We start from the raw sequence: 88445 nt of genomic DNA on the forward strand, positions 1-88445 counted from the left end.
CGCCGCCCGTTCCGGCTCCGTCACGTGCGTGTGCCCGGCGAAGGCGTCGGGGTCGAACACGTCGGCGTCGGCGGGGGCGATGTTGATGTCACCGCAGACCAGCGCGTCCGCCGGCCCGGCTGCGAGCACGTCCCTGAGTGCGGCGAGCCACTCCAGCTTGTACTTGTAGTGGTCCGACTCCGGCTCACGCCCGTTCGGCACGTACAGCGAATGCACCCGCACACCACCACACGTGGCGGCCACGGCCCGTGCCTCCTGGTGCGGGAACCCCGGCGCACCGGCGACACCGACCTCCACGTCCTCCAGCCCGACGCGCGACAGGATCGCAACCCCGTTCCACTGCGTCTCGCCGAACACCGCGACCTGGTACCCGCGCTGCTCCAGCTCCGCGCCGAGCAGGGCGGTGAAGGCGTCGTCGGCCAGCTTGGTCTCCTGCAGGCACACCACGTCCGGCTGCCGCTGGTCCAGCCACGGCAAGAGCCTCGGCACGCGTTGCTTGACGGAGTTCACGTTCCAGGTCGCCACTCGCACCCCGACCACGGTAGTCACAAGCCCTGGAGCCCGCATGGAGCCGGGTGACGGGCCTGGTCAGGCGGACGGTCCGTCCTCAGTGGACTCCCATCGCGCTGCGGCCGGGAGGTCAGCTCGCCACGGCCGGCCACTCGGTCGGCACCACTCCTGCGGAGCGCAGCCGGCGGGCCTGCTCCGCACCCGGTGCACCGGCGTGCTCCAGCGCGGCCCACGCCAGCAGCCGCACCTCGGCGGACGGCCCGTCCACGCAGAACGCCGCGAGCTCGGCCGCCGCCTCCCCGGCGTCCCTGGCCGCGACCCAGGCAGCCAGGACCGGTTCGGCGACCTCCGGTGCGCAGGGCTCCACCGCCTCGCACACCTCCTCCAGCGGGAACTGCGCGAACTCCTCCACGGACGGCGCGTCGAACCCCTCCGCGCGCAACGCCCGCTGCACAGCCCACCGGCCGAGGGGTGTCAGCCGGGCGAGGGTGAGGTCGGGATCATCGTTGCCGGACAGCTCGATGATCTCGGCGTGCTCCTCCGCGTCCGCGGACACCGCCAGCTCGACCACCCCCAGCACCGCCAGGGCCCCGAGCACAGCGGCGAAATCCCGCCGCCACATCACCTCCCGGGCACCGGCCGGCAACCCGCCGACCTCGAACCACGCGGACACCGCGTGGTGAGCGCTCTCCGCCAGCAGCTCCACCGGTACCGGTGCCCCGCCTGCCGGGTAGAGGCCCAGCCACAGGTCCAGCAGCACCTCCCGCAGCGCCAGCCCGAGCGGAGAGGGTGCCTCGTGCCGGCTCGCGGGCGCGCACGCCTCGGGCCCCAGCCCGCCGTACGCCTCGAACGCCCGCCACCACAGCTCCACCGGCCGGTCCAGGAGGCCGGCCGCACTCTTGACCGCCACGAGCCTGCCCTTGACCACCCGGACCAGGCGAACGGCCCTGGCCCAGGCCACCAGCAGCGACACCTCCGGCAGGTCCTCGCTGCCGCGCGCCCGTTCCGCACCCGGCTCGTCCAGTCCCAGCAGCACTGCCAGCTCACGGGCGTCCGCAACGAGCAGGTGCTTCGTGGTCGTCACCGCACGACCGGCACCCACCCACGTCACCAACGTCCGCAACCGGGTCACCACCCCGGTGGCCTCCGCCAGTGCCGCGAGCTCGCCATCGGGCGGAACGGGCACCGGCGGCAACGGCCCCGGCGCACCCCCGCCGAACTCGGGGAGGAGCAGGTCGGCTCCACCGCCGTCCGCGTGCCTGCGCATGATCTCGGCCAGCACGTCCTCGTCGTACTCGACCGCACCGCCCTGAACCGCCAGCAGGAAGTCGCGGACGTCGTCCTCGTCCTCGGGGTCGACGCCGTGCTCGATCATCCGGGTCGCCCAGAACTTCGCCGGCCCGTAGTTGCGCTCGTCCGCCATCCTGGCCAGGAACTCCGGAGCGCTCCGGTCGATCGCCGCGTGCAGCTCGCCCCCGTTCCACTCCTCGTCACCGCGGGTCGCGGTCAGGAAGTCGGCCCAGTGGTGCAGCGTGGTCAGCACACCCGACCAGTGCGGCCGCTCCAGCGTGGCCTTCCGCGGGAACCATTCGAGCAGGAGCACCTCGACGTGCGGAACCCGTGCGTCCAACGCCGCCTCGACGACGAAGAGGTCGACCTCGAGCCCCCGCCCTGCAGCCCAGTCATCGAACTCGGCCACCAGCTCGTCGACCTGCTCTTCCCGCGGTTCCAGGACATCCACGGAGTCATCCACCTTCCACGCCATCCGGCGCTGACCAGCACCCGACCGCGCCAGCGGACCCGCGCCAGACGAACCGGTGGGGAAGGTGGGGCTCGAACCCACGACCTGACGGATTATGAGTCCGCTGCTCTGACCAACTGAGCTACTTCCCCCGCGCAGCGGCCGTCCGCACGGCTGCGCACTGCGTGAAGGAGGATACCGATCACGCCGATCAGACCTTGCGCGCCCCCGTGGCGAGCGCCACATAGGCTGCACGCGTGCGTTTGACCCTCCGCGACTTCACGCCGGCGGACGAGGCCGAGGTGCTGCGGCTGTTCGCCGCCTGCGACGACTGGTTCCAGGCCGCCACGGGGCACCCGTCCGGGCCCGGCGACGTGCAGGGGTTGTTCTACGCGTTGCCGGAGGGGGCCGCGTTCGAGCAGAAGCACCTGCTGGTCGCCGAGGCCGAGGGCATGATCGGGTTCGTGGACCTGGTGGTCGACCACCCGGAGCCGGGGCACGCGAGCATCGGGTTCTTCCTGGTGCCGGGCGACCTGCGGCGGTGGGGCATCGGCAGCGAGATGGTCAGGGCGCTGCGCGAGCGGTTCCCGGCGGTCACGCGGGTGCAGGCCGGGCTCAGCGACTTCGAGCCCGGCGTCGAGTTCCTGAGGGCGATGGGGTTCGTGCTGAACGGTCAGCGGGCGGTGCTGGAGCTCGCGCCGAGGTCCGAGGGCCGGTAACCCCTCGGGTAGCCGGGGTAGGTGCGGTTGCGGGCGTTCGTGAGCTTCAACGTGCGGCGCACGGGCATGTGGCGCACCACGGCGGCACGGGTGCGCAAGGCGAAACGGCCGAGGGCGCTGAGCCACGCCGGGGCCGCGGTGAAGCCGAACGCGCGGATCATCGGCTGGTCGAGCAGCGCGACCACGGCCCGTGCGACCGCCGGGCGGACCGCTGCCGGGTACCACGAGCAGAACAGGTCCAGGGTGTACTGGCCGATGCGGCGGTTCGAGGGCGCGTAGACGAAGTGCCGGTCCTCGTAGGCCTTCTTGAACGCGCGGTACTCGTCGAAGTCCGCGGGGATGTCGCGGATGCCCATGCGCGCGCCGACCGCGCGGTAGAAGTGGAACGCGGCCAGTTGCTCGTTGCGTGAGAGAGGACGCCAGCCGTACTGGGTGAGCCAGTCGATCGGGTCGTAGATGAACGTGGCGAGCACGTACCGCATGTCGTCGTTGGAGATGTCGTAACGGCCGTGCTGCCGGTTGACGACCCGCAGGGCCTCGCGGCCGCGCGGGGAGTCGTAGCCGTGTTCGACGAGCTCGGCCATCAGCACGGCGGTGTCGTCGTAGCGCTTCTGCGGGCGGCGTTCGAACTCGCCGGTGCGTTCCAGCAGACCGGAGATCGTGGGGACGCAGTAGGTGCGGAACAGCGCGAACTCCAGCGCCTTCTGGTAGTCCCACGGGAACTCCAGGCCGGCGGAGATGCGCAGGACCTCCTGGTGGTCGGCCACCGGGTCCAGCGAGGTGATGCGGCGGAGGTTCGCGAAGCGCATGGCCCCAAGGTCACGCATGGGCCTCGAAACCAAAAGACCCCAGTCGGATGACCAGGGTCTTGAGAAGCTCCCCCAACTGGACTCGAACCAGTAACCCTGCGATTAACAGTCGCATGCTCTGCCAATTGAGCTATGGGGGAATGTTCTGTTGTCTCCGTCAGGCTTGGTTCCTCCTGACAGTGGGTAACTCTACATGAGGCTGGAAACGGGTTCTGCAGGCACCCCCCGTTTAGCCCAGGAACACCACTTGACCAGGCCTGTTACGAGAGGGAACCGGATGATGAAGGCCATGCTGATCGGAGCGGCCGTCGGCTACGTGCTCGGAGCGAAGGCCGGGCGGGAGCGCTACGACCAGATCGTGCGCGCCTGGCACCGGCTCACCGAAAGCCCGACCGTGCGCAAAGCCGCTGGTACGGCCAAGGACAAGGCGTTCGAGGCGGCTCACATCGCCAAGGAGAAGTCGGTCGAGGCCGCGCACGTCGCCAAGGAGAAGGCGCCCTGGACCAAGGAGAAGACCACCACCTGGTCCAACGGGCAGCCGGTGACCTGAGACGGTCGTCACACCTGAGCGACCACGAAGATCCGCCTGAACGGGAACCACGTCGTGCCGTCGGCTCGCCGCGGGTAGGCCTCGCGCAGCCGCGGTGCCAGCTCCGCGACGTACGCGTCGTAGTCCGAAGAGGACAGCGCGGCCCGCACCGGCCGCAACGCCGTGCCGGAGACCCACTCCAGCACGGGGTCCGCGCCGGAGAGCCGCTGCACGTACGTGGTTTCCCAGGCGTCTACGGAGGAGCAGCCGGCCAGCAGCTCGGCGTACTCGACCGGCTGCAGCACCGGCTGCTCGGCCCGGAAGACGTGCGCCAGCCGCTCACCCGCGACCTCCCGGATCAACCGGTGCGAGGCGTCGGCGTAGTTGCCGGGCACCTGGAACGCGAGCCACGCCCCCTCGGGCAGCACGGCCGCCCACCTCTGCGCGATCACGGGGTGTGACGCAATCCACTGGAGCACCGCGTTGGACACCACGACATCGGTGTCGGGCGGCGGCTCCCAGGTCGTGACGTCGTCCACCCGCGCGTCCACACCGGCCCGCCGCGCGGCCTCGACCATCTCCGGCGACGAGTCGAACGCCTCGACCACTGCGCCCGGCCACCGCTCGCGCAGCGACACCGTCAGGTTGCCGGGGCCGCAGCCCACGTCGACCACGCGCCGCGGCGACTCCGCCCGCACGCGTGCCAGGAGCTCGTAGAACGGCCGCGCCCGGTGATCGGCGAAGGCCAGGTACTGCGCCGGATCCCACATGCCGCTTACAGTACACGCGTACTGCTAGCGCGCCAGCTCTTGCGTGAACAGCGCTAACGCGGCTGCTTCTCGACGAACGCCGTCACCGCCGCCCGCACCGCCGCCTCGTCCACCCCGGCGTCACCGCGGGCCTGCCACACCGACCCGTCCCGTCCCGGGACCTTCCGCTGCAGGACCCACACCCCGGGCGGGTCCACGCGTTCCCGGTGCCGGATCGACCCCTCGACCCGCTGCGAGATCGCGCGCATCACCCGGCCGGGTTCCTCCAGCGCGAACCGTTGCGGCGCAAGGTCTTCCAGCAGCACCACGGACTCGACGACGTCGGCTTCGCGGGCCTCCACGACCCGCAGCGAGCTTCTCCCACTTCACCTTGCTGACCAGGTGCCAGCCGATCCGCCGCGGTCCCGGCACCCACAGCCCCAGCGACGTCACGACGAGGTGCCCGCCACCGGTGACGGCGGCCCACGCCACCACGGTCTCCTCGGGCTCCAACGTCCCGTCGAACCCGTCCGGCGCTCCGGAGCCGAACAACCGCTTCCACAAGCCCATCTACAGGACCCCGGCGCTCTGCTGCAGCAGTGCCTTGCGGTACTCCTCCAGCGCCACGAGGTCGCCCCACAGCGCCCGGTACTCGTCGGCGTCCTTGATCGGGGACAGGCGCCGCAGCCGCGACTTCACGTCCTCGATCTGCTTGCTCACCTGCACCTCCTGCAGGCGCGCGATGACCATCGACACGTAGCGGAACTCGTCGTCCTGCTTGACCGCCAGCGGTTCCACGGCCAGCTCCGTCAGCACCGACCGCACCGACGCGTGCGAGCAGTTCTGCGAGATCGCGTCCAGGTACGCCGTGCCCGCCAGACCGGACGAGGCGCCGCCGGCCGCGCGGATCGCGCGGTGCAGAGCCACGTAGGCCGGGTCGGTGAACGCCTCGTCGGGCAGCGAGTCGTACAGCGGGCCCGCGTACTCGGGCAGCCGCAGCGCCACCTTCAGCACCTCGCGTTCGGGCACCAGGCGGGGATCGCGCGGGTTCGGGCGCGCGGGGCCGTCGACGTCGACGGACAGCGCCATCTGGTTCGGGTCCGCGCGCGGCGCCACGGCCGGGGCCTTGCCGCCCGCGACCTGGCGCACCCGGCGCACGACCATGGCCTCGTCGTCCCAGCCCACCCACCAGGCCAGGCGCGTGGCGTAGCCGTCGCGCTTGGCGCGGTCCTTGATCTGCGCGACGAACGGCACCATCTTCTTCAGCGCCTCCACGCGGCCGTCGACCGAGTCGAGGTCGTAGGAGCGCAGCTGGGCTTTGATGGCGAACTCGATCAACGGCGTGCGGCGGGCCACCAGGTCGCGCACGGCCACGTCGCCCTTGGCCTGCCGCAGCTCGCACGGGTCCATGCCGTCGGGCGCCACCGCGATGTAGGTCTGCGCGGAGAACTGCTGTTCGCCCTCGAACGCCTTCAGCGCCGCCTTCTGGCCGGCCTCGTCGCCGTCGAAGGTGAAGATGACCTCGCCGTTCACGTCGTCGTCGATCAGCAGTCTGCGCAGCACGTTCATGTGGTCGGTGCCGAACGCCGTGCCGCACGAGGCGACCGCGGTCGGGACGCCGGCCAGGTGCATGGCCATCACGTCGGTGTAGCCCTCGACGATCACGGCCTGCTTGCGCTTGGCGATCTCCCGCTTGGCCTGGTCGAGGCCGAACAGCACCTGCGACTTCTTGTAGATCATCGACTCGCTGGTGTTGAGGTACTTCGCCTGGATCGGGTCGTCGTCGAAGATCCGCCGCGCGCCGAAGCCGACGACCTCGCCGCCGATGTCCCTGATCGGCCACAGCAGCCGCCGGTGGAACCGGTCGATCGGGCCCTGGCGGCCCTCCTTGACCAGCTGCGACTTGATCAGCTCCGCCAGCTCGAAGCCGCGGCCCAGCAGGTGCTTGGTGAGCTTGTCCCAGCCGCCGGGGGCGTAGCCGCAGCCGAACTGGCGTGCCGCGGCCTCGTCGAACCCGCGCTCGGCGAGGAACTCGCGGGCCGGCTGGGCCTCGGGCGTCGCGAGCTGCTCCGCGTACCATTCGGCGGCCGCCTTGTGCGCCTCGATGAGCCGGCTGCGCGTGCCCCGGTCGCGCTGGATCGTGTTGCCGCCGCCCTCGTAGGTGAGCTGGATGCCCGCCCGGTCGGCGAGCCGCTCGACGGCCTCCACGAACGACAGGTGCTCGACCTTCATCACGAAGGCGATCACGTCGCCGCCCTCGCCGCAGCCGAAGCAGTGGAACGTGCCGTGCGACGGGCGCACGTTGAACGACGGCGTCTTCTCGTCGTGGAAGGGGCACAGGCCCTTCAACGCTCCCCCGCCGGCCCGCTTGAGCGACACCTGGTCGCCCACGACCTCGTCGATGCGGCTGCGTTCACGCACCAACGCGATGTCGCTTTCCCTGATGCGTCCTGCCACACCCCGAGTCTACGGCCTGCCGAAATCCGGCAGTGGCAGACTGCACCCCGTGACCGCGGCCGACGTCTTCGCACTGCACCGCACGCACCTGATCGGCGTGGCCTACCGGCTGACCGGCAGCGTCGCCGACGCCGAGGACGCGGTGCAGGAGGCGTGGCCGAAGTTCGCCAAGGCCGTGGGTCTGGACGACGCCCGCGCGTGGCTCACCACCGTCGTGAGCCGCATCTGCCTGGACCGGCTGCGGTCGGCGGCCGTGCGCCGGGAGACGTACGTGGGCTCGTGGCTGCCCGAGCCGCTGCTCACGACCGGTGAGGCGGACGACCCGCTGGCGTCGGTCGTGCAGGCGGACGGCGTGCGCATGGCCGCGCTCGTGGTGCTCGACCGGCTCACGCCCGACCAGCGCGTGGCGTTCGTGCTGCACGACGCGTTCTCCCTGCCGTTCAGCGAGATCGCCGACGTGCTCGGCGTCTCGGAGGCCTCCGCTCGCCAGCACGCCTCCCGTGCGCGCAAGGCCGTGGCCGGTGCCGAACCGCCGCCCCGCTCGGCGCTCGCCGAGCAGCAGGAGGTGCTGGAGAAGTTCCTGCACGCCATGTCGAGCGGTGACATCGACGCCGTCTTGGGCCTGCTGCACCCGCAGGCGGTCATGGTCGGCGACGGCGGCGGCAAGGCGCGCACCGCGGTCCACACGGTCACCGGCGCGGAGAAGATCGCCCGCTTCTTCTTCGGCCTCATGCGCAAGTACGGCTTCGACCGGGACGGCATGCCGGAGCTGCGGCCCACGCTCGTCAACGGCGAGCTGGGGGTGGTCATGGCCGCGACGGGCGAGGCGTCCCGGCGCGTGATCACCATGGCCGTGCACGACGGCAAGGTGCACGCGGTCTACGACATGGCGAACCCGGACAAGCTCGCCCACGTGGTGTTCTGACCGCGTTTTTTGGTCTGGACCACAACTGGTCCCTGGATCGTTTCGCCGCTTACGTTCGGACGAGTTGGCCAGCCCAAGCCCCCCTGCCGCGGGTTGCAACCACCGGAGTCCGAACATGCCCGAACACGACGAGATCCCCACCCGCCGGGCGTTCCTGGCGACCGCCACCAGCGCGGCCGCCGTGGTCGCACTGACCGCCGCCGGCACCACGACGGCGCGCAGCGCCCCTCTTCCCCTGACCCCGACCTGCGTCGATGACGACGACACCCCGTCGAACATCGAAGGCCCCTACTTCAAGCGCAACTCCCCGCAGCGCACGAACCTGCGCACGCCCGGTGTCACCGGGATCGTGCTGAGCCTCACCGGGTTCGTGTACACGATGAAGTGCGCGCCGATCCAGAACGCCCTGCTGGACTTCTGGCAGGCCGACGACCGCGGCGTGTACGACAACACGACCTTCAAGATGCGCGGCCACCAGTTCACGAACGCCTCCGGCGCCTACGTGCTGGAGACGATCATCCCGAAGGACTACCCCGGCCGGACCCCGCACATCCACGTGAAGGTGCAGGCCCGCGGCGGCCCGATCCTCACCACGCAGCTGTTCTTCCCGGACAACCTGCGGGCGTACGGGATGAACGTGGCCTGGCTGAACCGGCGCGACGCCTACCTCGACCGCGAGTGCGAGGTCGCGCTCGGGCCGCTGGTGGGCAACCGGTACACCGCTAAGTTCGACTTCGTCGTCGAAGGCTGACGATGTGGCCGCACGGGTGATCACCACCGCATCCGCAGCACCTTCCCGACGTCGCGGAGCTTCGGGATCGCGCTGACGAGCTTCAGCTGGACCCTGCCGGACCTGGGCAACGCGCCCAGGTGCGGCAGGTCCACGCTGCGCAGCGCGTCCACCGTGGTCAGTCCGGGGTGCAGCGCCTCGACCTCGCGCGGGTCGTCGACGCCCCAGTGCAACGTCGCCCCGGCGTTGCGCACGGCCGGGACGAGCCGCTGGAGCTTGATCCCCCACGTGCCGTAGACGTCGAACAGCAGCTCGCCGGTCTCGAACCGCTCGGTGACGCGCCGGACCAGCGCGTGCCCCTCGGCACGGGTGAGGTACATCGACAGGCCCTCGAACACGACGACGACCGGGCGGGCCGGCGACACGGCGTCGAGCCACCCGTCGTCGGCGACCGACCCGGCGACGAGCCGGTACTCGCCGGTCGGCACCGGCAGCAGCTTGTGCCGCAACGCCACCACGTCCGGCAGGTCGACGTCCACCCACCGCACGGTGTCGGGCCGGTCCAGCCGGTGCACGCGCGTGTCGAGGCCGCACGCGAGGTGCAGGACGGTGCACGACGGGGTGCGCCGGAGGAAGTCGGCGGTCCAGTCGTCGAGCACCTTCGCCCTGATGGCGACGCCGACGGCGCTGGTGGTGGTCATGCCGGTCCTGGTGAAGTCGTAGTCGATCCGGTCGACCGCGCGGCGGGCCTCCACGTCGTGCAGCACGGAGGCCGCCCGCTCGCTGTCCAGGGCCCTGCCGTACAGCGTGGCGAGCATCGTCTCCTGCGCACCGGTGAGCGTGATCTTCTCCACGTCTCCCAGTGTGCCGGGGTCCGGCAGGCGTCCCCACCGGCGAACCCCCTTGGCCCTCGTCCTGGCCGGTGGACGGGGCAGCTCCGCGGAATGTGACACCTTTGGGTGACTGGGTCGTGGACCTGGCAGCTCATAGGGTCCAGTTCATGAGCAACGACTTCGTGCTGGACATCGACCACGAGTCGGCCGGCCTGCTGGCGGGAACGCTGCTGGCGGGCGACTCGTGCGCGGTCCCGGTGCGGCACCAGAACGTCCGCCTGCTGCTGTGCGCGCTGCCCGGCGAGGACGGGATGCGGCTCTTCCTGCGGCGCAACACCCCGAACTAGCGGTCGTAGACGGCCACGTACTCCATGAGGAGGTCGCGAGAGCGTTCGTTGTCGAGCGCCACGTCGTGCAACCGGCGGAAGGCGCACACGCACCGTTCGACGGTCGCGGTGTCGCTGGCCGTGACCCAGTTCGCCAGGTAGACGAGCGGAGGTTCGTGGGCGTACTGGATGAGCGCCACGTCGGTCCCGATGGCCGCTGCCCCGCCCGCACTGGCCGGCACGACCCTGATCGACGGGGCGTGGAACAGCAGGTGCAGGACCTGGTCCTCCATCAGCCGGTTGCCGCCGACGACGGTGCGCAGCGCGTACTCGTGGATGAAGAAGACGCAGTGCGGCAGCACGCCGTCGCGCAGCAGCTCCGGCGTGGGTGCGAGCCCGAGCGCGGCCGTCAGCGCCTTCGAGTAGCACTCGGTGCGCAGCAGGACCGGGATGGTGACGCCGCTGAAGCAGGTGATCCGCGTGGCGCCCGCGGCCGCGAGCACGACGTACTGCTCACCGGCACCGTGCTGGGTCATGCCAGAACGGTAAGGGCAAGATCATGATCTCGCCGCGCGAAACGCTCGCTCTACAGGGCGAATGGTGCCCACGGGTGGCTGGTCAGGGACGGGCGACCTGCGCGAGGAAGTAGACGGCGCCGGACCGCGCGTTGCGGACGGCGAGCAGGAACGGCCGGTCGACGGTCACCACGACCGGGTCGGACGGGATCTCGAAGGACACCGTGCGGAACGTGACCGCGGTCGCCGCGGCGCCTTCGAGGCCTTCCTCGTCCAGGCGCAGCACCGCCTCGTGCACCACGTCGTCGACGAACATCCGCTCGTCCGGGGAGAGCCCGGAGAAGTCGGCCTCGCGCGTGAACATGCGCTCGACGCCGAGCCGCCGCAGCGTTCCCTTGAGGTTGAACCGCGCCCGGACGTCCACTTTGGGCAGTGAGAGCTCGAGGCGCACGTGGCTGCCCGCGGTGAGCACGGACGGGTCGAGCGGCTGGTCGAGCGAGGTGTCCGGCAGCAGGACCACGGTCTCGATCCCGGAGTCGGCGGGCAGCGCGATCGACTGCCAGCCGCCCTGGTGGGCGTAGCGGAACTTCTCGGTGACCCGCATGGTCGGCACGTCGACGTCGCCGCCGGGTGCGTGGAACGGCCGCTGCTCGGTGTCGGCCTCGGGGAACGCGTTCAGCCAGCCGGTCTTGAGGTACAGGGCGTTGACGATGATCGCGGCGGCGTCCGCGGGCGGTGGTGCGGCGAGCAGCTCGGGGATCAGGCCGCGGGTGGTCTCGGCGACGTCGGTGTTGACGAGCTTGCGCACGGTCTGCGGGTCGGAGAACGCGGTGCGGCGCACCGAGTCCGCCAGCGGGAAGCTCGGGTCGACCGTCAGGTCGTCGTCGGCCCACAGGGTGTTCGCGACGGACAGCTCCGGCACGTCGAGCGAGTCGGTGTCGGAGAAGTCCCCGAGCAGCGCGTCGAGCTCGGTGCGGGTCGGCCCGGCGGCGGCCGCGCGGGCCAGTGCGAGCGCGCTGGCCACGGAGAACGGCGACCAGCAGGCGGTCTCGGCGGGATCAGGGACGGCGACGCGGTGCAGGTTCAGTGCGAAGTCGGCCTGATCGGTCACGAAGACCCTCCTCCAAGATGCGCGGACCCGGTGGGTACCCGTCTCCTGTTCCCCCGAAGCTACGCCGATGCGCGGTGCCAGGCCACGGCCTGCGCGTCGGTCAGCAGGGCGACCTGGTCGACCACGACGCGCAGCCGGGCCGCGTCGGTGGTGGCGGCGGCGAACACCGGGCGGAACGCGGGGTCGAGCAGTTCCGGGCGCCGCAGCAGGCGGGTGACGAGCTCGGTGATCAGCTCGCGTTGCGCGGCCTGCATGGCCAGGCGGGCCGGGTCGCTCATGACGTAGCGGACGGCCATCGCCTTGAGCAGCGCCACCTCGGCCGCGACCTGGCCGGGGACCTCCAGCGCGGCCCCGTACCTGGTCAGCGGGCCGTCGCCGTGCACGGCGCGGGTCGCGGTGACGGCGGCGCTCGCGAACCGGCCGACCAGCTCGCTGGTGAGGTTCTTCAACGCGACCTGCGCGCCGAGCGAGCCGTCGTACTCGTGTTCGGTGAAGTACGCGATCACGGGCAGCTCGACGAGCTGCTGCGCGGTGGCCTCCAGCGTGGCGACCGACTCGTCGGAGAACGTCTTCGCGGCCAGCGAGGCGATCGCGGCCCGTTCGTCGGGGCGGGCGAGCGCGGCGAGGCTGATGCGGTGGGCCAGCACGCCGTCCTCGACGTCGTGCACCGAGTACGCGACGTCGTCGGACCAGTCCATCACCTGCGCCTCGATGCACCTCGCCCGGTCCGGTGCGCCCGCGCGCATCCACTCGAACACGTCGAGGTCGTCGTCGTACGCGCCGAACTTCACCACGCCCGGCATGCGCGGCCACGGGTACTTCGTCGCCGCGTCGAGCACCGCGCGCGTGAGGTTGAGGCCGTGCCGCGACTTGGGTTCGAGGCGGGCGAGGATGCGGAACGTCTGCGCGTTCCCCTCAAAACCACCGCACGGGCCCGCGAGCTCGTTCAGCGCCCTCTCGCCGTTGTGCCCGAACGGCGGGTGGCCGATGTCGTGCGCGAGACCGGCCGTGTCGACGATGTCCGGGTCGCAGCCGAGCTCCTCGCCGATGCCGCGGCCGATCTGGGCGACCTCCAGCGAGTGCGTCAGGCGGGTCCGCGGCACACCGGTGACCTCGGAGCCCTCACCAGGGCCGACGACCTGGGTCTTGCCGGCGAGCCTGCGCAGCGCCGCGGAGTGCAGGACGCGGGCGCGGTCGCGGGAGAACGGGGTGCGCTTTTCTGTGCGGGCCCCCGGCAGCGCGGCGCTCTTGGGTCCTTCCGCGAGCAGGCGCTCCGCGTCGTGGCCGGTGTATCCCATCACCCGATCTTAGGGAGCTTGAGCTCGTCGAACACGCCTGCGTGCGCCTTCATCAGCCGGTAGTACAGCAACGCCCCGGTCTCGCGCTTGATGTAGAACAGCTGCGCTTGGCGGGTCTGCACGTTCGGGCCGACCCTGGTCGGCGACGTCCACGCGCGCAGGCCGGCGTCCTCGGCCATCGTGCGGGCGCGCAGCGAGTGCCACGGGTCGCTGACGATCACGGCGGTCTTGAGGTCGCGCTCCTTGGCGACCGACGCGACGGCGCGCAGCGAGCCGAGCGTGTCCGCGCCCTCGCCGACCTGCAGCACCCGGTCCTCGGGAACCCCGCGCTCGACCAGCCACAGCTTGCCGACCTGGCCCTCGGTGAAGTTGTCGCCGGGCTGGCGGCCGCCGGTGGTGGCGATGTACCGGACGACGCCCTCCTGGTAGAGCCCGAGTGCGTGTCCCAGGCGGGCTTCGAGCACGTCGGAGGGCACGCCGTTGTACTGCGCGGCGCCCAGGACGATCGCCATGTCGGCCTTCGTCCAGTCGTCCACCCGCGCGACCTGCCACACGCGGACCGCCGTGCCGCCCACGACCAGCAGCCCGACGACCAGCGCACCGAAGACGAGGCGCAACACGATCCGGCGAATCCTGGCGAGTGGTCTCAGGGTGGTCGTCCGCACACCCAGCATGCTCCCAGACGGCGGGGGTCCCGCGTTGACGCCCCTGCGAGGATCTTCGTCATGCCTGCTGAGCAGCCGACCATCCTCGCGACGTCCGGGGGCTACCGCTCCGGCCGCCGGACCAACCTCGAGTTCAACAAGCTGATCCACTTCGCCCTGGAGCTGTCCGGGGTGCAGGGGCGCAAGCCGCGGTTCTGCCACGTCGGGACAGCGGGCGGCGACCAGCGGGCGATGAACGCCAACGTGGTCGAGGCCGGTGCCGTCGCCGGCGTCGAGGTGTCGGTGCTCAACCTGTTCACGATGCCGCCGACCGACGACCTGGAGTCGTTCGTGCTGGCGCAGGACGTCGTGTGGGTGGGCGGCGGTTCGGTGGCGAACCTGCTCGCGGTGTGGGAGGTGCACGGCCTCGGACCGGTGTTCCGCAAGGCGTGGGAGGCCGGTGTCGTGCTCAGCGGTGTCTCCGCGGGCTCGATCTGCTGGCACACCGGCGGCGCGACCGACTCGTTCGGACCGGACCTGCGCATCGTCACCAACGGCCTCGGCCTGCTGCCCTACGGCAACGGCGTGCACTACGACTCCGAGGAGCAGCGCCGGCCCAAGGTCCACGAGGCGGTGGCCGCGGGCGTGCTGCCGACGACCTACTGCACCGACGACGGCGCCGGGCTGCTCTACCGCGGCACCGAGCTCGTCGAGGCCGTGGCGGAACGTCCCGGCAGCGGCGCGTACGTCGTGACCAGGGACGTTTCTTCAGCAACCGCACAGGAGGAAAAGCTCGACACCCGCCTGCTGTGAGGCACACCTTGGAGGTGTGCGCCGGCTGCTGATCGTCCTCATCGCGGCGGCCGTCTACGTGGTCCCGGACGCCGCGCCCTGCTTCGCCCAAGGCCAACCGATATCCGATATATCAGTTTTCCGTGGACCTGATGTACTGGATATCAGCCCGGACTCCGGAGCTACCGGCGATATATCGGATACGGGTTCGTCGGCGATATCCGATATATCAGCAGCTGACATATCGGCGGCGGTAGCTGCGGGCGGTGCGTCCGACGTCGGCGTCGCGGTGCTCGACCTGAAGACGGGTCAGCTCGTCGAGCAGCAGGGCGAGCAGCAGTTCTACTCGGCGTCGTTGTCGAAGCTGCTGCTGGCGGTGGACGCGCTCCAGCAGCCCGTGACCGACGCGGACCGCGAACTGATACATCGCGCGTTGAGCGCGAGCGACGACAGCGCGATGGACGTGCTCTGGACCAGGTTCGACGGCGTGGGCGCCATCGGTCGCGTCGCCGCGGCCGCCGGACTCACCGGCACGCACGCGCCGGACGACCCGTCGCAGTGGGGCGAGGTCGTCATCACGGCCGACGACATGGTGCGGCTCTACCGGTACGTCCTCAGCTCGCCGGTGCGCGACGCGGTCGTCACGGCTCTGTCCGCGGCGCCCGCCACCGCGGCCGACGGCTTCGACCAGGCGTTCGGCCTGCTCGGCGGCACCGGCGCGTACGCCAAGCAGGGCTGGATGTACTACCTGCCCAGCGACGTCTACCTGCACAGCGCCGGCGTGCTCGACGACCGCTACGCCGTCGCCGTCCTCACCACGAGCCCGACCGGGTCCTGGACCACCGCGCGCCAGGCCATCGACGCCGTGACCACCGCGCTGCTCGCGAAGCTCGGCGTCAACGGCTGAGCCGTTCCGGTTCCGGCCAGGGCCGCTCCCCGGTGCACCCGCACACCACCAGGTGGGCGAGCACGATCCCACCGTGCACGGCGTGCACGTCAACCACCCGCGTCAGCGGCGCCCACCGCCGCCCGACCCACCCGGCCCACCGTTCCCGGTCGCCCGCCCGAGCGCACAACACCCCCGGACAACGCGAAAGCGGGCCGGGCTCGACGCCCGACCCGCTCCGCGGAACCCGTGTGCGACTCAGCAGCCGACCAGGCGCGCGGCCAGGTACGACTCCAGCTGGTCCATCGCCACCCGCTCCTGCGACATCGTGTCCCGCTCCCTCACCGTCACGGCGAGGTCGGTGAGCGTGTCGAAGTCGACCGTCACGCAGAACGGCGTGCCGATCTCGTCCTGGCGGCGGTAGCGGCGACCGATGGCACCCGCGTCGTCGAAGTCGACGTTCCAGTTGCGGCGCAGGTCCGTCGCGAGGTCACGGGCCTTCGGCGAGAGGTCGGCGTTGCGCGACAGCGGCAGCACGGCGACCTTCACCGGTGCGAGCCTGCGGTCGAGCTTCAGCACGACGCGCTTGTCGACACCGCCCTTGGCGTTCGGGGCCTCGTCCTCGGTGTAGGCCTCCAGCAGGAACGCCATCATCGGCCGGCCGACACCCGCCGCGGGCTCGATGACGAACGGCTTGTAGCGCGAGTTCGTGGCCTGGTCGAAGTACGACAGGTCGACACCCGAGGCGTTGGAGTGCGTGGTGAGGTCGAAGTCGGTGCGGTTGGCGATGCCTTCGAGCTCGCCCCACTCCTGGCCGCCGAACTGGAAGCGGTACTCGATGTCGACGGTCCGCTTCGAGTAGTGCGACAGCTTCTCCTTCGGGTGCTCGTAGTGGCGCAGGTTCTCCTTCGACACACCCAGTTCCGTGTACCAGCGGGTGCGCTCGTCGATCCAGTACTGGTGCCATTCCTCGTCTGTGCCGGGCTCGACGAAGAACTCCATCTCCATCTGCTCGAACTCGCGGGTGCGGAAGATGAAGTTGCCCGGCGTGATCTCGTTGCGGAACGACTTGCCGATCTGGCCGATGCCGAACGGCGGCTTCTTGCGCGAGGTCGTCTGCACGTTCAGGAAGTTCGTGAAGATGCCCTGCGCGGTCTCCGGGCGCAGGTAGTGCAGGCCCTCCTCGGTCTCGACCGGACCGAGGTGCGTCTTGAGCAGGCCGTTGAACATCTTCGGCTCGGTGTACTTGCCGCGCACGCCGCAGTTGGGGCACGGCGCGTCGGAGACGTCGCCCTCGGCGACCTCCTTGCCGGTGCGCTCGGCGTACTCCTCGGACAGGGTGTCCGCGCGGAACCGCTTGTGGCACGACTCGCACTCGATCAGCGGGTCGACGAACGCCTCGACGTGACCGGAGGCGACCCACACGTCACGCGGCAGGATGACCGATGAGTCCAGGCCGACGACGTCCTCGCGGCCGCGGACCATGAAGTTCCACCACTGGCGCTTGATGTTGTCCTTGAGCTCCACGCCCAGGGGGCCGTAGTCCCACGCCGAGCGGGTACCGCCGTAGATCTCCCCGCACGGGTAGACGAACCCCCTGCGCTTGCAGAGGCTGACAACGGTCTCGATGCGATCGGCGGCCAACTTCGAACTCCAACGGGGGAATGAGAATCGGGGGCCACAGCCTAGCCCGTCACGTCGCGCCCCGAACGGGCGACCGGAAGCCTTACCCTGCACGAATGGAAGACCGGCTGCGGGAGCTGTGGGACTTCGCCGACCTCGACGGCACCGAGGCGCGGTTCCGCGCGTTCCTGGAGAACGTGCGCACCGACGACGAGCGGGCGGAGGTGCTGACCCAGCTCGCCCGCGCCGAGGGTTTGCGGGAGAACTTCGCCGCAGGTCACGCGCTCGTGGACGAAGCGGAGGCGCTGATCGCACCCGACTCCACCGGCCGTGTGCGGGTGCTGCTCGAACGCGGCCGGCTGCACCGCTCCGCCGGTGACCCGCAGGCGGCGCAACCGCTGTTCGTGGCGGCGTTCATCCTCGCCAAGACCCGCGGTGACCTGTCGCTGGCCGTGGACGCCGCGCACATGGCGTCGCTGGTCGACGACCCGGAGAAGTGGACGAAGCAGGGCCTGGAGCTGGTCGGGGGCAACCCGGAGCTGGGCCGCTGGCTGGGTCCGCTGCACAACAACCTGGGCTGGTACTACTTCGAGAACGGCCGCTTCGACGAGGCGCTGGAGGCGTTCGAGAAGACGCCGGAGGCGTACGCGGAGAGCGGCAAGGCCAAGACGCTGCACGCGCTGGGCCGCACCGAGGAGGCCGCGGCGGCGGCGCGCAGGGCGCTGGAGCTGCTCCCCCACGACTCGCACGACGAGTGGGTCGAGGAGATGCGGGCTATCGCCGAGGCGTAGCCGGGCCCGCCGCCTCACCCAGCCGCACCGTGAACGCGTCCTCGGCGAGCAGGCTCGTGTGCTCCTCGACCGCGCCGCCGGTGCTGGTCAGCGTCGGCTCGTACATCGCGGGCTCGTCGGTCAACGCCTCGGAGAGCAACGGCACCACGTGCTCGCGCACCGGGAACGGCGACATCGCCCGCCGGTAGGCGACCACGGACTCGAACTCCACCGTGAGCACCCAGCGGTCGTCCTCGTCGGTGGACCGCGCCAGCGTGCCCCTGAGACATCCCGGCTGGGCGGTCAGGAGCTCGAGGGCGCGTCTCACCCGCGCGGTGAACGTCTCTGGGTCGGACACGCGGAACCGGCACACGAGCAGCACGGTGCAAGGATGGCACGGTGAACTCCAAGCGCCCTCTCCTGCCCGGCGACGGCCCGCTCGCCCGCGTGCGCCCGGCGGTGGCGTTCCTCGCCGTGCTCGCCCTGTTCGTCACGGGCGTCCTGGTCGGCGGCACGGTCGGCGCGGTGCTGCTGGGCGTCCTGATCGTCGGTGCCGTCGCCCTCCTGGCCGCCACCTGGAAGGTTCTTTCCCCAGCTCATCGCACGTTGCGCGTGGTGGTCCTGCTGGTACTCGTCCTCATCGCACTAGAATTGGTTCTGAAAATCCCTACCAGGTGAGGTGTGCCGCCATGACCGTCCAGCTGCACGGCGAGCACTCCCCCGAACGCGCGGCCCCCGCACCGCTGCCACCGCGCTCCGCGCAGACCCTGGCCGCGGCCGGCGACCTGCTCCGCGCACTCGCCGCTCCCGTGCGCATCGCCATCGTGCTCCAACTGCAGGAACACGACCGTTGCGTGCACGAGCTGGTCGAGGCGCTGGGCGTCGCGCAGCCGCTCATCAGCCAGCACCTGCGCGTGCTCAAGTCAGCGGGCGTGGTGCACGGCGAACGGCACGGCCGCGAGGTCGTCTATCGGCTCGTGGACGAACACCTGGCGCACATAGTGGTAGACGCTGTGACGCACGTCGAGGAGAAGTTGTGACCGGACTCAGGTCCACCAAGCAGCGCACGGCCGTCTCGAACCTGCTCGACCAGCTCGACGACTTCCGCAGCGCCCAGGAACTGCACGAGGAGCTCCGCCGTCGCGGCGAGGGCATCGGCTTGACCACGGTCTACCGCACCCTGCAGTCGCTGGCCGACGCGGGCCAGGTCGACGTGCTGCGCACGGACACCGGCGAGGCCATCTACCGCCGCTGCTCCGCCCACCACCACCATCACCTGGTGTGCCGCCACTGCGGCCGCACCGTCGAGGTCGAGGGCCCCGCGGTCGAGAAGTGGGCGGACCGGGTGGCGGCGGAGAACGGCTTCTCGGAGGTCTCGCACACCGTCGAGATCTTCGGAACGTGCGCGGAGTGCACCGCCAAGGGCCTCAAGTAGCCCACCGGCCCAGTGCACGCGGGGACCTTTCGTACCGTTGTGGGGTACGAAAGGTCCCCGCGTGCACTCGGGAACGGCCGCTCAGCTCTCGTAGGGCTCGGCCGACTCGGCCACCGGCTTAGTGCACGCGGGGAGCTTTCGTACCGTTGTGGGGTACGAAAGGTCCCCGCGTGCGCGCGGGAACGGACGGTCAGGACTCGTAGGGCTCGGCTGGCTCGGCCACCGGGTCGGACGACTCCACGGTGAAGCTCGGCACCCACGACGTCTGCTCCGACGCCGACTTCGGCACCACCTGGCCGGTCACCTCGACCCACTGCTCGTCGGGCAGCGCCGGCACGTCGCCGAGCAGCTTCACCTTGAGCGGGCGGGCGTCGGCGGCGCAGCACGAGATCGCGATGCGGGCCACGTACGTCGAGCCCTCCGCGCGGGTCAGGAAGCCGGTGAGCTTGACCTTGCGGCCGTCGAGCGTGCCGGACTCGTCCCACGCCGTGCGGGTGATGAACTCGGTCATCGACAGCGGGATGACGTCACCGGAGGGCAGCTCGCCGAGCAGGTTGCGGGCGCGCTGCGTCTGGTTGGTGTCGGCGGCAGAGCCCACGACGTCACCGCCCAGCGCGGGGGGCGAGATCAGGAACACGGCGAGCACCGGCAGCAGCAACAGCCACGTCGAACGCGACGAGTGCTCGTGACCGTGTTCGGCGTGGTCGTGGTCCGCGGCCTCGACCGGCCTGGCCGCGCGGATGTCGCGGACGATCGCGAACAGCGCCAGGCCGATCATGATCACGCCGCCCGCGATCAGCAGGGGCAGCAGGCCCGGCTTCACGTAGCGCAGGTACAGGCCCGAGAAGCTGATCTTCAGCAGCGCACCGCCGAGCAGGACCAGCAGGATGTTCTGGGTTTCCCGCCTCACAGCAGCACCACCCCGGTCAGGACCGCGCACAAGATCGCCACCACGAAGGTAGCGGGTGCGAAGCGGAAGGCGAAGGACCTGCCGAACGCACCCGCCTGCAGGGCGATCAGCTTCACGTCGACGGCGGGGCCGACGACCAGGAACACCAGGCGCGGCAGCAGCGGCAGCGCGGAGAACGCGACGGCCACGAACGCGTCGGCCTCCGAGCACAGCGCCAGCACGACCGCCAGGACCGCCATGACCAGCACGCCCAGCACGATCTGGCCGCCGATGGTCTCCATCCAGGCCACTGGCACGAACGTCTTGAACGCCGCCGCGAACAGGCCGCCGAGCACGAGGAACCCGCCGGCGTCGACCAGGTCGTGCCGCGCGCTCTCGGCGAAAACGGTCCACCTGTTGGCGCCGGTGTTGTCCTTCATGCGGGCCAGCGCCCGCTCCGCGATCCACTCGGCCTTGCCGAAGCGGACCCACAGCCAGCCCATGACCATCGCCGTGAGCAGCGAGCCGGCGAACCGCGCGACGACCATCATCGGGGTGTCGTTGAACGCCACCGCCGTCGAGACCAGCACGATCGGGTTCACGGCGGGGGCCGCGAGCAGGAACGTCAGCGCCACCGCGGGTGCCACGCCCTGCTGCATGAGCCGCCGCGCCACCGGCACCGACGCGCACTCGCAGCCCGGCAGCGCCACGCCCGCGACACCCGCGACCGGGACCGCCAGCGCCGTCTTCGACGGCAGCGCCCTGCGCAGCACCGAGGCCGGGACGAACGCCGCGATCGCGCCCGAGATCAGCACGCCCAGCACCAGGAACGGCATGGCCTGCACGCAGATGGCGACGAACACCGTCGAGGCGGTGCGCAGCTTCGGCACGTCGAGCAGGTCGACGAGCCGGGACTGGAAGAGCAGTGCGAGGACGAGCACCCCGCACAGCACCTCCAACGACGTGATCTTCAGCCGAGGCGGGCCGGAGCGGCGCTTCGGCGAGCGGATCTCGCCGGTGATCGTCATTCCGCGTCCAGCAGCCTGCGGTAGGTGCGCTCCATGCCCGCGCGGACCTCCTCGGGCGAGGGCGGCTCCGCGAACTCGGCCTCCTCCTCGACGAGCTCCTCGTCGTCGAAGTCGACCGCGGTGCCGTTGACGGTGTCGTCCTCGGCCTCGTCCTCCTCGGCCGCGGCTTCACGCAGGTCCTCGATCGTCGCGATGACGTCGGCCGCGCTCAGCGCCGGCAGCATCGGTGCGACGACGGCCAGCACGCCGCCCTCGGTGTCGTCGAGCGCCACGGCCTCGGCCAGCGCCACCGCGTGGTCGCGCTCGTAGGGCCCGCAGATGAAGGAGTCCCACTCCTCCCCGCCGGACGGCTCGAACGTCACCGTCCACGGGAACTCGTTGACCTCGGAGTCCTCTTCCGGCTCGTAAATGATCACGCCACCCATGGAAGGGGTTCCTTTCTGAAAAGCTAGGAGAAGCGGGACAGCAGCTCGCCGCGCACCTGCGACGCGGTCGAGACGACGAGCATGAGCAGCGTGCTCAGCGGCTCGGGCTTGAGCCCGTCCGCCGGGAACGCGTACCGCAGCATCACGTCGACACCGCGCTGGGACGCGATCACGCCGAGCGTGCCGAAGAGGCCCTGACCAGCGCGTTCCGCCACCCAGACGGCGGCGTCGGCCGGCAGGTCCCACGCGACGACGCACGTCAGCGAGAGAACGGTCAGGCCGTCGGCCAGCTCCATGCCCTGCACCGCGCACGGCACGTCGCCGTGGCGGAAGCTGAGCGCGCCGTCGTCGTCGACCGCGACGTCGTGGAACAGCTCCAGCGCCTTGCGGGCGGACTCCAGGGCGTCACCTGTGGCGTTCACGAGACCTCCGAGTCGGGCTTGTCGACCGCACCACCGAAGCGCCGGTCGCGCTCGGCGAACTTCTCGCAGGCGCGCCACAGGTCGCGGCGGTCGAAGTCGGGCCAGAGGATGTCCTGGAACACCAGCTCGGCGTACGCGGACTGCCAGAGCATGAAGTTCGAGGTGCGCTGCTCGCCGGACGGCCGGATGAACAGGTCCACGTCCGGCATCTCGGGCTGGTACAGGTAGCGGGCGAGGGTCTTCTCGTCGACCTTCTCCGGGTTGAGCTGCCCGGCGGCGACCAGCCGCGCGATCTCGCGGGCGGCGTCACCGATCTCGGCGCGGCCGCCGTAGTTGATGCACATCGCGAGGTTCAGCCGGTCGTTGTCGCGGGTGCGCTCCTCCGCGACCTCCAGCTCCTTGATGACGCTGCGCCACAACCGCGGCCGGCGTCCCGCCCAGCGCACCCGCACGCCCAGCTCGTCGAGCTCGTCGGTGCGGTGGTGGATCACGTCGCGGGAGAAGCCCATCAGGAAGCGGACCTCTTCCGGGCTGCGGCGCCAGTTCTCCGTGGAGAAGGCGTACAACGACAGCCACTTCACACCCATCTCGATCGCGCCCTTGGCGACCTCGACGACGACCTGCTCACCGCGCTTGTGGCCCTCGACCCTGGACAGGCCGCGCTGGTTGGCCCAGCGGCCGTTGCCGTCCATGACGATCGCGATGTGCTTGGGCACGAACTCGGCCGGGATCGCCGGGGGCACAGCGCCGGACGGGTGCGGCTCCGGCGGGCGCGGCACGCGCTTCTCAGCCTCGGCACGACGTCGACGCAGCATTGGACCAGGCATCCTCTCGGGCGAAAACCGTTGTCGGTAGGCGCCACATTAGCCTTCGTCGGCACGGGCCTTGCGCTCGACCAACGGCAACGACCGCAGCTGCCGCTCCAGGTGCCACTGCAGGTGCGCCGCGACCAGCCCACTCGCGTCACGGCGGGCCAGGTGCGGAATCCCGTCGACCACGTCCCACTGCCCGTGCAGCAACGCGGACAGCAACGACAGCGTGTCGCTCGACGGCGACGCGGACCCCGGCGGACGGCAGTTCGGGCACACCGACCCACCGGCCTGGACGCTGAACGCGCGGTGCGGACCGGGGTCACCGCACTTCGCGCACTCGTTGACCGCGGGCGCCCACCCGGCGAACGACATCGCCCGCATCAGGAACGCGTCCAGGACCAGCGACGGATCGCGCTCAGCCGCCGCCAACGCCCGCAGCGCGCCCGCGACCAGCAGGTACAGCCGCACGGCCGGTTCGCCCTCTTCGGCGGTGAGCCGGTCGGCGGTCTCCAGCACCGCGCACGCGGCCGTGTAGCGCTGGTAGTCGTCCACGATGCCCACGCCGAACGCGTCGAGCGTCTGCACCTGCGTGACGATGTCGAGCGAACGGCCGGGGTGGAACTGCGCGTCGACGTGGCAGAACGGCTCCAGCCGCGCGCCGAACTTCGACGTCGTGCGGCGCACGCCCTTGGCCACGGCGCGCAGCTTGCCGTGCCGCTGGGTCAGGAAGGTGATGATCCGGTCCGCTTCACCGAGCTTCTGCACGCGCAGCACGATCCCGGTGTCGCGGTACAGGTTCGCCATCAGAAGCCCAGGCGGCGCAACTGCTTCGGGTCGCGCTGCCAGTCCTTGGCGATCTTGATGTGCAGGTCCAGGTACACGCGGGTGCCCAGCAGCGCCTCGATCTGCTTGCGCGCGGCCGTGCCGACCTGCTTGAGCCGCTCACCCCGGTGTCCCAGGATGATCGCCTTCTGCGACGGCCGCTCCACGAACACGAACGCGTGGATGTCGATCAGGTCGTCGCGGCCCTCGCGCGGCAGCATCTCCTCGACCACCACGGCGATGGAGTGCGGCAGCTCGTCGCGCACGCCCTCCAGCGCGGCCTCGCGGATCAGCTCGCCGACCAGCGTCTGCTCCGGCTCGTCGGTCAGGTCGCCGTCCGGGTACAGCGGCGGGCCCTCCGGCAGCTTGCCCAGCAGCAGGTCACCGAGCTTGTCGACCTGGAAGCCGTCGACCGCCGACACCGGGATGATCTCGGCGAACTCCATGACCTTCTGCAACGCGAGCAGCTGCTCCACCACCTGCTGCTGCGACACCAGGTCGGTCTTGGTGACGATGCCGACCACCGGCGTGCGCTTCGCGACCTTCTCCAGCTCGGCGGCGATGAACTTGTCGCCCGGCCCGACCTTCTGGTCGGCCGGCACGCAGAAGCCGACCACGTCGACCTCCGACCACGTCTCGCGCACCAGGTCGTTCAGGCGCTGACCCAGCAACGTGCGCGGCCGGTGCAGCCCCGGCGTGTCCACCAGCACCAGCTGGCCGTCCTCGCGGTGCACGATGCCGCGGATCGTGTGCCGGGTCGTCTGCGGCTTGCTCGACGTGATGGCGACCTTCGTGCCCACCAGCGCGTTCGTCAGCGTCGACTTCCCTGCGTTCGGGCGGCCGACGAAGCACGCGAACCCGGAGCGGTAACCATCCATCCCGCCATTGTCCCTGGGACCGGCAACGGGGTTGTCGCCGGTCCCGGGATCTGCTATTCCACGCCGCACACGACCGTCAGGACCAGGCCTTCTGGTGCACCGCGCTGTCGTTGCCGGTCACGAAGGCGTCGATGCGGTTCGGGCCCCACGACACCGCGGCGGCACCGGACGACAGCACCCCGCCGTGCCACTCCCACGCGTGCCAGACCGTGTCGAACGCCTTGTGGTAGAGCGAGTTGTCCGTGCCGCGGGCGAACACGTCGAGCCGGCCGGGCGCCCACGACGCGACACCCGGTGCCTGGTCGATGCCCCCGCCCAGCGACTCCCACGACCCCCACACGCCGTTGTCGGCCCACGTGTGGTGCAGCGAGCTGTCGGCGCCCTTGGCGAACACGTCGACCCGGTTCGCGTCCCACGACACCGCCGCGGGCGTCGAGGCCAGGTCGCCGCCCAGCGCGGTCCAGCCCGACCAGGTGCCGTCGGCGAAGCTCTTCACGTGCAGACCGGTGTCCCCGGCGCCGCCGCGGCCAACGGTGAACAGGTCGAGCCGGCCGGGACCGCGCGACGAGATCGCCGCGCCGTAGCGGTACGTGCCGGTGTCGAGCGTCTCCCACGGGCGCCACACGCCGTCGTAGACCAGCCGCTGCACCCCGCCCGCGGCGTCACCGGCCACCACGTCGATGCGGCCGGGACCCCACGCCACCGCGGACGGCGAGGTCGTGAGGTAGCCGCCGAGCGACTCCCAGTCGTGCCAGCGGCCGTTCTCGTACACCCGGTGCCGCAACGCGTAGTCGGTGCCCACGGCGAACACGTCGAGCCGGCCGGGACCCCACGTCGTGACGGCGGGCGTGCCGTACACCTGCCCGCCGTGCCCGGTCCAGTCGCTCCAGGCCGCGTGCGCCACCGGCCCGGACAGGAACAGCGTGCCCGCGGCGATCGCGAGCACGCTGAACAAAGCGGTCAAACGTCTCATCCGCACTTCCCCCTCGTACCAGGCGGGCTCCCCCGCCCACGGGGTCAGCGCACCACGTCCGCGACCTCTCCGGCCGAAGTTGCACGAAAAACCGGCGCAGTTGCCGCGAGATCCCGCACCGCCGCCACGGACGCCTCGTCCAGACCGCCCGCGTCGGTCACCACGACCGCCGCCTCCAAGCCCTCCGCACCGCTCGACACCGCAGCCGCGACGGCCGCCTGCAGCGCGGTGAGCCGCAACGACGGCAACGACACCGTGGACGCGTTGTAGGTGCGCCCGTCCAGGTCGCGGACCGCGGCACCCTCCGCCGCACCGTTGCGCGCACGCACCGACCGCGCGAGCGTGACGAGCTTCGCGTCCTCGGCACCCAGGCCGTCGACACCGACGTCAGTCATCCTTCTCCTCCTGGTTGGGCAGCGGGCGCACCAGCACCGTGGTGACCCGGATGCGGCCGCGTTCGTCCTTGCCGCCCTCCGCCCGCATGCGCAGACCGGCGATCTCCGCCTCCGTGCCGGGCAGCGGCACCCGGCCCAGGCGCTGCGCGAGCAGGCCGCCGACGGTCTCCACCTCGTGGTCGTCGAGCTCGGTGCCGAACAACGCGTCCAGGTCGTCGACCGGCAGCCGCGCGCTCACCCGCACCGTCCCGTCGGGCAGGTGCTCCACCGGCGGGCGGTCGTCGGTGTCGGACTCGTCGGTGATCTCGCCGACGATCTCCTCGAGGATGTCCTCGATCGTCAGCAGCCCCGCCGTGCCGCCGTACTCGTCGACCACGATCGCCATGTGCCGCCGCGACAGCTGCATCTCCCGCAGCAGGTCCGCGATCGGCTTCGTGTCCGGGATGAAGCTCACCGGCCGCATCAGCTCGGCGACGTGCTCGGGGTTCTCGTCCTCCGCGAGCGTCGCCCGCATCAGGTCCTTGAGGTTCACCACGCCCAGGATGTCGTCGACGCTCTCCCCGATCACCGGCACGCGGGTGTAGCCGGTGCGCAACGACAGCGCGAGCGCCTGCCGCAGCGACTTGGCCTGCTCGATCCACACGATCTCGGTGCGCGGCACCATGATCTCGCGGGCGATCGTGTCACCCAGCTCGAACACCGAGTGGATCATCTCCCGCTCGCCCTCGTCGACCACACCGCGCTCCTGCGCCATGTCGACGAGCTCGCGCAGCTCCACCTCGGAGGAGAACGGGCCCTCGCGGAACCCCTTGCCCGGCGTGATCGCGTTGCCGATCAGGATCAGCAGCTTCGACAACGGCCCCAGCACCCGGCCGAGCTGGCGGACCGTGCCCGCCGCGGCCAAGCTCACGCCGTACGGGTGCTGACGGCCGATCGTGCGCGGCCCGACACCCACCAGCACGTACGACACGACCAGCATGCTCAGGCACGAGTACAGCGCCGCGAGCCAGTCCTCCTCGACGTACTGCAGGAACACGCCCGTGACCAGCACTGTCGCGGACAGCTCGCAGAACAGCCGCAGCAGCAGCAACAGGTTGACGTGCCGCGGCCGGTCGTTGAGCACCTGCAACAGCTGGCCGGTCCCCCACCGGCCCTGCCGTTGCAGTGCTTCCACCCGCGCACTCGACACGGTGCCCAGCGCGGCGTCAGCACACGCGAACAGGCCCGCGGCGAGCACGAGGACGACGGCCAGCAGCAGGAGACCGGCAGGGCTCTCGCTCATTCTCAGTCTCTCTTGGCGCGATCAGTCTTCTTCGGGGTGCTGCAGCGGCTTCTGCTCGTCGAGACCGACGGCGCCGAGCACCTTGTCATCCGCACTGCGCTGGTGCGCGGCCCGCTCGGCCTCGTCCCGCGCCGCGTGGAAGTCCGCGAGGATGCGGTTCTGCAACGTGAACATCTCACGTTCCTCGGCCGGCTCGGCGTGGTCGTAGCCGAGCAGGTGCAGCACGCCGTGCACGGTCAGCAGGTGCAGCTCGTCCAGCAGGCCGTGGCCCGCCTTCTTGGCCTGGTCCTTGGCGAACGCCGGGCACAGCACGATGTCCCCGAGCAGCGCGGGACCGAGCCCCGCCGCGTCGGGCCTGCGGGCTGAGTCCAGCTCGTCCATGGGGAAGGCCATGACGTCCGTGGGACCGGGCAGGTCCATCCAGCGCTCGTGCAGGTCGGCCATGACGTCCAGCTCGACGAGCAGGACGGACAGCTCGGCCAGCGGGCTCACGCCCATGCGGTCCAGCGCGAAGCGGGCGGCGGAGACGATGGAACCCTCGTCGACCCCGACGCCCGACTCGTTGGCGATCTCGATGCTCACGGCGCCTATCGTCCCCGCCGCTGGTTCCCCCGCCGTGCACCGGGTCCCTGGTGCCGCCCGTTCTGGTCCAGCGCGTCCTGGTCGACCTGCCACTTCTCGTACGCGTCGACGATGTCGCCGACCAGGCGGTGGCGCACCACGTCCTGGCTGGTCAGCACCGAGAAGTGCACGTCGTCGACGCCGTCGAGGATCTCCTGGACGACTCTCAGACCACTGCGCTGGCCGCCGGGGAGGTCGACCTGGGTGATGTCACCGGTCACGACGACCTTGGAGCCGAAGCCCAGGCGGGTGAGGAACATCTTCATCTGCTCGGGCGTCGTGTTCTGCGCCTCGTCGAGGATGATGAACGCGTCGTTGAGCGTGTTGTGGGTGAGCAGGTGGTCCTCGGTCACGTACAGGGAGTCCTGCGCCGCGACCTGGATGCAGACCGTCTCGGTGCGACCGGCGGGCTCGATGCTGTCGATGAAGCGCATCGGACGCCCACCGCCACCGGCGGCGTGGTACTTCTCCCGCTTGCGCTCGAGCCGGAACGGCTCGACGCCCGCGGGCAGCCGGATGTCCAGGACGTGGGCGTCGTGGCGGTGTGCGAGACCGCCGAGCGAGCGGACCAGCTCGACGACGTCGTCCCGTAGCCGCTCCGAGGTCGCCGTGTACCGGATGCGGCACGTGCGACCGATCCGGGTGACCGGTCCGCCGTCGGCGTCGAGCAGGCCCTGCAGCAACGCCAGGCGCACGTCGGCGCTGTTGTGGAGGTAGACCTCGGGGACGAACGCGGTCGTGCCGTCAAGGCCCAGCTCGCGCAGCACCGCGGTCTTGGGATCGGCGATCGTCATCACGTCGCCGGACGCGATGACGCGGGCCGGCGCGGACGCGAGAGCCGGGTCGGCCGTCGAGAACGCCGGCGTCGTCGCGCCCGTGAGGCACCCGTCGCCGATGAGCAGGCCGAGCGCGTACGCGTCCATCGGCACTTCGCGTTCCGGCAGGCACACCGGCGCACTGAGCATCGGCAGCTCATACCGGCGTGCGTGCGCAGCACGGAGATTGCCGATCATCTCCTTCGTCTGGAGCACCCGCCACGGCTTGTCGCGGCGGCGGTCGGACGCCGTGCGGACCGTCCACAGGTGCTCACCGCACGCGAGGGTGGACGAACCGTCCTGGGCCGTGACCCGGTAGACGTCCTTCTCCCCCTGCGGGTAGACGCCCAGCACCGGCGTCGGCTCGCCGTTCGAGCCGATGACCAGGTCACCGACCTGGAGCGACCCGATCGGCCGGAAGCCCTCCGGGGTCAGCACCGGGGTGAAGATCGGCTGGGCGCGGCCGCGCATGTAGGCGAGGGGGGCGACCTCGATCGTGCCCGCCTGCGTGAGGCGCGGGATCGACTCCGGGTCGACCATGTCGTGCAGCGCGTCGTAGAGCGGGCGCAGGTACGGGTCGATCTTCTCGTACAGGGTGCCGGGCAGGTAGCCGAGGCGTTCGCCGGCCTCGACGGCCGGGCGGGTCAGGATGATGCGGTTGACCTGCTTGGCCTGCAGGGCCTGGACGGCCTTGGCCATGGCGAGGTAGGTCTTGCCGGTGCCCGCGGGGCCGATGCCGAACACGATCGTGTTCTTGTCGATGGCGTCGACGTAGTGCTTCTGGTTCAGCGTCTTCGGCCGGATGGTGCGGCCGCGGCGGCTGATGATGTCGAGGCTCAGGACCTCGGCGGGCGACTCGTCCGTGTTCGCGCTCAGCATGGCGACGGTGCGGCGGACAGTGTTGGTGTCGACGGCCTGGCCGCGGCTCGCGAGGGTGACGAGCTCGGTGAACACGCGTTCCGCGAAGGCGACGTCGGCGGGGGCGCCGGAGAGGGTGATCTCGTTCCCGCGCACGTGGACGTCGGCGTCGAGCAGTTCCTCGGCGAGGCGGAGGTTCTCGTCGCGCGACCCCAGCAGGCTGAGCACCGCACCGTCGGGCACGGCGAACCGGGACTGACCTTCCTTGTTGCTCTGCTGTGTTTCTTCGGCCACGAGGCCCCGGCCTGCTTCCTGTCGCTCGGATCTGATGGCCACGATGCTAGTCCGGCCGAAAATGAGTGGCTACCGGATTGCTCACCGTGTGTGCTCACCGGTTGTGGAGATCCGCAGGCTGACCGTCGCCGACGTACCCGACTGCATGAAGCTCATCACGGACCGGGGTTGGGCCTGGACGCCCGAGCAGTGGGAGCTGATGCTCGCGCTGGGGCCGGCGTGGGGCGCGTTCGACGAGACCGGGTTGCTCGGCACCGCGGTGACGACGCCGTACCCGCAGATGCAGGCCATCAGCGGTGTGCTGGTGGGTTCGTGGGCGGGACGCAGGGGCATCGGCACTCAGCTCATGACCAATGTATTGGACATCAGTCCTTCGGTGTTGTTCGCGACGGCCATGGGTGAGCCGCTGTACGCGCGGCTCGGCTTTCACCCCGTCGGGGCAACGGTCGAAGCTCCAGGGCGAGCTCACCGGTCCCGCGAGCGGGAGGACGCGGTCGGCGACGCCCGCAGACTTGCCCGTGCTCGCCGCGCTGGACGAGGAGGTGAGCGGGTTCACGCGGCCGTTGCTGTGGGAGCGGCTGCTCGACCCGGCGTCGCCGTACCGGGTGCTGATGTCGGCGGAGGGTGTCGTCGCGACGCGGCCGAACCCGGCCGGGGAGACCGTGGGGCCGCTGATCGCGCCGTCGGCTGAGGTCGCGTGCGCGATGCTCGTGGACGTGGCCGCCGGTGCGGGCCGGGTCCGCGTGGACACCGGTGACGCCGAGGTGGCGGCCTTCCTGCGGGGACGCGGGTTCGAGCAGGGTGGCGGCGGGTGCACGTTGATGGTGTGCGGTGCCGACGACGTGCCGGGTGACCGGTCGCGCTACTTCGCCCCCGCCTCGCACGCACTCGGGTGACGCAGGGACTCGATCGGAACTGCCGCGCTTGCACACGGCGAGCTGACCACGCCGATATCCGATATATCGCGAGCTCGACGACCTCGGCACGAAGGTCGTCGAGCTCGAGCAAGCACACGGTCTGAGGTCGTGGGGCGAGGCCATCCGGGTGGAAGGCCCCTCGTCAGAGGCGTTTGCCGCCGAGCAGGTGCAGGTGGGCGTGGAAGACCTCCTGCCCGCCGTCGGTCCCGGTGTTGAACTGCAGTCGGTAGCCGCTCTCCGCGACGCCCTCGGCCTCGGCGACCTCCTTCGCGGCGGCGAAGAGGTCGCCGAGCTGGTCGCGGTCGAGTGCCACGGCGTGCGGGACGTGCTCGCGCGGGATCAGCAGCACGTGCACGGGTGCCTTGGGGTGGATGTCGCGGAACGCCAGCGTCGTCGCGGTCTCGTGCACGACGGTCGCCGGGATCTCGCCTTGGACGATGCTGCAGAACAAACAGGCCATGCGATCACACGCTAGCGGGGTTCAGCGGAACAGGGCGGCCAGCTGGTCGTCGACCGCCTCGGTCATCTCCTCGGCGGTGAGCTCGTCGGGCCCGAGCTGGTGGTGGACGTTGAGCCCGTCGACCAGCGCGATGAACCTCCGTGCCGCCTTCAACGGCACCACGCCGGCGCGCAGCTCGCCTGCTTCCGCCGCGGCGGCGAACACGCGCGCGACCTCGTTGTACAGCTCGCGCGTGCCGTAGCGCTCCAGCTCGCGCAGCGACGGTTCCACCAGTGCCCGCGGCAGGAACGACAGCAGCACCGCCGCCTCGACCCGCCGGTCCTCGTCCAGCGCGAGCATCTCGTGGGCGATCGCCGCCACCCGCTCGCGGTTGCCGAGTGCGGGGTCGATCTGCTCGAACCGGGCGAGGAACCGCCGGTAGGCGAGCTCCATCGCGAAGCCCAGCAGCGAGTCCTGCGTCGGGAAGTAGTGGCGCAGCGACCCGCTGGACCACCCGGACTCGGCCGCTACGGCCCGCACGGAGGCGTGGTCGATCCCGTCGCGCCGCACGATGCGCCAGACGGCCTCGGCCAGCTCGCGGCGGCGTTCCTCGTGGTCGACAACCTTCGGCACCGGCCCTTTCTAGCAGCCGCGCGCCAGCCGGACGACCGCCTCCTCGCACCGCTGCCAGGACGCCGTGCCGGGGGTGATCACGTCCATGTGCCCGGCGCCCTCGACGACGACGAGCTCCGCCTGCGGCTCCACGGCGCAGAACTCGGTGCTCTGCTCCACGGGCACGTCCTCGTCGCGGTCGCCGTGCACGCACACCACCGGTTTGCCGATCGGCACCAGCGCGGCCGGTGACGCCTCGGCGAACTGCTCCTCGGTGCACAGCTCCAGCGCCCGTGCGGTGATGTGCCGGGTGAAGTCGAGGACCGCGGCCTGTGCGACCGCGCCGACGACCCGGTCGCTGTGCTTGGCGGCCCACACGGCGAGGTGTCCCCCGGCGCTGTGCCCCAATGTCACGACGGGCCCGATGTCGACGGCATCAATGGCGGCCAGCACGTCCTGTCCGGTTACCGGCCACCCACCGCCACCGCCGACGCGCCGATATTCGACGTTCCACACGGTGAATCCGCGCCGCACGAGCACATCGGCAAGTGGCCGCCCCAACTCGAGCCCGTACCGCTGATGCCAAAAACCACCGTGGATGACGACAACAGCACCCTCCGCAGTCCCTTCGGGAACACAAAGCTCACCGAACTGACTGGGGTGGTCACCGTAAGCAATCCGCTGCACACACCCGAACCTACGCCAATCGCCAGGACGGTAAGGCTGCCGCCAGCGAAGAGGGAAACGAGCCGGAAAGGGCAGGTGGGAAGGCCCAAAAAGAGCAGGTGAGGGTGAGGAGGGACGGCAGAGGAGGGGCAGCAGGCACCTGGTCCGGGGGTCCGGGGGCGAAGCCGCCCGGCTGGGGTTTGGGGGCTCGGCCCCCAAAAAACACCCTTCTTTCGCCGAGCGGCGAAGGCGCGCAGCGCCGAGCGCGCGAGGCGGGAGAAATAAGGAGGCGCCCCGCGGTCCGAAGCCTGGGGGTCGCTTCGCCGCGAGGCGCCGACGCCGGACCGAGGGGGGAGGTGTCCGGCGAGTCTTTTGGGCAGAAGGGCCTAATCGTCTACTCCGTTTCCGGATAGACCAATCATCCCCTCTGTGGACAAGGGTAACCCCGAGGGCCTGGGATTCGCTACAACTCTCGTCAAGCCAATCCATCGGGTGTTCCTCTTCGGAGTGATCGGGGTCACCAGCGGGGAGTGAGCACCCCGATGGCACCAAGAGCAACGGCTGCGGCGGTAGATGCACGCAGAACGGTTGGGCCCAATCGGACCACTCGTGCACCCGAAGATCGCAACGCGTCGAGCTCGTCGGGGGTGACCCCGCCTTCGGGACCCACGACGAGCAGGACGTCCCCGGCGGTGGGCAGTGCGACGTCGGCGAGCCGGTCGGTGGCGCTCTCGTGCAACACGAGCGTCAGCGCCGAGGACGACACGCGCTGTGCCAGTTGCGCGGTGCTGACCGGTTCGTCGACGAACGGCACGCGGGCGCGGCGGGCCTGCTTGGCCGCTTCGCGGACCGTGGACCGCCAGCGGCCCAGGGCTTTGGCGCCTCGCGGGCCGTCCTCCCACTTGGCGACGCACCGGGCGGCGCGCCAGGGCAGCACGCCGTCGACGCCGGCCTCGGTGGCCAGTTCGACGGCGAGCTCGCCGCGGTCGCCCTTCACGAGCGCTTGGGCGAGGACGACGCGGGGGGCCGGTTCGGGTTCGGTCCAGCGTTCGACGACGCGCAGCGACAGGGCGTCCTTGTCCAGGACCGCCACGACGACGCAGCGGACCTGGGTGCCGGAGCCGTCGGAGAGCACGAGCTCCTCGTCGGCGCGCAGCCGTTTGACCGTCGCCGCGTGCCGGCCCTCGGGGCCGTCCAGCACGAACGACTCGCCCGAGGGCAGCGCGGGGACGAGGAAGACCGGCAGGGTCACCGGTTGCCGCGGGAGGAGCGCAGGCGGGAGAACAGACCGCCGCCGCCCTTGCCGTTGTGCGACAGGGACGGTTCGCTCTCGCCGCGCAGCTCGGCCAGTTCGCGCAGCAGCGTGGACTGGGCCGCGTCGAGCTTGGTCGGCACGACCACGTCGAGGTGCACGTGCAGGTCGCCGCGGCCGTCGACGCGGCCGGTGGAGCGCAGCTTCGGCATGCCGCGGCCGGTGAGCACCAGCTGCGTGTTGGGCTGCGTGCCGGGGTCGATCTGCAGCTCCTCCTCGCCGTCGAGCGTCTTCAGCGGCAGCGTGGCGCCGAGCGCGGCGGTCGTCATCGGGATCTGCACGACGCAGTGCAGGTCGGCGCCGTCGCGTTCGAAGATCTCGTGCGGGTGCTCCTCGACCTCGACGTACAGGTCGCCCGCGGGGCCACCGCCGGGGCCGACCTCGCCCTGGCCCGCGAGGCGCACGCGCATGCCCTCGGCGACACCCGCGGGGATGTTGACCGAGATGGTGCGGCGCGAGCGGGTGCGGCCGTCGCCGGCGCACTGCTGGCACGGGTCGGGGATGACCTCGCCGTAGCCGCGGCAGACCGGGCACGGGCGGGACGTGACGACCTGGCCGAGGAACGAGCGCTGCACGGACTGGACCTCGCCGCGGCCGTTGCAGGTGTCGCAGCGGATCGGCTTGGAGTCGCCGGCGGTGCCGGCGCCGTGGCAGCGGTCGCAGAGGATCGCGGTGTCGACGGTCAGCTCGCGGCTGGCGCCGGAGGCGCACTCCTCCAGCGTCATGTCGAGGCGGATCAGCGCGTCCGAGCCCGGCTGCACGCGGCTGCGCGGACCGCGGCCACCACCACCGCCGCCCGAGGCGCCGAAGAACGCGTCCATGATGTCGCCGAGGCCGAAGCCCGCGAACGGGTCACCGCCGCCGCGTCCGCCACCGGAGTCGAGCGGGTCGCCGCCGAGGTCGACGACGCGGCGCTTCTCGGGGTTCGACAACACCTCGTAGGCGGCCGTCACCTCCTTGAAGCGGGCCTCCTCGTTGGGATTGACGTCCGGGTGCAGCTGCCTTGCGAGCTTGCGGTAGGCGCGCTTGATCTCATCCTGTGTCGCGTTCTGCGCCACACCGAGGATGCCGTAGTAATCCCTGGCCACCTTGTTCGCTTTCGTGTTCATCTTTCAGCACAAGTCCTGGTTCAACGACCGGTCAGGATCTCACCGACGTAGTTGGCGACCGCGCGGACGGCCGCCATGGTTCCCGGGTAGTCCATGCGCGTCGGTCCCACGACGCCCAAGCCGCCCAGCGGGTTGTCGCGGCTGCCGTACCCGATGGACACCACTGAGGTGCTGCGCATCTCGGCGGCCTCGTTCTCCTCCCCGATGTACACCATGACACGGCCGGGGTCGCGCGAGGCGGCCAGGAGCTTCAGCACCACGACCTGCTCCTCCAGCGCCTCCAGCACCTGGCGCAACGAGCCGGGGAAGTCCGCGACGTTGCGGGTGAGGTTCGCGGTGCCGCCGAGCACGAGCCGTTCCTCCGGGTGCTCGACGAGCGTCTCGATCAGCACCGTCGCGAGGCGCAGCATCGGGTCGCGCAGGTCCTGGCGGATCTCGTCGGGCAGCTCGGCGACCTTGGCGCTCGCGTCGGACAGCTTCTTGCCCGCCATCGCCTGGTTCAGCGACGCGCGCAGGTCGGCCACGTCCTGTTCGGAGACGACGTCGCCCAGCTCGACGATCCGCTGGTCGACGCGGCCGGTGTCGGTGATCAGCACCAGCATGAGCCGCGCCGGTGTGATGGGCAGCACCTCCAGGTGCCGCACGGCCGCACGCGACAGGGTCGGCACCTGGATCACCGCGACCTGCCTGGTCAGCTGGGCGAGCAACCGCACGCTGCGGCGCATCACGTCGTCGAGGTCGAGCGCCCCGTCGAGGAAGCTGCGGATGGCCCGCCGCTCGGCCTGCGAGAGCGGCTTGATCTCGCTCAGCCGGTCGACGAAGAGGCGGTAGCCCTTGTCCGTCGGCACGCGGCCCGCGCTGGTGTGCGGCTGGGCGATCAGGCCCTCGTCCTCCAGCGCGGCCATGTCGTTGCGCACGGTCGCGCTCGACACACCCAGGTTGTGCCGCTCGACCAGGGCCTTCGACCCGACGGGCTCCTGGTTGGACACGTAGTCGGCGACGATGGCGCGCAGCACCTCGAACCGACGCTCATCGGAGTTCACCGCTGTTCACCTCCCGTGTCCCACTGCTCCCGAGTTTACCCAGCCGGTTTCCTGCGGGGTGCCACGTCCGTGAAGCTGCTGTGACCGGGCTCAACCAGGCCTCAGGCCGGCTCGGGCGCCGATATCCAATGTATTGGACATCGGGTCGAAGTAGGACGGCAGCGGGAGCGGCAGTTGGGCGGCAGGTCCGCCGTGAACCGCCGGAGAGGGGCCTGCCCGTTCGTAGCTTCGAAGTCACCTGCCGACGACACGGGGGCTTCGATCCACATGACTGTCCTGCTGGACTCCGCTGATCTGAACGACGTGTCCGCCGCGGCAGCGCTCGGCTTCGTCACCGGCGTCACGACGAACCCGACGCTGCTGCGCCAGGTCACCTCCGACCCGCTCACGCACGCGGCCGAGCTGCTGGCCGCGACCGACTTCCCCGAGGTGTACTACCAGCCGACGGGCGCGCACGGCGACCTTCTCGACGAGGCGCTGCAGGCGTGGAAGCTCGCACCGGAGCGCATCGTGCTCAAGGTGCCGGCGACCCCCGGCGGTGCCGTCCTCGCCCAGCGGCTCGTGCGCGAGGGCGTGCCGGTCTCGCTGACCGCGGCCCAGTCGCCCAACGCCATGATCATCGCCGAGGCGATCGGCGCGGCGAGCGTGATCCCCTACGTCGACCGCGCGTGGCGCGACCCGCGCATCGGCAACGACCTCGTCCGCCAGCTCGCCGCCCTGCGGCGCGGGAGCACCCGCATCGTCGCGGCATCGGTGAAGAACGCCGGGCAGTTCACCCAGGCGTTCGCCGACGGCGCGGACGCGGTCACCGCGCCGCTGGGCGTGCTCACCCAGGTCCTCGCCCACCCCGCCGCGCTGGAGGCCGAGCAGGCCTTCGCCGGCGAGTACGGGGGCTGAGCCGTGTTCGAGGCGGTGCTCTTCGACATGGACGGGGTGCTGGTCGACACCGAGGCGTCGGTCGCCGACTTCTGGCAGGACCTGGCGCGCTCGCACGGCTTCTCGATCAGCGCGGCGGACCTGGACCGGCACGTGTACGGGCGCAGCGCGCTGCACACGTTGCGCGAGCTCTTCCCGATGATCCCGGCGGAGCGACACCCCGAGGTCTACGAGCTGATGCGGGTCGACAACGAGACCCTGCACTACTCCACGATCCCCGGTGTCCTGCCGCTGCTCGGGTCGCTGCGCGCGACCAGGACGCCGGTCGCGCTGGTCACCGGTGCCGAGCCGTACAAGGCGGCGGCGGTGCTGAGGCAGCTCGGGCTGGAGTTCGACGTCACGGTCACCTCCGCCGACGTGGAGCACGGCAAGCCGGACCCGGCCTGCTACGCGCTCGCCGCGCACCGGCTCGGCGTGCCGGTCGAGCGGTGCGTCGTGTTCGAGGACGCCGACAGCGGCATCACCTCGGCGGTCGCCGCGGGCGCCACGTGCGTCGCGCTGGCACCGCCGCACCGCGAGGCCGCCGTGTGCGCGGCCGGTGCCGCCGCGGTGGTGCGCGACTTCCGTGAGGTCTCGTTCGGCGGTGGTGCCCTGCGCACGCCGGAGCGCGAGCTGCCGTTCGTGCCGGCCGACCTGTTCACGGAGCCGCGGGACCGCTGGGACGCCGCCGTCGCGGACGCGCTCGTCGGGCCGGACGAGGTGGTCTACCGCTCGCACCTGGTCGGCGCCGATCCGGCGCTCACCAGGGAGGGCGGCGGCAACTTCTCGGTCAAGGGCGTCGCGCCCGACCAGTTCGGCGAGCCCACCGCGGTGCTGTGGATGAGCTCGTGGGGCTGCGACGGCGCGGTGACCACGCACGAGGACTTCCCGGTGCTGCGGCTGGACGACCTGCTGCCGGTGCTCGACGGCGGTCCGATGGACGAGCGCGAGATGGTCGACCTCCTGGTCGCGAGCGGGCTGCGGCCCGGCCAGAAGCGGCCCGGCATCGAGACGCTCACGCACGCGTTCATCCCGGCCGAGCACGTCGACCACTGCCACCCGGATGCGGTCATCGCGCTCACGTCGTTCCCGGACGGTCGCAAGTACGCCGAGGAGGAGTTCGGCGAGGAGGCCATCTGGTTCGACTACCGGCAGTTCGACGTGGACGTGGCCCGCGAGCTGGGCCGCAAGATCCGTTCGAGCCCGCGGGCGCGGTTCGTCCTGCTCGCCAACCACGGCATCTTCACCTGGGCCGGCACGAGCGAGCAGTGCTACCGCAACTCGCTGGAGGCCGTCGCCCGGTCCACCGCCGCGCTGCGCCGCGCGATCAGCCGGCCGGCCGACCTCGGCGGCCAGGTCGTGCCGCGCCACGAGCACCCCGAGGACGTGCTCGTCGAGGTGCTCCCCGTGCTGCGCAAGGCGTTGGGCGGCGAGATCCTGCACGTGGACCGCAGCGAGCAGGCGGTCGCGTTCGCCTCGTCGGCCCGCGGGCCCGAGCTGAGCCAGGTGGGTCCCGGCTGCCCCGACCACGTCGTCACCGCCGGCCACCGGCCGCTCGTGCCGGCACCCGGTGAGTCCATCGAGGACGGCATCAAACGCCACCAGGAGTGGTACAACGCGGCCTTCGAGCGGTACATCTCCTTCCCCACCACCAAACGCACCGACGCACCGCACGTCGTCGTGCTGCCCGGCATCGGTGTCGTCTGCTCCGGCCCGGACGCGGCGAAGGCACGGCTGTGCGCCGACCACTTCGGACAGACGATGACCGTCATCCGCGCCGCCGACGCGGCCGGTGGCTACGTCACGCTCACCGAGGAGCAGAGCACCGCCGACGAGTACTGGCCGCTGATCCGGATGAAACCGCAGCTGGTCCCCCGCGACGGGCGGCTGGCCGGTCAGGTCGTGCTCGTCACGGGTCTGCCGGACGACGTCGCGATCGGCGTCGCGGAACGGCTCACCGCCTCCGCCGCGCACGTGGCGGTCGCGGGCCGCGACCACGACCGCATCGCCGCGGCCGTCGAGGAGATCCAGAAGCACCAGGGCGAACGCCGCGCGGTCGCGCTGCCGGGCACCGACCCCGAGCGCGAGGCAGTGCTGGCCTACGGCGGCTTCGACGTCGTCGTCGACACCGGGGACGACCCGGAGGCGATCGCCGACACCGTTCTTTCCACCACGCGAGACAGGCAGGAGTCCTGATGAGTCTCACGACCGACAGGAAGAGCACCGCGGAGCTGATCGGGCTCGACGGGCTGTTGCCCGACGGGCACCGGCTGCTGGCGTCCTGCTTCGACGCGCACCACACGATCGGCGGTGGCCTGTTCGCGATCGGCGAGGCCGTGGAGGAGATCGACCGGATCTCCAGCTCGGGCCTGTGCGCCGGCGAGGGCCTGCTGTACCGCTGCCTGTGGAGCGCCGACGGGAGCCCCGCCGAGCTCGTGGTCTACGACGAGACGGGGGTGCGCCGCTACCACCGGCTCGACAACGTCTCCACGCCGCACGACATCCTCGTCGTCGACGGCAACGTGCTGGTCGCCGCGACCATGCAGAACGAGGTGCAGTGCGTCGGCCCCGACGGTGAGGTGGCGTGGCGCTGGCAGGCCCCCGGCGAGGCGGACAGCTGGCACCTCAACAGCCTCGCCCGCTACGGCGACCGCACCGTCGTGTGCGGGTTCGGCGAGTTCCTGCGCCGCCACGGCTGGGACGAGAACGGCAAGCCCGCGAGCGGCCGCGTGGTCGACCTGGAGACCGGCGAACCGGTCCTGGAGGGGCTGAAGGCACCGCACAACCCGTACTACGCCGACGGCACGTGGCTGGTCTGCGACTCCGCGACCGGCGACCTGGTCGAGATCGACGACACCGACCGCACCCAGCAGCGCAGGCTCGCCCTGCCCGGCTGGCCGCGCGGCCTGGTCGCCGCGGGCCACCACCTGTTCGTCGGCCTGAGCCCGCACCGGCACGCCGCGACCTCGGTCGAGACGGCGGCGGTCGCGGTGGTCGACCGGGCGAACTGGTCGGTCCTCGGCGTGGTGAACCTGCCCGCCCGCGAGGTCTACGCGCTGGCGCTCGCACCGGCCGCGCTCGTCGAGGGCGCGCGGCAGGGCTTCGGCGCCAACCAGACCCGCGTGCACGAGCAGGGCCAGTGGCAGATGTTCGACCGGCTCGGCGTGCGGCCGCGGCGGCTGTGGGCGGTCGGCGACCCGCTGGCCGAGGACGAGTGCCACGCCTCGATCACGCTGGACGGCCCGGTCGTCGACGACGCGGAGGCGGGTGGCCTGCTGACGCTGGACTGCCTGGTGCGCAACACCGGCGCGGGCGTGCTGACGCCGGCACCGCCGTTCCCGGTGCGCGTGGTGCACCGCTGGACCGCCGCCGACGGCAGCGAGGTGCCCACCCAGCCCATCCGGTCGGCGCTCCCCCAGTCGCTGCCGCCGGAGGCCGTCACCCGCGTGCCCGTCCGCACCCGCGTGCCGGACCTGCCGGGGCTCTACAAACTGCACGTCACGCTCGCCCAGGACAACGGCGTCCCGTTCGACCAGCTCGACCAGGACAGCGCGCTGGTGCTCGACGTCAGCGTCGTCTCCGGTCACCCCGACTACGAGGCGCTGAGCGGGTTCGGCCTGTACCCCAACGAGGTCCGCACCGCCTGCAACTCCGGCGGCACGGTGTCCGACGTCGTGCGGACGCTGCTGAGCCGCCCGACCGGCACGTACAACGGCCTCACCCTCGGCCTGGTCCAGGAGCACGGCACCGACGCGTTCATCGAGGCCGTCGCCGCCGTGCTGCGCGGGTCCGCGTCCGCCATCGAGCACATGGTGCTGGCGGCGATCCCGGACTACGACGACGTCAAGCTCACCGGCGCCGAGGCCGTCGCGCTCGCGTTGCACCGCTGCGGCACCAGGGTCGCGTTCGCCTACGCCGGCACGTCCGAGCTGGCGCTGTGCGACGCGCTGGCGCGGGTCGGGCTGCTCGTCAACGGCCGCGGCGACCGCGAGTCGCTGTTCCAGGCCGGTGGCGCGAGCCGGCTGCAGGCGGGCACCGGTGCGGCGATCCTGCACGGCGCGCGTGGCCTCACCAACGCGCTGGGTGCGCTGGCGGACCTGCGCCGCAACGAGATGGGCACGCTGGCCGTGGTCGGCATGCCGTCGACCGGTTCGCAGCCGTTCCTGCCGCCGCACGGCGAACCGGACCTGATCGCGGCCTCCGGCGACTTCGCCAAGTCGTGGTTCGAGCTCGGTGCCGTGCCCAAGGACGACCCGCGCGGCTACGTCGAGGAGTTCGGCACGAAGCTGTTGCAGGCCATCGACGACGTCCGCCAGGCCCCGCACGGGCCGGTGCTGTTCGCGCTGCCGCAGGACGTGGCCGAGGCGGAGTGGCTGCCGCTGACGGCGCTGCCGCTCATCCCGGTGGCCGAGCAGCCTGCGTTCGACGAGGGCGCGCTGAACCGGGCGGCCGAGCTGCTCGCGGTTGCCCGCAGGCCCGCGGTGCTGATCGACGACTACGCGCTGACCCACCGGGGCGTGCAGGCCGCGCTGGCCGCGTTCTGCGCCCGCACCGGAGCACCGGTGCTGCAGGTGAAGTACCGCCGCGGCCCGATGCTGTTCGAACGGCTGCACACCGCGGACGTGCCGGAGTTCATCGGCTGGTACGACCCGAAGTCGCCGATGCACCGCGCGGTGCTCGACACGACCGACCTGCTGATCACGCTGGAGGACCGCAACATGTACCCGCGGGTGGTCGGCCCGCTGCCGGACTGCCCGAAGATCGCGGTGAACACGAAGCCCGCGGCCGTGGAGAAGAACGGCTACCTCGAAGCCGGTGACGTGCTGGTGGCCGGTGACGTCGTGGCCGCGCTGCGCGAGCTGACCGACGAGGCACCCGACCTCGACGGCAGCTGGTACACCGGGCTCTCCGACGAGCCCGCTCCCGCGGGGGAGACGCCGCCGGCGGAGGCCGCCGTGATCCGCACCGGGGTGGCACGGGCGATCGGCGCTGCCGCTGCGCGGTCGCGGCGCCGGGCCGTGCTGGTCGACGACAGCCAGATGTTCGGCGGCATGCTCGCCGAGGACTACGACCAGTTCCCGCACGGGCTGCGGGTGTTCGGCGGGCACGGCGGGTTCGTCGGCTGCGGCATCACGATCGCGACCGGCCTCGCGCTGGGCGAGCCGGCGGCGAAGGTGTTCTGCACCCTGGGCGACCAGGGCTTCACGAACTCGGTGCAGGGCCTCGCGGCCGCCGTGCAGGAGTCCGCGCCGGTCACGTTCATCGTGTGCAACAACGGTGGCGCGGTGTCGTTGCGCAAGCAGTCGCGGCCGTCGGGCTGGCTCGACGCGGGCCACGGGCAGTACCTCGACAACGCCGCGGGCATGCGGTACGTCGACATCGCCGAGGCGTGGGGCGTGCGCAGCTGGCGGGTGGACCTGGGCGAGTGGCTCGACCGCGACCGCAGCGCCACCCGGCTGGAGACGTTCGCGCAGGCGTTGCAGGTGGCCGCCGAGGAGACAGGGCCGACGCTGATCGAGCTGGTCCTGCCCTCCGACCCGGAGTTCTGGGCCGGCGTGTGGATCACCGAGGGCTTCGAGCAGCAGAAGAAGGCCGCACCCGAGGAGGTGGCCCGTGCATGAGGTCGCGATAGGAGCCGCACCGCTGACCCCGTACCGGGAGGTGTTCGGCGACGAACGGATGGAAGCGCTGCGGGACACCGCGGAGGAGGCGTCGAGGGCACTGCACGGCCGGACCGTGTGGAACGTCAACTCGACGGCCGCGGGCGGCGGCGTGGCCGAGCTGCTGCACGCGCTGATGCCGCTGGCCCGCGCACTCGGGATCGACACGCGCTGGCTGGTCATCGACGGTGACGCCGAGTTCTTCGCCATCGCGAAGCGGTTGTGCACCAGGCTGTACGGCGCGCCCGGCGACTCCGAGCCGCTGGGACCGGAGCAGCTGCAGCACTACCGCGCGACGACCGAGCGGGAAGGCGGCGCGCTCGCGGCCCGGATCCGGCCCGGCGACCTGGTGGTCGTGCACGAGGCGCAGCCGGCCGGTCTGGTCGACGTCGCCCGCAGGCTCGGTGCGACGGCGGTGTGGCGCAGGCACATCGGCACGGACGAGCCGAACGAGCACACCGAGGAGGGCTGGGCGTTCCTGCGCAGGTTCGTGGAGAACGCCGACGCCACGGTGTTCCTCACCCGGAACGCCTGCCCGGACTGGGCGCCGCGGCCGCACATCATCCCGCCGTCGATCGACCCGTGCGCCCCCAAGAACCTGGAGCTCACGGACGAGCAAACGCTTGCGATCCTGCGGCGCACCGAGATCGTCGCGGGCACCGCGGACCCGGTGACCATCCGTCCGCCCGTGGGCGAGCAGGTCACCGTGCGGCACAAGGCGACCATCGTCCGCGAGGTCGCGCCAACGGCCGACGTGCCGATGGTGGTGCAGGTGTCGCGGTGGGACGAGCTGAAGGACATGGCCGGGGTGCTGCGGGCGTTCCTCGACGCCGATGTCGAGAACTCCTGCCTCACGCTGGCGGGCGCGGACGTCGTCGGTGTCGCCGACGACCCGGACGCCCACCGGTTCTGGGACGAGTGCGTGGAGCAGTGGAAGGCCCTGCCGGTCGAGCACCGCCGGCGCGTCCAGCTGCTCTGCCTGCCGATGACCGACCTGCGGGAGAACGCGCTGGTGGTCAACGCGTTGCAGCGGCACGCGACCGCGGTGGTGCAGAAGAGCATCGCCGAGGGCTTCGGCCTCACCGCGACCGAGGCGATGTGGAAGGGCAAGCCGCTGGTCGCGAGCGCGGTCGGCGGGCTGCGCGAGCAGATCGTGCACGGCGAGTCCGGCCTGCTCGTCGACGACCCGCACGACCTGGCCACGACGGCGGCGCTGATCCGGCGGCTGCTCACCGACCCGGTGCTGGCGCGCCGGCTCGGTGAGGGCGCCCGGCGGCGGGTGAGCGAGTGCTACCTGCCCGACCGGCACCTGACCGACTGGGCCGGGCTCATCAGGTCCGCCGTGACCGTGGAGGTGGTGTGATGCGCGGGCTCGGAGCGAACGGGCCGGTCGTGTCCGACCTCGGCCTGGGCTGCATGGGCATGTCGCAGTTCTACGACACCTGGGACGACACCGAGTCGCTGCGCACGTTGCTGGAGGCGCTCGACCTCGGCGTCACGTTCCTGGACACCGCGGACATGTACGGCCCGTACACCAACGAGGAGCTGGTCGGCCGGGCGGTGTGCGGCCGCCGCGACGACGTCGTCATCGCGACCAAGTTCGGCAACCTCAAGAACGGCGCGGGCGACAACGTCGGCGTGAACGGCCACCCGGAGTACGTGCGCACCTCCTGCGAGGGGTCGTTGCGGCGCCTCGGGGTCGACCACATCGACCTCTACTACCAGCACCGCATCGACAAGGGCGTCCCGCTGGAGGACACCTGGGGCGCCATGGCGGAGCTGGTGCGGGAGGGCAAGGTCCGGCACCTGGGCATCTGCGAGGCAGCGCCGGCGACGGTCCGGCGGGTGCACGCCGTGCACCCGGTGACCGCGGTGCAGACCGAGTACTCGCTCGTGAGCCGCGACCCCGAGGCCGAGCTGTTCGGCGTGCTGCGGGAGCTGGGCATCGGGTTCGTCGCCTACTCGCCGCTGGGACGGGGCATGCTCACCGGCCGGTTCAGCCGGTTCGAGGACCTGCGGCCGGACGACTTCCGCCGGCAGCTCCCCCGGTTCCAGCCGGAGAACCTGGCGCACAACAACGAGGTCGTCGCGCGGGTGGCCGAGCTGGCCTGGGCCAAGGGCGTCTCCATCGCGCAGCTCGCGATCGCGTGGGTGCTGCGCCAGGGCGTCGTCCCCATCCCCGGCACGAAGAACTCCGTGCGGCTCAAGGAGAACACCGGCGCGCTCGACGTGGAGCTGTCGGCGGACGAGCTGGCCCTGCTCGACGAGGTCGCACCGCCCGGTGCCGTGCGGGGTGACCGGTACTTCGCGGCAGGAATGACGAAGGTGGACCTATGAGCGGCCAGTGGTGGCGCGACGCCGTCCTCTACCAGATCTACCCGCGCAGCTTCGCCGACTCGAACGGTGACGGCATCGGCGACCTGCCTGGCATCACCGCCCGGCTGGACCACGTGGCGCGGCTCGGTGCCGACGCGATCTGGCTCTCGCCGTTCTACCCGTCACCGCAGGCCGATTTCGGCTACGACATCAGCGATTACGAGTCGGTCGACCCCGTCTACGGGACGCTGGACGACTTCGACGCGATGGTGGCGGCGGCGCACGAGCGCGGCATCCGGGTCGTCGTCGACATCGTCATGAACCACACGTCCGACCGGCACCCGTGGTTCCTGGAGTCGCGGTCGGACCGCACGAACCCCCGGCGGGACTGGTACATCTGGGCCGACCCCGCACCGGACGGCGGCCCGCCGAACAACTGGCTCAGCGCGTTCGAGCGCTGCGGCACGGCGTGGCGGCTCGACGAGCCGACCGGGCAGTACTACCTGCACAGCTTCACGCCCGGTCAGCCCGACCTGAACTGGCGCAACCCGGACGTGCACGCGGCGATCCGCAAGGTGTGGCAGTTCTGGCTCGACCGCGGGGTGGACGGGTTCCGCATCGACGTCGCGCACCGGCTGATGAAGGACCCGCAGCTGCGCGACAACCCGCCGGAGGTCGCGCACGCGCGCCGGCACTTCACGCACCCCTCGGTGCGGCAGCGCAACCTCGACCTGCCCGAGGTGCACGACGTGCTGCGCGACATGCGGGTCGTGCTCGACGGGTACGGCGACCGGTTCGCGCTGGGCGAGGTGCCGATCAGCGACGACGCCCGGCTCGCCACCTACTTCGGCGGCGACGGGATGCAGACGGCGTTCCACATCGCGTTCTGGGAGCAGCCGTGGGACGCCAGGGCGTTCCGCGCGTGCGTCGACGGGCTGATCGCCCACACCCGGACCGACGCGGTGCCCACCTACGCGTTGTCCACCCACGACATCTCGCGGACCGTGAGCCGGTACGGGGCCGAGCACGCCCCGGTCGCCGCGATGATGATGCTGACCCTGCGCGGTGTCGCCTGCGTCTACTACGGCGAGGAGATCGGCATGGCCGACGCCCCGCCCGCCCTGGAGCAGGACGTGGACGGGCGCGACGGGCAGCGCACGCCGATGCAGTGGGACGCCACCGGCGGGTTCACCACCGGTACGCCGTGGCTGCCGCTGGCCGCCGACCAGCACGTGGTCAACGTCGAGGCACAGGAGGACGACCCCGGGTCGCTGCTCAACCTGTACCGGCGGCTGATCGCCTACCGGCGCGGCAGCGAGGACCTGCTGCGCGGCGGCTACGTGTCGCTGGACAGCCCGGCGGACGTGTTCGCCTACCGGCGGGGCGACCTGCTGGTGGCGTTGAACTTCGCCGGCCACCCGGTGGCGTTCGACGTGCCCGGTGCCGCCGCCGGGCGGGTCGAGCTGTCCACCCGGACCGGCCGCGAGGGCGTCGTCACGCTGCGACCGCTGGAGCTGAGCGACCACGAGGGCGTCGTGCTGAAGCTCACCGCGGGCGACCCGGCAGACGCGGAGGCGGGGCCGTGACCAGCAACTGGGCCGGTAATGTCCACTACACCGCGACCGAGTTCGTGCGGCCGGCCACCGTCGAGCAGGTGCGCAAGACCGTCGCGCACGCCGGGCACGTGCGGGCGCTGGGCACCCGCCACTCGTTCAACGACCTGGCCGACTGCCCCGGTGTGCTGGTGTCGGTGGCCGACCTGCCGCCCGTCGTCGACGTCGACGCCACCCGTGCCACGGCGCGGGTGGCGGCCGGGCTGAGCTACGCCGAGCTGGCACCCCGGCTGGACGCGGCGGGCTTCGCGTTGCCGGCGATGGCGTCGTTGCCGCACATCAGCGTCGGCGGGGCGGTCGCGACGGCCACGCACGGCTCAGGCGTGCGCAACCAGGTGCTGTCCGCGGCGGTCCGCGAGCTCGAGCTGGTGACCGCCGACGGCGACGTCGTCGGCATCGGCCGCGACGACCCCGACTTCGCCGGCGTCGTCGTCGGGCTGGGGTCGCTGGGCGTGGTCACGCACCTGACGCTGGACCTCGTGCCGACCTACCAGGTGCGGCAACGCGTGTACGAGGGCCTGCCGCTGGAGGTGCTCGACGACCACTTCGCCGAGCTCATGTCGTGCGCGTACAGCGTGTGCCTGTTCACCGACTGGCGAGAACCGGTGCTCACGCAGGTGTGGGTGCAGGAACGCGTGGACGAGCCGGCGACGCTGCCGTCGTGGTTCACCGCCGTGCCCGCCGACGGGCCGCGGCACCCGGTCGACGGCGTGGACCCGGTCAGCTGCACCACCCAGGGCGGCGTGCCGGGGCCGTGGTTCGAACGGCTGCCGCACTTCCGCTCCGACCAGCCGCCGAGCAGCTCCGGTGACGAGCTGCAGTCCGAGTACATGATCCCGGCGACCGACGCCGTCGCCGCCCTGCGCGCGCTCGGCGAGGTGCGCGAGCGGATCCGGCCGGCGCTGCAGATCTGCGAGGTCCGCACGGCGGCGCGCGACGACTTCTGGCTGAGCACCTGCTACGGCCGCGAGACGGTGAGCATCCACTTCACGTGGACCTCCGACATGTCGGTCGTGCTGCCGGTCGTGGAGCTGCGTGGAACGGCAGCTCGCGCCGTTCTCGCCACGGCCGCACTGGGCGAAGACGTCCGTGGCGACCGCCGAGTACGAGCGCATGCCGGACTTCCGGGCCTTGCTGCACCGCTACGACCCGGCCGGGAAGTTCACCAACGCCTTCACGGACCGCCACTTCACCGGTCCCGACACCTCCGGGAGGAACAGGTGACGCACGTTGCCGGCTACACGTCGCCGCTCGCCGTCAACGGCGGCGGCACCGTCTGGTTCACCGGCCTGCCCAGCGCGGGCAAGAGCACGCTCAGCAGGGCGGTGGCCGACCGGCTGCCGACCGGCCGGGTCGAGCTGCTCGACGGGGACGAGGTGCGGCAGACGCTGTCCGCGGGCCTCGGCTTCTCCCGCGCCGACCGCGAGGCCAACATCGACCGCATCGGGTTCGTCGCGGACCTGCTGGCGCGCAACGGCGTGCTCGTGTTCGCCGCGGTGATCTCCCCGTTCCGCGCGGCCCGCGACCAGGTCCGCAGGCGCCATCAGGCGAGCGGCACGCCGTTCGTCGAGGTGCACGTCGCGACGCCCGTGGAGGAGTGCTCCGAACGGGACGTGAAGGGCCTGTACGCCCAGCAGCGCGCCGGCGCGATCCGCGGCCTGACCGGGGTCGACGACGTCTACGAGCCACCGCCCGCACCGGAGCTGCGGCTGGACACCCGCGGCAACACCGTGGACGACAGCGCCGACGCGGTGGTGGCCCTGCTGTGCGAGAAGGGAATGCTGCGATGACGCTGACCGCGGTGGACCACCGGCTGGGCGACCGGGAGGCCGCGCTCGCCGACCTGGAGGACGAGTCGATCCACATCCTGCGGGAGGTGGTGGCGACGTTCGACCGGCCGGTGCTGCTGTTCAGCGGCGGCAAGGACTCCATCGTCATGCTCCGGCTGGCCGAGAAGGCCTGCTGGCCGGGGAAGATCCCGTTCCCCGTCATGCACGTCGACACCGGCCACAACTTCCCCGAGGTGGTCGAGTTCCGCGACCGCAGGGTGGCCGAGCTCGGCGTCGAGCTGGTCGTGGCCTCCGTGCAGGACTCGATCGACCGCGGCCGGGTCACCGAGCAGCCCGGCCAGCTGCGCAACCCGCTGCAGACCGTCACGCTGCTCGACGCCATCGCCGGGCACCGGTTCACCGCGGTGCTCGGCGGGGCGCGGCGCGACGAGGAGAAGGCCCGTGCGAAGGAACGGGTGTTCTCGGTGCGCGACGAGTTCGGCCGGTGGGACCCGCGCAACCAGCGGCCCGAGCTGTGGGACCTCTACAACGGCCGGCACCGCGCCGGTGAGCACGTCCGGGTGTTCCCGCTGTCGAACTGGACCGAGCTCGACGTGTGGGGCTACATCCGCCGTGAGGGCATCGAGGTGCCGTCCATCTACTACGCGCACCGGCGGGAGGTCGTGCGGCGCGACGGCATGCTCATCGCCGTCACCCCGTTCACACCTCCCTTCGAGAACGAGGAGGTGTGCGTCGAGACCGTGCGCTACCGGACCGTCGGCGACACCACGTGCACCGGTGCCGTGCGCTCCGACGCGTCCACTGTGGACGAGGTGGTCGACGAGGTCGCGGCGAGCACGCTGACCGAACGCGGCGCCACCCGCGCGGACGACCGCGCCTCCGAGGCCGCCATGGAAGACCGCAAACGGGAGGGGTACTTCTGATGCCGGGACTGCTGCGGGTAGCGACGGCGGGCAGCGTCGACGACGGCAAGAGCACGCTGATCGGCCGGCTGCTGCACGACTCCAAGGCCGTGCTCGCCGACCAGCTCCAGGCCGTGACGTCGGCGAGCCGGCGCCGCGGGTACGCGGAGACCGACCTCGCGCTGCTGGTGGACGGCCTGCGCGCGGAACGGGAACAGGGCATCACGATCGACGTGGCGTACCGGTACTTCGCGACACCGAAGCGGTCGTTCGTCCTCGCCGACACACCGGGGCACGTCCAGTACACCCGCAACATGGTGACCGGGGCGTCGACCGCCGACGTCGCCGTCGTGCTGGTGGACGCGCGGACCGGCCTGACCGAGCAGTCCCGGCGGCACACCGCCATCGCGGGCCTGCTCGGCATCCGGCACGTGGTGCTGGCGGTGAACAAGATGGACCTGGCCGGCTACCGCGAGGACGTGTTCGACGAGGTGGTCGCCGAGTTCGCGCGGGTCTGCGACAGCTCGTGGACCGCGATCCCGATCTCGGCGCTGCGCGGCGACAACGTGGTGACCCCGTCGGACGAGACCCCCTGGTACGGCGGCGTTCCGCTGCTCGCGCACCTGGAGGACCTGGTGCTGCCGCCGGCGCCCTCACCCGGTGGCCGGTTCGCGGTGCAGCTGGTGATCCGGCCGCGCACGCCGGAGCACCGCGACTTCCGCGGCTACGGCGGGCGGGTCGCCTCCGGCACGCTGCACGTCGGCGACCCGGTGGTGGTGCAGCCCGGCGGCTGGCAGACCACGATCACCGCGATCGACACCTACGACGGACCGCTGTCCTGCGCCACGACCGGCCAGTCCGTCGTGGTCAGCATCGCCGACGACCTCGACGCCGGCCGCGGCGCGATGATCAGCACCGGTAGGCCCGGCACCGTCACCTCCGCGGTGACGGCGACCGTGTGCTGGATGACCGGCACCCCGCTGGAACCGGGCGCGCGGTACGTCGTGCGGCACACCACCAGCGAGTCGCGGGCCGTCGTCGAGGCGGTGGAGAGCCGGCTGAACGTGAGCACGTTCGGCTCCGAGCCCGCGGAGTCGCTGGCGCTCAACGACATCGGCGCGATCCGGCTGCGGTTCGCCGACCCGCTGGTGGCGGACCGGTACCGCGACAGCCGTGCCACCGGCGGGTTCGTGCTGGTCGAGGAGGGCAGCGGCGGCACGGCGGCGGTCGGGCTGATCGAGGCGGTGTGACCTGCGGCGGGGCCGGTCAGCTGACGGCGGCCAGCCCCTGCCGCACCACCGCCGCCTCCGGCACCCCCATCTCCTCGAAGTGCCGCAACGCGATCCGCCAGCGCTCCGCCGCACCACCGGTGTCGGACCGGTCGGCCAGCACCCGCGCGGCACCGTCGAGGGCACGGGCGATCTCCACCCGGAACCCGGTGTCCTCGGCGAGCCTGCGGGCCCGGTCGTGCCGTTCCAGCGCCACGTCCAGCTCGCCGCGGTCGTAGTGCACGCGCCCGAGCAGGTTCGCCGCCCACGCCGCCTGGGCCTGGTTCCCCTGGGACCGCAACAACGCCGAGGCGTACGACCCGAGCTCCCCCGCCTCGTCGAGGCTGCCCTCGCGCCGGCACACGTCGGCGTAGCGGGCGAGCACGATGCCCTCGTCGCCGGGCGAGGCGCTGTCCTTCGCCAGGCGCAGCGCGGAGTCCAGGGTGAGCCGGGCGGCGGTGAAGTCGTGCACGGCGGCCTGCGCGGAGGCGTAGTCCACCAGCACGGCCACCTCGCAGGACACGTCGAGCCGGTGCCCGTCCTCCGCGGCGGCCCGGTGGTACGGCAACGCCTCGGTGAAGCGGCCGAACTCGTTGAGCAGCTTGCCGATCACGGCCTCGGCTGCCCGGCGCAGCACCACGTCGCCGTCCTCCACGGCGATGGCGAGCGCCTGGTCCGCGCACTCGTGGGCCTGACCGAGCCGGCCGAAGTGCCAGTGCGGGGTGGCGAGCCGGTGCAGGACCCGGCCCTCCAGCGTCCGGTCACCGGCGGCGCGGGCGGACTCCAGCGCCTGTTCGTGCACCCACAGCATGTCCGTCATGCGCCCGCGCAGCCGCAGGTACGGGTGCAGCGCCTCGGAAAGGTGGCACACGTGCTCGTGCAGCTCGTCGGCCGCGGCACCGCGCACGGCGGCCAGCAACCCGCCGCACTCGGCGTCGAACCACGTCACCGCGTCGTTCCTGGTGCGCAACCGGGGCAGCTGCGCGGGCGGGTACAGGTAGCGCGGCCGGGGCCGGGCCCGGCGGTGCACCAGCAGGTCGGCCGCGGCGTTGGCGGCGCAGAGCTGGTAGTCGAGCAGCCGGTGCACCGCCATCGTGCGCAGCCCCGGCGGTTCCACCCGGCCCACCAGCGAGCGGGCCAGGCTGTGCACCAGGTCGTGCAGGCCGTACCGGCCCTGCGCGAGCTGCACGACCAGCCGCACGTCCAGCAGGTCCTCCAGGACGCTCTCGGCCCTGCCCAGCGCCATGTCGGCGAGCGCCGCGACGGCGTGGACGTCGACCTCGGTCGCGGGCACCAGGCCGAGCAGCCGGAACACCCGCTGGTGACCGGGTTCGAGCGCGTCGTAGGACAGGCCGATCGCGGCCGCGACGCTGCGGTCGCCGACCGCGAGCTCGCTCATCTTGCGCTCCTCGTCCCGCAGCCGGTCGACGAGGTAGCGGATCGTCCAGCGCTCCCGGTTGTGCAGCCGGGTGCAGGCGATCCGGATCGCGAGCGGCAGCCGGTCGCAGGCGGTGACGAGGTCGCGGGCCGCCTCGGGTTCGCGGGCGACCCGGTCGTCGCCGAGGATGCCGAGGACCAGCTCCAGCCCCTCCTCCTCGGGCGGCGGTGCGAGCGACAACGACAGCGTGCCGTCGAGACCGGTGAGCCGGGACCGGCTGGTGATCATCACGAGACCGTCGGACGACCCCGGCAGCAACGCCCTGACCTGCGCGCTGTCCACGACGTTGTCCAGCAGCACCATGATCCGCCGGCCCGCCGTGCGCATCCGCCACAGCACGGCCCGCGCGGACAGGTCGTCGGGCAGCTGGTCGCGCGGCACACCGGCCTGCCGCAGCACCGTCCCGAGCGCCTCGACCGGGTCCATGGGCTTGCGGTCGACGGCATACCCGAGCAGGTCGACGTAGAACTGCCCGTCCGGGAAGCCGTCCGCGAGCCGGTGCGCCATGTGCACGAGCAGCGAGGTCTTGCCGACACCGGCCATCCCGTCGACCGCGACGATCATCAGCCCCCGGCCGGCCCTGCCGCCGACGAACTCGCTGATCCGCCGCTGTTCGTCCACCCGGCCCACAAAGTCGGTCATGTCGTACGGCAACGCCTGCGGCACCGCCGTCTCCTGCGGCGCGTGCACGGCGGTGTCGAGCTCCGGCTCGTTGCGCAGGATGCGTTCGTGCAGCTGCATCAGCTCCGGACCGGGGTCGATGCCCAGCTCGTCCGCGAGCAGCCGGCGCCCCTGCTCGTAGACCCGCAGGGCGTCCGCCTGCCGGCCCGACCGGTACAGCGCGAGCATCAGCTGGCCGCGGGTGGTCTCGCGCAGCGGGTGCTCGTCCAGCAGCGCGCGCAGGTCGGCGACGAGCTCCCGTGCCGCGCCCAGCTCCAGCCTGGTCTCCATCAGCTGGTCGGCGGCGGCGATCCGGCGTTCGTCGAGCACCGCCACGGCCGCGCGGACGACCGGGCTGTCGATGCCCGCGAGCGCAGGACCGCGCCACAGCGACAGCGCGGCGGTCAGGTGCTCGATCACCCCGGCGGCGTCCTCTGCCTCGCGGGCCTGCCGCACCCGCAGGTCGAACAGCCCGAGATCGGTCTGGGTGTCCTGCACCACCGCCCGGTAGCCGGCGCCGTCGGTGACGATCAGCCCCGCACCGCCCGGCAGCCGCCTGCGCAGGTCCGCGACGATCTTGCGGACCTGGGTCGCCGCGGTCATCGGCGGCTGCTCACCCCAGGCGGCCTCGACGAGCCGCTCGACCATGACCGCACGGTTGCGCTCCAGCAGCAACACCGCGAGAACGCATTCGGCACGCGCACCGCCCAACGGGATCCTCGACCCGCCCGACCACGCCTCGAAGGCGCCGAGCACACGAAATTCCACACCCGCCCCCATGTCAGCGGTGATCATTCCACTTCACCCAGAATGCCGACCCAGCGCACCGCCTGTGCTGGATTCAGCTTCATTAGTTCCTTTTAAACACGGAAGTGGAATATTCACCCGTACATACCAGCCACGAGTTGCACAGCGTGAGGGGAGCCAAAACGGAATCGATGCGGTACACCGGACCGGCATTCTGTCGACAACCGACGACTCGGGGGTCTGGTCTGCATGGATTCCTTAACGCAACGGCAACTCGGCTTGCTGTTCCGGAAATACCGAACAGATAGGCGCCTCACGCAACGCCAATTGGCGAAACTGTCGGGCGTCAGCGTGCGCACGATTAGGGACATCGAGCTCGGCAGCTCCCAGCAACCCCGCAGGGAGACCGTGCGGCTCATGGCCAATGCGCTGGGACTGACCAGTCGGGAACACACGGAAATCGAGGAGGCCTCGGGTCGGCGCGTGACCACGGAGGACCTGCGCTTCGTGTTCGCGACGAGCGAGATGCCCCCTCCCTCGCCCATCGACGCGCTCGTCGGACGGCGCGCGGAACTGGCCGCGCTGGCCGGTTCGCTGCGCTCGGGCGGCGACCGGCTCGTCACGATCACCGGCCTCGGCGGCGTGGGCAAGACCCGCCTCGCGCTGGAGGTGGCGGTGGCGCTGCACGACATGGACGGACTGGCGGTGCTGTGGTCCTCGCCCGACCCGCTGCACCCGACGTCGGTGCGCGCCGCCGCGCAGCTCGGCGCGGTGCTGCGGTCCGGTCTCGACGCCCTGCGCGGGCACGGTGCCGGTGAGCTGGCCGAGATCATCGCCGACCAACCGGCGCTGGTCGTGCTGGACTCCTGGACCGCGCACCGGCCGGAGCTGGCACTGGCGCTGCTGCAGGACTGCCCGCGGGTGCGCGTCCTGATCACCGCGGCGGACCCGCTGCGCCTGCCCGGCGAACGCGTGGTCCCGCTGGGTCCGCTGGCGGTCCCGCACCGCCACACCGGCCCGGCCGAGGTCGCGCGGGTGCCGTCGGTCGAGCTGCTCATCCGGTACGCGCGCCAGTCCCGTCCCGGTTTCCGGCTCACCGACGCCAACCTGCACGCGGTGGCCGGGCTCGCCCGCGGCACCGACGGCATCCCCGCGGTGCTGGCCTCGGTCGCGCAGTGGCTCGCGGTCTACGAGCCGGACGCCCTGTGCGACCAGGTGAACGACGACCCGTTCGGCTTCTTCGACGGCCTGCGCGACCGCATCACGGCACGCCTGGACGCGCTGGACGGCGCCGAACGCGTGCTGCTCGAACGCCTGTCGCTGCTCGACAGCGCCTGGTCGGTCACCGACGCCGTGACCGCCACCGGCCTGCCGCCGAGCACCTGCGCGCGGCTCGTGCGCGGCCTGCTCGTCAGCGGCGTGGTGCGGCCCGCCTCCGCGCAGGGGCGCTCCCGGTTCGGGGTGCTCAGCCTGGTGCGCTCGCTGTCGTGCGCCCAGCCCGCCGGGGTGGGCGCGGCGTGATCGCGGTGATCGGGGCGGGCGCGGCCGGGGTGACGACAGCGGCCCGGCTGCTGGAGCGCGGTGCCGCCGTGTGCCTGGTCGACCCGGCCGAGGAACGCGGGCGCGGGGTCGCCTACCGCACCGACGACCCCCGGCACCTGCTCAACGTCCCCGCGGGGAAGATGAGCGCGCGGGAGGACGACCCCGGTGACTTCGCGCGGTGGGCCGGGGTGGCGGCGGCGGACTTCGTGCCGCGCCGGGTGTTCGGTGCCTACCTCGCCGCTCACCTGGACGGCGTGTCGGCCCGCCACCCCGGCCGGCTGCGGGTGGTGCGCGACCGCGCGACGAGGATCGGCCACGACGCCGGTGCCGTGCGGATCTCGTTGGCAGCGGGCGACTTCCTCCTCGCCGACGCCGCCGTTCTCGCGCTGGGCGCGGTCGGCACCCGCGACGACTGGGTGCCCACCGACACCCCGGACTCGGCCGCGTTCGTGCCGGACCCCTGGGCTCCCGGCGCGCTGGAGCGCATCCGCGACGACCGCGACGTCGTGCTGGTCGGCACCGGCCTGACCGCCGTCGACCTCGCGATGACGCTCGGCCGGCCCGGTCGCGTGGTGCACGCCGTGTCGCGCACCGGTCTGCTGCCACGCCGCCACCGCCCGGCACAACCGATGCGACCACCGGAGCTCGCCGGCTGCACCGGTCTCGACGACGTCCGCCGGGTGGTGTCGGCGCACGTGCGGGAGTCGTTGCGGCGCCACGGCGACTGGCGGCCCGCGCTGGACAGCCTCCGCCCGGTCACCGCGCGGCTGTGGGACCTGCTGCCGTTGCCGGACCGCTCCCGGTTCCTCGCGGAGGACCTGCGGTCGTGGGAGGTCCACCGGCACCGCATGCCCGGCACGACCGCGCGGACGCTGGTCCGCCTGCGCCGCGCGGGAGAGCTGCGCACCCACCGCACCGGGGTCACCGGTGTGCGGATGGTCCCCGGCGGGGTCGTCCTGCGGCTGGGCGACGGGACCGAGCTGCACGGCGGGCACCGTCGTCAACTGCACCGGCGTGCGCCACGACGTGCGGCGCTGCCCCGACCCGCTCGTCGCCGGCCTGCTCGCCGACGGCCACGCGACCCCCGGACCGCTCGGGCTCGGCTTCGACACGCTGCCGGACGGCCGGGTGCGCGGTGGCGCTCCACTGTGGACGCTCGGTGCGCTGCGGCGCGGGAACCTCTGGGAGACGACGGCGTTCCCGGAGATCCGCGCGCAGGCCGCGGCGGTGGCCCGGTCCGTGACGAGCGCGCTGGGGGTGCCGTGCTAACCCAGGACCCCCAGCGGGTCGTCGAGCACCGGCTGCCACGCCAGCTCCGCGGCCCCGACCAGGCTGTTGTGCGCCAGCTCCGCCGGCACGAGCGGCACGCTGCGCTCCCACAGCCCGCGGTCGGCGACCAGCGCGGCCAGCCGCCGCGGATCGCGTTCGAGCAGCGCCGCGTGCAGCCCGCCGAGCACGATCCGGTCCGGGTTCAGCACGTTCACCAGTCCGGCGAGGCCGACCGCGAGCCGTTCGACCACGCCCCGCACCGCGGGATGCCCGTCCCGCACCAGTTCCTCGGCCTGCACGAGGGGCGCGACGTCCGGTCGCACCTCGCGCCCGGCCGCCTCCAGCAGCCCGATCGGGTCGGTCTCCACGTCGAGACAGCCCCGGTTGCCGCAGTGGCACCACCGACCAGAGGGGTTGACCGTGACATGACCGACCTCCATCGACAGCCCGGAACTGCCCGTGTAGAGCTGTCCGCCGACCACGAACGCGCCACCGACACCGCGGTGCCCGGTGGCGGTCATCAGCAGGTGCGTGGCACCCCGGCCGGCGCCGTGCCGGTGCTCGGCCAGCGCGGCGAGGTTGACGTCGTTCGCGACGAACGCCGGCACCGCGAGCCCTGCCCGGTGCACCTGCTCGGTGAAGACGGCCAGCACCGGCGCGCCGACCGGCCACGCCAGGTGCAGCGGGTTCAACGCCGTCCCGCCGGGGCGGCTCACCGCGGACGGCACGGCCAGACCGGCGCCCACGCACCGCCGGCCGGTCCACCCGACCAGCTCGGCACCCGCGCCCACCACGGCGGACAGCACGTCCGCGGGATCGGCGCCGACCGGCGAGCGCTCGGCCGCGGTCGCCACGACCACCCCGCCGAGGCCCACGACGGCCACCCGGAACCCGTCCACGTGCACCTGCGCCGCCAGCACGACCGGGCCGTCCGGGTCGAGCACGATCCGGTGCGACGGCCGGCCACGCGACGTAGCGGGTGCCCCCGGACGGGTGTCGTTGTGGATCAGTCCCAGCGCCTCCAGCTCGGCGGTCACCGCACCCGTCGTCGCGCGGGAAACGCCCAGCTCAGCGGTCAGGTCAGCGCGTGTCGCGACCTGCCCGAGGTGCACCAGCGAGAGCACCCGCCCCAGGACGGCGTGCCCGCGCTTCAGCCTTGGCCTCGTCTCCGTCATGCCCCTACACTCATTTTGTGCCACCGATGAACAAATTATCCACGACCACGAACCCGGCACCGGCTGCACTCGTGCAGCTGCGCATCGCGGTGACCATGTTCTTCGCGCTCGGCGGCTTCCTCTTCGCCGGCTGGGCGGTGCGCATCCCCGCGATCAAGGACCAGACAGCGGCCACACCCGGTGCCCTCGGCCTCGCGCTCTTCGCGATGACCGGCTCGGCGGTCGCCACCATGAGCGTGGCGGGCAGCCTCTGCCAGCGCTTCGGCAGCAGGCAGGTCACCATCGCCACGGCCGCGCTGCTGTCGGTCAGCGTCGTGCTGCCGACGTTCACGCACTCGGCGCTGACGCTCGGCCTGTCGCTGCTGCTGTTCGGCGTCGCGTACGGCGGCATCGACGTGGCGGTCAACAGCGTCGCCATCGACCTCGTCGAGGCGGTGCAGCGCCCGGTCATGCCCAGCCTGCACGCGGCGAACAGCCTCGGCAGCCTCGCCGGCGCGGGACTCGGCGGCCTGCTGGCCTCGCACCTGACACCCACCGCACACATGCTGCTCCTCGCCCCGGTCGGCCTGCTGATCACGGCGTGGTTCGGCCGGGTCCTGCTGGCGCACCCGCTGCCCAGCTCGCACGCCGACGACGGCGCCACCGGCCTGCGGCTGCCGAAGTTCACCTCCGGTGTGCTGCTGTTCGGCCTCATCGGCCTGTGCGCGGCCTACAGCCAGGGTGCGCTCGACAGCTGGGTCCCGCTGCACCTGAGCGACGACCTCGGCGCGAGCCAGGGCCTGGCCGCCGCGGGCTACGCCGTCGTCCAGGGCACCATGACCGTCGGCCGCCTGTCCGGTGTCCGCCTGCTGGAACGCCTGGGGCAGACCAGGGTCGTCGTCATCGGCGGTGCGCTCGCGTGCGCCGGGACACTCGTCGCCGCGCTGTCCCCCGGCCTGCCGCTGGCGTTCGCCGGCCTGGCCGCGACCGGCCTCGGTCTCGCGAACATCTTCCCGGTGGCGATGGCCCGCGCCGGTCAGCTCGGTGGGCCGAACGGGGTGGCTGTCGCTTCGACGCTCGGCTACGGGGGCATCCTGCTCGCGCCGCCCACGATCGGGTTCCTGGCCGGCGAGGTCGGCCTGCCGATCGCGCTGAGCCTGATCGCGTTCATGGTGGCGGCCGCGGCGACGATCGGGTTCGTCGTGCGCAACCGCTGACCGAGGAGGAGGTGCCATGACTTCGGACGTCGAGCTCGCCGCCGAGCTGGCCGAGAGATCCGGGCAACTGCTGCAGGAGCTGCGCCGGGGACCGTTGCGCGGCAAGGAGCTCGGCAAGGCCGGTGACGAGCAGTCGCACGAGCTGCTCGTCAAGGCCCTCGCCGAGGCCCGTCCGGCCGACGCCGTGCTCTCCGAGGAGGGCGACGACGACACCGCCCGCCTGTCCGCCGACCGCGTGTGGATCGTCGACCCGCTCGACGGCACCCGCGAGTACGGGCAGGCCGACCACGCCGACTGGGCCGTGCACGTGGCGCTGTGGCAGCGCGGCCGCGGCATCACCGACGCCGCCGTCGCCCAACCCGCGCTGGACGCCGTCTACACGACCGGCGGCACCACGGCCGCCCAGACCAGCGGCCCGCTGCGGATCGTGGTGAGCGCCAGCAGACCCCCCGAGTTCGCGGCCCCCGTCGCCGACACCCTCGGCGCCGAGCTTCGTGCCGATGGGGTCGGCGGGCGCGAAGGCGATGGCGGTGGTCCGCGGCGAGGCCGACGTCTACCTGCACGCCGGTGGTCAGTGGGAGTGGGACTCCGCCGCACCCGTCGGCGTCGCGCTCGCGGCTGGCCTGCACGCCTCCCGCATCGACGGCTCACCGCTGGAGTACAACCGGCCCAAGCCCTACCTGCCGGACCTGCTCATCTGCACACCCCGGCACGCCTCTGCCGTCCTGTCAGCGGTACAGGCGGCGATCGGCGGCTGATCCCCCGCCAGTGGCCCGCGAGCTACGGGAGCAGCCTGCGGACGACGGCGTCGGCGAGCAGCCGCCCGCGGTCGGTGAGCACGCAGCGGTCGTCGAACGGCTCCAGCAAGCCGTCGGCGACCGCCTGCTCCGCCTCCTCGCGACCGGCCGCGTCCAGCACGTCGACCGGCAGGCCCTCGGCGAGCCGCAGCTCCAGCAGCACGCGTTCGACGCGGCGGTCCTCGGCGGTGAGCAGCTCCCGGCCCGCCGCCGGGGACTTCCCCTCGGCCAGCAACGACGAGTACCGCGCCGGGTGCTTCACGTTCCAGAAGCGGACGCCGCCGACGTGGCTGTGCGCGCCGGGCCCGAAGCCCCACCAGTCGGCGCCCTTCCAGTACAGGACGTTGTGCCGGCACCGCGCCTCCACCGAGGTGGCCCAGTTCGACACCTCGTACCAGGAGAACCCGGCGCCACTCAGCTTCGCGTCGACCAGCTCGTAGGACGAGGCGAGCACGTCGTCGTCCGGCATCGGCAGGTCGCCGCGGCGGATGCGGCGCGCGAGGCCGGTGCCGTCCTCGACGATCAGCGCGTAGGCGGAGACGTGGTCGACGCCGGCGTCGAGCACGGCGTCCAGCGACGCCGCCAGGTCCGCCGGCTGCTCACCCGGTGTGCCGTAGATCAGGTCGAGGTTGACGTGGTCGAAGCCCGCGGCGCGCGCTTCCCGTGCGGCGTCGACCGGACGGCCGGGGGTGTGCTTGCGGTCGAGCACCCGCAACACGTGGCGGGCGGCGGACTGCATGCCCAGCGACACCCGCGTGTAGCCGGCGGCGCGGATGCCCTCGAAGAACGACGGCGACGTCGACTCCGGGTTCGACTCAGTCGTGACCTCGGCACCGGGAGCCAGGCCGAACGACCGGCGCACCGCGTCCAGCACGTCGGCCAGGCCGGAGGCACCGAGCAACGACGGCGTGCCACCGCCGACGAACACGGTCTCGGCGGGCACTGGCGTCCCCAGCACGGAGGCCGCCAGGTCGAGCTCGCGGCGCAGGCCCTCCAGCCACGACTGGGGCGAGGCGGACGTGCCGAGCTCGCCGGGGGTGTAGGTGTTGAAGTCGCAGTAGCCGCAGCGGGTCGCGCAGAACGGCACGTGCACGTAGATCCCGAACGGGCGGGAGCCGACACCGGCGAGGGCGGAGGGCGGGAGCGAACCGTCGGCGGGCACGGGCTCGCCTTCGGGCAAAGCGGAGGGCATGACCCCCAGTGTCCCCTACGCGGCCCGAATGGCGGTGTTCGACCAGGGGAAGTATCTGTCGGTGACAGAAGTATTACGGAATGAAACCAGCCTAGGATGTCAACCCCCGCTCGTCAATCCCAGCATCCGGTTGGCGGTGGACCACGCTCTGGGCGGCATGCACACTGAGGTCATGCATTCGACTGGAGTCCGCCTCGTGGCCCGCCGCCACGTCGACTTCCGTCGTGTCTCCAGCGCGATGTGCCGTCGTTCGGCCTGACCGCGCGCTGATTTGTTCCCGTCGGCGCCCGGCGCGCTGACGACGCCCCCACCACAAGCACCTCCGGGCTCGCACGCGCACCGAGCGCCTCGAAACCCCGGAGGATGGCGATGGTCTCGCCGCAGACGTCACCGCGCGCCAAGCAGCGTCGCGGCGAGGGGCAGTGGGCACTCGGCTACCGAGAGCCGCTGAACCCCAACGAGCGGAGCAAGAAGGACGACAACCCGCTCAACGTCCGCGCCCGCATCGAGAACATCTACGCCCACGGCGGTTTCGACTCGATCGACCCGGCCGACCTGCGTGGCCGGTTCCGCTGGTACGGCCTCTACACCCAGCGCAAGCCCGGCATCGACGGCGGCCGCACGGCCACCCTCGAACCGGAGGAGCTGGACGACGAGTTCTTCATGATGCGCGTGCGCAGCGACGGTGGCGCGCTCACCACGCAGCAGCTCAGGGTGCTGGGTGAGATCTCGCAGACCTACGCCCGCGACACCGCGGACATCACCGACCGGCAGAACATCCAGTACCACTGGATCCGGATCGAGGACGTCCCCACGATCTGGCAGCAGCTCGAAGCCGTCGGCCTCACCACGGTGGAGGCGTGCGGCGACAGCCCGCGCGTCATCCTCGGGTCGCCGGTCGCGGGCATCTCGCAGGACGAGGTGGTCAACGGCCAGCCGGCGATCGACACGATCCTCGAGCGCTACATCGGCGACCCGCGCTTCTCGAACCTGCCGCGCAAGTTCAAGACCGCCATCTCCGGTCTGCAGGACGTCGCGCACGAGATCCACGACGTCGCGTTCGTCGGCGTGCACCACCCCGAGCACGGGCCCGGCTTCGACCTCTGGGTCGGCGGCGGCCTGTCCACGAACCCCATGCTGGGCAAGCGGCTCGGCGCCTGGGTGCCGCTCGACGAGGTCCCGGACGTCTGGGAGGCGGTCATCTCCGTCTTCCGCGACTACGGCTACCGCCGGCTGCGGCACCGCGCACGGATCAAGTTCCTCGTCGCCGACTGGGGTCCGGAGAAGTTCCGCCAGGTCGTGGAGGACGAGTACCTCAAGCGCAAGATGATCGACGGCCCCGCGCCGGAGGTCCTCGACCAGCAGCTCGACCACATCGGCGTGCACAAGCAGAAGGACGGCCTGTTCTTCGTCGGCGCCGCACCGGTCGCGGGCCGCGTCTCCGGCTCGGTCCTGGTCGAGGTCGCGAAGATCGCGGAACGGGCGGGCTCCGGCCGCGTCCGGTTCACGCCGCAGCAGAAGATCATCGTGCTGGACGTGGCCGAGACCGCGGTGCCGGCGCTCAAGAGCGACCTCGCGAAGCTCGGCCTGCAGGTCGACCCGTCGCCGTGGCGGCGGGGGATCATGGCCTGCACCGGCATCGAGTTCTGCAAGCTCGCGATCGTCGAGACCAAGGCCCGTGCGCTCGACCTCGTCACGCAGCTCGAAGCGAACCTCAAGGACATCGTCGACGGCGTCACCGCGCCGATCACCGTGCACATCAACGGCTGCCCCAACTCGTGCGCCCGCATCCAGACCGCGGACATCGGGCTCAAGGGCCAGATCGTCACCGACGACGAGGGCAACCAGGTCGAGGGCTTCCAGGTGCACCTGGGCGGCGGCCTCGGCCTCGACGCAGGGTTCGGCCGCAAGCTGCGCGGCCACAAGGTCACCGCGGCCGAGCTGCCCGAGTACGTCGAGCGCGTGGTGCGGAACTTCGTTGCGCAGCGGGAGACCGACGAGCGGTTCGCCCAGTGGGTCGCCCGCGCCGAGGAGGGGTCGCTGCGATGAGCGAGCGCGCGACGCCGTTCTACTGCCCCTACTGCGGCGATGAGGACCTCCGCCCGCAGGAGGAACCCGCCTACGCCTGGCTGTGCACCGGGTGCCGCCGTGTCTTCAAGGTCAGTTTCGTCGGGCTCAACCTGCCGCAGGAGGTGAAGAAGTGAGCGATCTGAAGGAAGACCTCAAGATCGTCGCCGAGGCCGCGCAGGAGGAGCTGGCCAACGCCAGCGCGATCGAGGCGCTGGAGTGGACCGCGCGGACGTTCGGCGACAGCTACGTCGTCGCCTCCAACATGCAGGACGCCGTGCTGATCGACCTCGCCGCGCAGGTGAAGCCGAACTTCGACGTGCTGTTCCTGGAGACCGGCTACCACTTCCCGGAGACGATCGGCGTGCGCGACGCCGTCGGTGTCGTCTACCCGGAGGTGCGGATCGTGAACGCCGCCGCCGAGCAGTCGGTGGAGGACCAGGAACGCGAGTTCGGCCTGCTGCACCAGACCGACCCGGCCCGGTGCTGCCACCTGCGCAAGGTCGTGCCGCTGCGGCGGGAGCTCGCGAAGTACGACGCCTGGGTGACCGGGGTGCGCCGGGTGGACGCACCGACGCGGGCCGGCACGCCGATCGTGCAGTGGGACGAGCGCAACGGCCTGGTCAAGGTCAACCCGATCGCGCCGTGGTCGGACGACGAGTTCAACGCCTACCTCCACGAGAAGGGTGTTCTGGAGAACCTGTTGGTGCAGGAGGGGTACCCCTCCATCGGGTGCCTGCCGTGCACGTCGAAGCCGCTGCCGGGCCAGGACGCCCGCAGCGGCCGGTGGGCCGGTCAGTCGAAGACGGAATGCGGGTTGCACGGATGACACTGGCTCTGGACACGTTGGGACGCCTCGAGTCCGAGGCGATCCACATCTTCCGCGAGGTCGCAGGCGAGTTCGACCGGCCGGTGATCCTCTTCTCCGGCGGCAAGGACTCGACGCTGCTGCTGCACCTCGCGATCAAGGCGTTCTACCCGGCACCGGTGCCGTTCCCGCTGCTGCACGTCGACACCGGGCACAACTTCGACGAGGTCATCGAGTTCCGCGACCGCGTCGTCGCACGGCACGGGCTGCGCCTGGAGGTCGCGAAGGTCCAGGACTGGATCGACGACGGCCGCCTGGAGGAGCGCCCGGACGGCACGCGCAACCCGTTGCAGACCGTGCCGCTGCTGGACTCCATCACGCAGCACAGGTTCGACGCGGTCTTCGGCGGCGGCCGCCGGGACGAGGAACGCGCCCGCGCCAAGGAGCGGATCTTCAGCCTGCGCACGGCGTTCGGCCAGTGGGACCCGAAGCGCCAGCGCCCCGAGCTGTGGAACCTCTACAACGGCCGGCACCGCGCCGGTGAGCACGTCCGCGTGTTCCCGCTGTCCAACTGGACCGAGCTCGACGTGTGGAACTACATCGAGCGCGAGGGCATCGAGCTGCCGGACATCTACTACTCGCACGAACGCGAGGTGTTCCTGCGCGACGGCATGTGGCTCGCCGAGGGCCCGTGGGGCACCGCGCGCGAGGGTGAGACGTTGCAGCGCAAGGTGGTCCGCTACCGCACGGTCGGCGACGGCTCCTGCACCGGTGCCGTCGAGTCCGACGCCGCCGACATCCACGCGGTGATCGCCGAGGTCGCCGCGTCCCGGCTGACCGAGCGCGGCGCGACCCGTGCCGACGACCGGCTGTCCGAGGCCGCCATGGAAGACCGCAAGCGGGAGGGGTACTTCTAGATGAGCGACCTGTTGAGGCTGGCCACCGCGGGCAGCGTGGACGACGGCAAGTCCACGCTCGTGGGCAGGCTGCTCTACGACACCAAGTCCGTGCTCGCGGACACGCTCGACGCCGTGCACCGCGCGAGCGCCGACCGCGGTCTCGCGACGCCGGACCTGTCGTTGCTGGTCGACGGCCTGCGGTCGGAGCGCGAGCAGGGCATCACGATCGACGTGGCGTACCGGTACTTCGCGACGCCGAAGCGGTCGTTCGTCCTCGCGGACACCCCCGGTCACGTGCAGTACACCCGCAACACCGTCACCGGCGCGTCCACCGCACAGCTCGCGGTGCTGCTGGTCGACGCGCGCAAGGGCGTCATCGAGCAGACCCGGCGCCACGCGGCGGTTCTCGCGCTGCTGGGCGTGCCGCGGCTCGTGCTGGCGGTCAACAAGATCGACCTCGTGGGCTACGACGAGGTGACGTTCGCGCGCATCGCCAAGGAGTTCACCGCGCACGCCACGGCCCTGGGTTACACCGAGGACTCGGTCGTCGAGATCCCGGTGTCGGCGCTGGCCGGGGACAACGTCGTGGAGAAGTCCGCGAACACGCCCTGGTACTCCGGCCCGACCCTGCTGGAGCACCTGGAGACCGTTCCGGTCGAGCCCGACCCGCACGACGCCCCGTTCCGGTTCCCGGTGCAGTACGTGATCCGCCCGCGCACGGCCGAGCACCTCGACTACCGCGGGTACGCGGGCCTGGTCGCGGCGGGCACGGTCACGCCGGGCGACGAGGTCGTCGTGCTGCCCTCCGGCAGGCGCTCGACCGTCACGAAGATCGACACGGCAGATGGCGAACTGGCCGAAGCGGCGGCCGGCCAGTCCGTCACGCTGCTGCTGGCCGACGACATCGACATCTCCCGCGGCGACCTGATCTCGGTGGCGGGCAACGAGCCCACGGTCACCGACGAGCTGGACGCCACCCTCTGCTGGCTCGCGGAGAAGCCCCTGCGACCCGGCGCCCGAGTCCTCGTCAAGCACGGAACGCGCACCGTGCAGGCGATGGTCACCGACCTGCGCGACCGCTTCGACGAGCAGACGCTGTCCAGTGTGGACCGCCCTGCCGCGTTGGAGCTCAACGAGATCGGCCGAGTGGCTCTGCGCCTGGCAGAGCCCGTTCCACTGGACGACTACAGCTTCAGCCGGCGCACCGGGTCCTTCCTGGTGATCGACGCGAGTGACGGTTCCACTCTCGCCGCCGGACTGGTCGGGGCTCCGCTGCCGCTGCTCGAGAACGGCGTGGAGAGCTGTACCGGGGGTAGCACCGCTACCCCCGACAACCACGCCCTCGTCTCCCCCGGTCCCTGAAAGGCCACACCGCCGTGAACCTCAAGTCCGCCCTTGCCGTCGCTCTGATCTCCTTGACCGCCATCTCCGGGTGCAGCCGCGCCGGGACGAGTGACACCCCCGCCGCCGAGTCCAAGGGCGCCGCCGCCGAGGTCCGCCTCGGGTACTTCCCGAACATCACCCACGCCGCCGCGCTGATCGGCGTCGAAAAGGGCCTGTACGCCAAGGAGCTGGGCGGCACGAAGCTGACGACGCAGACGTTCAACGCGGGCCCCGACGAGGTCAACGCCCTGCTCGGCGAGTCGCTCGACATCGCCTACATCGGCTCCGGTCCGGCGATCAACGCCTACTCGAAGTCGAAGGGCGAGGCCGTTCGCCTGATCGCCGGCGCGACGTCCGGTGGCGCGCAGCTCGTCGTGAAGCCCGAGGTCAACTCGATCGAGGACCTCAAGGGCAAGGTCGTCGCCACGCCGCAGCTCGCGAACACCCAGGACGTGTCGCTGAAGAAGTACCTGGCGGAGAAGAACCTCACCGGCCAGGTCACCGTGCAGAACGTGGAGAACGCGGCCTCGCTCGACCTGTTCAAGAAGGGCGACATCCAGGCCGCGTGGGCACCGCAGCCGTGGTCGGCGCGCATCGTCGCCGAGGGCGGCGGCAAGGTGCTGCTGGACGAGAAGACGCTGTGGGAGGGCGGGGCGTTCCCGACCACCGTGGTCATCGTGCGGACGAAGTTCCTGCAGGAGCACCCGGAGACGGTCGAGGCCGTGCTGAAGGGCCACGTCGCCGCGATCGACTGGGCCAAGGCGAACAGGGACGAGGCCAAGAAGACCGCCAACGCGGCCCTGGAGAAGCTCACGTCCAAGAAGCTCGGCGACAAGATCCTCGACGCCGCGTGGGACAACATCGAGCTCACCACCGACGCGCAGGCCAAGCACTTCCCGCAGCTCGCGAAGGACGCCGTGACCGCGGGCGTGGCCAAGGAGGCCGCGAACGTCGCCGGGTACGCCGACTTCACGCTGCTGAACAAGGTGCTCCAGGCGCAGGGCAAGCCGCAGGTGCAAGCAGCCGGACTGGACCAGAAGTAGTCTTCGAAGCCGAGGGGAAGGCACCCGAACATGACCGCCACGCTCGAGACCACTTTCCAGTCCACCGTGGACACCGCCGTCGAACTGGCCGGGGTCCGCAAGGTTTTCGGCCACGGCAGCTCGGCCGTGGTAGCGCTCGACGGGGTGGACCTCAAGGTCAAGCCCGGTGAGTTCGTGTGCCTCCTCGGCGCGTCGGGCTGCGGCAAGAGCACGCTGCTGAACATCGTGGCCGGCCTCGACGGCGCGACGGCGGGGGAGCTGCGGCTCAACACGTCGCGCCCGGCCGTGATGTTCCAGGAGCCCGCGCTCATGCCGTGGCTCACCGCCGCCCGCAACGTCGAGCTGGCGTTGCGGTTCGCCGGTGTCGGCCGCCTGGCGCGCAAGCGGCGGGCGCTGGAGCTGCTGGAGCTGGTGCGGCTGGGCGACGTCGCGGACAAGCGCCCGCACGAGCTGTCCGGCGGCATGCGGCAGCGCGTGGCGCTGGCCCGCGCGCTGGCGTCCACCACCGTGGCCGCAGACGGTTCCCCGGCCCTGCTGCTGATGGACGAGCCGTTCGCCGCGCTCGACGCGATCACCCGCGACGTGCTGCAGGCCGAGCTGATCCGGGTGTGGGAGACCACGAACACCGCGATCATCTTCGTCACGCACGACGTGCGCGAGGCGGTCCGGCTGGGCCAGCGGGTCGTGCTGCTGTCCTCCCGCCCCGGTCGCGTGGTGCGCGAGTGGGACGTGGCGGACTCGCGCGACGAGCTGCTCGACGAGATCAACACCCACCTGCGAGAGGTCATCAGTGGCCACGCCTCCTGACACGCTCGACAAGGTCGGCGCCGGCCTCGACGCACTCGACGTCCCCGTCGAGACGCAGAAACCGCCGGTGTGGCGCCGCTTCCTGAAGACCGGCGTGCCGCCGATCATCGCCTTCGCCCTGCTCATCGGCGTGTGGCAGGCGCTGTGGGCGTCGGCGGTCCTGCCGGAGTTCCAGCTGCCGGCCCCGGTCAACGTGTGGAACGAGCTGGTGCGCTCGATCGGCTCCGGCGAGGCCTTCGGCATCCTGTGGACCTCGTTGCACCGCGCGGTGTTCGGGTTCATCGCGGCGGTGCTGATCGCGACCCCGCTGGGTCTGCTGGTGGCCAAGGTCAAGGTGGTGCGCGCGGCGATCGGGTCGTTGCTGACCGGCCTGCAGTCGCTGCCGTCGGTGGCCTGGGTGCCGGCCGCGATCCTGTGGTTCGGCGTGACGCCGTCGACGATCTACTTCGTCGTGCTGATGGGTTCGGTGCCGTCGATCGCGAACGGCCTGGTGGCGGGCATCGACCAGATCCCGCCGCTGCTGCCGCGGGTCGGCCGCGCGCTGGGAGCGGGCAGGCTGGCCTCGGCCCGGCACATCCTGCTGCCCGCCGCTCTGCCCGGTTACCTGGCGGGCCTGAAGCAGGGCTGGGCGTTCTCGTGGCGCTCGCTGATGGCCGCGGAGATCATCGCCACCTCGCCGCAGCTGGGCACCGGCCTCGGCCAGTACCTGCACAACGGGTCGTCGCTGAACGACATCAACATGGTGATCGCGGCGATCTTCCTGATCCTGCTGGTGGGCATCGGCATCGAGCTGCTGCTGTTCCGCCCGATGGAACGCGCGGTGCTGCGCGCCCGCGGCCTGACGGGGGCGCTGTGACCCCGCTGATCGCCGTGGCGCACGGCAGCCGCGACCCGCGTTCGGCAGCGTCGATCCACGCGCTGCTGGACGTGGTGCGCTCGCTGCGCCCGGAGCTCGACGTGCGCGGGGCGTTCCTGGACCTGTGCGCACCGCGGCTGCACGACGTGCTGCGCGAGCCCTCCGTCGTCGTCCCCCTGTTGCTGGGCAAGGCGTTCCACGCACGGGTGGACGTGCCGGCCGCGGTGGCCGAGTCGCGCGTGCCCGCCGAGGTGGCGGACGTGCTCGGACCGGACCCGCGGCTGGAGTCGGCGGCACTGCGGCGGTTGTCGGAGGCCGGCGTGTCGTTCGGCGACCGGTCCCTGGGCGTGGTCGTGGCCGGCACCGGCTCCTCGCACGCACCGGCCAACGAGGCCGTGGCACGGGTCGCCCGGCGGTGGGCGCGGGAGTCGGGCTGGGCCGGCGTGGAGGCGGCGTTCGCGTCGATCGCCACGCCGACCGTGCCCGAGGCCGTGGAACGGCTGAAGGCCCGCGGCGCCCGCCGCATCGCCGTCGCGTCGTGGTTCCTGGCACCGGGCCTGCTGCCGGACAAGGTGGCGGCGCTGGCCGGACCCGACGTGCTGGTGGCGCGGCCGTTGGGGGACGACGTCGAGGTGGCGCAGCTGGTGCTGGACCGGTACGACGAGGCCCTGGCCCGTCAGCCGGTGGCCCGCTCCGCTTAGGGCGAAGACGAACCGGAGGGCGGTCTGCTGCGGCAGACCGCCCTTCGCCGTTCCGGGTGACACTTCCGGACGCCGCCGCGAGATCGGGTCCGCAGCGCCGTTCGGGCGATGTGCGGCGCGAGGTGTTGACGTGAAACTTACTCATGAGTAGGCAGAGAACCACGTCGCGTGCTGGGAGTGCCCCTCGTCCACTCAACGGGGAGAGACCATGAGGCTGGCCGGAGTCGCTTCACTGCTACTGGTACCGATGCTGGTGTTCACCGCGAACGCGTCAGCAGCTCCGCAGACCATCACCTTCAAGCTCAGGGCGACCGCCGTCGGGCAGACGTCGGACTTCACGCTCGACCAGGGCGTGAGCGCGTCCGCACCGGCCACCGTCGCACCGAACGGGGTCGTCAAGGTCACCGTCGACCCGGCGCCCAACCAGGTGCCGTCCGAGGCGGCCGGGCGGCAGGTGCGGGAGATCAAGGGGCTCGCGCTGCGGCTGCCGGTGCCGGCCGGCTCGAAGTTCCGGTCCGCGTCGCTGTCCGGCGGGTCCGGGCTGGGTGGCACGCCGACGATCGCCCTGTCCGGCAACGACGTCGTGCTCTCCGTGCCCGGCCCGCTCAAGGGCGGTGCCGCGTTCGAGCTGCCGGTGGTCACGATCACCCTGCAGGCCGACGCCTCCGGCACGATCACCACGAAGCTCGGTGGCAGCAGCTACGACGCCCCCGGCCTCACCTTCACCGCCGTCGTGTCGGTGCTCGGGTTCCCGGTCAACGCCGCCGCGAAGGGCTACCCGGACCCCAGCCCCGTCCTGACGACCACGACGATCGGCTGACCGCCCCGGTGCCCCACCCCCTGCCGGGCATCAGGACGTAGCAGCGACCAGCTCGGTCATCGTGTCGAGCGTCAGTGCGCAGGTCCTCCACGGAGACCTGCGCACTGACGCGGTTCGCCCACTCGTACTGGGCCGCGCGCAGCCGTTCCACCGCGGCGAAACTCGGCAGCTAAGGTCAGCGCCATGGCAGACGAGCTGGTCCACTACGAGGTGCGGCGTGGCATCGCGACGATCACGCTGGACTCCCCCCACAACCGCAACGCCCTGTCCGCGCAGCTGCGCCGGGAGCTCCGCGAGCACCTGACCGCGACCGCCGCCGACGACGGGGTGCGCGTGGTCGTGCTGACCCACACGGGCCCGGTGTTCTGCTCGGGCATGGACCTCAAGGAGGCCGCCGGTGCGAGTGCCGGCGACCAGGGCGTCAACGAGTTCCCCGCGATCCTCGACCAGCTCTGGACCAGCCCCAAGCCGGTCGTCGCCGCGCTGAACGGCCCTGCTCGCGCGGGTGGTGTCGGCATCGTCGCTGCCTGCGACATCGCGGTCGCGGCGCGCGAGGCGACGTTCGCGTTCAGCGAGGTCCGCATCGGCGTGGTGCCGGCGGTCATCTCGGTGACGGTGCTGCCGCGCCTGCTCCCCCGCGCCGCGCACGAGCTGTTCCTCACCGGCGAGACCTTCGACGCCGCCCGCGCGGTCGAGATCGGCCTGCTCAACTCCGCGGTGCCGCTCGACGGCGTCGACGCCGAGGTCCGCCGCTACACCGACATGCTCGCGCTGGGCGCACCGAACGCGCTCGCCGCGACCAAGCGGATGCTCCAGCAGGAACGGTCCACGAACCTCGGCGAGGTGTTCGCGGACATGCTCGCGCTGTCGGCGCAGCACTTCGGCGGTCCCGAGGGCCAGGAGGGCATCACGGCGTTCCGCGAGAAGCGCAAGCCGTCCTGGGTGCCCGCCGAGGACTGACACGTCGGACATCAGAACCAGGCGGCGCCTCGATGACGCCCTGCGCGAAAGCGGTACCGGCGGCTTTCGCGCAGGCCGGGTCACCGTTCCGTGCGAACCACCCGCAGCGTCCGGTCACCTGATCCGGCGGTCTGCCTCGCCGCGTCGCGCAGCACCTCGGACACGGACGCGTCCAGGTCGGCGGGCACGACCAGCACGTACTCCCCCGCGGGCAGCCACGACAGGTCGGTCAGGCTGTCGTACAACGCGTCGAGGTTCTGGCCGAACCAGGAGGGGAACGACAACGCCTCGGCGATGGCGCCGATGGCGGCCTTCTTCTCCGAAACGAGGATGTGCCGCTTCACTTCTTCACGTCCACGACGACGAACGACGCGTAGTGGTCGCCGGTGTAGTAGACCTCGCGCTTGTCCCCGGTCACGAGCCGGCGCGCGCCGCGGTCGGGACTGCCCGGCGTCGGCACCGTGTACTCCTTGTAGTACCCGGACTTGTGCTGCGGCAGCCGCTTCTCGCGGTTCTCGAACGTCACGCCGTCGTTCTTCGGGTACGGCATGGGGCTCTCGCCCCCGATCAGCTTGTACGTCTTCGCGGCCTCGGGCGGCAGCGACGACAGCGGCTTCACCTCAAGGCCGGACTCCTGCGCGCCGGGCACCGCGGGTGCCGTGCCGGGCGCACTGCTCGCGCTGCTGGTGGGCGCGCTCGACCGGGGTTCGGGCTCGGATGCGCCGTCGCGCACGAACCAGCCGACCAGGACCAGCAGGACCAGGCCGACGAGTGCGACGGTGAGGCGACGACCGGGACTCATACGGCGACCTTCTCGGACTCGGGATCGGAGGCCCCGTCCTCCGGCTCGGGTGCGAGGGAGGCCGGGTTCTTGGCACCCCAGTCGGCCACCCGGTCGACGAGCCGCGCCACGCCCAGGCACAGCGGCAGCACCACGACCATCACGAGGGGGAACTGCACGGCGACGGGCAGTTGCACGAGCCACAGCTCGACCCCGTCCCACCACTGCCAAAGCCCGTCCACCCGCACGAGCCTAGCCTGGTGAGCCGGGTCACGGCGGTCGGCGGGGACGCCGCTGGGTATGTTGCGAACCATGTTCGCCGTTTACGCAGCAGAACCCAGTCCCGAGAACCCGCTGGCCTCGCTCCGCGTCGGCGAGCGCCCCGACCCCGAGGTGCCCGCCGGGTGGGTGCGGGTCGCGGTCAAGGCGGCCAGCCTCAACATGCACGACCTGTGGACGCTGCGCGGGGTCGGCATCAAGCCCGAGCAGTTCCCGATGGTCCTGGGCTGCGACGGCGCGGGCGTCCTCGACGACGGCACCGAGGTGGTGCTGCACTCCGTCATCGGCGACCCCGGCTGGGACGGCGACGAGACCCTCGACCCGAAGCGCACGCTGCTCACCGAGAAGCACCAGGGCACGTTCGCCGACTACGTCGTGGTCCCCGCCCGCAACGCACTGCCCAAGCCGGCGGACCTCACGTTCGCCGAGGCCGCGTGCATGGGCACGGCGTGGCTGACCGCGTACCGGATGCTGTTCGTGAAGTCGGGCCTGCGCCCCGGTCAGACGATGCTCGTGCAGGGCGCGTCCGGCGGTGTCTCGACCGCGCTCATCCAGCTCGGCCGCGCGGCCGGGTTCCGCGTCTGGGTCACCGGCCGCACCGAGGAGAAGCGCGCTCTGGCGCAGACCCTCGGCGCCCATGACACCTTCGAGTCCGGTGCCCGCCTGCCGGAACGGGTCGACGCGGTGTTCGAGACCGTCGGCAAGGCCACCTGGTCGCACTCGATGAAGGCGCTCAAGCCCGGCGGCATCGTCGTCATCTCCGGCGCGACGTCCGGTGACGCGTCGGCGGCCGAGCTGCAGCGGCTGTTCTTCCTGCAGCTGCGCGTGGTCGGCTCGACCATGGGCACCCGCGAGGAGCTGGGCGACCTGATCCGGTTCTGCGCGCTCAACGACCTCAGGCCGCAGATCGGCGCCGAGCTGCGGTTCGAGGACGCCGAGCAGGGCCTCAGGGCGATGCTGGACGGCGAGACCGCCGGAAAGATCGTGTTCAGCAGGCCGTAAACAGCACCGGAAGCCAAAAATCGGTTCCCTGATTGGTGGGTTCGGACAAACCGCGTGACAGTGGTCCCGAATAGGTTCGCCCGGACCCACTCTTCAAGGGAGCTAGGCAATGACCACACAGGGCGTCTTCCGGCGCAAGCCCATCGACCGGATCGCCGAGGACAGGGGCGACGGGCTCACCAGAACGCTGGGCCTGTGGCAGCTCACCGCGATCGGCATCGGCGGCATCATCGGCGCGGGCATCTTCTCGCTCGCCGGTGCCGTCGCGAACAAGACAGCCGGTCCCGCGGTGCTGGTGTCGTTCCTGATCGCCGGTATCGCGAGCGCGGCGGCGGCGTTCTCGTACGCGGAGTTCGCGGGCCTGATCCCCAAGGCCGGCAGCGCCTACACCTACGGCTACGCGGTGCTCGGCGAGATCGTCGGCTGGTTCATCGGCTGGGACCTGCTGCTGGAGTACACCGCGATCGTGGCGGTGGTCGCGATCGGCATCTCCGGCTACTTCACCGAGCTGCTGTCGCTGCTGAACGTCCACCTGCCGCAGTGGATGCTGGGCGCACCGGGCACCGAGGCCGACGGCGTCGCCGCGGGCACGTACAAGGTGAACCTGTTCGCCGTGCTGCTGTGCCTGCTGATCGCGTTCGTGCTGAACCAGGGCATGAAGAACGCCGCGCGCTTCGAGACCACGCTGGTGTACCTCAAGATCGCCGTGGTGGCGCTGGTCGTCGTCGTCGGCGCGTTCCACATCAACACCGACAACTACAACCCGTTCTTCCCGTTCGGCATCTCGGGTGCGCTCACGGGTGCGGCGACGGTGTTCTTCGCGGTGTTCGGCTACGACGCGATGTCCACGGCCGCCGAGGAGTCGAAGGACTCCCAGAAGCACATGCCGAAGGCGATCATCTACTCGCTCGCCGTGTCGATGGTGCTGTACGTGCTGGCCTGCCTCGTGCTCACCGGCATGGTCAACTACAAGGACGTCGACGCGGAGTCCGCGTTCGCCACGGCCTTCGCCGACATCGGCCTGCCCGCCCTGGGCATCATCATCTCCGTCGGCGCGATCCTGGGCATCACGACGGTGCTCTTCACGTTCCTGCTGGGCGCCGCCCGCGTCGGCTACTCGATGAGCCGCGACGGCCTGCTGCCGCAGTGGTTCGCGAAGACGCACCCGGTGAAGCACGTGCCGACGCGCATCACCTGGGTGCTGGGCATCGCCTCCGCGGTCATCGCGGGCTTCCTGCCGATCGCGGAGGCCGCCGAGCTCACCAACATCGGCATCCTGCTGGCGTTCGTCGTCGTCTGCGTCGCCGTGGTCGTGCTGCGCTACAAGCAGCCCGACCTGCCGCGCACGTTCAAGACGCCGGGCATGCCGGTCGTGCCGATCATCGGTGTCGTCTTCTCGATCTGGCTGATCACGTTCCTCACGCCGGAGACCTGGCTGCGGTTCGCGGTCTGGTTCGTGATCGGCCTGGTCGTCTACTTCACCTACTCGAAGCGCAACTCCGTCATGGAGAAGGAGTCCAAGCGGTAACCAGGGAGTCGAGCGTGGCGAGCGGCACCGGGCCGTTCGCCAGCACGAGGTCGTGGAACGCGCGCACGTCGAAGCGGTCACCCAGCCGGGTGGCCGCTTCCTCGCGCAACCGGAGGATCTCCAGCCGCCCCACCATGTACGCGAGCGCCTGCCCCGGCGTCTCGATGTACCGGTCGACCTCGGACTCGATCTCCGGCGCGGTCATCACGGTGTTCTCGCGCAGGTAGTCCACGGCCTGCCGGCGCGACCACCCGAGGGCGTGCAGGCCGGTGTCGACGACGAGCCGCCCTGCGCGCATCGCGTCGAGCGACAGCATGCCCAGCCGCTGCTCGTCGGACGAGTACAGCCCCATCTCCTCGGCCAAGCGCTCGGTGTAGAGGCCCCAGCCTTCGAGGTAGGCGTCGATGAACGCGAACTTGCGCACGTTGTGCAGGTCGGTCTCGGCGGCGATCGTGATCTGGAAGTGGTGGCCGGGGATGGCCTCGTGGAACGCCGTCACCTCCGAGAGCGTGCGGCTGCGTTCGGTGGCGCCCAACGGGTTCAGGAAGTAGACGCCGGGACGGGAGCCGTCCAGCGCGGCGTCCATGTAGTACGCGAGCGGCGCGACCTCGCGGTCCACCTCGGGGACGAGCCGCACCTCGCAGGGCGCCTTGGGCAGCCGGCCGAACCACCGCGGCGCGACGGCCTCGGCCCGCGCGACGGCCTCGACCGCGCTGGTGACCATGTCGTCCTCGTTGTCCCACAGCAGCTCCGTGCGCAGCCGCGTGAAGATCTCGGTGACGTCCGAGGTGCCCCACACCCGTGCGCCGATCTCCGCGTACTCCTCGCGCAGCCGGGCGATCAGGTCGAGCCCGAGCCGGTGCAGCTCGGCCGGCGTGTAGGCCGTGGTCGTGTAGTCGCGGACCAGCCGGGCGTAGTTCTGCTCGCCCTCCGGCAGCCAGCACAGGCCGGCCTGCGCGTCCTCGCGGCCGTCGAGCGACAGCAGCACCTCGCGGAACCGGGCGAACGCCGGCCGCAGGTCCGCGTCCCCCTCCCACGGCTGCCGCGGCGAGGCGAGGAACCGCTCCAGGTGCGCCGCGCCGTTCACGACGTGCCGCCGCAACGGCCTGCGGTCGGTGTCGAGCAGCCGGGTGGCCGCCTGGTCGAGGAACCGCGGGATCTGGTCCAGCCGCTTCGAGAAGTCGACCTGGGAGGCCAGCCCGAGCAGACCGCCGACCGGCGCGCTCAGTCCCGCGGCCACGGTGTGCTCGACCAGCCGGGCGTCGATCTTCGTGATGATCGACTCGGCCTGGTGCCTGATCACGGACCTGGTGACCGGGTCCTCGTCGCTGGTGTCGACGCGGCTCACGATGTCCGCGAGGCGGGCGCGCAGGGCCTGATGGCCCTCGACGCTGAGGTCGTCGAGCCGGTCGTCCCAGCCGGGCAGGCCGACCATGGTCGCGAACGCGGGCGTCCAGTCCATCATCGCCTGGAACGTCTCATCGGAGAGCGAGGTCACACCGTCCTTCATAGCCGCGCTCACCCCGCTTCGCCAACGAATTGACCGACGAGCTCGCCGAGCGTCGGCAGCGGAACCGGTCCAGCACCTAGCACGAGGTCGTGGAACGCCCGCACGTCGAACCGCTCGCTCAGTGCCGCCCCGCCTCCACCCGCAGCCGCTGGATCTCGATCCGCCCGATCATGTAAGCGAGCGCCTGGCCGGGTACCTCGATGTAGCGGTCGACCTCGGACTGGATCTCCGGCTCCGGCATCGCGGTGTTCTCGCGCAGGTAGCCGACCGCCCGCTGCCGCGCCCCCCCGAACGCGTGCAGGCCGGTGTCGACCACGAGCCTGGCCGCGCGCATCGCGTCCGCGGACGGCATCCCGAGGCGTTGCTCGTCCGACGAGAACAGGCCCATCTCGCAGCCGACGCGGGGCAGCCGGGCACCCCCGAGCACCGAGGTGAACACCGGGTCCCGGTCGCAGAAGGCCTGGAACATCTCATCCGCGGGTGAGGTCACCGGACCGTTCCTAGCCGCGCGCGAACCTCTGCGCCAGCGAGTCGACCGCTTCCCGCAGCTCCGCGTCGAGCCTGCGCACGACCTCGGCGGCCGGTGCGGCCGGCGCGAGCGGGTAGGTGGTGCCCGCCCACAGCGACATGGCCTCCAGCTCACCGGTGGCGCGCACCGGTTTCGTGAGGTGGTGCACGTTCGGGTACGCGGCGGGCGCGTGCGGGGTGTTCTCGACCAGGAACCGGTTGACCAGCCCGCGCGCCGGCCGTCCGCTGAACGCACGGGTCAGCGCCGTCCTGCGGCCACCCGCGCGCAACGCCTCCCGTTGCGGTGCGGCGGTTCCCGCCTCCGGGCAGCCGAGGAACGCGGTGCCCAGCTGGGCCGCGACCGCACCGGCCGCGAGCACCGCCGCGACGTCGGCGCCGTGCACCAGCCCGCCGGTCGCGATCACCGGCAGGTCGACGGTGCCCCTGACCAGCCGGAGCGCGGCGAGCGTCCCGTACAGCTCGCCACCTCCGGGCGAGACGCCGTCGTCGGTGAAGGTGCCGCGGTGCCCGCCCGCGTCCGATCCCTGCACGCACAGCACGTCCGCGCCGATCTGCCGGGCCTGCCGCGCCTCGGCAGGGGTGGTCACCGTGACCACGACGGTCGCCCCCGCCGCCTTCAGCCGCTGCACGTCGTCGACGTCGGGCAGCCCGAACGTGAACGACACCACCGGCACCCGCAGCGCCAGCACCAGTTCGAGCTTCGCCGCGTAGTTGTCGTCGTCCCAGCGCGGCTCGCCCGGCACCGCGCCGAGCTTCCCCGCGAACGCGGTCACCCGGTCCACGTAGGACGAGATGTCGGCGGTCGGCCGGGTGCCCGGCACGAACAGGTTGACCCCGAACGGCGCCCCGGTCAGCTCCCGGGTGCGCGTGACCTTCTCGGCGAGCTGCTCGACGGAGACGTACCCGGCCGCCAGGAACCCGAGCCCGCCGGCGTCGTTCACCGCGGCGACCAGCTCGGGTGTGGAGGCGCCGCCCGCCATGGGTGCGGCGATCACGGGCACGGCCAGCGTCTGGAACATGAGCCCAACCTAGTTGGGCGGGCCCGTGAACGCCCGGCGAAGTGGCTGTGTTCACGGTGGCGCAAGGAAACGCCGTTCACCTCCCGGTCATGCCGGTGGGTGAGACTCGGTCCGTGAAACGCCGCACCCTGCTCAGGGCCGCCGCAGGCTCGGTCGTCCTCTCCGCCGCGCCCGGTGCCGCGTTCGGCGCGACCGGCCGGGGCCGGCGGGTGTACGTGGTCGTGCTCGCCGGTCTGCGGGCGGACGAGGTGGGGACCGCGCTGACGCCGAACCTCGTCGCGCTGCGGGCGGACGGCACGTACTTCCCGCGGGCTCGTTCGCTGCCAGCCGCCGGGAGCATCGCGCACCTCGTCATGATGCTGACCGGGGTGCGGCCCGACCGCAGCGGTGTGCCCGCCGACGTCGTGTTCGACCGGGCGCGCGGTGTGCGGCGGCTGAGCGAGCCGAGGTTCCCGACGGTGCTGGAACGCTTGCCGGAGCTGGGTTTCCGCACGGGCGCGGTGCTGCCGGAGGAAGACCTGCGCCGGGTGGTCGGCACGCGGGCGACGTACGGGTGGGAACCCCGGCCGCCGGTCACGGGGACCGCGCCGGACGCGTTCACCTCGCACGCCCTGCACGCCGTGGTCGACGAGGCAGACCCCGACCTGGTGGTCGTGCAGTTCGGCACCGGAGCCCCGGCCGCTGCCGCGGGGCGGTCGCTGGCCGCGCGCACGGCGGACGAGCAGCTCAGCAAGCTGGTGCGGCACCTCAGGGCGACCGGGCGGTGGGAGCGGTCCGTCCTCCTCGTCACCGCGACTCCCGCCGCGGACCGGTCCCCGGTGTCGCCGGAGGAGCACATCCAGACAGATCCGTTGCTGCGCAACAGGGTTGTGGTCGTGCAGAACGACGGCGCCGACCTGCTGTACTGGACCGGCCCCGCCTCGGACCGCGCCCTGGCCGTGCGGCACCTGGAGTCGGTGGTCTCGCGAGTGCCCGGTGTGCGGTCGGCGCACCGGCCGGCCGAGCTGCGCCTCGGACCGGAGGCCGGCGACCTGGTGGTGCACCGGGGACGTGCCGCGGCCGAGCCGGTGCCGCTGCTCGTCGCCGGTGGCGATCCCGTGGTGGGGCGCGGGGTCTCGATGACACCCGCGTCCACTGTGGATGTCGCACCGACGGTGGGGAGGCTGTTCGGCCTCCCCGAACCGTCGGGCGGGGGTGACGGTCAGTCCGTCATCTGAGGCAGTCCGTCAGCCGGACCGCGCCATCATCTAGGGCAGGGAGTCCAGATGAGGGGCGACCGTGTTGGCGAACTGCCAGTTGTTCGAGGCGTCCCAGTTGATCGACCACGTCATGGCGCCGCGGATCGACGGCCAGGTCGTGCTCGGCTTGAACGTCCCGCAGTTCGTGCCACGCGCGAGGCAGCTGAGGGCGTTGTTGACGTTGGCGGGCGACTGGTACCCGCCACCGGCACCCGACGGCGACGCGGGCAGGCCGAGGCCCACCTGGTCGGCGCGCAGGCCGCTCTGCAGCTGGATGCACGCGAGCGCGGTCAGGAAGTTGACCGTGCCCTGGCTGTGGACCTGCTGGTCGCAGCCGAGCATCGAACCGGAGTTGTAGTACTGCATGTTGACGATGGTCAGGATGTCCTTCGTGGCCAGCGCCAGCTTGAAGTACTCGGCGTTGACGTTCTGCATGTCGATCGTCTGCGGCGCCATGGTGATGACCTTGCCGCCACCGGCGTGGATGCTGCGCAGCGCCTGGCCCATGTACTGGGCGTTGACGCCGTTCTCCAGGTCGATGTCGACGCCGTCGAAGCCGTAGGTGGAGATCAGGCCCTTGACGCTGTTGGCGAAGTTGGTCGCGGCGGTGGAGTTGGCGACGCTGATCGTGCCCTTCTCACCACCGACGGAGATGATCACCTTCTGGCCGCGGGCCTGCACGGTCTTCACGTCGGCGCGGAACTGCGCGTCGGTGTAGCCGCCGAGCTGGCTGCTCAGACCGGGGTCGAGGTTGAACGCGACCTGCCCCTGCACCGCCGTGGCATCGGCGAACGAGACCGCGATGATGTCGTAGGTGGTGGGGACGTCGGACAGCCGCAGAGCGCGCGCACCGTTGTAGAAGTTCTGCCAGTAGCCCGTCAGCACGTGCTTGGGCAGACCGGTGATCGGCGGGTTGCTCGTCGTCGTCGTGGTGGTCGTCGTGGTCGTGGTCGTCGTAGTGGTGGTGGTCGACGTCGTCGTGCTCGTGGACGTCGGCGGAGTGCCGGGGCCGTCGAGGTTGACGTCGTCAGCGTAGTAGGCGGGCTGGCCGTACCAGCCGTGCAGGTAGATCGTCACGCTGGTGGCGCTGCCGGACGTGAAGTCGAGGGTCAGCTGGGAGAAGCCGCTGGAACCGGGCGTCCAGGTGCTCTTCTCCACGCCGCCGGTGACGCCGAGGTAGACGTAGCTGCCCTGCACCCAGGCCGACAGCTTGTACGCCGTGTTCGGTTGCACCGAAACGGTTTGCTGGCACCGCGCGGTGCTCTGGCCGACAGGTGTGCCCTGCAGCGCGTACTGGCCGGTGCGTTTGGTGCCGGACGTGGCGCTGGTGCCCTCGGTGCAGGTCCAGCCGCTCAGGTTGCCCGCCTCGAACCCGTTGTTGGCCGCGAGGTTGGCGGCGGCGGCGTTGCCGTTGATCACCAACACCAGACCGGCACATGCGATGAACGCCGACAGCAGCGCGATCGCCGCTCGTCTGGTTTTGGACATGGTCCACCTCCACACACTCATGCGGCGACCATGTTGTGAGTGGACTAAAAATGGACTAGACCACTGCGGTTGGTCAAGCCCTGGTTTAGCTTGAGGGCGTGTTCACCCTCGAAAACGCGATCACGATCGCCACCGAGGCCCACGAGGGCCAGGTCGACAAGTCGGGCCTGCCCTACATCGGGCACCCGTTGCGGGTCATGGCCGCCGTGAGCGGCGAGCACGAGCAGATGGCCGCCGTGCTGCACGACGTCGTCGAGGACACCCCCGTGACCGCGGCCGGCCTGCTCGCCCGCGGCTGCCCGCCCGAGGTGGTCGACGCGGTCGTGGCGCTGTCGCACCTGCCGGACGAGCCGCAGGAGGACTACCTGCGCCGCGTCGCCGCCAACCCGCTGGCCGTCACGGTGAAGCGCGCGGACATCGGCGACAACCTCTCGCCGGCCCGCGTCGCCCGCCTCGACGCGGCCACGCAGGAGCGGTTGAAGGCCAAGTACGCGCGCGCCCTGGGGTTGCTCGACGAGTACGTGAGCTAGCTGACCTTCTTCATCGGTACAGGTGTCGTGAACTGGGTGTATTATCGAATCGTAACCAAGATTGGAAGGACACGATGACCCGCCACGACCTGTCCGTGAAGTCCCTGCGCTCGAACCTGGCCGTCCGCCGTGACGCCCGGCTGAAGCGCCGGAGCCTGGAGCGGCAGTTGGCCAGCTACACCACCGAGAGCGACCGCCTCGAACTGGACGCCATCCTCTCCCGCCACAGCGCCGAGGAGACGGGCGAGCCTCCGTTCGATCATCAACCGCCAGGCGATGGACCGCTTGATCCGCGCCTGACCGGTACCTGTGTGGGCCACCCCCGGCAACGCCGCCGCGGGTGGCCTTTGCGTTTTCAGTACAGGCGCTTCACCGTCAGCACGTTGTCCTTGCGCGACTCCTGCTGACCGTCCGGCCCGACGAGCGGCCGTTCGACCACGTCGTCGGTGATGATGATCCAGTTGTCGCCGAGCCGGAGGTGGTCGAGCACGTCCTTGGTCGTCGGGAAGTAGTAGTCGCGGTGCTCGGACCACGACGGCGCCCCGGCGTGCCCACCGACCACCAGCCGCCCGCCCGGCGCGACCGCCTCCGCGGCCCGCTTGAGGATGCTGTTGCGCTCCCCGTCCTCCAGCGCAGTCGTCATGCCGTCCACGATGCCCACCGTTGTGCCGGAGCGGCAAACTCCGTTGCCGATCCGGCAACAAACGCGGTCAGAACAGCGTGGCGGGTTCGACCGGTTCGGGCTCGGGCAGCGCGTCGAGCTCGGGCACGAGCGTGCGGACGTCGTCGTGGAACCGGCGGGCGAGCGCGGGCGCGTCGTCGTTGTCGGGGGTGTGCAGGAACACCGTCGGCGACCGGCCCTCCCGCAGCCAGCCGGCGACCACCTCGGCCCACGGCCGCCACCCCTCGACCGTCTCCTCGACCGAGTCGCGGCCCAGGTAGCGGACGATCGGCTGGTCGGTCAGCGCCCGCGTCCGCCGGGGCAACCGCGGTTTGCGGTCCCAGGCCTCGCGCTCGGCGTCGCTGGTCGGCGGGCTCTGGAAGAAGACCTCGGTGTCGAACGGCACCCACTCTGCGTCCACGTCGTCGAGGGCCCCCTCCAGCAGCGACGTCGCACCGGCGTCGGTGAAGAACACGGGGTGGCGCACCTCCACGGCACGCCGCAAGCCGACGGGCAGCCTGCGCAGGAAGCGGCTCAGTGCCTCGACGTCCGCCGGGCCGAACGAGCCGGGCAGCTGGGTCCACAGGACCGCGCGCTCGCCCAGGGGCTCGATGGCGTCGAGGAACGCCCGCATCGGCACCTCGACACCGGCGAGCCGGCGCTCGTGCGTGACGACCTTGGGCAGCTTGACCACGAACCGGAAGTCCGGGTCCGTCTGCTGCGCCCAGGTCTCGACGGTCTTGCGGGCGGGCGTCGCGTAGAACGTGGTGTTGCCCTCGACGGCGTTGCACCAGCCGGCGTAGGCCCGCAGCCGCTCCCCCGCGGGAAGCGACTGCGGCAGGAACCGCCCTGGCCACGCCTTGTGGTTCCACATGGCGCAGCCGACGTGAAGGCGTGCCACGGCTCCTACTTCTTGCCCTTCGGCTCCTCGGTCGACAGCGCGGCGACGAAGGCCTCCTGCGGCACTTCCACGCGCCCCACCATCTTCATGCGCTTCTTGCCTTCCTTCTGCTTCTCCAGCAGCTTGCGCTTGCGGGTGATGTCACCGCCGTAGCACTTGGCCAGGACGTCCTTGCGGATCGCGCGGATCGTCTCGCGGGCGATCACACGGGACCCGATGGCCGCCTGGATCGGCACCTCGAACTGCTGTCGCGGGATGAGCTCGCGCAGCTTCGTGGCCATGCGCGTGCCGTAGCCGTAGGCGTGGTCCTTGTGCACGATCGCGGAGAACGCGTCGACGGCCTCGCCCTGCAGCAGGATGTCGACCTTGACCAGCTCCGACTCGGCCTCGCCCGACTCCTCGTAGTCCAGCGAGGCGTAGCCGCGGGTGCGGGACTTCAGCGAGTCGAAGAAGTCGAAGATGATCTCGCCGAGCGGCATGGTGTAGCGCAGCTCGACGCGGTCCTCCGACAGGTAGTCCATGCCGCCGAGCTGGCCGCGCTTGGCCTGGCACAGCTCCATGATCGCGCCGATGTAGTCCGACGGGGCGATGATCGTGCACTTGGTGACGGGCTCGTACACCTCGGCGCGCTTGCCCTCCGGCCAGTCGGACGGGTTCGTCACGACGTGCTCGGCGCCGTCTTCCATGATCACGCGGTAGACGACGTTCGGTGCCGTGGAGATCAGGTCGAGGCCGTACTCGCGTTCGAGGCGGTCGCGGGTGATCTCCAGGTGCAGCAGGCCGAGGAAGCCGCAGCGGAAGCCGAAGCCCAGTGCCGCGGAGGTCTCCGGTTCGAACGTCAGCGCGGCGTCGTTGAGCTGGAGCTTCTCCAGCGCCTCGCGCAGCTCCGGGTAGTCGGAGCCGTCGACCGGGTACAGGCCCGAGTAGACCATCGGGCGCGGCTCGCGGTAGCCGGCCAGCGGCTCGGTGGCGCCCTTGCGCTCGGAGGTGACGGTGTCGCCGACCTTCGACTGGCGCACGTCCTTCACGCCGGTGATCAGGTAGCCGACCTCGCCGACGCCCAGGCCGCGGGACGGCTTCGGCTCCGGCGAGACGATGCCGACCTCGAGGATCTCGTGGGTGGCACCGGTCGACATCATCTTGATGCGCTCGCGCGGCGTGATCTTGCCGTCGACGACGCGGATGTAGGTGACGACGCCGCGGTAGGTGTCGTAGACCGAGTCGAAGATCATCGCGCGGGCCGGTGCGTCCGCCTCGCCCACGGGCGGCGGGACCAGCTTCACGACCTCGTCGAGCAGCGCCTCGACGCCGAGACCGGTCTTGGCGGAGACCCGCAGCACCTCGTCGGGCTCGCAGCCGACGATGTGCGCGATCTCCTTCGCGTACTTGTCCGGGTCCGCGGCGGGCAGGTCGATCTTGTTGAGCACCGGGATGATGGTGAGGTCCTTCTCCATCGCCAGGTACAGGTTCGCGAGCGTCTGCGCCTCGATGCCCTGCGCGGCGTCGACCAGCAGGATCGCGCCCTCGCAGGCCTCCAGCGCACGGGAGACCTCGTAGGTGAAGTCGACGTGGCCCGGCGTGTCGATCATGTGCAGGACGTGGTCCTGCCCGTTGACCTGCCAGGGCAGGCGCACGTTCTGCGCCTTGATGGTGATGCCGCGCTCCCGCTCGATGTCCATGCGGTCGAGGTACTGAGCGCGCATCGCCCGCGCTTCGACCACGCCGGTGAGCTGCAGCATGCGGTCGGCCAGCGTGGACTTGCCGTGGTCGATGTGCGCGATGATGCAGAAGTTCCGGATGAGTTCCGGCGGCGTGAACGTCGTGTCGGCGAACGTGGTCAAGGCGGTCCTCAGCAGGAAATCGGACGGGTGTCCCCTTATGGTCCCATAGAGGCCCACGTGCTCTGCACCACTAGGGTGCGTTCGTGCTGATGAACGGTGAAGACCCCCGCCCGGCCAAGGGCGCGGTCCGCGAGATCTTCGACGCGGCGGAGGCCGCCAAGCTCGAGTACGAGCCCTCGGTGGACGGTGACGCGGACCCCGGCGAGGTCGTCTGGGCGTGGGTGCCCTACGAGGAGGACGCGAACCGCGGCAAGGACCGCCCGCTGCTGGTCGTGGGCCGCGCGAAGGGCGAGCTGATCGCGTTGATGCTCTCCTCGAAGGAGCCGCGCGACGACTACCTGGAGCTGGGCTCCGGTGCCTGGGACCGCGACGGCCGCCCGTCCTACCTGCGACTGGACCGGGTGTTCGCCCTCGACTCCGACGACGACATCCGCCGCGAGGGCGCCGTGCTCGGCCCGGTCGCCTTCGGCCAGGTCGTGGACGCCCTGCGCGCACGCCACGGCTGGCGCTGACCCCCACGGGTGCGGGGGCGCCTGACCACGCGCCCCCGCAGCCGCCCGTCACGCCGCGTGCGGCCCCTGGTCGTCGCGCGCGGCCCGCCGGCGCCCCGCGTACTCCCCGAGCTTGCCCAGCGACTGCTCCTCGTCCAGCGCGACCTCGGCCAGCCGGTCGAACACCAGCCTGATCCGCGCGATCGCGCCGGGGTCCTGCACGAACACCTGCGCGAGCTCGGTCTCGCTGAACACGACCGGCATCGCCTTCTCGTACTCCCAGAGCACGCAGCCGCTGGACGGCACCACGGCCCGCATCGGCACGACCCGGACGCTGTGCTCCTCGGACAGCAGCCGCGCGCACTGGTCCTCCATCACCCGCCGGCCGCCGACCCGTTGCTGCAACGCGAACTCGTGGATGTAGAACAAGCATTTCGGCGGGTTGTTCCGACGCAGGACTACTTGCCGGTCCATGCGGTGCTGCACGGCCGCAGCAATTCGGTCGCCGGTCGTGAAACCACCGAGCCGGTGCAGCGCGTCGGCGTATTCGTGGGTCTGCACCAGACTGGGCAGCTTGGTCACCGAATAGCTCGTGATCGACGTGGCCGCGGACTCCCCGATCCTCGCCGTGCGCACGTCCTCCGGCGCGTGCACGACGTACTCGTCGAAGGCGTACCGGTACCGGCGCCGGAAGTCGTCGATGTACTGGATGTCCTTGCCGCACATGGTGAACAGCTGCACGAGGTCGATGTCGGTGGCCCGCACCTTGCCGTGCTCCAGGTTGGACACCTTGCTCGGGTCCCACCCCAGTCGCACGGCCAGCGCCGCCCCGCTCATGCCGGTGCCGGCCTCCCGGACGCGGCGCAGCTCGTCGCCCAGGTCCCTGCTGTACGCGGTAGATGTGAATACAGTCACGCCAAAACGCTATGGCTTGTATTTATTCCATGGTACGGGCCCTTTCGGGTGAAAAGAGCGCCTGGACGACTCCGGTGATGTCGACGGAGTCCATTGCCGTTGCCGCGCCACCGGAACAAATGCACTTCAAGGGTTCCACACCGTTGCACCGCTCGCGCAAGTAGGGTCGGACCGTGGACCGAGTCGCGGGATCGTTGTACGGGTTGGCTTTCGGGGACGCGCTCGGCAAGCCGACGGAGTTCCTGTCCGTTGCGGAGATCGACCGGCGGTTCGGTCCTCACGGACCGGACGACCTGGTTGGCGACCCCGCCCTGGTCACCGACGACACGCAGATGGCACTGGCCGTCGCGTGGGCGCTGCACGGCGTCGACCGGTACACCGCCGACGTGCTCGAACCGCGGCTGCGCGAGCGGTTCGTGTCCTGGGCGCACAGCCCGGAGAACAACCGCGCACCCGGGATGACGTGTCTGCGCGCGTGCGGCGGCCTGGCGGAGGGCCTGCCGTGGGTGGAGGCGACCATCGCGGGGTCCAAGGGCTGCGGTGCGAACATGCGGGTCACGCCGGTGGGACTGGTGCCCGACCTCGACCTCGACGTCCTCGCCGGGGTGTCGCAGCTGCAGGCCGCCATGACGCATGGTCATCCCACGGCGCTCGCCGCGTCCGAGCTCACCGCGTACGCGACCAGGCTGCTGGTCGACGGACGCGACCTGGCCGAGGTGCCCGCCGCGATGCTGGACCGCTGCCGCGAACGGCGCTCGGTCTACCTGGAGCAGTGGCTGGGTCCCCTGTGGCGGACGCCGGGTGCGACGACGCCGGCCGACTTCATCGCGCGCGGCTGGGACGAGTGCGCCGAGGTGCTCGAACGGCTGGTGGCCGCCCTCGCCGAACCCGATGACGGGCAGGACGCGAGCCTGGCCACCGGCGAGGGCTGGATCGCGGAGGAGGCGCTGGTGACCGGACTGTACTGCGCGATCCGGCACGCCGACGACCCGGTGCGGTGCTTGGTGCGGGGCGCGAGGACCAGTGGTGACTCGGACTCGATCGCGGCGTTGGCCGGGGCGTTCGCCGGCGCCGCGCACGGACTCGCCGCGTGGCCGCAGGAGTGGGTCGAGCGCATCGAGTACGCGGATCAGTTGGCAGCGCTCAGCTCCGGCACGGCCGGCTGACCTCGCTCGACGGTCGTGGAACACGAAAAAAAGCCCTGCGGGGAGCGCTTGTGGCGCTCAACCCGCAGGGCAAATTAAGTTCGGCGGCGACCTACTCTCCCACACCGTAACCAGTGCAGTACCATCGGCGCAGAAGGGCTTAACTACCGGGTTCGGAATGGGACCGGGTGTTTCCCCAACGCTATAACCACCGAAACACTATGAAATTACAACCAGCCGACCGGAGTCGACCTATCGGTTCTGGTTGTTCTTCCAGAACCGCACAGTGGATGCGTAGCGTCTTCGTAACAAGTCCTCGGCCTATTAGTACCAGTCAGCTCCAACCGTTACCGGTCTTCCACCTCTGGCCTATCAACCCAGTGGTCTAGCTGGGGGCCTTAACCCACAAAGGGTGGGATACCTCATCTTGGAACGAGCTTCCCGCTTAGATGCCTTCAGCGGTTATCCCTTCCGAACGTAGCCAACCAGCAATGCTCTTGGCAGAACAACTGGCACACCAGCGGTCCGTCCGTCCCGGTCCTCTCGTACTAGGGACAGCCTTCCTCAAGTATCCTACGCGCGCGGCGGATAGGGACCGAACTGTCTCACGACGTTCTAAACCCAGCTCGCGTACCGCTTTAATGGGCGAACAGCCCAACCCTTGGGACCTACTCCAGCCCCAGGATGCGACGAGCCGACATCGAGGTGCCAAACCATGCCGTCGATATGGACTCTTGGGCAAGATCAGCCTGTTATCCCCGGGGTACCTTTTATCCGTTGAGCGACCACGCTTCCACAAGCCATGGCCGGATCACTAGTTCCGACTTTCGTCCCTGCTCGACCCGTCAGTCTCACAGTCAAGCTCCCTTGTGCACTTGCACTCGACACCTGATTGCCAACCAGGCTGAGGGAACCTTTGAGCGCCTCCGTTACTCTTTGGGAGGCAACCGCCCCAGTTAAACTACCCACCAGGCACTGTCCCTGATCCGGATCACGGACCGAGGTTAGACATCCAATACGACCAGAGTGGTATTTCAACGATGACTCCACAACCACTGGCGTGGCCGCTTCACAGTCTCCCACCTATCCTACACAAGCCGAATCGAACACCAATACCAAGCTATAGTAAAGGTCCCGGGGTCTTTCCGTCCTGCCGCGCGTAACGAGCATCTTTACTCGTAATGCAATTTCGCCGGGCCTGCGGTTGAGACAGTCGAGAAGTCGTTACGCCATTCGTGCAGGTCGGAACTTACCCGACAAGGAATTTCGCTACCTTAGGATGGTTATAGTTACCACCGCCGTTTACTGGCGCTTAAGTTCTCAGCTTCGCCCCGAAGGACTAACCGGTCCCCTTAACGTTCCAGCACCGGGCAGGCGTCAGTCCATATACATCGTCTTGCGACTTCGCATGGACCTGTGTTTTTAGTAAACAGTCGCTTCTCGCTGGTCTCTGCGGCCGTCTCGCCCTAGCCCGCAAAAGGCTTCAAGCGCTACGGCCCCCCTTCTCCCGAAGTTACGGGGGCATTTTGCCGAGTTCCTTAACCACAGTTCGCCCGATCGCCTCGGTATTCTCTACCTGACCACCTGTGTCGGTTTGGGGTACGGGCCGCGTGAAAGCTCGCTAGAGGCTTTTCTCGGCAGCATGGGATCACTCTACTTCGCCTCAATCGGCTACGCATCACGTCTCAGGATATGTGAAGCACGGATTTGCCTATGCTTCTCCCTACACGCTTGCACCAGTACTACCACT

At 71.1% G+C, this 88445-nt stretch carries 87 protein-coding genes, 2 tRNA genes, 2 rRNA genes and 7 pseudogenes (2 of these 98 cut by a window edge); 47 read left to right on the forward strand and 51 right to left on the reverse strand.

The features are described 5' to 3' along the window. The 3 genes from ACVDFE_RS38315 to ACVDFE_RS38325 form a co-directional block, all read right to left on the reverse strand. Positions 1-540, reverse strand: partial view of an exodeoxyribonuclease III gene (locus tag ACVDFE_RS38315; protein WP_458433846.1) — the 5' portion only. It extends 330 nt beyond the left edge of the window; only the first 540 of its 870 coding nucleotides appear in the window; it begins with the start codon at positions 538-540; the stop codon falls past the left edge of the window. Between the two features lie 100 nt (positions 541-640). Further along, positions 641-2251 (reverse strand): hypothetical protein, encoded by a 1611-nt coding sequence (locus tag ACVDFE_RS38320; protein ID WP_458433848.1) that lies wholly within the window; start codon positions 2249-2251, stop codon positions 641-643. 77 nt (positions 2252-2328) lie between these two features. Further along, positions 2329-2403, reverse strand: a tRNA-Ile gene (locus ACVDFE_RS38325). A gap of 105 nt (positions 2404-2508) precedes the next feature. On the opposite strand from ACVDFE_RS38325, the gene ACVDFE_RS38330 reads away from it, so the two are divergent. Further along, positions 2509-2970, forward strand: coding sequence for a GNAT family N-acetyltransferase (locus ACVDFE_RS38330; RefSeq protein ID WP_458433849.1), 462 nt, complete (start codon positions 2509-2511; stop codon positions 2968-2970). Here ACVDFE_RS38330 and ACVDFE_RS38335 read toward each other — a convergent pair. Together ACVDFE_RS38335 and ACVDFE_RS38340 are read right to left on the reverse strand one after the other, a co-directional pair. Further along, complete coding sequence (locus ACVDFE_RS38335) at positions 2925-3779, reverse strand: oxygenase MpaB family protein (protein ID WP_458433850.1); 855 nt, start codon at positions 3777-3779, stop codon at positions 2925-2927. The genes ACVDFE_RS38330 and ACVDFE_RS38335 overlap by 46 nt on opposite strands. Before the next feature lie 67 nt (positions 3780-3846). Beyond that, positions 3847-3919, reverse strand: a tRNA-Asn gene (locus ACVDFE_RS38340). Between the two features lie 149 nt (positions 3920-4068). Between ACVDFE_RS38340 and ACVDFE_RS38345 the strand changes: the two genes are divergently transcribed. Next, positions 4069-4329, forward strand: a complete 261-nt coding sequence (locus ACVDFE_RS38345; protein WP_360397193.1) for a YtxH domain-containing protein — start codon at positions 4069-4071, stop codon at positions 4327-4329. Positions 4330-4337: 8 nt separating this feature from the next. On the opposite strand, the gene ACVDFE_RS38350 is transcribed toward ACVDFE_RS38345, so the two are convergent. From ACVDFE_RS38350 to dnaG, 3 genes are all read right to left on the reverse strand, one after another. Continuing rightward, entirely contained in the window at positions 4338-5078 is a 741-nt protein-coding gene (locus ACVDFE_RS38350; RefSeq protein ID WP_458433851.1) for a trans-aconitate 2-methyltransferase, read from the reverse strand. Between the two features lie 53 nt (positions 5079-5131). Continuing rightward, a complete protein-coding gene (locus ACVDFE_RS38355) occupies positions 5132-5419 on the reverse strand; it encodes a hypothetical protein (protein WP_458433852.1) in 288 nt (95 codons plus the stop codon). Between the two features lie 208 nt (positions 5420-5627). Continuing rightward, the gene (gene dnaG / locus ACVDFE_RS38360) at positions 5628-7514 is read right to left on the reverse strand and encodes a DNA primase (protein WP_360397190.1); all 1887 of its coding nucleotides are present in this window, start codon (positions 7512-7514) and stop codon (positions 5628-5630) included. 40 nt (positions 7515-7554) lie between these two features. On the opposite strand from dnaG, the gene ACVDFE_RS38365 reads away from it, so the two are divergent. Continuing rightward, entirely contained in the window at positions 7555-8439 is an 885-nt protein-coding gene (locus ACVDFE_RS38365; RefSeq protein WP_458434465.1) for a sigma-70 family RNA polymerase sigma factor, read from the forward strand. 115 nt (positions 8440-8554) lie between these two features. Beyond that, entirely contained in the window at positions 8555-9190 is a 636-nt protein-coding gene (locus ACVDFE_RS38370) for a dioxygenase family protein (protein WP_360397188.1), read from the forward strand. A 20-nt stretch (positions 9191-9210) separates the two neighbouring features. On the opposite strand, the gene ACVDFE_RS38375 is transcribed toward ACVDFE_RS38370, so the two are convergent. Then, positions 9211-10023: a class I SAM-dependent methyltransferase gene (locus ACVDFE_RS38375; RefSeq protein ID WP_458433855.1), complete on the reverse strand. Its 813-nt coding sequence runs from the start codon at positions 10021-10023 to the stop codon at positions 9211-9213. A gap of 146 nt (positions 10024-10169) precedes the next feature. On the opposite strand from ACVDFE_RS38375, the gene ACVDFE_RS38380 reads away from it, so the two are divergent. Next, positions 10170-10349 (forward strand): hypothetical protein, encoded by a 180-nt coding sequence (locus tag ACVDFE_RS38380; RefSeq protein ID WP_030472123.1) that lies wholly within the window; start codon positions 10170-10172, stop codon positions 10347-10349. Here ACVDFE_RS38380 and ACVDFE_RS38385 read toward each other — a convergent pair. The 4 genes from ACVDFE_RS38385 to ACVDFE_RS38400 all read right to left on the reverse strand — a co-directional run bounded on the left by ACVDFE_RS38385 (position 10346) and on the right by ACVDFE_RS38400 (position 13926). Then, positions 10346-10864: a Scr1 family TA system antitoxin-like transcriptional regulator gene (locus tag ACVDFE_RS38385; RefSeq protein WP_360397186.1), complete on the reverse strand. Its 519-nt coding sequence runs from the start codon at positions 10862-10864 to the stop codon at positions 10346-10348. The genes ACVDFE_RS38380 and ACVDFE_RS38385 overlap by 4 nt on opposite strands. An 82-nt stretch (positions 10865-10946) precedes the next feature. After that, the gene (locus tag ACVDFE_RS38390) at positions 10947-11954 is read right to left on the reverse strand and encodes a serpin family protein (protein WP_458433856.1); all 1008 of its coding nucleotides are present in this window, start codon (positions 11952-11954) and stop codon (positions 10947-10949) included. Between the two features lie 59 nt (positions 11955-12013). Further along, positions 12014-13252 (reverse strand): deoxyguanosinetriphosphate triphosphohydrolase, encoded by a 1239-nt coding sequence (locus ACVDFE_RS38395; RefSeq protein ID WP_458433857.1) that lies wholly within the window; start codon positions 13250-13252, stop codon positions 12014-12016. Continuing rightward, entirely contained in the window at positions 13252-13926 is a 675-nt protein-coding gene (locus ACVDFE_RS38400) for a YdcF family protein (RefSeq protein ID WP_360397183.1), read from the reverse strand. Before ACVDFE_RS38400 ends, ACVDFE_RS38395 begins: the two co-directional genes overlap by 1 nt. 51 nt (positions 13927-13977) lie before the next feature. Here ACVDFE_RS38400 and ACVDFE_RS38405 point away from each other — a divergent pair, with 51 nt between their 5' ends. Next, entirely contained in the window at positions 13978-14709 is a 732-nt protein-coding gene (locus ACVDFE_RS38405) for a Type 1 glutamine amidotransferase-like domain-containing protein (protein WP_360397182.1), read from the forward strand. A 16-nt stretch (positions 14710-14725) separates the two neighbouring features. Further along, positions 14726-15595 (forward strand): serine hydrolase, encoded by an 870-nt coding sequence (locus ACVDFE_RS38410; protein WP_458433858.1) that lies wholly within the window; start codon positions 14726-14728, stop codon positions 15593-15595. A 237-nt stretch (positions 15596-15832) separates the two neighbouring features. On the opposite strand, the gene ACVDFE_RS38415 is transcribed toward ACVDFE_RS38410, so the two are convergent. Further along, on the reverse strand, positions 15833-17218 hold the full coding sequence (locus ACVDFE_RS38415; protein ID WP_458433859.1) for a glycine--tRNA ligase: 1386 nt from the start codon (positions 17216-17218) through the stop codon (positions 15833-15835). A gap of 95 nt (positions 17219-17313) precedes the next feature. Between ACVDFE_RS38415 and ACVDFE_RS38420 the strand changes: the two genes are divergently transcribed. Next, on the forward strand, positions 17314-17988 hold the full coding sequence (locus tag ACVDFE_RS38420; RefSeq protein ID WP_360397179.1) for a tetratricopeptide repeat protein: 675 nt from the start codon (positions 17314-17316) through the stop codon (positions 17986-17988). On the opposite strand, the gene ACVDFE_RS38425 is transcribed toward ACVDFE_RS38420, so the two are convergent. After that, positions 17972-18349 (reverse strand): antibiotic biosynthesis monooxygenase family protein, encoded by a 378-nt coding sequence (locus ACVDFE_RS38425; protein WP_458433860.1) that lies wholly within the window; start codon positions 18347-18349, stop codon positions 17972-17974. The two genes, ACVDFE_RS38420 and ACVDFE_RS38425, sit on opposite strands and share 17 nt — an antisense overlap. Positions 18350-18366: 17 nt before the next feature. On the opposite strand from ACVDFE_RS38425, the gene ACVDFE_RS38430 reads away from it, so the two are divergent. The 3 genes from ACVDFE_RS38430 to ACVDFE_RS38440 are packed head-to-tail and all read left to right on the forward strand — an operon-like array spanning position 18367 to position 19402. Next, complete coding sequence (locus tag ACVDFE_RS38430) at positions 18367-18645, forward strand: hypothetical protein (RefSeq protein WP_360397177.1); 279 nt, start codon at positions 18367-18369, stop codon at positions 18643-18645. 11 nt (positions 18646-18656) lie between these two features. Beyond that, positions 18657-19007 carry an ArsR/SmtB family transcription factor gene (locus tag ACVDFE_RS38435; RefSeq protein WP_065913762.1) on the forward strand — a complete coding sequence of 117 codons (351 nt, stop codon included), beginning with the start codon at positions 18657-18659 and terminating at the stop codon, positions 19005-19007. Next, positions 19004-19402, forward strand: coding sequence for a Fur family transcriptional regulator (locus ACVDFE_RS38440; RefSeq protein ID WP_360397176.1), 399 nt, complete (start codon positions 19004-19006; stop codon positions 19400-19402). Before ACVDFE_RS38435 ends, ACVDFE_RS38440 begins: the two co-directional genes overlap by 4 nt. Before the next feature lie 190 nt (positions 19403-19592). On the opposite strand, the gene ACVDFE_RS38445 is transcribed toward ACVDFE_RS38440, so the two are convergent. The 14 genes and pseudogenes from ACVDFE_RS38445 to ACVDFE_RS38510 form a co-directional block, all read right to left on the reverse strand. After that, entirely contained in the window at positions 19593-20312 is a 720-nt protein-coding gene (locus ACVDFE_RS38445) for a TIGR03943 family putative permease subunit (RefSeq protein ID WP_458433861.1), read from the reverse strand. After that, complete coding sequence (locus ACVDFE_RS38450; protein ID WP_458433862.1) at positions 20309-21319, reverse strand: permease; 1011 nt, start codon at positions 21317-21319, stop codon at positions 20309-20311. The genes ACVDFE_RS38445 and ACVDFE_RS38450 overlap by 4 nt, the downstream gene beginning before the upstream one ends. Beyond that, positions 21316-21735: a hypothetical protein gene (locus tag ACVDFE_RS38455; protein WP_458433863.1), complete on the reverse strand. Its 420-nt coding sequence runs from the start codon at positions 21733-21735 to the stop codon at positions 21316-21318. Before ACVDFE_RS38455 ends, ACVDFE_RS38450 begins: the two co-directional genes overlap by 4 nt. Positions 21736-21767: 32 nt before the next feature. Next, positions 21768-22166, reverse strand: coding sequence for a YbjN domain-containing protein (locus ACVDFE_RS38460; RefSeq protein WP_360397172.1), 399 nt, complete (start codon positions 22164-22166; stop codon positions 21768-21770). Next, positions 22163-22981, reverse strand: a complete 819-nt coding sequence (locus tag ACVDFE_RS38465) for an isoprenyl transferase (protein ID WP_360397171.1) — start codon at positions 22979-22981, stop codon at positions 22163-22165. The genes ACVDFE_RS38460 and ACVDFE_RS38465 overlap by 4 nt, the downstream gene beginning before the upstream one ends. Before the next feature lie 48 nt (positions 22982-23029). Beyond that, a complete protein-coding gene (recO, locus tag ACVDFE_RS38470; protein ID WP_360397170.1) occupies positions 23030-23782 on the reverse strand; it encodes a DNA repair protein RecO in 753 nt (250 codons plus the stop codon). Continuing rightward, complete coding sequence (gene era / locus ACVDFE_RS38475; RefSeq protein WP_360397169.1) at positions 23782-24678, reverse strand: GTPase Era; 897 nt, start codon at positions 24676-24678, stop codon at positions 23782-23784. Before era ends, recO begins: the two co-directional genes overlap by 1 nt. Before the next feature lie 76 nt (positions 24679-24754). Next, positions 24755-25651 carry a PLL family lectin gene (locus ACVDFE_RS38480; RefSeq protein WP_360397168.1) on the reverse strand — a complete coding sequence of 299 codons (897 nt, stop codon included), beginning with the start codon at positions 25649-25651 and terminating at the stop codon, positions 24755-24757. A 44-nt stretch (positions 25652-25695) separates the two neighbouring features. Beyond that, positions 25696-26046 (reverse strand): cytidine deaminase, encoded by a 351-nt coding sequence (locus ACVDFE_RS38485; RefSeq protein WP_458433865.1) that lies wholly within the window; start codon positions 26044-26046, stop codon positions 25696-25698. Further along, positions 26039-27328, reverse strand: a complete 1290-nt coding sequence (locus tag ACVDFE_RS38490; protein WP_360397166.1) for a hemolysin family protein — start codon at positions 27326-27328, stop codon at positions 26039-26041. Before ACVDFE_RS38490 ends, ACVDFE_RS38485 begins: the two co-directional genes overlap by 8 nt. Before the next feature lie 21 nt (positions 27329-27349). Beyond that, a complete protein-coding gene (ybeY, locus tag ACVDFE_RS38495; RefSeq protein ID WP_458433867.1) occupies positions 27350-27910 on the reverse strand; it encodes an rRNA maturation RNase YbeY in 561 nt (186 codons plus the stop codon). A 5-nt stretch (positions 27911-27915) separates the two neighbouring features. After that, positions 27916-28272 (reverse strand): annotated as a pseudogene (locus ACVDFE_RS38500) (PhoH family protein); the annotation flags it as partial. A gap of 243 nt (positions 28273-28515) precedes the next feature. Then, a pseudogene (locus ACVDFE_RS38505) lies at positions 28516-29235 on the reverse strand (LAGLIDADG family homing endonuclease); the annotation flags it as partial. After that, positions 29224-29916, reverse strand: a pseudogene (locus ACVDFE_RS38510) (PhoH family protein); the annotation flags it as partial. The pseudogenes ACVDFE_RS38505 and ACVDFE_RS38510, both read right to left, overlap by 12 nt. 199 nt (positions 29917-30115) lie before the next feature. Here ACVDFE_RS38510 and ACVDFE_RS38515 point away from each other — a divergent pair. Next, positions 30116-30283: pseudogene (locus ACVDFE_RS38515) on the forward strand (hypothetical protein); the annotation flags it as partial. Positions 30284-30434: 151 nt separating this feature from the next. Further along, a complete protein-coding gene (locus tag ACVDFE_RS38520) occupies positions 30435-30812 on the forward strand; it encodes a hypothetical protein (RefSeq protein WP_458433868.1) in 378 nt (125 codons plus the stop codon). 163 nt (positions 30813-30975) lie between these two features. Here ACVDFE_RS38520 and ACVDFE_RS38525 read toward each other — a convergent pair whose 3' ends face one another. Genes ACVDFE_RS38525 through hrcA form a run of 6 tightly spaced genes read right to left on the reverse strand, consistent with a single transcriptional unit; the run spans position 30976 to position 36014 of the window. Further along, positions 30976-31293, reverse strand: coding sequence for an HIT domain-containing protein (locus tag ACVDFE_RS38525; RefSeq protein WP_458433869.1), 318 nt, complete (start codon positions 31291-31293; stop codon positions 30976-30978). A 21-nt stretch (positions 31294-31314) separates the two neighbouring features. Beyond that, on the reverse strand, positions 31315-31905 hold the full coding sequence (locus tag ACVDFE_RS38530) for a TetR/AcrR family transcriptional regulator (RefSeq protein ID WP_360397161.1): 591 nt from the start codon (positions 31903-31905) through the stop codon (positions 31315-31317). A 9-nt stretch (positions 31906-31914) separates the two neighbouring features. Further along, positions 31915-33039, reverse strand: coding sequence for an alpha/beta hydrolase family protein (locus ACVDFE_RS38535; protein WP_458433870.1), 1125 nt, complete (start codon positions 33037-33039; stop codon positions 31915-31917). A 28-nt stretch (positions 33040-33067) separates the two neighbouring features. Then, positions 33068-33802: a 16S rRNA (uracil(1498)-N(3))-methyltransferase gene (locus ACVDFE_RS38540; RefSeq protein WP_458433872.1), complete on the reverse strand. Its 735-nt coding sequence runs from the start codon at positions 33800-33802 to the stop codon at positions 33068-33070. Beyond that, a complete protein-coding gene (dnaJ, locus tag ACVDFE_RS38545; protein WP_360397446.1) occupies positions 33799-34950 on the reverse strand; it encodes a molecular chaperone DnaJ in 1152 nt (383 codons plus the stop codon). The genes ACVDFE_RS38540 and dnaJ overlap by 4 nt, the downstream gene beginning before the upstream one ends. Positions 34951-34991: 41 nt before the next feature. Then, positions 34992-36014: a heat-inducible transcriptional repressor HrcA gene (gene hrcA / locus ACVDFE_RS38550; RefSeq protein WP_360397158.1), complete on the reverse strand. Its 1023-nt coding sequence runs from the start codon at positions 36012-36014 to the stop codon at positions 34992-34994. A 267-nt stretch (positions 36015-36281) separates the two neighbouring features. Here hrcA and ACVDFE_RS38555 point away from each other — a divergent pair, with 267 nt between their 5' ends. From ACVDFE_RS38555 to ACVDFE_RS38595, 9 genes are read left to right on the forward strand one after another with little or no spacing between them, the layout of a single operon-like run. Continuing rightward, entirely contained in the window at positions 36282-36911 is a 630-nt protein-coding gene (locus ACVDFE_RS38555; RefSeq protein WP_458433873.1) for a transaldolase family protein, read from the forward strand. Between the two features lie 3 nt (positions 36912-36914). Beyond that, positions 36915-39125, forward strand: coding sequence for an HAD-IA family hydrolase (locus ACVDFE_RS38560; RefSeq protein ID WP_458433875.1), 2211 nt, complete (start codon positions 36915-36917; stop codon positions 39123-39125). Further along, positions 39125-42550 carry a DUF4915 domain-containing protein gene (locus ACVDFE_RS38565; RefSeq protein WP_458433876.1) on the forward strand — a complete coding sequence of 1142 codons (3426 nt, stop codon included), beginning with the start codon at positions 39125-39127 and terminating at the stop codon, positions 42548-42550. The genes ACVDFE_RS38560 and ACVDFE_RS38565 overlap by 1 nt, the downstream gene beginning before the upstream one ends. Next, complete coding sequence (locus ACVDFE_RS38570) at positions 42543-43952, forward strand: glycosyltransferase (RefSeq protein WP_360397154.1); 1410 nt, start codon at positions 42543-42545, stop codon at positions 43950-43952. The genes ACVDFE_RS38565 and ACVDFE_RS38570 overlap by 8 nt, the downstream gene beginning before the upstream one ends. Then, complete coding sequence (locus ACVDFE_RS38575; protein WP_458433877.1) at positions 43952-44926, forward strand: aldo/keto reductase; 975 nt, start codon at positions 43952-43954, stop codon at positions 44924-44926. The genes ACVDFE_RS38570 and ACVDFE_RS38575 overlap by 1 nt, the downstream gene beginning before the upstream one ends. Then, positions 44923-46491, forward strand: coding sequence for an alpha-amylase family glycosyl hydrolase (locus ACVDFE_RS38580; RefSeq protein WP_458433878.1), 1569 nt, complete (start codon positions 44923-44925; stop codon positions 46489-46491). Before ACVDFE_RS38575 ends, ACVDFE_RS38580 begins: the two co-directional genes overlap by 4 nt. Then, complete coding sequence (gene cysC, locus ACVDFE_RS38585; RefSeq protein WP_458433879.1) at positions 46488-48308, forward strand: adenylyl-sulfate kinase; 1821 nt, start codon at positions 46488-46490, stop codon at positions 48306-48308. The genes ACVDFE_RS38580 and cysC overlap by 4 nt, the downstream gene beginning before the upstream one ends. After that, positions 48305-49231, forward strand: coding sequence for a sulfate adenylyltransferase subunit CysD (cysD, locus tag ACVDFE_RS38590; RefSeq protein WP_360397149.1), 927 nt, complete (start codon positions 48305-48307; stop codon positions 49229-49231). Before cysC ends, cysD (ACVDFE_RS38590) begins: the two co-directional genes overlap by 4 nt. Then, positions 49231-50460: a sulfate adenylyltransferase subunit 1 gene (locus ACVDFE_RS38595; RefSeq protein WP_458433880.1), complete on the forward strand. Its 1230-nt coding sequence runs from the start codon at positions 49231-49233 to the stop codon at positions 50458-50460. The genes cysD (ACVDFE_RS38590) and ACVDFE_RS38595 overlap by 1 nt, the downstream gene beginning before the upstream one ends. A gap of 16 nt (positions 50461-50476) precedes the next feature. Here ACVDFE_RS38595 and ACVDFE_RS38600 read toward each other — a convergent pair whose 3' ends face one another. Then, a complete protein-coding gene (locus ACVDFE_RS38600; protein WP_458433881.1) occupies positions 50477-53371 on the reverse strand; it encodes an AfsR/SARP family transcriptional regulator in 2895 nt (964 codons plus the stop codon). Positions 53372-53572: 201 nt separating this feature from the next. Here ACVDFE_RS38600 and ACVDFE_RS38605 point away from each other — a divergent pair. From ACVDFE_RS38605 to ACVDFE_RS38620, 4 genes and pseudogenes are all read left to right on the forward strand, one after another. After that, positions 53573-53761, forward strand: a pseudogene (locus ACVDFE_RS38605) (helix-turn-helix transcriptional regulator); the annotation flags it as partial. Positions 53762-53806: 45 nt separating this feature from the next. Beyond that, positions 53807-54844, forward strand: a complete 1038-nt coding sequence (locus ACVDFE_RS38610; protein ID WP_458434490.1) for an AAA family ATPase — start codon at positions 53807-53809, stop codon at positions 54842-54844. 29 nt (positions 54845-54873) lie between these two features. Then, a pseudogene (locus ACVDFE_RS38615) lies at positions 54874-55398 on the forward strand (FAD/NAD(P)-binding protein); the annotation flags it as partial. A gap of 394 nt (positions 55399-55792) precedes the next feature. Next, positions 55793-56134 carry a hypothetical protein gene (locus ACVDFE_RS38620; protein ID WP_458433882.1) on the forward strand — a complete coding sequence of 114 codons (342 nt, stop codon included), beginning with the start codon at positions 55793-55795 and terminating at the stop codon, positions 56132-56134. Here the strand turns inward: ACVDFE_RS38620 and ACVDFE_RS38625 are convergent. Then, the gene (locus tag ACVDFE_RS38625) at positions 56131-57309 is read right to left on the reverse strand and encodes an ROK family protein (RefSeq protein WP_458433883.1); all 1179 of its coding nucleotides are present in this window, start codon (positions 57307-57309) and stop codon (positions 56131-56133) included. The genes ACVDFE_RS38620 and ACVDFE_RS38625 overlap by 4 nt on opposite strands. A 26-nt stretch (positions 57310-57335) precedes the next feature. Between ACVDFE_RS38625 and ACVDFE_RS38630 the strand changes: the two genes are divergently transcribed. From ACVDFE_RS38630 to ACVDFE_RS38640, 3 genes and pseudogenes are all read left to right on the forward strand, one after another. After that, the gene (locus ACVDFE_RS38630; RefSeq protein WP_360397143.1) at positions 57336-58505 is read left to right on the forward strand and encodes an MFS transporter; all 1170 of its coding nucleotides are present in this window, start codon (positions 57336-57338) and stop codon (positions 58503-58505) included. Positions 58506-58521: 16 nt separating this feature from the next. Beyond that, positions 58522-58860 (forward strand): annotated as a pseudogene (locus ACVDFE_RS38635) (inositol monophosphatase family protein); the annotation flags it as partial. 145 nt (positions 58861-59005) lie between these two features. After that, complete coding sequence (locus ACVDFE_RS38640; protein WP_458433884.1) at positions 59006-59263, forward strand: inositol monophosphatase family protein; 258 nt, start codon at positions 59006-59008, stop codon at positions 59261-59263. Positions 59264-59285: 22 nt separating this feature from the next. Here ACVDFE_RS38640 and hemW read toward each other — a convergent pair whose 3' ends face one another. Beyond that, on the reverse strand, positions 59286-60494 hold the full coding sequence (gene hemW, locus ACVDFE_RS38645; RefSeq protein WP_360397141.1) for a radical SAM family heme chaperone HemW: 1209 nt from the start codon (positions 60492-60494) through the stop codon (positions 59286-59288). Positions 60495-60863: 369 nt separating this feature from the next. On the opposite strand from hemW, the gene ACVDFE_RS38650 reads away from it, so the two are divergent. From ACVDFE_RS38650 to ACVDFE_RS38700, 11 genes are all read left to right on the forward strand, one after another. Further along, complete coding sequence (locus tag ACVDFE_RS38650) at positions 60864-62543, forward strand: nitrite/sulfite reductase (protein ID WP_360397140.1); 1680 nt, start codon at positions 60864-60866, stop codon at positions 62541-62543. Then, a complete protein-coding gene (locus tag ACVDFE_RS38655) occupies positions 62540-62698 on the forward strand; it encodes an Insertion element protein (RefSeq protein WP_360397139.1) in 159 nt (52 codons plus the stop codon). The genes ACVDFE_RS38650 and ACVDFE_RS38655 overlap by 4 nt, the downstream gene beginning before the upstream one ends. Next, entirely contained in the window at positions 62695-63390 is a 696-nt protein-coding gene (locus ACVDFE_RS38660) for a phosphoadenylyl-sulfate reductase (protein ID WP_458433885.1), read from the forward strand. Before ACVDFE_RS38655 ends, ACVDFE_RS38660 begins: the two co-directional genes overlap by 4 nt. After that, positions 63387-64286, forward strand: coding sequence for a sulfate adenylyltransferase subunit CysD (gene cysD, locus ACVDFE_RS38665; protein ID WP_458433886.1), 900 nt, complete (start codon positions 63387-63389; stop codon positions 64284-64286). Before ACVDFE_RS38660 ends, cysD (ACVDFE_RS38665) begins: the two co-directional genes overlap by 4 nt. Further along, on the forward strand, positions 64287-65630 hold the full coding sequence (locus ACVDFE_RS38670; RefSeq protein WP_458433887.1) for a sulfate adenylyltransferase subunit 1: 1344 nt from the start codon (positions 64287-64289) through the stop codon (positions 65628-65630). A 53-nt stretch (positions 65631-65683) separates the two neighbouring features. Continuing rightward, positions 65684-66694 carry an ABC transporter substrate-binding protein gene (locus tag ACVDFE_RS38675; protein ID WP_360397135.1) on the forward strand — a complete coding sequence of 337 codons (1011 nt, stop codon included), beginning with the start codon at positions 65684-65686 and terminating at the stop codon, positions 66692-66694. A 30-nt stretch (positions 66695-66724) separates the two neighbouring features. After that, positions 66725-67501 (forward strand): ABC transporter ATP-binding protein, encoded by a 777-nt coding sequence (locus ACVDFE_RS38680; protein ID WP_360397134.1) that lies wholly within the window; start codon positions 66725-66727, stop codon positions 67499-67501. Continuing rightward, positions 67485-68357: an ABC transporter permease gene (locus ACVDFE_RS38685; protein ID WP_360397133.1), complete on the forward strand. Its 873-nt coding sequence runs from the start codon at positions 67485-67487 to the stop codon at positions 68355-68357. Before ACVDFE_RS38680 ends, ACVDFE_RS38685 begins: the two co-directional genes overlap by 17 nt. Then, positions 68354-69058, forward strand: coding sequence for a sirohydrochlorin chelatase (locus ACVDFE_RS38690; protein ID WP_458433888.1), 705 nt, complete (start codon positions 68354-68356; stop codon positions 69056-69058). Before ACVDFE_RS38685 ends, ACVDFE_RS38690 begins: the two co-directional genes overlap by 4 nt. A gap of 208 nt (positions 69059-69266) precedes the next feature. Then, a complete protein-coding gene (locus ACVDFE_RS38695) occupies positions 69267-69878 on the forward strand; it encodes a cyclase (protein WP_458433890.1) in 612 nt (203 codons plus the stop codon). Between the two features lie 183 nt (positions 69879-70061). Continuing rightward, positions 70062-70838, forward strand: a complete 777-nt coding sequence (locus ACVDFE_RS38700; protein WP_458433891.1) for an enoyl-CoA hydratase-related protein — start codon at positions 70062-70064, stop codon at positions 70836-70838. 80 nt (positions 70839-70918) lie between these two features. Here the strand turns inward: ACVDFE_RS38700 and ACVDFE_RS38705 are convergent, their stop codons facing one another. From ACVDFE_RS38705 to ACVDFE_RS38715, 3 genes are read right to left on the reverse strand one after another with little or no spacing between them, the layout of a single operon-like run. Next, positions 70919-71182: a barstar family protein gene (locus ACVDFE_RS38705; RefSeq protein ID WP_360397129.1), complete on the reverse strand. Its 264-nt coding sequence runs from the start codon at positions 71180-71182 to the stop codon at positions 70919-70921. Further along, on the reverse strand, positions 71179-71640 hold the full coding sequence (locus tag ACVDFE_RS38710) for a guanyl-specific ribonuclease (RefSeq protein ID WP_360397128.1): 462 nt from the start codon (positions 71638-71640) through the stop codon (positions 71179-71181). The genes ACVDFE_RS38705 and ACVDFE_RS38710 overlap by 4 nt, the downstream gene beginning before the upstream one ends. Then, positions 71637-71861 carry a hypothetical protein gene (locus tag ACVDFE_RS38715; protein WP_360397127.1) on the reverse strand — a complete coding sequence of 75 codons (225 nt, stop codon included), beginning with the start codon at positions 71859-71861 and terminating at the stop codon, positions 71637-71639. The genes ACVDFE_RS38710 and ACVDFE_RS38715 overlap by 4 nt, the downstream gene beginning before the upstream one ends. Positions 71862-71931: 70 nt before the next feature. Between ACVDFE_RS38715 and ACVDFE_RS38720 the strand changes: the two genes are divergently transcribed. Continuing rightward, on the forward strand, positions 71932-72900 hold the full coding sequence (locus ACVDFE_RS38720) for a zinc-binding dehydrogenase (protein WP_360397126.1): 969 nt from the start codon (positions 71932-71934) through the stop codon (positions 72898-72900). A 109-nt stretch (positions 72901-73009) separates the two neighbouring features. Beyond that, on the forward strand, positions 73010-74428 hold the full coding sequence (locus tag ACVDFE_RS38725) for an amino acid permease (protein WP_360397125.1): 1419 nt from the start codon (positions 73010-73012) through the stop codon (positions 74426-74428). Here ACVDFE_RS38725 and ACVDFE_RS38730 read toward each other — a convergent pair. The 3 genes from ACVDFE_RS38730 to ACVDFE_RS38740 all read right to left on the reverse strand — a co-directional run bounded on the left by ACVDFE_RS38730 (position 74403) and on the right by ACVDFE_RS38740 (position 77485). Continuing rightward, the gene (locus ACVDFE_RS38730) at positions 74403-75938 is read right to left on the reverse strand and encodes a DUF885 domain-containing protein (RefSeq protein WP_458433893.1); all 1536 of its coding nucleotides are present in this window, start codon (positions 75936-75938) and stop codon (positions 74403-74405) included. The genes ACVDFE_RS38725 and ACVDFE_RS38730 overlap by 26 nt on opposite strands. Before the next feature lie 118 nt (positions 75939-76056). Then, positions 76057-76428 carry a DUF885 family protein gene (locus ACVDFE_RS38735; protein WP_458433894.1) on the reverse strand — a complete coding sequence of 124 codons (372 nt, stop codon included), beginning with the start codon at positions 76426-76428 and terminating at the stop codon, positions 76057-76059. Positions 76429-76438: 10 nt separating this feature from the next. Beyond that, the gene (locus ACVDFE_RS38740; RefSeq protein ID WP_458433896.1) at positions 76439-77485 is read right to left on the reverse strand and encodes a nitronate monooxygenase; all 1047 of its coding nucleotides are present in this window, start codon (positions 77483-77485) and stop codon (positions 76439-76441) included. A gap of 113 nt (positions 77486-77598) precedes the next feature. Here ACVDFE_RS38740 and ACVDFE_RS38745 point away from each other — a divergent pair, with 113 nt between their 5' ends. Further along, positions 77599-78702, forward strand: coding sequence for an alkaline phosphatase family protein (locus ACVDFE_RS38745; protein WP_458433897.1), 1104 nt, complete (start codon positions 77599-77601; stop codon positions 78700-78702). A gap of 30 nt (positions 78703-78732) precedes the next feature. Here ACVDFE_RS38745 and ACVDFE_RS38750 read toward each other — a convergent pair whose 3' ends face one another. Beyond that, complete coding sequence (locus ACVDFE_RS38750) at positions 78733-80211, reverse strand: chitinase (RefSeq protein WP_458433898.1); 1479 nt, start codon at positions 80209-80211, stop codon at positions 78733-78735. Between the two features lie 98 nt (positions 80212-80309). Between ACVDFE_RS38750 and ACVDFE_RS38755 the strand changes: the two genes are divergently transcribed. Both ACVDFE_RS38755 and ACVDFE_RS38760 read left to right on the forward strand, forming a co-directional pair. Continuing rightward, positions 80310-80741, forward strand: coding sequence for an HD domain-containing protein (locus ACVDFE_RS38755; RefSeq protein WP_458433900.1), 432 nt, complete (start codon positions 80310-80312; stop codon positions 80739-80741). A gap of 74 nt (positions 80742-80815) precedes the next feature. After that, entirely contained in the window at positions 80816-81148 is a 333-nt protein-coding gene (locus ACVDFE_RS38760) for a hypothetical protein (RefSeq protein WP_458433901.1), read from the forward strand. Here ACVDFE_RS38760 and ACVDFE_RS38765 read toward each other — a convergent pair. The 3 genes from ACVDFE_RS38765 to lepA form a co-directional block, all read right to left on the reverse strand. Then, positions 81097-81384 carry a hypothetical protein gene (locus ACVDFE_RS38765; protein WP_458433902.1) on the reverse strand — a complete coding sequence of 96 codons (288 nt, stop codon included), beginning with the start codon at positions 81382-81384 and terminating at the stop codon, positions 81097-81099. The genes ACVDFE_RS38760 and ACVDFE_RS38765 overlap by 52 nt on opposite strands. A 67-nt stretch (positions 81385-81451) precedes the next feature. Beyond that, positions 81452-82276 (reverse strand): DUF72 domain-containing protein, encoded by an 825-nt coding sequence (locus ACVDFE_RS38770; RefSeq protein ID WP_458434466.1) that lies wholly within the window; start codon positions 82274-82276, stop codon positions 81452-81454. A 32-nt stretch (positions 82277-82308) separates the two neighbouring features. Beyond that, positions 82309-84144 carry a translation elongation factor 4 gene (gene lepA, locus ACVDFE_RS38775; RefSeq protein ID WP_360397117.1) on the reverse strand — a complete coding sequence of 612 codons (1836 nt, stop codon included), beginning with the start codon at positions 84142-84144 and terminating at the stop codon, positions 82309-82311. Positions 84145-84233: 89 nt separating this feature from the next. Between lepA and ACVDFE_RS38780 the strand changes: the two genes are divergently transcribed. Then, the gene (locus tag ACVDFE_RS38780; protein ID WP_458433903.1) at positions 84234-84656 is read left to right on the forward strand and encodes a type II toxin-antitoxin system PemK/MazF family toxin; all 423 of its coding nucleotides are present in this window, start codon (positions 84234-84236) and stop codon (positions 84654-84656) included. A gap of 48 nt (positions 84657-84704) precedes the next feature. Here ACVDFE_RS38780 and ACVDFE_RS38785 read toward each other — a convergent pair whose 3' ends face one another. Then, on the reverse strand, positions 84705-85550 hold the full coding sequence (locus ACVDFE_RS38785) for a helix-turn-helix domain-containing protein (RefSeq protein ID WP_360397115.1): 846 nt from the start codon (positions 85548-85550) through the stop codon (positions 84705-84707). 173 nt (positions 85551-85723) lie between these two features. Here ACVDFE_RS38785 and ACVDFE_RS38790 point away from each other — a divergent pair, with 173 nt between their 5' ends. Beyond that, positions 85724-86716 (forward strand): ADP-ribosylglycohydrolase family protein, encoded by a 993-nt coding sequence (locus ACVDFE_RS38790; protein ID WP_458433904.1) that lies wholly within the window; start codon positions 85724-85726, stop codon positions 86714-86716. 78 nt (positions 86717-86794) lie between these two features. Here ACVDFE_RS38790 and rrf read toward each other — a convergent pair. Together rrf and ACVDFE_RS38800 are read right to left on the reverse strand one after the other, a co-directional pair. Continuing rightward, positions 86795-86911, reverse strand: a 5S ribosomal RNA gene (gene rrf, locus ACVDFE_RS38795). Between the two features lie 88 nt (positions 86912-86999). Beyond that, a 23S ribosomal RNA gene (locus tag ACVDFE_RS38800) occupies positions 87000-88445 on the reverse strand; it runs 1638 nt beyond the window's last position.

The sequence above is a fragment of the Lentzea chajnantorensis genome, from assembly GCF_054300775.1.

Bases quoted from the DNA above. Each gene is read 5' to 3' on its own strand.
- ACVDFE_RS38480 (WP_360397168.1), bottom strand. From the start codon at position 25,651: ATGAGACGTTTGACCGCTTTGTTCAGCGTGCTCGCGATCGCCGCGGGC.
- ACVDFE_RS38725 (WP_360397125.1), top strand. From the start codon at position 73,010: ATGACCACACAGGGCGTCTTCCGGCGCAAGCCCATCGACCGGATCGCC.
- ACVDFE_RS38655 (WP_360397139.1), top strand. From the start codon at position 62,540: ATGAGCGAGCGCGCGACGCCGTTCTACTGCCCCTACTGCGGCGATGAG.
- ACVDFE_RS38575 (WP_458433877.1), top strand. From the start codon at position 43,952: ATGCGCGGGCTCGGAGCGAACGGGCCGGTCGTGTCCGACCTCGGCCTG.
- ACVDFE_RS38420 (WP_360397179.1), top strand. From the start codon at position 17,314: ATGGAAGACCGGCTGCGGGAGCTGTGGGACTTCGCCGACCTCGACGGC.
- ACVDFE_RS38680 (WP_360397134.1), top strand. From the start codon at position 66,725: ATGACCGCCACGCTCGAGACCACTTTCCAGTCCACCGTGGACACCGCC.
- ACVDFE_RS38695 (WP_458433890.1), top strand. From the start codon at position 69,267: ATGAGGCTGGCCGGAGTCGCTTCACTGCTACTGGTACCGATGCTGGTG.
- ACVDFE_RS38600 (WP_458433881.1), bottom strand. From the start codon at position 53,371: ATGATCACCGCTGACATGGGGGCGGGTGTGGAATTTCGTGTGCTCGGC.
- ACVDFE_RS38760 (WP_458433901.1), top strand. From the start codon at position 80,816: ATGACCCGCCACGACCTGTCCGTGAAGTCCCTGCGCTCGAACCTGGCC.
- ACVDFE_RS38780 (WP_458433903.1), top strand. From the start codon at position 84,234: ATGAACGGTGAAGACCCCCGCCCGGCCAAGGGCGCGGTCCGCGAGATC.
- ACVDFE_RS38435 (WP_065913762.1), top strand. From the start codon at position 18,657: ATGACCGTCCAGCTGCACGGCGAGCACTCCCCCGAACGCGCGGCCCCC.
- ACVDFE_RS38730 (WP_458433893.1), bottom strand. From the start codon at position 75,938: ATGAAGGACGGTGTGACCTCGCTCTCCGATGAGACGTTCCAGGCGATG.
- ACVDFE_RS38765 (WP_458433902.1), bottom strand. From the start codon at position 81,384: ATGACGACTGCGCTGGAGGACGGGGAGCGCAACAGCATCCTCAAGCGG.
- ACVDFE_RS38720 (WP_360397126.1), top strand. From the start codon at position 71,932: ATGTTCGCCGTTTACGCAGCAGAACCCAGTCCCGAGAACCCGCTGGCC.
- ACVDFE_RS38335 (WP_458433850.1), bottom strand. From the start codon at position 3,779: ATGCGCTTCGCGAACCTCCGCCGCATCACCTCGCTGGACCCGGTGGCC.
- ACVDFE_RS38770 (WP_458434466.1), bottom strand. From the start codon at position 82,276: ATGTGGAACCACAAGGCGTGGCCAGGGCGGTTCCTGCCGCAGTCGCTT.
- ACVDFE_RS38395 (WP_458433857.1), bottom strand. From the start codon at position 13,252: ATGGGATACACCGGCCACGACGCGGAGCGCCTGCTCGCGGAAGGACCC.
- ACVDFE_RS38670 (WP_458433887.1), top strand. From the start codon at position 64,287: ATGAGCGACCTGTTGAGGCTGGCCACCGCGGGCAGCGTGGACGACGGC.
- ACVDFE_RS38370 (WP_360397188.1), top strand. From the start codon at position 8,555: ATGCCCGAACACGACGAGATCCCCACCCGCCGGGCGTTCCTGGCGACC.
- ACVDFE_RS38385 (WP_360397186.1), bottom strand. From the start codon at position 10,864: ATGACCCAGCACGGTGCCGGTGAGCAGTACGTCGTGCTCGCGGCCGCG.
- ACVDFE_RS38345 (WP_360397193.1), top strand. From the start codon at position 4,069: ATGCTGATCGGAGCGGCCGTCGGCTACGTGCTCGGAGCGAAGGCCGGG.
- cysD (WP_360397149.1), top strand. From the start codon at position 48,305: ATGACGCTGACCGCGGTGGACCACCGGCTGGGCGACCGGGAGGCCGCG.
- era (WP_360397169.1), bottom strand. From the start codon at position 24,678: ATGGATGGTTACCGCTCCGGGTTCGCGTGCTTCGTCGGCCGCCCGAAC.
- ACVDFE_RS38535 (WP_458433870.1), bottom strand. From the start codon at position 33,039: ATGGATTGGCTTGACGAGAGTTGTAGCGAATCCCAGGCCCTCGGGGTT.
- ACVDFE_RS38650 (WP_360397140.1), top strand. From the start codon at position 60,864: ATGGTCTCGCCGCAGACGTCACCGCGCGCCAAGCAGCGTCGCGGCGAG.
- ACVDFE_RS38580 (WP_458433878.1), top strand. From the start codon at position 44,923: ATGAGCGGCCAGTGGTGGCGCGACGCCGTCCTCTACCAGATCTACCCG.
- ACVDFE_RS38750 (WP_458433898.1), bottom strand. From the start codon at position 80,211: ATGTCCAAAACCAGACGAGCGGCGATCGCGCTGCTGTCGGCGTTCATC.
- ACVDFE_RS38595 (WP_458433880.1), top strand. From the start codon at position 49,231: ATGCCGGGACTGCTGCGGGTAGCGACGGCGGGCAGCGTCGACGACGGC.
- ACVDFE_RS38640 (WP_458433884.1), top strand. From the start codon at position 59,006: ATGGGGTCGGCGGGCGCGAAGGCGATGGCGGTGGTCCGCGGCGAGGCC.
- ACVDFE_RS38740 (WP_458433896.1), bottom strand. From the start codon at position 77,485: ATGTTCCAGACGCTGGCCGTGCCCGTGATCGCCGCACCCATGGCGGGC.
- ACVDFE_RS38710 (WP_360397128.1), bottom strand. From the start codon at position 71,640: ATGAGTCCCGGTCGTCGCCTCACCGTCGCACTCGTCGGCCTGGTCCTG.
- hemW (WP_360397141.1), bottom strand. From the start codon at position 60,494: ATGCCCTCCGCTTTGCCCGAAGGCGAGCCCGTGCCCGCCGACGGTTCG.
- ACVDFE_RS38630 (WP_360397143.1), top strand. From the start codon at position 57,336: ATGAACAAATTATCCACGACCACGAACCCGGCACCGGCTGCACTCGTG.
- ACVDFE_RS38465 (WP_360397171.1), bottom strand. From the start codon at position 22,981: ATGCTGCGTCGACGTCGTGCCGAGGCTGAGAAGCGCGTGCCGCGCCCG.
- ACVDFE_RS38625 (WP_458433883.1), bottom strand. From the start codon at position 57,309: ATGACGGAGACGAGGCCAAGGCTGAAGCGCGGGCACGCCGTCCTGGGG.
- ACVDFE_RS38525 (WP_458433869.1), bottom strand. From the start codon at position 31,293: ATGGCCTGTTTGTTCTGCAGCATCGTCCAAGGCGAGATCCCGGCGACC.
- ACVDFE_RS38565 (WP_458433876.1), top strand. From the start codon at position 39,125: ATGAGTCTCACGACCGACAGGAAGAGCACCGCGGAGCTGATCGGGCTC.
- ACVDFE_RS38350 (WP_458433851.1), bottom strand. From the start codon at position 5,078: ATGTGGGATCCGGCGCAGTACCTGGCCTTCGCCGATCACCGGGCGCGG.
- ACVDFE_RS38700 (WP_458433891.1), top strand. From the start codon at position 70,062: ATGGCAGACGAGCTGGTCCACTACGAGGTGCGGCGTGGCATCGCGACG.
- ACVDFE_RS38450 (WP_458433862.1), bottom strand. From the start codon at position 21,319: ATGACGATCACCGGCGAGATCCGCTCGCCGAAGCGCCGCTCCGGCCCG.
- cysD (WP_458433886.1), top strand. From the start codon at position 63,387: ATGACACTGGCTCTGGACACGTTGGGACGCCTCGAGTCCGAGGCGATC.
- ACVDFE_RS38400 (WP_360397183.1), bottom strand. From the start codon at position 13,926: ATGCTGGGTGTGCGGACGACCACCCTGAGACCACTCGCCAGGATTCGC.
- ACVDFE_RS38380 (WP_030472123.1), top strand. From the start codon at position 10,170: ATGAGCAACGACTTCGTGCTGGACATCGACCACGAGTCGGCCGGCCTG.
- ACVDFE_RS38485 (WP_458433865.1), bottom strand. From the start codon at position 26,046: ATGACTGACGTCGGTGTCGACGGCCTGGGTGCCGAGGACGCGAAGCTC.
- ACVDFE_RS38405 (WP_360397182.1), top strand. From the start codon at position 13,978: ATGCCTGCTGAGCAGCCGACCATCCTCGCGACGTCCGGGGGCTACCGC.
- ACVDFE_RS38490 (WP_360397166.1), bottom strand. From the start codon at position 27,328: ATGAGCGAGAGCCCTGCCGGTCTCCTGCTGCTGGCCGTCGTCCTCGTG.
- recO (WP_360397170.1), bottom strand. From the start codon at position 23,782: ATGGCGAACCTGTACCGCGACACCGGGATCGTGCTGCGCGTGCAGAAG.
- ACVDFE_RS38555 (WP_458433873.1), top strand. From the start codon at position 36,282: ATGACTGTCCTGCTGGACTCCGCTGATCTGAACGACGTGTCCGCCGCG.